97 protein-coding genes and 5 pseudogenes (2 of these 102 running past the window's edge) are annotated in these 115,343 nt (G+C 61.3%); 24 read left to right on the top strand and 78 right to left on the bottom strand.

Features of this window, described 5'->3' with window-relative positions; all coding sequences use genetic code 11:
* Together G3O01_RS16000 and G3O01_RS15995 are read left to right on the top strand one after the other, a co-directional pair.
* Positions 1–730 carry the 3' portion of an AAA family ATPase gene (locus tag G3O01_RS16000; RefSeq protein WP_205806099.1) on the top strand. Its footprint begins 914 nt before the window's first position, so the window shows 730 of its 1,644 coding nt (coding positions 915–1,644); its start codon lies off the left edge, out of view; the stop codon is at positions 728–730.
* 111 nt (positions 731–841) lie between these two features.
* Positions 842–2,221 (top strand): transposase, encoded by a 1,380-nt coding sequence (locus tag G3O01_RS15995; protein WP_205806098.1) that lies wholly within the window; start codon positions 842–844, stop codon positions 2,219–2,221.
* Positions 2,222–2,264: 43 nt separating this feature from the next.
* Here G3O01_RS15995 and G3O01_RS15990 read toward each other — a convergent pair.
* The 33 genes and pseudogenes from G3O01_RS15990 to glnT all read right to left on the bottom strand — a co-directional run.
* A pseudogene (locus G3O01_RS15990) lies at positions 2,265–2,481 on the bottom strand (transposase); the annotation flags it as partial.
* A gap of 475 nt (positions 2,482–2,956) precedes the next feature.
* Positions 2,957–4,549 carry a gamma-glutamyltransferase family protein gene (locus tag G3O01_RS15985; protein ID WP_205806097.1) on the bottom strand — a complete coding sequence of 531 codons (1,593 nt, stop codon included), beginning with the start codon at positions 4,547–4,549 and terminating at the stop codon, positions 2,957–2,959.
* 17 nt (positions 4,550–4,566) lie between these two features.
* Complete coding sequence (locus G3O01_RS15980) at positions 4,567–5,937, bottom strand: aspartate aminotransferase family protein (RefSeq protein ID WP_205806096.1); 1,371 nt, start codon at positions 5,935–5,937, stop codon at positions 4,567–4,569.
* A 58-nt stretch (positions 5,938–5,995) separates the two neighbouring features.
* Complete coding sequence (locus G3O01_RS15975) at positions 5,996–6,760, bottom strand: ATP-binding cassette domain-containing protein (protein WP_205806095.1); 765 nt, start codon at positions 6,758–6,760, stop codon at positions 5,996–5,998.
* Positions 6,761–6,770: 10 nt separating this feature from the next.
* A complete protein-coding gene (locus tag G3O01_RS15970) occupies positions 6,771–7,496 on the bottom strand; it encodes an ABC transporter permease (protein WP_205806094.1) in 726 nt (241 codons plus the stop codon).
* Entirely contained in the window at positions 7,493–8,191 is a 699-nt protein-coding gene (locus tag G3O01_RS15965) for an ABC transporter permease subunit (protein WP_205806093.1), read from the bottom strand. Before G3O01_RS15965 ends, G3O01_RS15970 begins: the two co-directional genes overlap by 4 nt.
* Before the next feature lie 66 nt (positions 8,192–8,257).
* Positions 8,258–9,052 (bottom strand): ABC transporter substrate-binding protein, encoded by a 795-nt coding sequence (locus G3O01_RS15960; RefSeq protein WP_205806092.1) that lies wholly within the window; start codon positions 9,050–9,052, stop codon positions 8,258–8,260.
* 118 nt (positions 9,053–9,170) lie between these two features.
* Positions 9,171–9,842 (bottom strand): GntR family transcriptional regulator, encoded by a 672-nt coding sequence (locus tag G3O01_RS15955; RefSeq protein ID WP_205806091.1) that lies wholly within the window; start codon positions 9,840–9,842, stop codon positions 9,171–9,173.
* Positions 9,843–10,180: 338 nt separating this feature from the next.
* Positions 10,181–10,644: pseudogene (locus tag G3O01_RS45760) on the bottom strand (hypothetical protein).
* 284 nt (positions 10,645–10,928) lie between these two features.
* Positions 10,929–11,495, bottom strand: coding sequence for a prolyl-tRNA synthetase associated domain-containing protein (locus G3O01_RS15940; protein ID WP_205806088.1), 567 nt, complete (start codon positions 11,493–11,495; stop codon positions 10,929–10,931).
* A gap of 11 nt (positions 11,496–11,506) precedes the next feature.
* Complete coding sequence (locus tag G3O01_RS15935) at positions 11,507–12,955, bottom strand: aspartate ammonia-lyase (RefSeq protein ID WP_205806087.1); 1,449 nt, start codon at positions 12,953–12,955, stop codon at positions 11,507–11,509.
* Positions 12,912–13,895, bottom strand: a complete 984-nt coding sequence (locus G3O01_RS15930; protein WP_205806086.1) for a LysR family transcriptional regulator — start codon at positions 13,893–13,895, stop codon at positions 12,912–12,914. Before G3O01_RS15930 ends, G3O01_RS15935 begins: the two co-directional genes overlap by 44 nt.
* Before the next feature lie 66 nt (positions 13,896–13,961).
* Positions 13,962–15,356: an MFS transporter gene (locus tag G3O01_RS15925; RefSeq protein WP_205806085.1), complete on the bottom strand. Its 1,395-nt coding sequence runs from the start codon at positions 15,354–15,356 to the stop codon at positions 13,962–13,964.
* A 424-nt stretch (positions 15,357–15,780) separates the two neighbouring features.
* Positions 15,781–16,143: a translation initiation factor Sui1 gene (locus tag G3O01_RS15920; protein WP_205806084.1), complete on the bottom strand. Its 363-nt coding sequence runs from the start codon at positions 16,141–16,143 to the stop codon at positions 15,781–15,783.
* A gap of 87 nt (positions 16,144–16,230) precedes the next feature.
* Positions 16,231–17,232, bottom strand: coding sequence for an FUSC family protein (locus G3O01_RS15915; RefSeq protein WP_205806083.1), 1,002 nt, complete (start codon positions 17,230–17,232; stop codon positions 16,231–16,233).
* 260 nt (positions 17,233–17,492) lie between these two features.
* The gene (locus G3O01_RS15910) at positions 17,493–18,884 is read right to left on the bottom strand and encodes an aromatic acid/H+ symport family MFS transporter (protein ID WP_205806082.1); all 1,392 of its coding nucleotides are present in this window, start codon (positions 18,882–18,884) and stop codon (positions 17,493–17,495) included.
* 54 nt (positions 18,885–18,938) lie between these two features.
* Positions 18,939–19,691: a GntR family transcriptional regulator gene (locus tag G3O01_RS15905; protein WP_205806081.1), complete on the bottom strand. Its 753-nt coding sequence runs from the start codon at positions 19,689–19,691 to the stop codon at positions 18,939–18,941.
* 8 nt (positions 19,692–19,699) lie between these two features.
* Complete coding sequence (locus tag G3O01_RS15900) at positions 19,700–20,788, bottom strand: ABC transporter ATP-binding protein (protein WP_205806080.1); 1,089 nt, start codon at positions 20,786–20,788, stop codon at positions 19,700–19,702.
* Positions 20,789–20,802: 14 nt separating this feature from the next.
* Entirely contained in the window at positions 20,803–21,597 is a 795-nt protein-coding gene (locus G3O01_RS15895) for an ABC transporter permease (protein WP_205806079.1), read from the bottom strand.
* 1 nt (position 21,598) lies between these two features.
* Positions 21,599–22,483, bottom strand: coding sequence for an ABC transporter permease (locus tag G3O01_RS15890; protein WP_205806078.1), 885 nt, complete (start codon positions 22,481–22,483; stop codon positions 21,599–21,601).
* A 51-nt stretch (positions 22,484–22,534) separates the two neighbouring features.
* Positions 22,535–23,566 carry an ABC transporter substrate-binding protein gene (locus G3O01_RS15885; RefSeq protein ID WP_205806077.1) on the bottom strand — a complete coding sequence of 344 codons (1,032 nt, stop codon included), beginning with the start codon at positions 23,564–23,566 and terminating at the stop codon, positions 22,535–22,537.
* Positions 23,567–23,637: 71 nt separating this feature from the next.
* The gene (locus tag G3O01_RS15880) at positions 23,638–23,952 is read right to left on the bottom strand and encodes an NIPSNAP family protein (protein ID WP_205806076.1); all 315 of its coding nucleotides are present in this window, start codon (positions 23,950–23,952) and stop codon (positions 23,638–23,640) included.
* Between the two features lie 23 nt (positions 23,953–23,975).
* A complete protein-coding gene (locus G3O01_RS15875; RefSeq protein WP_205806075.1) occupies positions 23,976–25,448 on the bottom strand; it encodes an aldehyde dehydrogenase in 1,473 nt (490 codons plus the stop codon).
* 42 nt (positions 25,449–25,490) lie between these two features.
* Positions 25,491–26,534, bottom strand: a complete 1,044-nt coding sequence (locus tag G3O01_RS15870) for an LLM class flavin-dependent oxidoreductase (protein ID WP_205806074.1) — start codon at positions 26,532–26,534, stop codon at positions 25,491–25,493.
* A 62-nt stretch (positions 26,535–26,596) separates the two neighbouring features.
* Positions 26,597–27,553, bottom strand: a complete 957-nt coding sequence (locus G3O01_RS15865; protein ID WP_205806073.1) for a flavin reductase family protein — start codon at positions 27,551–27,553, stop codon at positions 26,597–26,599.
* Positions 27,546–28,457 (bottom strand): alpha/beta fold hydrolase, encoded by a 912-nt coding sequence (locus G3O01_RS15860; RefSeq protein WP_205806072.1) that lies wholly within the window; start codon positions 28,455–28,457, stop codon positions 27,546–27,548. Before G3O01_RS15860 ends, G3O01_RS15865 begins: the two co-directional genes overlap by 8 nt.
* Positions 28,447–29,034: an amino acid synthesis family protein gene (locus G3O01_RS15855; RefSeq protein ID WP_205806071.1), complete on the bottom strand. Its 588-nt coding sequence runs from the start codon at positions 29,032–29,034 to the stop codon at positions 28,447–28,449. Before G3O01_RS15855 ends, G3O01_RS15860 begins: the two co-directional genes overlap by 11 nt.
* 932 nt (positions 29,035–29,966) lie before the next feature.
* Positions 29,967–30,644: a GntR family transcriptional regulator gene (locus G3O01_RS15850; RefSeq protein WP_205806070.1), complete on the bottom strand. Its 678-nt coding sequence runs from the start codon at positions 30,642–30,644 to the stop codon at positions 29,967–29,969.
* A 230-nt stretch (positions 30,645–30,874) separates the two neighbouring features.
* Positions 30,875–32,221: an ammonium transporter gene (locus G3O01_RS15845; protein ID WP_241024005.1), complete on the bottom strand. Its 1,347-nt coding sequence runs from the start codon at positions 32,219–32,221 to the stop codon at positions 30,875–30,877.
* A 214-nt stretch (positions 32,222–32,435) separates the two neighbouring features.
* Positions 32,436–33,794 carry an FMN-binding glutamate synthase family protein gene (locus G3O01_RS15840; RefSeq protein ID WP_205806069.1) on the bottom strand — a complete coding sequence of 453 codons (1,359 nt, stop codon included), beginning with the start codon at positions 33,792–33,794 and terminating at the stop codon, positions 32,436–32,438.
* Between the two features lie 23 nt (positions 33,795–33,817).
* Positions 33,818–34,507, bottom strand: a complete 690-nt coding sequence (locus G3O01_RS15835) for a protein glxC (protein ID WP_205806068.1) — start codon at positions 34,505–34,507, stop codon at positions 33,818–33,820.
* Positions 34,495–35,403, bottom strand: coding sequence for a class II glutamine amidotransferase (locus tag G3O01_RS15830; protein ID WP_205806067.1), 909 nt, complete (start codon positions 35,401–35,403; stop codon positions 34,495–34,497). The genes G3O01_RS15835 and G3O01_RS15830 overlap by 13 nt, the downstream gene beginning before the upstream one ends.
* A 22-nt stretch (positions 35,404–35,425) precedes the next feature.
* Positions 35,426–36,814, bottom strand: coding sequence for a type III glutamate--ammonia ligase (gene glnT / locus G3O01_RS15825; protein ID WP_241023981.1), 1,389 nt, complete (start codon positions 36,812–36,814; stop codon positions 35,426–35,428).
* Positions 36,815–37,061: 247 nt separating this feature from the next.
* Between glnT and G3O01_RS15820 the strand changes: the two genes are divergently transcribed.
* Positions 37,062–37,664, top strand: a complete 603-nt coding sequence (locus G3O01_RS15820) for an XRE family transcriptional regulator (RefSeq protein ID WP_054931109.1) — start codon at positions 37,062–37,064, stop codon at positions 37,662–37,664.
* A gap of 226 nt (positions 37,665–37,890) precedes the next feature.
* On the opposite strand, the gene hutG is transcribed toward G3O01_RS15820, so the two are convergent.
* Positions 37,891–38,688, bottom strand: coding sequence for an N-formylglutamate deformylase (gene hutG, locus G3O01_RS15815; protein WP_205806066.1), 798 nt, complete (start codon positions 38,686–38,688; stop codon positions 37,891–37,893).
* A gap of 20 nt (positions 38,689–38,708) precedes the next feature.
* Positions 38,709–39,674, bottom strand: coding sequence for a LysR family transcriptional regulator (locus G3O01_RS15810; protein WP_205806065.1), 966 nt, complete (start codon positions 39,672–39,674; stop codon positions 38,709–38,711).
* A gap of 182 nt (positions 39,675–39,856) precedes the next feature.
* Here G3O01_RS15810 and G3O01_RS15805 point away from each other — a divergent pair, with 182 nt between their 5' ends.
* The 5 genes from G3O01_RS15805 to G3O01_RS15785 are packed head-to-tail and all read left to right on the top strand — an operon-like array spanning position 39,857 to position 45,089.
* Positions 39,857–41,044, top strand: a complete 1,188-nt coding sequence (locus tag G3O01_RS15805) for an FAD-binding oxidoreductase (RefSeq protein ID WP_205806064.1) — start codon at positions 39,857–39,859, stop codon at positions 41,042–41,044.
* 21 nt (positions 41,045–41,065) lie between these two features.
* Entirely contained in the window at positions 41,066–41,842 is a 777-nt protein-coding gene (locus tag G3O01_RS15800; RefSeq protein WP_205806127.1) for an electron transfer flavoprotein subunit beta/FixA family protein, read from the top strand.
* Positions 41,839–42,768, top strand: coding sequence for an electron transfer flavoprotein subunit alpha/FixB family protein (locus G3O01_RS15795; protein ID WP_205806063.1), 930 nt, complete (start codon positions 41,839–41,841; stop codon positions 42,766–42,768). The genes G3O01_RS15800 and G3O01_RS15795 overlap by 4 nt, the downstream gene beginning before the upstream one ends.
* Positions 42,768–43,412: a HutD family protein gene (locus G3O01_RS15790; RefSeq protein ID WP_205806062.1), complete on the top strand. Its 645-nt coding sequence runs from the start codon at positions 42,768–42,770 to the stop codon at positions 43,410–43,412. Before G3O01_RS15795 ends, G3O01_RS15790 begins: the two co-directional genes overlap by 1 nt.
* Before the next feature lie 3 nt (positions 43,413–43,415).
* Positions 43,416–45,089, top strand: a complete 1,674-nt coding sequence (locus G3O01_RS15785) for an electron transfer flavoprotein-ubiquinone oxidoreductase (RefSeq protein ID WP_205806061.1) — start codon at positions 43,416–43,418, stop codon at positions 45,087–45,089.
* Between the two features lie 62 nt (positions 45,090–45,151).
* Here the strand turns inward: G3O01_RS15785 and G3O01_RS15780 are convergent, their stop codons facing one another.
* Positions 45,152–45,559 carry an NUDIX hydrolase gene (locus G3O01_RS15780; protein ID WP_205806060.1) on the bottom strand — a complete coding sequence of 136 codons (408 nt, stop codon included), beginning with the start codon at positions 45,557–45,559 and terminating at the stop codon, positions 45,152–45,154.
* Between the two features lie 175 nt (positions 45,560–45,734).
* On the opposite strand from G3O01_RS15780, the gene G3O01_RS15775 reads away from it, so the two are divergent.
* Positions 45,735–45,992: a hypothetical protein gene (locus G3O01_RS15775; RefSeq protein WP_205806059.1), complete on the top strand. Its 258-nt coding sequence runs from the start codon at positions 45,735–45,737 to the stop codon at positions 45,990–45,992.
* 37 nt (positions 45,993–46,029) lie between these two features.
* Here G3O01_RS15775 and G3O01_RS15770 read toward each other — a convergent pair whose 3' ends face one another.
* The 5 genes from G3O01_RS15770 to manD are packed head-to-tail and all read right to left on the bottom strand — an operon-like array spanning position 46,030 to position 51,942.
* The gene (locus G3O01_RS15770; RefSeq protein WP_277403034.1) at positions 46,030–46,875 is read right to left on the bottom strand and encodes a GntR family transcriptional regulator; all 846 of its coding nucleotides are present in this window, start codon (positions 46,873–46,875) and stop codon (positions 46,030–46,032) included.
* Between the two features lie 30 nt (positions 46,876–46,905).
* Positions 46,906–48,204 (bottom strand): MFS transporter, encoded by a 1,299-nt coding sequence (locus G3O01_RS15765; RefSeq protein WP_205806058.1) that lies wholly within the window; start codon positions 48,202–48,204, stop codon positions 46,906–46,908.
* 57 nt (positions 48,205–48,261) lie between these two features.
* Entirely contained in the window at positions 48,262–49,299 is a 1,038-nt protein-coding gene (locus G3O01_RS15760; RefSeq protein ID WP_205806057.1) for an L-idonate 5-dehydrogenase, read from the bottom strand.
* Positions 49,300–49,324: 25 nt separating this feature from the next.
* Complete coding sequence (locus G3O01_RS15755) at positions 49,325–50,695, bottom strand: MFS transporter (protein ID WP_205806056.1); 1,371 nt, start codon at positions 50,693–50,695, stop codon at positions 49,325–49,327.
* Positions 50,696–50,733: 38 nt separating this feature from the next.
* Entirely contained in the window at positions 50,734–51,942 is a 1,209-nt protein-coding gene (gene manD, locus G3O01_RS15750) for a D-mannonate dehydratase ManD (RefSeq protein WP_205806055.1), read from the bottom strand.
* A 95-nt stretch (positions 51,943–52,037) separates the two neighbouring features.
* On the opposite strand from manD, the gene G3O01_RS15745 reads away from it, so the two are divergent.
* A complete protein-coding gene (locus G3O01_RS15745) occupies positions 52,038–53,507 on the top strand; it encodes a mannitol dehydrogenase family protein (protein ID WP_205806054.1) in 1,470 nt (489 codons plus the stop codon).
* An 18-nt stretch (positions 53,508–53,525) separates the two neighbouring features.
* Here G3O01_RS15745 and G3O01_RS15740 read toward each other — a convergent pair whose 3' ends face one another.
* The gene (locus G3O01_RS15740; protein ID WP_241023979.1) at positions 53,526–54,047 is read right to left on the bottom strand and encodes a DUF1993 domain-containing protein; all 522 of its coding nucleotides are present in this window, start codon (positions 54,045–54,047) and stop codon (positions 53,526–53,528) included.
* Between the two features lie 104 nt (positions 54,048–54,151).
* Here G3O01_RS15740 and G3O01_RS15735 point away from each other — a divergent pair, with 104 nt between their 5' ends.
* Positions 54,152–55,054, top strand: a complete 903-nt coding sequence (locus tag G3O01_RS15735; RefSeq protein WP_346779193.1) for a LysR family transcriptional regulator — start codon at positions 54,152–54,154, stop codon at positions 55,052–55,054.
* A 24-nt stretch (positions 55,055–55,078) separates the two neighbouring features.
* On the opposite strand, the gene G3O01_RS15730 is transcribed toward G3O01_RS15735, so the two are convergent.
* Positions 55,079–55,597 carry a helix-turn-helix domain-containing protein gene (locus tag G3O01_RS15730; protein ID WP_205806052.1) on the bottom strand — a complete coding sequence of 173 codons (519 nt, stop codon included), beginning with the start codon at positions 55,595–55,597 and terminating at the stop codon, positions 55,079–55,081.
* Positions 55,598–55,873: 276 nt separating this feature from the next.
* Between G3O01_RS15730 and G3O01_RS15725 the strand changes: the two genes are divergently transcribed.
* The 6 genes from G3O01_RS15725 to G3O01_RS15700 all read left to right on the top strand — a co-directional run bounded on the left by G3O01_RS15725 (position 55,874) and on the right by G3O01_RS15700 (position 64,705).
* Positions 55,874–57,124 (top strand): efflux RND transporter periplasmic adaptor subunit, encoded by a 1,251-nt coding sequence (locus G3O01_RS15725; RefSeq protein WP_205806051.1) that lies wholly within the window; start codon positions 55,874–55,876, stop codon positions 57,122–57,124.
* Positions 57,121–60,309 (top strand): efflux RND transporter permease subunit, encoded by a 3,189-nt coding sequence (locus tag G3O01_RS15720; protein WP_205806050.1) that lies wholly within the window; start codon positions 57,121–57,123, stop codon positions 60,307–60,309. Before G3O01_RS15725 ends, G3O01_RS15720 begins: the two co-directional genes overlap by 4 nt.
* Positions 60,306–61,784, top strand: coding sequence for an efflux transporter outer membrane subunit (locus G3O01_RS15715; protein ID WP_205806049.1), 1,479 nt, complete (start codon positions 60,306–60,308; stop codon positions 61,782–61,784). The genes G3O01_RS15720 and G3O01_RS15715 overlap by 4 nt, the downstream gene beginning before the upstream one ends.
* A gap of 126 nt (positions 61,785–61,910) precedes the next feature.
* The gene (locus G3O01_RS15710) at positions 61,911–63,086 is read left to right on the top strand and encodes an MFS transporter (RefSeq protein ID WP_205806048.1); all 1,176 of its coding nucleotides are present in this window, start codon (positions 61,911–61,913) and stop codon (positions 63,084–63,086) included.
* Between the two features lie 28 nt (positions 63,087–63,114).
* Positions 63,115–63,927 (top strand): isocitrate lyase/phosphoenolpyruvate mutase family protein, encoded by an 813-nt coding sequence (locus G3O01_RS15705; RefSeq protein WP_205806047.1) that lies wholly within the window; start codon positions 63,115–63,117, stop codon positions 63,925–63,927.
* Positions 63,928–63,964: 37 nt separating this feature from the next.
* Positions 63,965–64,705: an SDR family oxidoreductase gene (locus G3O01_RS15700; protein WP_205806046.1), complete on the top strand. Its 741-nt coding sequence runs from the start codon at positions 63,965–63,967 to the stop codon at positions 64,703–64,705.
* Between the two features lie 109 nt (positions 64,706–64,814).
* On the opposite strand, the gene G3O01_RS15695 is transcribed toward G3O01_RS15700, so the two are convergent.
* On the bottom strand, positions 64,815–65,666 hold the full coding sequence (locus tag G3O01_RS15695; protein ID WP_277403038.1) for a DMT family transporter: 852 nt from the start codon (positions 65,664–65,666) through the stop codon (positions 64,815–64,817).
* A gap of 580 nt (positions 65,667–66,246) precedes the next feature.
* Here G3O01_RS15695 and G3O01_RS15690 point away from each other — a divergent pair.
* Positions 66,247–67,809: pseudogene (locus G3O01_RS15690) on the top strand (alkaline phosphatase family protein); the annotation flags it as partial.
* A 77-nt stretch (positions 67,810–67,886) separates the two neighbouring features.
* Here the strand turns inward: G3O01_RS15690 and G3O01_RS15685 are convergent.
* From G3O01_RS15685 to G3O01_RS45320, 15 genes and pseudogenes are all read right to left on the bottom strand, one after another.
* Entirely contained in the window at positions 67,887–69,326 is a 1,440-nt protein-coding gene (locus tag G3O01_RS15685) for an alkaline phosphatase family protein (protein WP_205806043.1), read from the bottom strand.
* 347 nt (positions 69,327–69,673) lie between these two features.
* Entirely contained in the window at positions 69,674–71,059 is a 1,386-nt protein-coding gene (locus G3O01_RS15680) for a sigma-54 dependent transcriptional regulator (RefSeq protein ID WP_205806042.1), read from the bottom strand.
* 290 nt (positions 71,060–71,349) lie between these two features.
* Positions 71,350–71,973: a type II secretion system GspH family protein gene (locus G3O01_RS15675; protein ID WP_241023976.1), complete on the bottom strand. Its 624-nt coding sequence runs from the start codon at positions 71,971–71,973 to the stop codon at positions 71,350–71,352.
* Entirely contained in the window at positions 71,970–72,362 is a 393-nt protein-coding gene (locus G3O01_RS15670) for a type II secretion system protein (protein WP_205806041.1), read from the bottom strand. The genes G3O01_RS15675 and G3O01_RS15670 overlap by 4 nt, the downstream gene beginning before the upstream one ends.
* An 8-nt stretch (positions 72,363–72,370) precedes the next feature.
* A complete protein-coding gene (locus tag G3O01_RS15665; RefSeq protein WP_205806040.1) occupies positions 72,371–72,922 on the bottom strand; it encodes a type II secretion system protein in 552 nt (183 codons plus the stop codon).
* Between the two features lie 3 nt (positions 72,923–72,925).
* A complete protein-coding gene (locus G3O01_RS15660) occupies positions 72,926–75,223 on the bottom strand; it encodes a secretin N-terminal domain-containing protein (RefSeq protein WP_205806039.1) in 2,298 nt (765 codons plus the stop codon).
* On the bottom strand, positions 75,224–75,820 hold the full coding sequence (locus tag G3O01_RS15655; protein WP_205806038.1) for a hypothetical protein: 597 nt from the start codon (positions 75,818–75,820) through the stop codon (positions 75,224–75,226). It abuts the gene before it with no gap.
* Complete coding sequence (locus G3O01_RS15650; RefSeq protein WP_205806037.1) at positions 75,817–76,383, bottom strand: hypothetical protein; 567 nt, start codon at positions 76,381–76,383, stop codon at positions 75,817–75,819. The genes G3O01_RS15655 and G3O01_RS15650 overlap by 4 nt, the downstream gene beginning before the upstream one ends.
* Positions 76,380–76,910, bottom strand: a complete 531-nt coding sequence (locus G3O01_RS15645; RefSeq protein WP_205806036.1) for a hypothetical protein — start codon at positions 76,908–76,910, stop codon at positions 76,380–76,382. The genes G3O01_RS15650 and G3O01_RS15645 overlap by 4 nt, the downstream gene beginning before the upstream one ends.
* A complete protein-coding gene (locus G3O01_RS15640; protein ID WP_205806035.1) occupies positions 76,907–77,815 on the bottom strand; it encodes a hypothetical protein in 909 nt (302 codons plus the stop codon). Before G3O01_RS15640 ends, G3O01_RS15645 begins: the two co-directional genes overlap by 4 nt.
* Positions 77,796–79,517: a GspE/PulE family protein gene (locus G3O01_RS15635; RefSeq protein ID WP_205806034.1), complete on the bottom strand. Its 1,722-nt coding sequence runs from the start codon at positions 79,515–79,517 to the stop codon at positions 77,796–77,798. The genes G3O01_RS15640 and G3O01_RS15635 overlap by 20 nt, the downstream gene beginning before the upstream one ends.
* Positions 79,518–79,539: 22 nt before the next feature.
* Complete coding sequence (locus G3O01_RS15630; protein WP_205806033.1) at positions 79,540–80,742, bottom strand: type II secretion system F family protein; 1,203 nt, start codon at positions 80,740–80,742, stop codon at positions 79,540–79,542.
* A 43-nt stretch (positions 80,743–80,785) separates the two neighbouring features.
* Positions 80,786–81,262, bottom strand: coding sequence for a type II secretion system major pseudopilin GspG (gene gspG, locus G3O01_RS15625; RefSeq protein ID WP_346779192.1), 477 nt, complete (start codon positions 81,260–81,262; stop codon positions 80,786–80,788).
* 135 nt (positions 81,263–81,397) lie between these two features.
* Positions 81,398–82,090 carry a response regulator transcription factor gene (locus G3O01_RS15620; protein ID WP_205806032.1) on the bottom strand — a complete coding sequence of 231 codons (693 nt, stop codon included), beginning with the start codon at positions 82,088–82,090 and terminating at the stop codon, positions 81,398–81,400.
* Positions 82,091–82,112: 22 nt separating this feature from the next.
* Positions 82,113–82,652 (bottom strand): annotated as a pseudogene (locus G3O01_RS45320) (SCO family protein); the annotation flags it as partial.
* 735 nt (positions 82,653–83,387) lie between these two features.
* Here G3O01_RS45320 and G3O01_RS15610 point away from each other — a divergent pair.
* A complete protein-coding gene (locus G3O01_RS15610) occupies positions 83,388–84,539 on the top strand; it encodes a histidine kinase (RefSeq protein WP_205806030.1) in 1,152 nt (383 codons plus the stop codon).
* Here the strand turns inward: G3O01_RS15610 and G3O01_RS15605 are convergent.
* A complete protein-coding gene (locus G3O01_RS15605; protein WP_205806029.1) occupies positions 84,536–85,327 on the bottom strand; it encodes a response regulator transcription factor in 792 nt (263 codons plus the stop codon). The two genes, G3O01_RS15610 and G3O01_RS15605, sit on opposite strands and share 4 nt — an antisense overlap.
* Positions 85,328–85,362: 35 nt before the next feature.
* Between G3O01_RS15605 and G3O01_RS15600 the strand changes: the two genes are divergently transcribed.
* Positions 85,363–85,533, top strand: a complete 171-nt coding sequence (locus G3O01_RS15600; protein WP_205806028.1) for a hypothetical protein — start codon at positions 85,363–85,365, stop codon at positions 85,531–85,533.
* Between the two features lie 348 nt (positions 85,534–85,881).
* A complete protein-coding gene (locus G3O01_RS15595) occupies positions 85,882–86,523 on the top strand; it encodes a lytic transglycosylase domain-containing protein (RefSeq protein WP_205806027.1) in 642 nt (213 codons plus the stop codon).
* A 31-nt stretch (positions 86,524–86,554) separates the two neighbouring features.
* On the opposite strand, the gene G3O01_RS15590 is transcribed toward G3O01_RS15595, so the two are convergent.
* From G3O01_RS15590 to G3O01_RS15550, 9 genes are all read right to left on the bottom strand, one after another.
* Positions 86,555–88,213, bottom strand: a complete 1,659-nt coding sequence (locus tag G3O01_RS15590) for a c-type cytochrome (RefSeq protein ID WP_205806122.1) — start codon at positions 88,211–88,213, stop codon at positions 86,555–86,557.
* 5 nt (positions 88,214–88,218) lie between these two features.
* A complete protein-coding gene (locus G3O01_RS15585; protein WP_205806026.1) occupies positions 88,219–89,040 on the bottom strand; it encodes a hypothetical protein in 822 nt (273 codons plus the stop codon).
* Positions 89,041–89,069: 29 nt separating this feature from the next.
* Positions 89,070–89,879 (bottom strand): outer membrane lipoprotein-sorting protein, encoded by an 810-nt coding sequence (locus G3O01_RS15580; RefSeq protein WP_205806025.1) that lies wholly within the window; start codon positions 89,877–89,879, stop codon positions 89,070–89,072.
* A gap of 37 nt (positions 89,880–89,916) precedes the next feature.
* Entirely contained in the window at positions 89,917–90,414 is a 498-nt protein-coding gene (locus G3O01_RS15575) for a hypothetical protein (RefSeq protein ID WP_205806024.1), read from the bottom strand.
* A complete protein-coding gene (locus tag G3O01_RS15570) occupies positions 90,411–98,579 on the bottom strand; it encodes a choice-of-anchor Q domain-containing protein (protein ID WP_205806023.1) in 8,169 nt (2,722 codons plus the stop codon). Before G3O01_RS15570 ends, G3O01_RS15575 begins: the two co-directional genes overlap by 4 nt.
* 19 nt (positions 98,580–98,598) lie before the next feature.
* Positions 98,599–100,191 (bottom strand): multicopper oxidase family protein, encoded by a 1,593-nt coding sequence (locus tag G3O01_RS15565; protein ID WP_241023994.1) that lies wholly within the window; start codon positions 100,189–100,191, stop codon positions 98,599–98,601.
* 64 nt (positions 100,192–100,255) lie between these two features.
* A complete protein-coding gene (locus G3O01_RS15560) occupies positions 100,256–101,815 on the bottom strand; it encodes a multicopper oxidase family protein (protein WP_205806021.1) in 1,560 nt (519 codons plus the stop codon).
* A gap of 284 nt (positions 101,816–102,099) precedes the next feature.
* On the bottom strand, positions 102,100–103,215 hold the full coding sequence (locus G3O01_RS15555; protein WP_205806020.1) for a TadG family pilus assembly protein: 1,116 nt from the start codon (positions 103,213–103,215) through the stop codon (positions 102,100–102,102).
* Positions 103,216–103,225: 10 nt separating this feature from the next.
* Complete coding sequence (locus tag G3O01_RS15550) at positions 103,226–103,768, bottom strand: TadE/TadG family type IV pilus assembly protein (protein WP_205806019.1); 543 nt, start codon at positions 103,766–103,768, stop codon at positions 103,226–103,228.
* Between the two features lie 509 nt (positions 103,769–104,277).
* Between G3O01_RS15550 and G3O01_RS15545 the strand changes: the two genes are divergently transcribed.
* Positions 104,278–104,682 (top strand): hypothetical protein, encoded by a 405-nt coding sequence (locus tag G3O01_RS15545; RefSeq protein WP_241023974.1) that lies wholly within the window; start codon positions 104,278–104,280, stop codon positions 104,680–104,682.
* Positions 104,683–104,976: 294 nt separating this feature from the next.
* Here G3O01_RS15545 and G3O01_RS15540 read toward each other — a convergent pair whose 3' ends face one another.
* Both G3O01_RS15540 and G3O01_RS15535 read right to left on the bottom strand, forming a co-directional pair.
* Complete coding sequence (locus tag G3O01_RS15540; RefSeq protein ID WP_205806018.1) at positions 104,977–106,149, bottom strand: DUF4382 domain-containing protein; 1,173 nt, start codon at positions 106,147–106,149, stop codon at positions 104,977–104,979.
* A 253-nt stretch (positions 106,150–106,402) separates the two neighbouring features.
* Entirely contained in the window at positions 106,403–108,058 is a 1,656-nt protein-coding gene (locus G3O01_RS15535) for an alkaline phosphatase family protein (protein ID WP_205806017.1), read from the bottom strand.
* A gap of 430 nt (positions 108,059–108,488) precedes the next feature.
* On the opposite strand from G3O01_RS15535, the gene G3O01_RS15530 reads away from it, so the two are divergent.
* Complete coding sequence (locus G3O01_RS15530) at positions 108,489–108,812, top strand: DUF4148 domain-containing protein (RefSeq protein WP_205806016.1); 324 nt, start codon at positions 108,489–108,491, stop codon at positions 108,810–108,812.
* Between the two features lie 248 nt (positions 108,813–109,060).
* Here G3O01_RS15530 and G3O01_RS15525 read toward each other — a convergent pair whose 3' ends face one another.
* A complete protein-coding gene (locus G3O01_RS15525; RefSeq protein ID WP_205806015.1) occupies positions 109,061–109,768 on the bottom strand; it encodes a haloacid dehalogenase type II in 708 nt (235 codons plus the stop codon).
* 656 nt (positions 109,769–110,424) lie between these two features.
* Positions 110,425–111,552, bottom strand: coding sequence for an aminotransferase class V-fold PLP-dependent enzyme (locus G3O01_RS15520; RefSeq protein ID WP_205806014.1), 1,128 nt, complete (start codon positions 111,550–111,552; stop codon positions 110,425–110,427).
* 544 nt (positions 111,553–112,096) lie between these two features.
* On the opposite strand from G3O01_RS15520, the gene G3O01_RS15515 reads away from it, so the two are divergent.
* Positions 112,097–112,792, top strand: coding sequence for a hypothetical protein (locus G3O01_RS15515; protein WP_205806013.1), 696 nt, complete (start codon positions 112,097–112,099; stop codon positions 112,790–112,792).
* Between the two features lie 61 nt (positions 112,793–112,853).
* On the opposite strand, the pseudogene G3O01_RS45755 reads toward G3O01_RS15515, so the two are convergent.
* The 5 genes and pseudogenes from G3O01_RS45755 to G3O01_RS15495 all read right to left on the bottom strand — a co-directional run.
* A pseudogene (locus G3O01_RS45755) lies at positions 112,854–112,948 on the bottom strand (GlxA family transcriptional regulator); the annotation flags it as partial.
* A gap of 115 nt (positions 112,949–113,063) precedes the next feature.
* Positions 113,064–113,828 carry a hypothetical protein gene (locus tag G3O01_RS15510; protein ID WP_205806012.1) on the bottom strand — a complete coding sequence of 255 codons (765 nt, stop codon included), beginning with the start codon at positions 113,826–113,828 and terminating at the stop codon, positions 113,064–113,066.
* Positions 113,829–113,849: 21 nt separating this feature from the next.
* A complete protein-coding gene (locus G3O01_RS15505) occupies positions 113,850–114,362 on the bottom strand; it encodes a hypothetical protein (RefSeq protein ID WP_205806011.1) in 513 nt (170 codons plus the stop codon).
* Between the two features lie 87 nt (positions 114,363–114,449).
* The gene (locus G3O01_RS15500) at positions 114,450–114,977 is read right to left on the bottom strand and encodes a hypothetical protein (RefSeq protein WP_205806010.1); all 528 of its coding nucleotides are present in this window, start codon (positions 114,975–114,977) and stop codon (positions 114,450–114,452) included.
* A gap of 9 nt (positions 114,978–114,986) precedes the next feature.
* Positions 114,987–115,343 carry the 3' end of an alkyl sulfatase dimerization domain-containing protein gene (locus G3O01_RS15495; protein ID WP_205806009.1) on the bottom strand. 1,695 nt of this gene lie beyond the right edge of the window, so 357 of the gene's 2,052 nt are visible here — the last part of the coding sequence; its start codon lies beyond the right edge, outside the window; its stop codon occupies positions 114,987–114,989.

Genomic DNA, 115,343 nt, shown 5'->3' with positions numbered 1-115,343 from the left:
GGAGACATCGCGCAATTTCGACCCAACGTCGCGGGGGGAATGGGAGCATTTCATCACGGCCATTTGGAAGTTGCAATGGCTTCGCACATTCACACCACTGACCGAAGGATTGTCAAAAACGATGTTCGCATACAGCCAGGGAATTGTGGACATCGCGTTGAAACTGTTCATGGCTGTACAGCAGGATGCTATTTTCGACGAAAGTGAGGCGATAACTGCACAGGGAATAAAGAACGCTTGGGAGCGTCATTTCGTCCTTGTGCACCCCATGATCGCGGCGCTGGAGGCTGGCGACCTTAAGGCGCTTGAAACATATGGAGATATCGCTCCTATTACGATTAGCTCACTCTCTGCAGAAGCGCGGTCTTTGTATCATGGCCCTCGGGACCCCCTTGCCTCTCTACGCCCCGGCGACGCCAGGTTCGCGCCTGCGATTGCAGCCGAACTCGTGAATCGTGGCTTTAGCGTTCAATGTGCTTTCGACCGAGCCACACAAGTTGCAGCTCAAGAGAAGACCAGGGACGTCAAAGAAGGGGTAAAAGCGGCATTCACTTGTCATTCTCGATCTGGAAAAAGAAAATACAGCGAAGACAGTATTGCTGCTAAGTCACCCTCGTCGCCTGCTGATTATCGAAATGCAATTCTAGCTGCCAAAGAGGAAGGATGTACGATTTTCTCGAAGCTCTGTGACATGGGAGCGGTCTTCGATTTCGACGCTTTACTCGAATAACCACAATTCACGTCGTCATTAACATACATGTGTTGATCGTCATCCCCTCCGACTCATGACGGATTACGCTGCATTTTTCCTTGGCCAGACAGAGTTCTTTAAGGAACAAACATGTGGTTCGATCGGATCGAGCGATCAAATGGTAAATTTATGATCGTCGATATTTCACTTAATAGTGGTGCGAAAAGCATCGACATCGAGCAAGCTTACCACCAGCGACTTTCTTACCCTGAAAGGAGATATCTCAGAGCAACGACCAATTTCTCATCATGGTCTCAATCTTCTCCAAAACGATATGCAAAAGTCATCGGGATAACTAAAGACGTAACAGAGCATCACACAATTTATTCTTTCGAATATGCGTCAAAAACAATCCTACTTCCTAGCTGGATACTCCAAATGGGTCTTTTCTCTCCTCCATATCTCATATTTCCCTATCTCTATAGTATATACGGGTTGGATTTTCTATGTTTTTTGCAAGAAAATGAGACAGGAACTTCGGTTGAGCTTGCAGACGCGCGTCATAAGCACCTTATCCTGGAAAATCCCACCCATGCGCTCGAACGCCTCATTTGGTTCCGCTCTTTCCCATCTGCAAATCGGGCGTGGAAAAGTGTATATCGTTCAGCTACAAAAGGGAATATTTCACTAGATCTTCCAAATGCGAACATAACCTGCTCAGTTAATGGAAAGCTTATCGATGATACGTTATTCGCCGATCGATTTTTGATTACGACACTCCAACCCACGGAGCCACCAATGGATTGGGCGAACGCTGCACCGAGAGAGTTTTGCTTCGACGCGAGGAATACCCGGGAAGTAGAGAGTAATCGCTCTAGGGACCTTGATTTTTTGCGTCCAGACGGAAGCTCGGCGCTGTCAGATCGGGAGTGGCAAGCCATCCAATCTGTTCTTCCGCCAATTCGTGGCTATCATTCCGTGGACGAAAACCGACTTGTACTCGATTTAATTCTTAAGAAACTAGCAGAGGGATTGCCATGGAGGACCATTTGTAAGATGGAATCGGGCGAGATAGCCTACGACAGCTACTACAAGTTAAAGTCAAAAGGTTGGTGGTCCAGATTCAAAAAAGAATTGTTAAAATGCAGAAGGAATATCAGATCGGATAGAAGATTGTCGATTGGCCGAGAGGGCGGAAATAATCCAACGCATAGGACGCGATTGAGAGACATCGGATTCCCTCCTCGTAAAGGTGCACTTTGGACTGTGTCAGATGCCGAATGGAAAAGTATCGTGCCAATACTTTTTAAATCGCAGGTTGAAGCTAGAGATTCTCATCAGCGTTATCGGTTTATGGTCGACAGCATTATCATCAAGCTTGGAACCGGGAGGACATGGGCCGAAGTTGCATCGTCTCGCGGCCTATCCCGTACAACGCTAATCCGTTTTTTTGGCGTTATAAAATGTGATGGCCGATGGGCAGAGGTCCGTTCTTTTCTCTGCAGCAATAGGTTTAAAGGACACGCGTAGCGCATACGCCGCACAGTAAGGATCGTGGTCAATAGATTACTTACATCGCCGGGTCCGAGAGACTGAACCATTGCTGCATGAAGTGAATGCGCAGCATCGTCGCGACCGGGAACGGCGGGCGGCCCGTCTTGCCTTTCGGGTAATGCGGTTCAATGAGCGCAATCAGCTTCTGCCACGGCACCACGCGTCATCTCATCAAGAAACTCGCGCTTGCGGGTGCGCTTCGTTGACAGATCCAGACCAAGACCAAGCTGTGTCATCACGCAACTCCACAGATTGTCCTGAGAATGCGACCATACCCGTTGCTTAGGCCAGCCCGTTGCCTCTCTCACAGCGGCCTGAAGCTGGATATCGGGGGTCCCAACGCGATGAGCCATGATCTGGGGACGCTCAGATCAGTTACATGAGTTCGGCAGCGCGGACCACTTGATTGAGCAGTGCCGCTGTTGCGATTTTTTCCGGTAGCCGTAGGAGGCAGGCGCGGCGACAAATCAGAACAGGTTTGTCACTGCGGATGACGGTCCACATAGGCGCGAGCCAGATCATATTGGATAGCCTCATGGACGAAATAATTACAATTTGTTATAGATCAATGGCTTAGGCGATTGCGCTGGATCAGGTCGCATTTGCACGTCACCAGCGCGTTTTTTAGTTTTGGACTTCGCTCCCCCACGGCTTGGCACTAGACGCGAACAACGGTCTTCCAGGTCTTCCCCGTCGTCACACCCGGGCACGTCATACACCCAACGCGCAGCCATCCTTGCGATGATCCGATGCACCCGCAAGCGTGCCGTTCTCCCAATCGATCCAGATCGCCTGCGCGCCGCCGATCGCCCAGTTTGGCGGCACCACCTTGAACCCACGCCGGATCAGTTCGTCGCGCGTTGCAGCCGGCAAGGTGGATTCCGCTTCGACGATACCCGTGCCGGGTTGCGGAAACACGCGCGGCAATGCAATAGCCGACTGCATATCCAGTCCGTAGTCCAGCACCTTCGACAGAAAGTGAGCGTGCCCCATCGCCTGATAGTGGCCGCCCATCACGCCGAAGGTCATCTGCACTTTGCCGTTCTTCGTGACCATGCCGGGAATGATGGTGTGCATCGGTCTCGCGCGCGGTGCGATCGCATTGGGATGCCCTGCCTCGACGGTGAAGCTCTGTCCGCGGTTATGCAGCATCACGCCGCTATGCGGCGCCATGATCCCGCTGCCAAAAGGATGAAAGAGCGAGTTGATGAAGCTCGCGCAATTGCGGTCTTTGTCGACGACGCAGATATAGACCGTGTCCTTGTGATCGGCGGGACGGTGCGTGGACACGTCGTTTATCGCGCGCTCGAGTGTGATTCTCTCGCGCAGTGCCGACACGGTTTCCTCCGATAGCAGCCGGTCGACATCCAGCGGCTGGCCGCGCGGATCGCCAAGCAGCGCATCGCGGATCGAATAGGCAAGTCGCGTCGCCTCGATTTCGCGGTGCAACCGGTCGGCGCCGAGAGGATCGTCGGTCGCATCGAATCCTTCGAGAATCTTGAGAATCAGCAGCGCGATGATGCCCTGCCCGTTCGGCGGGCACTCATGCACGTCGTAACCGCGGAAGCTCGCCTTGATCGGCTGCACGTATTCGCCACGGTACTGCGCGAAGTCGTCGAGCGTGTGCAGGCCGCCCTTGCTGTTCAGGCACTGGACCATATCCTCCGCGATGAAGCCCTCGTAGAAGGCGCGCGGACCCGCTTCGGCGATAGCCATCAGCGACTTCGCGAGCAACGGCTGCCGGTGAAGGGTTCCCGCTGCAGGTGCAGCGCCGTCGATCAGCATCTGTTCCCGGCTCGTCTTGTCCAGCGCCAGCAGTGCCGCCTGATTCGCCCAGTCGGCTGCGGCACGCGGCGCCACGGCATAGCCCTCGCTCGCGAGCTTGATCGCCTGCGCAAACAGCGACTTGAACGGCAGCGAGCCGTGATCGCGCGACAGCGTCGCCCAGGCGTCGACGGCTCCTGGCACCGTCACGGCATGAGGCGAGTGGCGCTCGATCGATGAAATGCCCATCGAATTGAGCACCTGCACGCTGGCCGCCTGCGGAGCCCATCCAGAGCCATTGAAGGCGACGATGTCATCGCTGCCACCGCGTGAATACAGCGCGAAGCAGTCGCCGCCTATCCCCGTCGAGCCCGGCTCGACCACACACTGCACTGCGCAGGCTGCAATCGCCGCATCCATCGCGTTGCCGCCCGCTTCCAGGATCTTCACGGCAGCAAGCGTCGAAGCAGGATGCGATGTTGCCGCCATGCCGTTCTTCGACATCACGAGCGATCGTCCCGGTTGCTCGAAATTTCTCATTGTGTTCGCCTGTATTGTCAGTTGCTGTGCAGCGCTTTGCGCCATGCGAGCGTATCGTCGAGTGCGCGAGTGGCGGCGTCGAATATTTCGTCGATCTGCGCATGCGTCACGATGAGCGGCGGGCAGAAATTGACGGTATCGCCTAGCGCACGCGTAATCAGCCCATGCGACAACGCGCGCGTACCGGCATACGCCGCGACGCCCTCGGAAGGCGCAAATGCTTCCTTGCTTTCCTTGTTTGCGACCAGTTCGACAGCGGCAAGCAGCCCCGCGCCGCGCGCCTCACCGACGAGCGGATGCCGGCCGAGTCCGGCCAGCCGCTCCTGAAAGTGCGGCGTCACGGCGCGCACATGTTCGAGAATGCCGTCCTGTTCGTAGATGTTCAGCGTCTCCAGCGCGACGGCAGCGCACACGGGATGGCCGCTGTACGTGAATCCGTGTCCGAACGTGCCGATCTTCTCGCTCTCGGTGACGAGGCCACGATAGATTCGCTCGTTGACCATTAACGCCGATATAGGCAGATAGCCGGCGGACAGTTGCTTGGCCATCGTGATCATGTCGGGCTGCATGCCGAAGGTCTGCGAGCCGAACATGTTCCCCGTGCGTCCGAATCCGCAGATCACTTCATCCGCGACGAGCAGGATATCGTGCCGTTTGAGTACGGCCTGGATCTTCTCCATGTACGTGGCAGGCGGCACGATCACACCGCCGGACGCCATGATCGGCTCAGCGAAAAACGCCGCGATGGTATCGGCACCCTCTTCGAGAATCAGCCTTTCCAGCGATTGCGCGCAGCGCGTAGCGAACTGCTCTTCGCTCTCGCCAGCCAAACCGTAGCGATAGAAATGCGGGCAATCGGTGTGCAGAATCCGATCGATGGGCAAGTCGAAATCGCGATGATTGTTCGGCAGGCCCGTCAGACTCGCCGACGCTACCGTCACGCCGTGATAGGCACGTGCGCGGGAGATGATTTTCTTCTTCTCCGGGCGGCCAATTGCGTTGTTGAAATACCAGATCAACTTGACGGCAGTGTCGTTGGCCTCCGACCCCGAATTCGCGAAAAACACCTTGGACATCGGCACCGGCGCCATCGAAATCAGCTTCTCTGCCAGCAGGATCGCAGGCTCCGACGACTTATGGCCGAACGCGTGATAGAACGGCAGCTTTCGCATCTGCCGGTCCGCAGCGTCCGCCAGCCGGGTCTCGCTAAATCCTAGCGATGCGCAGAAAAGACCACCGAGTCCTTCGATATACCGTTTGCCCTCGTTATCGTAGACATATACGCCTTCGCCACGCTCGATCACCATCGGTCCCACTTCGCGATGCAGACTGAGATTGGTATAAGGATGAAGGTAATGATCGATGTCGTTCTGTTTCAGGTTTTGCATGGGTTCGTTCCTTGATTCGTCTCATCCACGTTGGTGTTCTCGTCGTTCGGTGTTGGGACTATTTCATCGCGCCAGACAGGAATCGCTGGAGGCGCTCGCTTTTTGGCGTTTTCAGCACGTCGCGGGGATGGCCTTCTTCTTCGACCACACCCTGATGTAGAAAGACCACATGATTCGAAACCTCGCGTGCAAAACCCATTTCGTGCGTCACCACGATCATCGTGCGGCCTTCGTCCGCGAGATCGCGCATCACCTTGAGCACATCGCCGACGAGTTCCGGGTCAAGCGCCGACGTGGGCTCGTCAAAGAGCAATGCTTCGGGCTCCATGGCGAGCGCGCGTGCAATCGCAACGCGCTGCTGCTGGCCACCCGAAAGATGCGACGGATACGCGTGCGCGAAACGCGTCATGCCGACCTGTTCCAGATAGCGCCCCGCGCGTTCCGTGGCTTCTGCTTTGGTCAGCTTCAGCACATGTCTGGGCGCTTCCATCACGTTCTCGAGTACCGTCATGTGTGCCCAGAGGTTGAAATGCTGGAAGACCATTGAGAGCCGAGTGCGCATTTGCCTCAGCTGTGCGGGATCGCTGATACGGATCTCTCCGCTTCCGTTGGTCGAGGTGCGGACTTCATTGCCGTTGAGGCTCACGCGCCCCGACGATGGCGATTCAAGAAAGTTGATGCAGCGCAGGAACGTACTCTTTCCTGATCCTGAAGAACCGATCATGCTGATCACGTCCCCTCGTTTCGCCGATAGCGAAACGCCTTTGAGCACTTCGTTCTCGCCGTACCGCTTGTGCAGATTTTCGACAGTCAATGCGTTCATATGACGGGTTCTAGCCTTTAGCGAGAGTGGCAAAGTTCTGGGGACGCAGATAAACCAGATATCGGCGCTCGGTGAATCTCACCAGAAGCGTGATGATGGTGGTCAACCCGAAATACACGGATCCGACCGAGATAAAGGCCTCGAAGGGCGCGTAGTAGTTCGCGTAGAAATCACGCGCAACACCCGTCAGGTCGACGATCGTGATCGCGCTTACCAGCGACGTGCCGTGCAACATCAGGATCACCTCGTTGCTGTACGCAGGAATAAAACGGCGTAGCGCGGACGGCAGAAGAATTCTTCTCCACGCCATGAACCGGCTCATGCCGTATGCCTGTGCGGCTTCTATCTCGCCGTAGGGCGTTGCACGCAATGCGCCCGCGAGAATCTCCGTCGTATAGGCGCATGTGTTCGCGGTGAGTGCAATCAGTGCGCAATAGTAGGGATCGCGTAGCAAGGAAAGCACGGGATTGCCGCGCTGCCACCCGTCCTGCAACCACTGGAATTGACCGAAACCGTAGTAGACGATCATCAGTTGAGCGAGCAAAGGCGTGCCGCGCATGAACCAGGTATAGAGGGCAACCGGGCCACTCGCGATACGGTTAGGCGACACACGCAGTACCGCTAGCGGAATGGAAATCAGCAAACCCATCGCGAGTGAGAACACGGTGAGCTGGACCGTGACCCACAAGCCGCTCGCGTAGGAGGCAAACAGTTGTCCGAGCTGTTCGTATGTCATCGATGCAGGCTCCCTTCCCGAACGCCTCTCTGAAGATACGTGCGTGCTCGCGCGAGACATGCCGTCGATCCCGACGTGACCACGAGATACATCGCACAGGCTGCAAGATAGAAGGTCATTGGCGCCTGCGTTGTGCGGCCCGCCTGATCGGCAATGAACATCACGTCGTGCAGACCGATCAGCGACGCAATTGCCGTTGCCTTCAGCAACACCAGCCAGTTGTTGACCGCTGCGGGAAGCGCGAGACGCATCATCTGCGGAAACAGGATGCGGCGAAATGCCAGCCAGCCCGAAAAGCCATAAGCGCGTGCTGCTTCCATCTGACCGCGCGGCACGCTCAGGATCGCGCCGCGAAACGTCTCCGTGTAATACGCGCCGAAAATGAAGCCAATGGTAAGCACGGCTGCCACGAAGGCATCTACATCCGGCGCATGAAAGCCCATCAACGATGCCAGCTGATTGAGGGCCAGTTGCCCGCCGTAAAAGACGAGCAGCATCATTACGAACTCGGGGACGCCGCGAATCAGCGTCGTGTAGGCCGAAGCCATCGAAACAATCGTGCGCGAGCCGTATAGCTTGGCGACGGCACCGATCATCCCCACGCACACTGCGAGAACCACTGACAGAACCGCGAGGATGAGCGTGATCCCGGCGCCCCGTAATAGCGCGGGGAAGTACTCCTGGAGTTCGAGCATGCTTCCACCTGTGATGACGAATTGGAGACCACGCGAATAATCGATCGCGGCGCTTTACCCGCGAGATCAGTAGATATCGAAGTTGAAGTACTTCTTCTCGATCGACTGATAGACGCCATTTGCACGAATCGCCTCGATAGCGTGATTGAACTGCTGCTTCAGATCGTCATCACCTTTACGCACAGGGATTCCGTAACCCTCTCCGAGCAGTGTCTTCTGTTCAGGCGTCGAGCCGAGAATCGGCTGTCCGACGAACTTGAAGTTCGCGCCTTCAGGTTTGGACAGAAAGGCGCTATAGGCGGCGGTCGCATCCTGCAATCCGGCATCGAGCCGGCCTGAGCGAAGATCCATATAGGCCTCGTCTTGCGTCGCGTAGCGTACGATCTGGACGCCGCTTTGCGCCCAGTACGCGCTCGCGTACTTGTCCGCCAGCGTGCCTCGCTGCACGCCGACGCGTTTGCCCTTCAGTTCGGCAGGCGTCGAGTCCTTGATCGGACTCGACTTCGATGCGATCAGGCGGCGCGGCGAGTTGTAGTACTTCTCGGTGAAATCGACCTTCTGTTTGCGTTCGGCCGTAATCGCAACGGACGCGACGATTGCGTCGATCTTCTCGGCCTGCAATGCGGGAATCAGCCCATCCCAGTTGATCTGTACGAGCGTGCAGTTGGCGTGCATCTGTTCACACAGTGCGTGAATCATGTCGATATCGAAGCCAACCGGCTTGCCGTCCGGTTGAATTGACGAGAACGGAGGGTACGCGCCTTCATAACCAATGCGGATGTCTTTCCATTCTTTCGCATGCGCGTTCAAGGCAAGCACGCATACGGCTAGTCCGAGCAGAGTCTTTGCGAGTCGTTTCATGTCGATGCTCAACAGGTTAGGTGTAGGTCATGTACGACAATATCTTCACGTCGCACTCGATATATATGTATTACTAAATGTTTAGAAAGATTTCTAGCTGTGAACAATGCGGTTCTGATTAGTGGCTCGACGTCATCCATTGACGAAGCGCCGGAATCGTCGCTTCGATGTGCTCACGCACGGATGCCTCGACAACCACGGGATCGCCGCTTTTGATGGCGTCGATGATCGTCGTGTGATCGTCGCGCGACGTCATCTGCTTGTCGGCAAGTTGCAGCCAAAGCCGCATGTGTGGCTCAACGACAGTGTGCAGGCCGGCAATCTGCGCGATAAGGCGTTTGCGCCCGCTCAACTGGCACAGATATTCGTGAAAGTTCCGATGTGCACTGACCCACTGATGCGCATCCTGCTCGTGGCTTTCCATCACTTCGAGAAGCCGGGTAAGTTCGGATATATGTGCCGGTGTGATGTCCGGCAGGGCCATCTTCGCCGCCAGTCCCTCAAGCGCGCCGCGCATGCAGAACACTTCTTCCATCTCGTCGGCGTCCAGGCCGCGGACAATCGCGCCGCGATTCGGCCGGATCACCACGAGTCCCTCGCTCGCGAGCCTTCGGAACGCTTCTCGCACCGGCATACGGCTCGTGTCGATCTCTGCCGCGATGTCCTCGGGGATCAGGCGATCCCCAGCGCGATAAACACCCATGCGGATGCGATACAGCACGTGCGCATAGGCCTCTTCTTCTGCCGTGACTGCGAACCCCGCGCGAAAAGAATGAACGCTTTCTTCCATGGTCGTCCCGATGTGTTCAGCAGAGATAAAGCTTTATGTAAGACTGGATATTTGTATCCGTGCATTCAATATATCAATCCAATAAAACGACCAAATAAGGGAAAACCCTCATCTCAGCGATGTGAAACCTACTCGAAAAAAAGTGATCACCGGTCGCTCGGTCGGCAGTACCAACGCGTGGCTGGCAATACCAGAAACAGACACAACGCTCAAACGCTCACATTGCGCGTCGCCGACTCACTGGTCGGCGCGGTGCGACTCGGGCTCAATCGTCGACTGCAGGATTGACCAGATATTCGGCGAGTCGCTGCTCGCGTAGCAGCCCAGCGCAAGGGTAATCAGCGCGAGCTTCGCACCGCGAGCGGGATCCACAGCGTCACGCCCCAGAACAACATGCCCTGCATCACATAGCTGAAAAGCAGCAGCAGAAACGGATACCCGCGAAGCGACGCGAACGTGAGCGGTTTTGCGTGACGCGGCCCACTCGTAGCAGCAGGCGCATACGGCGCCTCGCTTTCGGGACGCAGCGCCGCGATGAACAGTGGCGCGATGCCAACGAGGCCGATCGCACCCATCACGATGAACATGACCCGCCATCCGGCCATGTTATAGAGCGGAGTCAGCAGAATAAAACCAAGCGCCATTGTTGCGGCCAGTAGACACCCTCAGCGAGACCCAGAATCAGCCTGCAAGCGAGCAACACCGTAAGCGAATGGGTAAAGCCAACATACACCGTTGCCGCCGACCAGATAGCGAAAGTCCAGATCACCACCTTCTTCGCGTCGATCTTGCGGGTAAGCATGCCGCCGAAGAAATTCGCCACCCGATATCGCTTCCGCTTCACAAGGCCATTCTCGATGCGATCCTTGTCGGCGACGCGGCTGGCGCCAGCGCAGCGATGCTGACACACCTCATGGATACCGAAGCTCGCCGCCAGCGTTCGGCCGATCAGCAGCAAGATCGCGCGTCCGATACGACAAACCCTGCAAAGCGGCGCCGATGATCAGCACATCTAGAGCGGCGAGACGTTAACGATGCTGACCTGTCCGCCATGCAACTGGAAGCGCATATCGAACATTCGCATCCTCAATCCGAGGCTCTTGCAGCGAGAGGCAGCCAGTCTGCCGGATGTTCAATGCTGCGAAGAAATGCATCCAGAGCGCTTCTGGAAAGCGACACGCTCGCATTGTTCTCGAGCGGATGAAACAGAAAGATCGCTTCTCCGGTCAATTCGGTATCGATGACAAGTCGTACGCGTTTGGTTTCATCATTGACCAGCGCAAGTGGACTCAACGAGCCCGCACGAATACCCAGCAACTCGAAGAGCGTGTCCGCCGACGCAAACGACAGGCGTTTGCTGCCGACTATTTCAGCGATACGAGCCAGATCCAGCGACTTGGCGGCAGTCGTCACGATAAGGAAGTAGTGCCCCTTCTTGTCCTGCAGGAGCAGGTTCTTGCAGCGAGCCCCTACGACAGAAAGTGTCAACATTCCGGACTCAGCCATGTTGAGTACCGGATCGTGTTCCTCGAAAGAAAACGGAATGTCCCGATCTTCAAGAAGCTTCAATACGTCGTCTTTACCTAGCATGCTGTCGTTCGCGCTGTTCAGAAACAGGCCGGACCCAGAGCCATTCCCGAGCCGGTTTTCCATACATCCTCAAATCAGGCATCAAACACAGGATACGATGCCTTGCGAATCGCCGCGATCGTGTCGTCCGGCGAAAGCAATCCGGACTCGTCCAGAATAGCGACCATGGAGCGCCCTTCGGCCACCGATTGCCGCGCCAACTTGCTCACCCGTGCATAACCAATCTTGGGGACGAGCGCGGTCGCGACGGCCATCGATTCCATCAGATGCTTCTCGTTGCGAGCCACGTCAGCCTCGATGCCCTTCACACACTTTTCGCCGAAGCGCCGAATGCCATTGGTCAGCAACGCGATACTGTCGAAAACGCGAGAAGCGACAACGGGCTCGAAATGGTTGATTTCCAGCTCGCCGTACTGAACCGCCTGAGCAACGGCGACATCATTTCCAACGACCGCAAAACTCAGCTGGATCATCGCCATTGGCAGCACCGGATTGACCTTGCCCGGCATGATCGAAGAACCCGCCTGTGCCTCGGGCAGTTTCAGTTCTCCAAGACCTCCGACAGGCCCCGACGACAACACGGTCAAGTCGGAAGCTATCTTTGCGAGCGACACAGCGCAAGTGCGAAGTTCTGCGGAGACGCGCGAAAACACGTCCATGTTCTGCATGGCGTCGAATGGATTTGCCGGCGCGCGATAGTCGACGCCAGTCACGCGCTGGAGATGCGCGTACACCGCTGCGCGGTAGCCCGCCGGAGCGCCGAAGCCCGTTCCGATAGCCGTTCCGCCAAGCGGAAGCGTACGAAGCTTGTCACGCACCGCGACAAGCTCCTCTGCCAGACGTTCGGTCAAAGCCGCGTAACCGCCAAAGAGCTGGCCGAGACGCATCGGCTGCGCATCCTGCAGGCAGGTCCGGCCCAGATGCAAAACGTCGGCGAACTGCGTCGCTTTGCCGTGGAAAAGCGCCGCGAGTTGCGTGACTTCCTTGATCAGCGATCCAAGCATCGCGTGCGTTGCAATCTTCAGGGCGGCGGGATACGCATCGTTTGTAGATTGCGAGCGATTGACATGGTCATTCGGATGAACAACCTCGTATGTTCCGGCAGCGTGCCCGAGTATCTGCTGCGCACGATTCGCGATGACCTCATTGAAGTTCATATTGGTCGACGTGCCACCCGAACCTTCCATCAGATCGACCACGAACGAAGCGTCGAACCGCCCTTCGATAACCTCTTTGCAGGCTGCGACAATCGCATCGCACTGCTCGCCGCTGATGACCTCATTGTCGCGATTGGCCAGAGCCGCGGCCCATTTGACCTGCGCAAAAGCATCGCGAAACTCGGAATAGTGGGCAATGGTCAACGGTGAAACCGTGAGGTTGTCGACACCGCGAACCGCGTTCACGCCATACAGTTTGTCGCCGGGAATGGTGACTTCACCCACGTAATCACGTTCAATACGCGCTTCGTCCGGAGCAAGCTTATTCATAGAGATTCCTTCCACCCACGGTAATAAGTTTTTCAATCCCCCCGCCGAGCGCTGTCAGCCTCGGCAGGAATGATGTCTCGATTACTTCGCGCGCCGTTTCGCAAGCGTCGTCGAAGAAAACGTTGTATTCGTCCCGTCGCGCGACGAGGTACAGCGAGCGCTCCAGGCCCAGATTCTCGACCACATGTGTAGCAACGTTGCCCGCATGCGTCACACCCTGAAGATGGCACATCGGTGATGTAATGGCCCAACCGATTCCTTCTGCCACCATCGAAGTCAAAGCGTCCGCGTTATCCAGTTCCAGCCTGTTCGGCGCACGTATTTCGATGCGCCGGAGGTATCGTTCGATCTGCATGCCTACCTGAGATGTCCGGTTGAACCGGACGATAGGCAAGCTGTTAATCAGTGTCCTCAAGTCGTCAATGGTCTTCACCGGCATCCTGAGGTTCTTCGGCGTTATGACGAAATACCGCTCGGAGAACAGTCGATAACGAACGACGTCGTTAGCGTCCATCAACGGGTCGCTGGTAACGATCAGGTCCAGATCCCGGCGCAAAAGCGCTTCTCCCTGCTGAGGGCTCAGACCCGTACGAATCGACAGCTGAGATACCTTTCCCAGCAGCTTCTTCGTGAACACCGAGCCACACGTGGAAGCAAACGAATCGACCAGTCCGATGCGCAAGTCGGGTTTGATGCCACGCCCTGCTTCGACGACTTGCGCCTTGAGATTGGCGATTTCTTCGCTTAACACCGCGCCTCGATTTCTCAGCGCAATGCCAAACGGTGTGAGCGCCATTGGTCGCGTTGTCCGGTTCACCAGCACGACACCCAGTTCTTCCTCGAGCTGACGGATGATCTGCGATACGCCCGATTGCGAGATGCCCATCCTCGTTGCGGCCGCAGACATACTCCCCTCTTCCGCGACAGCGACGAAAACCTGTACTGCATGCATATCAATGGGTTTGTTCGACGGCATGTCGTGTCCTGATGTGAGAGGCCTTGCCTGTATTCCGCGACCCGATGCGCCGTCGATTCCCAGTCATCAGAGGCGCGTCTTGCTGCCGCCTGGCGCGGAGGTGGCGAAGCTTGCTTCATGATGTCCGGCAGCGTTTATCTGACCGTCGTCGACAGTATCGGATTGCACGTCGGAGAGATTCTCGCTGCCCGTTTCGGGTGCCATGAAGTGGCAGAAGACGCCACCGAAGAGCAGTACCGCAACGCAGACACCCAGCGCAACATGAATGCCCACCTGCGCGACGGCGATCGGCAGCAGGAACGTGCTGATAGCCGACCCAAAGCGGCTCGATGCGACCGCAAGACCGACACCTGAAGCGCGCAGGTGCGTCGGGAAGAGTTCGGGCGGATAGACGAACTCCAGATTCGCTGCCGCCGAGAGAACGCATGCGAAAAGGCCAAAGACGAGCATCGTACCGATGGGACCGAAGCTGGCGTATGTCAGCACCGCCAGACCGAGCGCCGCAAGATAGAAGGTTCCAAGCAGAAACGTACGGCGGGATATCCTGTCGATCAGCAGCAGGCCGATCAGCGCGCCTGCGAGAAGCAGGACGTTATAGACGAGTCCGCCCACGAACTTGTCTTTGACATGCAGCGCTTCGAGGACTTTAGGCGCGAAGGTGCCCAACGCAAAGTACGGAATAACCTGGCAGGTATAGAACACACAGCCGACCAGTGTGTTTTTTCGCCACCTCGGCGAGAACAGTTGTGACCATGCGCCCCCATGTTGCTGCGTTGCCACTGTCGTCGAGAGCGTAACCTCAGGGCCGAATCTGCGACGAACAATGGCGAGCGCTTCGTCGCCGCGGCCTCGCTTCATCAGCCACATCGGCGATTCGGGAACGATCAGACGGAACGGAAGAATCAGCAGTGCCGGCACGCCGCTCGCAGCGAGCATGATCCGCCAGGCGTCGGGCCCAATATCGCGCATGGTAAAACCAGCAAGGTACGCGCCGACATAGCCCGCTGCCCACGCCGCTGCGAGCACGCTCAGCAGACGGCCACGATAACGGCGCGGCGAGTACTCGGTCACGAGGGACTTACTCACCACGTAATCGGCACCGAGAATGAGCCCTAGCACCAGTCGCAAAACGAGCAACTGCGAAGGCGTGGTCACAAAATACTGCGCAGCGGAGACGACCGCGAAGAGCAGCATGTCGTACGCGAAAATCGTCCGGCGACCGTACTTGTCCGCAATGGGACCGGCCAGCATGCTGCCGAAGAACAGACCTGCAAGTGACGCCGCGCCAAGCAGTCCCATCCATAGCGCGTCGAGATGCAGCGGCCCGGCCGCCATGCTGACTGCAATGCCGATAATGCCAAGCACGAAGCCGTCGCTGAATTGCCCGCCTGTCCCACTGAACGCAACCCCGACGTGGAATGGGCGGAGCGGCAAGTCTTCGAGTAATACCTGTTTGCTCACAATCGTCTCCTGTCTCTGGTGTGGTGCTCATGTCGATGCACCTTGGAGAACAGTCTAGAGCGGCAATTTCAGGAAAACAGCAGGTGACGGGACAGTATCAATGATTCTAATACTATGCGTCAGCGGGGCTGCAGGGAGGTGGGATAGTCCGCTCGACGAGCAAAGGCACTGACGGGAAATGGCTGGACGTGAGGCGGGTAAGCCAAACAACTGGAATGCGGATCCGCCCCGGGAACATAGAAGCAGGGGCGGCGATGCAATTAGCGGGCTACTCGGCGGAATGAGGTTATAGCCGAGCAGGCCAACATAGGCGCGGGCATCGCGAATACAACCACTTTCCCTTCTCGATGAACGGACAACAACGACACCCTTGTTGATGGGGTTTTTTGATCGACAGAAATCGCGTCGCCGCTCACAAGCGCAATTAGCCCCCGGCCCGCTTTGCAGCGTGCCCGTCCTTTCTGAGCGCTTCGATGATCCGCTCGCAATGGTCGCCCTGTACTTCAATCACGCCATCCTTGACCGTTCCACCAGAACCGCAGGCCGTGCGCAACTGCTTGCCTAGCGACGCCAGGGCCAGAGGATCGAGCGCCAGCCCTTTGACGATCGTCACGCTTTTCCCGCCCCGGCCCTTGGTCACGAGGGTCACCCGTACCACACCATCGCCTACCGGTCGTGCCTTGGCAACCGCCTTGCAGACACATTCCGCAAGTACCTGCCTGCATTCAGGACACATCCGCCCACCATCGGTGGAATAGACGAGGCCACCTTTTGAACTACTCTTCATGATCGGCTTACTCAAAGACTAATCGCGACGAGTTTAGCAGGGGCGCATTCCGCTGCGCGGGCCAAACAAAGCCAGTGAACGGAAAGATCACCGCAAAAAACGGCGCGCCGCGATATGCACGCCAACCACGCAAGCCAATCCGATGAGACCGCCCGCGAGTACATGCGTGAGCCGCTCGAACGCATCGACGACAGACTGATTCGCCAGCACGATCGCAAGCGAGACGAACACACAGCGAAAGAAATATCCTACTACGTAGCGTTGAAAAGCGACGAGCGTGAGAAACGCGGCCAGCGTCGCAAGCGTTACGGCCATGCTCGAATGCGGCACCACGTATTGCCCGAGCAGAACGCCGACCGGCACCCCGACAATGACGCCGAACGCGCGGTTCTGCAGTTTCGTTCGCGCCGTATCCACCGCGCCCGTGACGATGCTTGCGGCGCCCCATATCACCCACTGCGCGTGATCCATGTGCCGGTATTCGACCATCAACGCCGTGATGCCGACGCCAGCGACCATCGCGATCAGGTCTTCCACATAGGGTGCGCGCGTGCCGAAATCGTCGAGACGCGACCAGCGGGCGTCCGTCTTGCCGCGCGAGCGGATATACGCCGACACCAGCGCCGGCACGAGCGCGACGAGCAGATACGGCAGCGAAGCGGGCGCGGCGTGCAGCAAGGCATCGATGCTGCGCCCTCCGTGCAGATCGTTGGCGAGAATCAGGACGGGCACGAAGGTCCAGTTGCCGAGCGTGCGCAGCTTCTTGCCGCGCGAGGCGAGCAGGATCACACTCGCCGCGAGCAGCATGCAGGCAACGACGAACAATGCCGGCACCCGTTCAGCAAGCAGCAGAAGATACGTTCCGCCGATAACCACGAGTCCGTGCGCCAGCACACCTTCGGGACGCAGCGCGAGCCTGTCTTCGGCGATCATCGTCGCGACCGTGAGGAGCGACGCCTTGATCCACAGCGCGTTACCCGTCGCCAGCGCGAGGACGACAAACGGTAGCAGGCCAATGGCCGCGTGCAACAGCGGCCAGCCTTTGATTTCGGTGGCGAGGCGAAGATGCAGGGGTGCGTCGGCAGGCATGCGTGAAGTCCCCTTCCGATGTCCTCAGAGGACTATCGCGCTGTGAACCGGCAGCCACTCAGTCGGCGCACCGGATGTCCCAATGAACTTACAACACGATATTACGCGCCTGCCAGAATCGATTTGCGTGCATGGCCGCTCGCCGATGCGACGGCCGACCATCACAGTCGTATCGTAGAGTCGCAGAATTCGTGAAGAATGATTGGAGATTCAGTGGTGCCGCCGAGTGGATCGGCAGTCAATTTCTCCGCCCGCTGCGCTCAATTGGCGGATTTACGATCCGGCGTGCTCGCAGGCACGAACATCAGCACGATCCCTGCCGCGACGCCCACCGCCGCAAAGGTATAGAAGTTCCAGGGCAGCGGCGCACCCGCTTGCGCCAGCACGCCACCAATCAACGGCCCCACGATCGCGCCAAACCGCCCGATGCCCAGCGCCCAGCCGATACCCGTCGCCCGGCTGGACGACGGATAGTGGCGCGTGATGTACGCGCCGAGCAGCATCGTATTGCCGATCGTTCCCACGCCAGCGATGCCGACCAGCACATACGTTTCGATGGTGCCATGCGCGAACGGCAGCATGCAGAGACTCACCGCGGCCAGAAAATACAACGCGCTGACGACGGGCTTCGACCCGAGCCGGTCGGCAACCGCACCGCCCGCGAGCGAACCAAACGCGGCTGTCAGGTTGAGCATGACGAGCAGCCCGAGGCTCGAACCGAGCGGGAAGCCAGACTTGCGCATCAGTTGTGGAAGCCACGTGCTGAGTCCATAAAGCAGCAGCAGGCCCATGAACATCGCGACCCAAAAGGCGAGCGTTGCACGCAGGAATGAAGGCGCGAAGAGCGCGCGAACCGAAGCGATGCCCGACACGCCACCACCGGCAGAACGCGCTGCCGATCCACGGCTATACGCAGGAGCATCGATTGCTGAGCCGCGAATGCCCAGCGCTCGGGCAAGCGAACGTGCGTCACCGCTTCTGCCTTTCGCGATCAGAAACTCCAGCGACTCAGGCAAATGGCGCGCAACGAAAGGCAGCACGACAAGAGGAGCGGCACCGAGCCAGAAGAGTCCCCGCCACCCGTGCGACGGCAGCCACACAATCGCCAGCAGCGCGACGACGATGCCGCCCAGCGAATAGCCCGTGTAGATCAGCGCATAGTTGAACGAGCGACGCCGCGGCGGCGAATATTCGACGGTCAGCGCCGCTGCCGTCGGCACCACGCCGCCCAGCCCCAGTCCGCCGAGCACGCGCGCCACCACGAACCATCCTGGCGTCGGCGCGAGCGCAGCGGCCGCCATCATCGCGGAGAAGAGCGCGACGCTGCCGAGCAGCATCCTCCTGCGGCCCACGATATCGCTCAGCGTGCCCGCGCCCATCGCGCCGATCATCATGCCCGCGAGCGAGCAACTCGCGATTGCACCCAGCTGCAGTTGCGTCAGCGACCAGTCCGTCCCATGCGTGAGCATCGGCAGCACGGCGCCATAGATCGCGACGTCGTACCCTTCCGCCAGAATCATCAGCAGGCAGATGGTGACGACCCGGATCGTCACGCGTAACGGAATGTCCGTTGCAGAATCCCGCTGCCCATCGAATACGTTCGACGCCACGTCGACGCCGACTTCACCCGTGCCGGATGATCCTGTATTCATGCCCACGCTCTCCCCGATGCGTTGATGAAAAGCCCTGCTCCAGGCCGCCAGCGCTCAGCGCTCCCGTTCGACTTCAGCCGGACCGCGCTGGCTTGCCAGCCCTGATGTGCCTCGCGTCTCCGCGCTCTCCTGCCCCTCGCGCAGCACCTGACGCGCAATCTCGGCCACGCGCTCGACGTGCGCGGTCGCGGCATCGCGTGCTTCGTTCGGCGCATGCGCGCGGATGGCAGCCAGGATCCGCCGCATTTCCTGAACGGCCTGGCGGCCGCGATCATCGGATGCGATCGTCAATGCACGCAGCCGGTTGATACGTGCCGTCAAAGACTGCACGATGTCCCACGCCACGCTCTTCTTGCCGCCCGTGAACATGCATTCGTAGAACGCCGACGTGAAGGCGCGCACGGCCTGATGATCCTGCGCATCGAACGCGGCCTGGATCTTTTCGATGCAGCCGGCCAGTTCCGCATGCGTGCTTTCGTCGGCATGCTGCGCGCAGGCCATAGCAGCCTCGCCCTCCAGCAACGCGCGTATTTCATAGATTTCCGCGGCTGTATCGAGATCGAGTATCGCGACGATCGGCCCCTGGTTCGGAATCGAATCGACCAGCCCTTCCGTCTCCAGATGCCGCAAGACTTCGCGCACGACCGTCCGGCTCACGCCCAGTTCTTCACACAGCGAACGCTCGACGAGCCGCTCGCCCGGACGAAAATGCGCGTCGACGATCGCCGTACGCATTTTCTCCAGCGCGAGTTCGCGCAGCGTCGTGGTGCGGCGTTCGACCTTCAGCGATGGCAGTGCATCACTCATGGCAATCGTCACGCTTGAGCGAAGAGCCGCACATCGCGCGTATCCCAGTCGACGAGCGCGTTCGTACCGATCGACAGCCCGCTGTCATGGCGCTGTCCCGCGGGCATGCGAATCGAGATTTCCTGTTGCCACGGCGTTGCCACCGCGTAATGCATCGCGTCACCGAGATACGTGATGTCGCGCACCGTGACCGGCAAGCCTGCTGTGCCGTTCGCATCGCGCATCGCGTGGATGCGCATCTGCTCGGGGCGAATCATCAGCGTGCCGTCGTCGCCTGCCGTGAGCGCCGGGTTGAAACTGCCGGACGTAACCTGATGACCATTCGGGAACACGCCGTTCATGCGGCCGTCAGTGTGCGAGGTCACGCGCACGGGCAGGAAATTCGAATTGCCGATGAAGCTCGCGACAAAGCGCGATGCAGGGTTCGCATACAGTTCCTCGCCCGTCCCGACCTGTTCGATGCGCCCTTTGTTGAACACAGCAATACGGTCCGACAGACGCAGCGCTTCTTCCTGATCATGCGTCACATAGAGAATCGTGACGCCCGTTTCCTGATGGATCCGGCGCAGTTCAAGCTGGATTTCCTCGCGCAGCTTCTTGTCGAGTGCGGACAGCGGCTCGTCCATCAGCAGCACGGGCGGATCGTAGGCGAGCGCACGCGCAATCGCGACACGCTGCTGCTGTCCGCCCGACAGTTGCGCGGGCATGCGGTCGCGGCATTCGGAGAGATGCACGAGCTTGAGCATCTGCTCCACTTTCGCTTTCACTTCCGCTTCGGGACGACGGCGCACGCGCAACGGAAACGCGACGTTCTCACCCACTGTCAGATGCGGAAACAGCGTATAGCGCTGAAACACCATGCCGATGTTCCGCTTGTTAGGCGCAACGGAAAGCAGCGGCTTGCCGTCGACCAGCACGCGTCCTTCGCTCGGCTCCTGAAAGCCCGCGACGATATACAGCGTCGTGCTCTTGCCCGAGCCCGACGGCCCGAGAAACGTCATGAATTCGCCCTTGCGCACATCGAGCGAAACCTGATCGATGGCGACGACGTCGTCGTATGTTTTGCGCAGGCGCTGGATTTGCAGGAATGCAGTCATGTCGTTCACCTTGGTTATCGCGCGCGGCGCAGCACGGCGCCCGCCAGCATCAACACAGCCGTCAGGCCGACCAGTAACGAAGACGCCGCCGCGACGACGGGCGTCAGGTCTTGCCGCAGCGTCGCCCAGATGCGCACGGGCAGCGTTTGCAGCGTGGGGCTCGCCATGAAGATCGACACCACCACTTCGTCCCACGATGCAAGGAACGAGAAGATCGCAGCCGCGAAGATGCCGAGCCGGATCGCGGGCAACGTGACGCGCAGCTTCACTTCGAGCGGTGACGCACCACAGATCAGCGCGGCATCTTCGAGCGCTGTGTCGAAACTCGCGAGCGAGTTGCTGATCGAGATGATCGAGAAAGGCAACGCAATGATCAGATGGCCGATCACGAAGCCCGTCATCGTGCCGTTCAGGCCGATGCGCAGGAAGAACGCATACAGCGCGACGGCGAGCACGACGACGGGCAGCACCATCGGCGTCAGGAAGAAAGCCTGCACGGCATTGCGCCCGCGAAACTTGCCGCGCACCAGTGCCAGCGACGCGAGAAAGCCGATCAGCACGGACAAGACGGTTACGATCACCGCGAGCTTCGCGCTGGTGAGCAGCGAGTCGATCCAGCCGGCGTCGGTGAATAACTGGCGATACCACTCCAGCGTCCAGCCCGGCGGCGGAAAGATCAGCCACTGCGAATCGCCGAATGAAAGCGCGACGATGAAGACGATCGGCAGCAGAAGGAACAGTGCGACGGCAGCGCCAACAGAGAGCAAGGCCCAGCGCAGCGCGCCCAGACGGTCGAAATCGAGCAGCATGTTATCGGCCTCCCACACTTGCACGTGCACTGCCCGTGAAGCGCAGTTGCAACGCATACAGCGAAAGGGTGACAGCCAGCAGCACGAACGCAGCCGCACCGGCAAGGCCCCAGTTCAGAAGTTGCTGCACGAGCTGCGCGATGAGTTCGGCGAGCATCATGTACGACGCGCCGCCAAGCAATGCAGGCGTCACGAAGTAACCGAGCGCCATCACGAACACCATCAGCGCGCCCGATGCGACACCCGGCATCGCCAGCGGCACCAGCACGCGCCAGAAAGCCTGCCAGCGGCTCGCCCCACAGATCGCCGCGGCTCGCAGCGTCGACGGATCGATGCTGCGCAAGGTCGCATGCAACGGCATCACGAGAAACGGCAGCATGATGTACGTCATGCCGATCGTCACGCCGATCAGGTTGTTCACCAGCGTGAGCGGCTCGCTGATGATGCCGAGCGCCATCAGCATGCGGTTGATCGGACCTGTCTGTTGCAGCAGCACCATCCAGGCGAAGGTGCGTGCCAGCAGATTCGTCCACATCGACAGCAGCATCACCGCGAATAGCAGCGAACTCAGCTTGCGCGGCGCGATGGCGAGCAGCCATGCAGTCGGAAAGCCGATCGCGAGCGTCGCCAGCGTCACCACGCCCGCCACCAGAAACGTGTTGCCGAACACGCGCAGATACGTCGTCGAGCCGACCAGCTGCGCATAGTTCTGCAACCCCAGCGACGGTTCGAGCACGCTGCGCAACAGCAGCGACAGCACGGGCAAAAGAAAGAAGATCACCAGCAGCAGCAGCGCGGGCATCAGCAGGCGCACGCTGCGCCAGTCGCGCCGCCGGCGCGTGGCCGTCGCGGGCGGATGCGCGACGGTACTCAGAACATTAGGCATGGTGTCTCCCATCCACTTCGATCACTGTGCAATGCTTCGCGCGCCGTGCGCTCACTTCGACTGCCACGCGTACCAGCGCTTGGCGATGGCATCGCGGTTTTCGGCCCAGTACTTCATGTCGAGATTGATCTGCGAAGTCTTGTACTGATCGGGCAGCGTCTTCGCGGCGGCGGGCGACATCAGCGAGGCCGATTTCACGTTGATGGGCGCGTAGCCTGTTTCCGTAGCAAACTTCGCCTGGGCTTGCGGGCTGGTTGCGGCGGCCAGGTACTTCATCGCTTCCGCCTTGTGCTTCGCACCCTTCGGAATCACCAGCATGTCGGCGGCCGTCAGGTTCTGGTTCCACGAAATGCCGACGGGCACGCCCGTCTGTTCCAGCGCATGCAGACGTCCGTTCCAGAACATGCCGATCGGCGCTTCACCCGATGCCAGCAGTTGCTGTGATTGCGCGCCGCCGCTCCACCAGACGATGTCGCCCTTGATCGTGTCGAGCTTCTTGAACGCGCGATCGAGATCGAGCGGATAGAGCTTGCCGGGCGGCACGCCATCTGCGAGCAGCGCGATTTCGAGCACGCCGGGCGCCGACCACTTGTAGAACGTGCGCTTGCCGGGGAATTTCTTCGTGTCGAACAGATCAGCCCAGGTAGACGGCTGCGCGCTCGCGAACTTCGCCTTGTTGTAGCCCAGCACGAACGAGTAATAGAAGCTGCCGACCGCATCCGGCGTCGAGAAGCGCGGATCGAGTTCGTCTTTCTTCACGACGGAGTAATCGATCGGTTCGATCAGTCCGGCCTTTTGCGCCGCATACGCAAAATCGCCTTCGACGTCGACGACATCCCAGTTCACATTACCGCTGTCGACCATTGCCTTGAGCTTGCCGTAGTCGGTCGGACCATCCATCAGCACGTTGATGCCCGTTTCCTGCGTGAACGGTTGCGCCCAGTTCTTCTGTTGCGACGATTGCGTGGTGCCGCCCCAGCTCGTGAAGACAATGGGATCTGCGGCAAGAACGGGCGCCGCCGCGAGCGTTGCCGCGCAGAAGGCGATCAGCGGCGCGATAAACGAAGTGCTTCTGCTGCTCATGTCAATCTCCAGGAAACGGTGGGGTATCGAGGCAATGTGTATGGCGGCCAGTCGAACGTTCTCTCTCAGACTCAGGCAAGCGGCGAAAAACGCGCTGGCTTCATGATCTTGTTTTCCATCTCTTCCATCAGCGCCTGAATCTTTGGCGCAAAGGCCTGCCACGTCGCGTCTTGAGCAAGCGCCGCACGGCGGCGTTCGCGTTCGTCGAGACTCGGGTAGGCCCAGATATGCACGATCTGGTTCTGCGGGCCGATCTCCGAAACGAAGTAGCCGATCAACTGACCCAGATACCGCTTCTGCAACTCGATGCCCTCTTCCTCGACGAGCTTCAGATAAGCCGGCACCGCGCCCGTCTTGATGCGATACGTGCGGATTTCGTAGTACATGTGGCTTCCTCGAGAGTTGGGCTTTAGCGCATCACGAACGGGTCGGCGATCGGTTCATCCGATGTACGAATCCAGACCGACTTGGTGCGCGTGTACTCGAGCACAGCTTCGAGTCCGCCTTCGCGTCCGAGACCACTCAATCCGTAGCCGCCGAACGGCACGATGGGCGAAACCGCGCGATACGTATTCACCCACACGATGCCCGCGCGCAACGCACGCGTCAGTCGATGTGCGCGCGTGAGATCGCGCGTGAAGACGCCGGAAGCGAGGCCGTAGCGCGTGTCGTTGGCAAGCGCGATCGCATCGGCTTCCGTATCGAACGTGACGACGCTCAACACCGGTCCGAACAGTTCTTCCATCACGCTCGGCACTTTCGCGTGCGGACAATCGACGACGGTCGGCAGGAAGTAGTTGCCCTTGCCCACACCGTCCGGCTGTTTGCCGCCCGTCACCAAGCGACCGCCCGCTTCAATGCTCGCGCGCAGTACGTGTTCGATATGTTCGAGTTGACGGCGCGTCGCGAGCGGGCCCATTTCGGTTTCCATGTCCTGCGGATTGCCGATGCGGATCGCCTGCGCCTTCGCGATCAGACGTTCGATCAGCGCATCGTGAATGCCACGCTGCACGACGAGGCGCGAGCCCGCGACACAGCTTTGGCCCGTCGCCGCAAAAATACCCGCGACGACGGCATTGCATGCGCTGTCGAGATCGGCATCGTCGAATACCAGCACGGGCGATTTGCCGCCCAGTTCCAGCGACATCGACGCAAGGTTTTCCGCCGAATTGCGCACCACATGTCGCGCGGTTTCCGGACCGCCTGTGAACGCGATACGCGATACGAGCGGATGACTCGTCAGCGTGCGGCCGCAATCGTTGCCAAAGCCCGTCACAATGTTGACGACGCCTTTCGGAAAGCCGGCCTCATGCACGAGCCGCGCAAATTCGAGCAAAGGCGCGGGGCCTTCTTCGGACGCCTTGAGGACGATCGTGCAACCCGCCGCAAGCGCCGGGCCGATCTTGACGGCCGACAGAAACAGCTGCGAATTCCACGGCACGATGCCCGCCACCACGCCGACAGGTTCGCGTCGCAGCGTCACTTCCATGTCGGGCTTATCGACGGGCAGCCACGCGCCCTGGATCTTGTCGGCGACGCCTGCGTAATAGCGGTAGTACTCGGCCACGTAACCGATCTGGCTACGCGTCTCGCGAATGATCTTGCCCGTGTCCTGCGTTTCGAGTTCGGCAAGACGCGGCGCATGTTGCGCGACGAGATCGGCGAGCTTGTACAGCAGCTTGCCGCGCGCGCTCGCCGTCAGGTTTGCCCACGCCGGATCGGTCAATGCGCGATGTGCCGCACGCACTGCGCGATCGACATCGTCGGCACTGGCAGCGGGCATTTGGGCCCACACGTCGCCCGTCGATGGATCGATGCTGTCGAACTGCTCGCGCGCATCTTCGAACGCTCCATCGATGTATTGCTGGAACCGCTGGACCATGTCAGCTACTCCAAGTTCGGTTACTGCGTTGCGTCGGTTGGATCAGCGCGATGCGAAGGCAGGCATCACGTCGGAGATGAACAGCTCCAGCGACTTGCGCTTGCGCTCGAAACTCATATGACTGTCGAGCCAGAAGCTGTACTGGTCGTAGCCGAGTTCTTCGTAGCCCTTCAATCGCGCGATCACCTGTTTAGGCTCGCCGATCACGAGGTTCTTGCGGATCGCTTCGGACGAATACTGCGGGAACATCGCGACGTCCGCGTCCGTCAGCGGCTCGATGAAACCCTGCTCGACGGGACGTTCGTTCTTGAACCACTTGCTGAAATAGCGATAGAACGTTGCAAGGTCTTCGACAGCGGCATCCACTTCAGCCGCATCGGCACCGACGAACGTATGCATCAGCATCATCACTTGCGGGCGCGGCACGTCGGGATGCGCTGCACACGCAGCATTGAAACGTTCCATCAGGCTCACGACTTCGGCATCGCCTGCAGCCAGCGATGTCACCTGCACGTTGCATCCGTTCGCAATTGCAAATGCGTGCGAATTCGGATCGCGTGCGGCGAGCCACATCGGCGGATGCGGTTGTTGTATCGGACGCGGCACGGGCGTCGATGAAGGCCACGACCAGAATTCGCCCTGATGCGCGTAATCGCCCTTGAAAAGCTTGCGCAGCGCGGGGACCAGTTCACGCATGCGAGCGCCCGCGCCCATCGCGTCGAGGCCCGGCAGCAGACGCTCGTATTCGAACGAGTAAGCGCCGCGTGCGATGCCGAGATCGAGACGTCCATTGCTCGCAACATCGACCATGCCCGCTTCGCCAGCGAGCGCAATCGGATGCCAGAACGGCGCGATCACCGTGCCCGTGCCGAGACGGATGCGCTCCGTCTTCGCCGCGAGATACGCGAGGTTGACGAAGGGATTCGGCGCGATCGTGAATTCCATTGCGTGATGCTCGCCGATCCACGCGGTTTCGAATCCGCCGCGCTCGGCCAGTTGCACCAGCTCGGTCATCTGGTCGAACAGTTCGCGATGCGACGTCGTGTTGTCGTACCGCTCCATGTGCAGGAACAACGAAAACTTCATGATGTGTCTTCTCCGATGGCAACTGCGAGTTTGCTTTGCGCGCAGCGGGGCGAACAGAAAGATCAGTGCGCGAGTGCGAGTGTCTGCACGGTGCCCGCTTCCGTATCGCCGACATAGATGCCAAATGCGTCTTCACTGCGTTCGCGCACGTAGCGTTCCAGCATCGAACGTACGGCGTCGTCGCGCAGTTCGTTCCATGGAATCGACCCGAGCGGCACGATGCGGATCGCGCTGTCCATCCATGCCGCGCCGCTTTCGATCACGCGGCCGCGGTAGTAGATCTGCACGCTCGACGAAGACCCGCTGCCCGATTCGAACACGGCAAAAATAAAGTCGAGATGGACTTTGAGACCGAGTTTCGCGAGCACGCCGTTCAGGCTCGTTGCGTCGCTTGCGGTTTCGAGCTTCTGTCCCGTTGGCAGTTGCAGACCCTTTGGTGTATCCAGCAGTACGAGACCGTCGCGATGTTCGAGAATCGCACCGACCTGCGCGCGTGCACCCGCTGCCGCAAGCGCTTCCTGCGACAGACTGAAGTTCACATACGCGCCCCGGCAATAGCCGAGCGGCGATGAACTGGTATGAACAAAATCGACTACGCGTCCGATCAGGATGATGTGATCGCCGGCATCGACCACGTCATGTGTCGTGCAATCGAAACTCGCGGCGGCGTCATCCATCACAGGCGCACCCGTTGTCCGCGCGCACCAGGCGACTTGCGCGAACTTGTCGGCGGCTTTCGATGCGAACACGCCCGACACGTTCTTCTGGTCTTCAGCGAGCACGCTGATCGCGAAGTGTTTCGTCTGCGAAAACACCTCGTAGCTGGAGGCAGTTTTCGCGATGCATACCAGCACGAGCGGCGGATCGAGCGATACCGATGTGAACGAGTTCGCCGTGAAGCCGCGCGGCGAGCCGTCGGGCTGGATCGTCGTGACGACCGTCACGCCCGTCACGAACGCACCGAGTGCGCGGCGGAATTCCGCGATATCGAAGGGCTGCGGATTGGGAGTCTCAGCCATGATGTTCTCCAGAGATCGATCCATTGACGGCTTGCGTCAGACTCGCGGCCGACGCTTCGGCGAGGAACGCGAGCAGGCTTGCGTTGACGCGCGCGGGGTCGGTGACGTTCATCATGTGACGCTCGCTCGCGATGATTTCCGCGCGGCCATGCGGCGTGGCGGCTGCCATCGCGCGCGACATCGCCGGGCTCGAATTCGGATCGCATTCGCCCGTGAGGAACAGCGCGGGCACGGACAGACTCGCGAGCCGGCCGACATGGGCATCGTCCGAAGAAGCGAACAGCCGGTACGTGCGCGCATAGCCGACGGGATCGACCGACAGCAGCAGCCCGCGCACGGCTTGCGCCGCTTGCGTCAGGTGCACGGGAATCGGATCGCCGAACCAGCGCGACAGTGTGGCGTCGATGCCGGCTTCGGTGCTCGCATCGGCGGGCTTTTCCGCTGACGTATCGCCGAGCGTCGCGGCGCGGTTCATCACCGCCGCGCGCTGCGCGGGCGTGCGGTCGTAGACCGCGTTGAGCGCTGCCACGCTCAGTGTGCGCTCGGGATGCGCCAGTGCGAATTCGAGTGCGACCAGTGCGCCCATCGAATGCCCGACCACATGAGCGCGCTCGATGTACAGCGTATCGAGCAGTGCATCGAGTTGCGACGCGTACTCGTCGAGCGTCGGCATGGCGGTCGGCAGTCCGCTGTCGCCGTGGCCGAGCATGTCGTACACGACGACCTGAAAAGCGGACGTCAGCGCGTCGATCTGCGGCGCCCACACGCTCTGGTTCATGCCTACGCCGTGAATCAGCACTACCGTTTCGCGCGCATCGGCGGACTGCGACGCGTGCACGCTGTAGCTCGTGCCGCTCGCTTCGCCACGCGACACAGCGAGCACGGGAGCAAGTTCAGGCTTCATTGGACTCGAGCTCCTTCAGGTCCTGATAGCGGTCGCCGATGCGGTGATGCGGACGTCCGCCAATCGACGCGCCGAGCGCGATCACAAGTTCATCGGGCGCGGGCGCATCGACGATCGAGAACTGCACGGTCAGATAGTGCGAGCGCATGCCTTCGTCGTGCTTGTGCATCAGCGGAATCGAGATCGGGCAGTTCGGGCCGCCGCGCAGGTTGGTGAAGCTCAAATAGCTCTTCGCGCCGACGGCCTTGCGGTAGTGATTGCCGAAACGCAGCGTGTGGATCAGCGCCGACGCGTGTTCGATTTCGCCCGATGTGCCGACGATGGCGGCCTTGCCGTAGCCTTCGATTGCATCGCCTGAGCCCGCTACGCGCAGCATTTCCGCCGTCAGCATTTCGCCGAGTTGCGGTGCGAGACCGTGGATTTCGGGCCTCAGGTCTTCGACGAAACCGCGTCCCGCCCATGGGTTGCGTAGCACGGCTGCTGCGCCGAACAGCTTCAGCGGACGTGGTGCTTCCTTGCCGCCCTCGATAAAGGTCTCTTCGACGTAGGTGACCAGCTTGCGCACTTCCAGCTTCATATCGCTCTCCTTGCGGCGGCTTTTTGCCGTGAATGTCGTTCGTTGAGATTATGGTATGCCATCTTATGGTCCGCACCAAGTGCGTCAATATTATGGAATACCATGATATGGGTTATGCCAATGCTGGCATGTTTTTGGCGTTGCTCGATGTGGGGCGGTTTTAGGGTTGTCTTGTGACGCCAGGTTGGTTTTTATGGCTCTGCGCTGGCATCCGCGTTAGCGCCTACGCGGCGCAGGCGTTGCCCCTGTGCGGGGCGGCACTTACTTTCTTTGCCGCCGCAAAGAAAGTAAGCAAAGAAAGCGGGCTAACACCGCCCGTTCTTGACCTCCGCCTGAGGGCCCCCAACGGGTCCTCCACTTCACACGGCGTTCTGCCATTCAATGCCCGTTGCCAACGCTTCGGCTAAGCGCCTCACCCACTTCAATCACCCGTAGCGCAGCTGGCAGCAGCGAATGGTTGATGCCGCCCAGGTGGCAAACTGTGTGTAGGTCGTAGTGCTCCACGCGTCAGCGCTCTTACGACACCGATCGTGCTTTCGAGCCATGACCTGGGTTTTCAGTCCGAAGTGAAACGCATGAGCCGCGAAAGCCGACACACAGTTTGCCGCTATAGAACGTGGGAGATGGGATCGCGCCGGCGGCGACGCAGGAGCATGAAGCGGGTGATGAGCCAATTCGAAGCGTTGGCAGCGGGCGTCGAGAAGAGCGATGCCGCATGAAGGAGAGGAACCCTTGGGGGCCCTCAGGCGGTGGTCAAGAACTGGCGGTGTTCAGCGGCTTTCTTTTGCCTACTTTTCTTTGCCGCGGCAAAGAAAAGTAGGTGCCGCCCCGCACAGGGGCAACGCATGAAGCACGAAGGCATAGCGCGGATGCCAGCGAAAGACCAGGCAAACCAAACCACCCCAGCGTCGCAGACAAAAGCCAAACCCACTTCACTCCACGCCTTCCTGCTCCGCCAGCACCTTCAACGCCAGTTCCGCCGTCCTCCGGATATGCGCAAACGACGCCGCCGACGCCTTCTCCCCATCCCGCCGCTCAATCGCATCGAGCAACGTATTCATCTCGCGATTCGACTCATCACCCCGACCAGGGGTAGCAATCGTCAGCGCGCGCAGCCGGTTGATCCGCGCATTCAGCGTCTTCACGACGGTCAGCGACACATGCTTCTGCGCACCTTCGAACATCGCGTCATAAAACCGTTCGGTGAACTCGAGCACACGCGGCAGATCCTGCTGCACGAAAGCATCTTCGATGTGCTTGCGAATACCGCGCAACTGCTGCACCAGTTCGGGCGTCGACTGCTCGGCACAAGCACGCGCCGCATTGGCTTCCAACAAACCACGCAGCTCGTAAATCTCCCCAACCTGCTCCGGGTCGAGCCGCGCGACGATCGGCCCTTGCCGCGCGACGATTTCGACGAGCCCTTCCGTCTCCAGATGCCGAAGGACTTCGCGCACTACCGTGCGGCTCACGCCCAGCTCGTCGCACAACGTACGTTCAACGAGCCGCGCGCCCGGCCGGAAATAACCCTGCACGATCGCACCACGCAGCTTGTCCAGCGTGAGTTCGCGCAGGGTCTTGGCGTTGCGGTCGATTCTGAGGTCTGACATAGGCGGCAATAAGGAAAATGGACGAAGGCCCTGCCGCACGCCGCACAAACGAAAGCGCGTCGGCTGGAATGCCATATTATCGTCCATCTTGCCGTGATGCCGGCCCGCGATGCGAACCGCCGCCGGTTCGCTCATCACGCCACGCCGCGCCCGTGCACGCACGGCGCGCTGCGCAGGCCGCGCAACGCGCGCTCGCAGCCGCCGCCGCATGCCGGTGTATGGCCTCGCGCTCACGAGTGGTACGCGTTCTCGCCGTGCGAGCTGAGATCCAGCCCTTCGCGCTCGCCATCCTGTTCGACGCGCAGGCCAATCGTCATATCGACCAGCTTGAACGCGATCACCGACACGACGCCCGACCACACCAGCGAGGTCCCCACACCCCAGCATTGCGAGATCAACTGATCGGCGATGCTGTAATCACCAACCTTGTTCGCAACGTAATCGTAGACGCCCGTGCCACCCAGCCGCGGCGACGCAAACACGCCCGTCAGCAGCGCGCCGACGATGCCGCCCAGGCAGTGCACGCCGAACACATCGAGCGAATCGTCGACGCCGAGCAGGCGCTTGAGCCCATTCACGCCCCAGTAGCACACGATGCCCGCTGCAAAGCCCATCACGATCGAGCCCATCGGTCCGACGAAACCGCAAGCAGGCGTAATCACTACGAGCCCCGCAATCGCGCCCGACACGGCGCCGAGCATCGACGGCTTGCCCTTGAGCGTCCATTCGACGAAAGTCCACGCCACCGTCGCCGCGCACGTCGCAAGCAAGGTCGTGACGAACGCGAGTGCTGCCGCGCCGTTCGCTTCCAGATTGGATCCGACGTTGAAGCCGAACCAGCCGACCCACAGCAGCGATCCGCCGACCATCGTCAGCGTGAGGTTGTGCGGCGCCATCGTTTCGCGCCCATAGCCTGTCCGCTTGCCGATCATGATCGCGCCGACCAGCGCCGCGATCCCCGCATTGATGTGCACCACCGTGCCGCCCGCGAAGTCGATAGCGCCCTTCTGGAACAGGAAGCCCGCCGTGGCCGTCGCCTTTTCACCCGCTGCGGCGCTGGTGTACACATCGGGGCCCGGCCAGTACCAGACCATGTGCGCGATGGGCAGATACGAGAACGTGAACCACAGCACCATGAACAGCAGCACAGCCGAAAATTTCGCACGCTCCGCAATGCCGCCGACGATCAGCGCAGGCGTGATCGCCGCGAACGTCAATTGAAACGCGACATAGATGTACTCGGGAATCACCACGCCCTTGCTGAAGGTCGCGGCTGTCGTGTCCGGCGTGACGCCTGCAAGAAACGCCTTGCTCAAGCCGCCGAAGAACGCATTGCCTTCGGTGAACGCGACGCTGTAGCCGTACAGCGCCCACAACACGCCAAGCAGACAGAACACGACGAGCGTCTGCATCAGCACCGACAGCATGTTCTTCGCGCGCACCATGCCGCCGTAGAACAGCCCGAGCCCCGGTGCGGCCATCATCACGACGAGCAGCGTCGCGACGATCATCCATGCAGTGTCGCCCTTGTTCGGCACAGGGTCGGCGGCGAAAGCCGGCATCGCGAGCGCCAGCATCGTGAGTAACGCAACACATCTGACCAGACTTTTCATTGCGCGATCCTTTGGAAAACGTCGCGGCATGCCGCGTGCGATACGCGGGAAGCGTTGACGGTAATGTGTGGACTTAACTGAACTGCGGGAACTGCAGAAACTGCGGGGATTGCGGAAAAGCTTGAAGCGTTATCACGGCTACTTGCGGCGGGCGCGCGCCCGCCGCATCACTTCGATATCAATACTGCTGCCCAGGAATCCACGACGTGCCCGCGAGCGGAATGCGCGCCATCGCTGCCGCTTCTACCGTCAGCGCGACGAGGTCTTCCGGCTCCAGGTGATGCACGTTCTGCTTGCCGCAGGCGCGTGCGATCGTCGTCAGTTCCATGTTCAGTGTCTTCAGATAGTTGCGCACGCGGCGCGAACCTTCTTCCGGTTGCAGACGCTGTTCGAGCACGGCATCCTGCGTCGTCACGCCGACGGGGCACCTGCCCGTATGACAGTGATGGCAGAATCCCGGCGACGTGTTGAGCGCCGCGTAATCGGCCGTGGCGGAATGCAGCGCGCCGTCCTTGAAGTACGTGTCGCTGTTGCAGCCGAGCGCCATCAGCACGCCCTGGCCGATCGCCACGGCATCGGCACCAAGCGCAAGCGCTTTGGCCACATCAGCGCCCGTGCGAATGCCGCCCGATACGATCAGCTGCACCGTGCCTTTCATGTTCAGGTCTTCGAGCGCATCGACGGCCTGACGCACGGCGGCCAGCGTCGGAATGCCGACGTTCTCGATGAAGCACGTTTGCGTCGCCGCCGTGCCGCCCTGCATCCCGTCGATCACGACCACATCCGCGCCCGCATGCACGGCGAGCTTCACATCGTTGAACGTGCGCGTCGCGCCGACCTTCACGTAGATCGGCTTTTCCCAATCGGTGATTTCGCGCAGTTCCTGAATCTTGATCGCGAGATCATCGGGGCCTGTCCAGTCAGGGTGGCGGCTGGCTGAACGTTGATCGACACCAGCAGGCAACGTACGCATCGACGCCACGCGCGGATTGACCTTCTGTCCGAGCAGCATGCCGCCGCCGCCCGGCTTCGCGCCCTGGCCAATCACGACTTCGATCGCATCGGCGCGACGCACGTCGTCGGGATTGAAGCCGTAGCGCGACGGCAGGCACTGATACACCAGCGTCTTCGACGACTGACGCTCTTCCTGTGTCATGCCGCCATCGCCGGTCGTCGTCGAGGTGCCGGCTGCCGTGGCCGCGCGGCCCAATGCTTCCTTCACGTTCGCCGACAATGCGCCGAAGCTCATGCCTGCAATCGTGATGGGAATGTCGAGCACGACAGGCTTCTTCGCGAAGCGCGTGCCGAGCAGCGTTTGCGTCGCGCACTTCTCGCGATAGCCTTCCAGCGGATAGCGCGACAGCGACGCGCCGAGAAACAGCAGATCGTCGAAGTGCGGCACGCGGCGCTTTGCGCCGAGGCCACGGATTTCATAGAGTCCGCGCTGTGCGGCGGTGTGGATGTAATCGATCGTCTTGCGGTCGTAGCCTTGCGACTCTTCCTGCTGCAAGCGGGCGAAATGGATGGGCTTTTCCATGGGGACGTTCTCGTATTCGGTGGTCAATATTCCTGGTCCGCGTCGGCGTTCCAGTGATAGAGCGTGCGCGCCGAAGCGATGCGCTTGAACGCGCGCGGATCGTGTTTCAGGCCTGCTGCGTCGAGCAGCGAGGCAACCGCCGTAACGTCCGCATCCGTCATCGCTTCGAACTGCGCATCCGCGCCAAGCGATTTCACATCGCCCTTCACGTACAGCACCGCTTCATAGAGCGAGTCGCCGAGCGCATCGCCTGCATCGCCGCAGATCACCATGCGGCCCGCCTGCGCCATGAACGCCGAAAAACTGCCCACCGATCCACCGACGACAATATCGCCGCCCTTCAGCGAAATGCCACAACGCAAACCCGCATCGCCATCGATCACGAGCAGTCCGCCATGCGCGGACGCACCCGCACCATTCGATGCGAAGCCCTTCACATGAACCTTGCCGCTCATCATGTTTTCGGCCACGCCCGTACCCGCGCTGCCTTCGATCACAATGTTCGCGTGCTTGTTCATGCCGCCCGCGTAGTAGCCCGCGTGGCCGTCGATTGTGATGTTCACGTCGGCATCGACGCCGACCGCAATGTTGTGCGCGCCGTTCGGCGAGGTCACGGTGATCTGCTGGCCTTTGAGCGCAGTGGCATCGCCGTGCAGATACTGGTTCACTTCCCTGACCGATCCGCGCTCAAGGTCGAATGTCACGCTTTCCATACATACATCTCCTCGGGTGCCGGTTCGAATACCTTCGCGTTCCTGATGTCGGGCAGATGCGCGAGCGAGCGGAACTCGGACGCGATCGCCACGTAGTCGTCGTTCTCGGCAACGACAGCGGGCTTGCACGCGAACGGATCGCGGATCAACGCGAGTTCCGTCGTCGTGCCCATCAGGAACGTGTAGAAGCCGTCGAGTTCTTCGAAGCCTTTCTGCAACGCTTCCGGCAACGCATCGCCTTCACGCAGACGCCATTCGAGAAAGCGGCAGGCGGCTTCCGTGTCGTTGTCGGTGTCGAAGTGAATGCCTTGCGGCTCCAGCTTGCGGCGCACGCCATACGGGTTCGACAGCGAGCCGTTGTGCACGAGACAGAAGTCTTCGCCTGCCGTGAACGGGTGCGCGCGATCCGGTGTCACAGCCGATTCCGTCGCCATGCGCGTATGGCCGACCAGATGCGATCCTTTGAGGTTCGCGAAGCCATAACGGTCCGCGACCTGCGCGGGCGTGCCGATGTCCTTGTAGAGATCGATCGAACGGCCCGTCGACAGCAGATACAGCTTCGGATAATGCTCGCGCAGCCAGCTCTTTACGCTTTCCGCATTGCCTTGCAGCGTCAGCACGGCATGATTGCCTTTCGCTTCGATACGCGCCGTCACGTCCATCGCCGCGTTCAACGCGTCGAGCAGCGGCGTCCATGCAAAACGATCGCCTTCTTCGGTGAAGCCCGCATACAGGCTCAGCTTGCGCTGGCTCGCATCGACTGCCTTGCCAAATACGGCCAGACCCGCCGAATCCGGACCGCGCTCCGTCATGCCGATCAGCATCGGCACCATCAGTTCGCCGAGCCGTTCGCGTAGTGCCGGTGTCTTCACCAGCAGACCTACGATTCCACACATAATTTCTTCCTCCTGGTGATGCTTAGAAAAATTCGAGGTAGCTTTTCAGCTCCCAGTCCGACACGTGACGCATGTATTCGAGCCATTCCATGCGCTTCAATTTGAGGAACTCATCGGCAACGGGACCGAGCGCGTCGCAGATCAACCGATCTGACTCAAGCGCGTCGAGTGCCTGTTCGAGGTTCTGAGGCAGCACGCCGATCTGGCGCTCCTGCAACTGCTGCGGCGTCCACGTGTAGAGGTTGTCGTTAGCAGGCTGACCGGGCGACAGTTCGCGCTCGACGCCATCCAGCCCCGCCGCGATCACGGCCGCCGTCGCGAGATACGGATTGCATGCGCCATCGGGCAGACGCAGTTCGATACGCTCGCCGGGCATGCGCACCATCGTCGAGCGGTTGTTGTCGCCATAGCTGATATACGCGGGCGCCCACGTTGCGCCCGTCAGCGAGCGGCCCACCACGAGGCGCTTGTATGAATTGACGGTCGGATTGCACAGCGCGGCCAGTGCAGGCGCGTGCGCGAGCAGGCCCGCCGTGAACTGATAGCCGAGCTTCGACAGTCCCATGCCGAGCGGATCGTTCTTGTCCGCGAACAGATTGCGCTCGCCGTCGCCGATCGACATGTGCATGTGCATGCCATTACCCGGACGATTCGCGAACGGCTTCGGCATGAACGAGCAGATCATGCCGAGTTCGTTAGCGATCTCGGATGCGGCCATCTTGAAGAACACATAGTGATCGCACGAGGTCAGGCAGTCGGTGTACGTGTAGTTGATTTCGAACTGGCCGTTCGCATCCTCGTGATCGATCTGATACACGTCGATGCCGACGTCGCGCATCGATTCGGTGAGCTTTTCCAGGAAGACGCGCGTACGCGACAAACCCTTGTAGTCGTAGCACGGCTTGGCAAGCGTATCGCTCGGGTCGCACGGTTCGAGCACGCCCGACGCCGAGCGGCGCAGCAGCGAGAACTCGGGTTCGAGGCCTGTAAAAAGCGTCCAGTTACGCTCCGTCATGCGCGCGACCTGCTTCTTCAGCGTCACGCGCGAATCGTAGGTCCACGGTTTGCCATCCACATGCCCGTCGCACACGATGCGCGCCAGGCCCGTTTGCCACGGCATCGGCGTGAGCGTCGACAGATCGCCGACGGCCATGAAGTCGGGACCGTTCGGCTCGATGCCGACGCCCCAGATCGCGAAACCGGCGAAGCCCGCGCCCGCCTTCAGCACGCCCTTCAGATGCGCAACGGGCACCGACTTCGCTTTCGCCACGCCGTGAATATCGACGAATTGCGCCAGCACGTATTTCACGCCCTGCTGTGAGAGCCAGGCTTGCGCGTCTTCCGCCGTCTCGAAGCGCGGCACGCTTCCTAGCTCGTTGACGGGCAGCTTGCTCGCGTCGTTCAGGTTCATCGCCACTCCTTGCAACAACATCCTTCGCTGGTTTGAAAAAGCCACGCGACCTGCGCATGACCCGGCTGCACGAGCATGCCGCGACGCCATCGGCGCACTGCAGGCATGTCCGCATGTTCGCGGCGGAATTTATTGTTATGCAACAATGATTCCCCACATGAAACCCATCGGGCGCGACTGAGCCTTCCCTTACATACATGGCGCAACGTCGCGATCTGCTAACCTTGCCTTTTCATCGAGGCCAACCATGCAAAACGGGGACGACAGCAAATCACCGCTCGAACGCTATCTCGGCTCGACGATCCGCGAGTTGCGTCAGTCACATGGACTGACCATCGCGCAGGTCGCCGAACAGGCCGGTATCAGCCGCGGGATGCTTTCGAAAATCGAAAACGCGCAGACTTCTACCGGACTCGACGTACTCAACCGCATTGCGCAGGCCCTGGGCGTGTCGATGTCGACGCTGTTCCGCAACTTCGACGTACCGCAGGGCGGCGCCCAGCTCGTCAAGAAAGGCGGCGGCATGGAGGTCGTCCGCAAGGGCACGAAACGCGGCCACACCTACCATCTGCTCGCCTACGACCAGGGACCGCGCAAACTCTTCGAGCCGTTCCTGATCACGATGGAAGACGAGGCAGAACGCTTCCCCGTCTTCGAACACCCCGGCACCGAATTCATCCATATGCTCAAGGGCGTGATCGAGTACCGCCACGGCCAGCAAACCTACATCCTGCATCCCGGCGACACACTCACCTTCCGGGGCGACGTACCGCATGGTCCCGAACGGCTGATCAAGACGCCGATCCAGTTCCTGTCGATCTTCGTCTACTCCCAGCCTGCCGCCGAGTGAACCGCGCCTGCTTCGTCCTTCTTTATGCAACGTCCATGCCATGTTTATCAAAGGGAATCATAAGTTCCTGCGAATAAACACTGGCGGCGCATTGCGGCATTCGGCTTCGTTCGACATCGTTTGCACTGTCACTGCGCCTGCCTGACTGCGGTGCGGCCGAATCGTGAATCTGGTGCGCATCTGCACTGACACGGTAAGGCCAGTTACGACGCTGTATCAGCGTTGCTTATAAAGTCTGCAACGCTCCCAGCGCGCCTTCGATCATCGCGCGCACCACCGGCTGCACACGTTCGGCGCGCTGCAGTTCGTACGCGAAGGGCGCTTCTTCATTCATGTACGTGGACTGGCACATCTCCAGTTGGATTGCATGAATGCCTTCGCGCGGCGCGCCGAAATGACGCGTGATATAGCCGCCTTTGAAGCGGCCATTCGCGATCCACGTAAAGTCGCTCTGTGCCGCAGCCGATTCGGCGGCTGCCTGCAACGCGGGCGCAGCCGTGCGGCCGTCCTGCGTGCCGAGGTTCAGATCGGGCAGCTTCCCGTCGAACAGACGCGGCAACACGCTCGCAATCGAATGCGCTTCCCATAGCAGCACATTCGCGTGCCGTTCGCGCAAACGCGCGAGTTCGGCCCGCAGCGTGTCGTGATACGGCGTCCAGTATTGCGCGACACGCCGCTGCTTTTCATCCGGGTCCGGCTCGCAGCCCGCGCGATAAACAGGCTCACCGCGAAACGTCTCGGTCGGGCAAAGGCCTGTCGTGGTTTGCCCCGGATACAGGCTCTCGTCGTTCGACGGGCGGTTCAGGTCGATCACATAACGCGACACGTTCGCGCCGAGCAACGTCGCTCCTAGCTCCTTCGACACGAAATCGTAAAGACGGTCGAGATGCCAGTCTGTGTCCACGAAGGTCAGTGCTTCGTCGGTATAGAGATGCCGCATCGCAGGCGGGATGCTGTGCCCCAAATGCGGAATCGAAACCAGCAGCGGCGCATCGCCACGTTGCAACGTGTACAGCTCATTCATTGGCATCACTCCATGAAGAATCAGCGCAGCGCGTCGTCGGGCAGTTGCGGCAACGCGCGCGCGAGCGCCGGTTGAATCGAACGGTCGATCACGGCGCGCGTCAGCGTGACGATTTCACTAGCGAAGTCATCCCACTCGCCCTGCCGGTGCAACACAAAAAAGTCGCGTCGACCGAGACGCCCCGACGGCAGCGGCAGCACAGCAATCTCGTCGAGATAATGACGGGCCTGCCACAGACATAGCGGCGTCGAAATCGCGAAGCCGAGACGCGCGGCCACGAGGCTGAGCAAAGGATCGGTGGCATCGAATTCATAACGGCGCGGGCTGTCGATACCCAGATGCCGCGCAAAGCGCTCAACCTGCTGGCCGATCACCGAGCGCGCCGTGTAACGGATCAACGGCAGTTCGGCGGCCAGCGTGCGCCAGTCGATCTGCGCGCGGCCCGCGATATGACTGCGCGCCACCACCGCGACGAACGCCTCGGAAAACAGCGGAACTTCGACGATGCGCGCATCGTTGAGCGTCGTCTGCGTGCACACGGCGATATCGAGTTCGCGGTCGTGCAACTGCTTCGACAAGCCCGGCGTGAGTCCCGACCACAACGAAATCTGCCGCGTCGAATTAGACACCGCGCGAATCAGTTCAGGACCGACCGTCGCCGCAAACGAATCGACGCAGCCCAGCCGCACGGGCAGCTTCCCCGCATTGGACGCATCGCCGATACGCGTGGTCACCATCTGCGCATGCTCGAGCAGCGGCCCCGCCAGTTCCAGCAACGCGCGGCCCGCGATATTCGGGCGCGGCGGACGGCTGTCGCGGTCGAACAACGTCATGCCCTGCTCGCGTTCCAGCGCCGACACGGCCTGGCTGATCGCGCTCTGGCTCACGCCCAACTGCTTCGCTGCGGCCGTCATCGAGCCCGTCTCGCACACGGCGACGAAAGCCTGCAGCGCGCGCAGATCGATTGGCGTTTGGGTTCGTCTCATCCTGACTCCAGTGTCGTCGGCGGCCCGCACGCGCCGCCCGGCGACGACGCATGGTGCCCCTTCAAAAACGTCCCGCGCTCACGATGAGCGTTTTCGGGCACGCAGCATAAGTTTGCCTAATACAAAATTCGCGTGCGCTTTGGCTTTCTAGAATCGGCTCCATTGCCCTTCCAGAGGTCTCCATGAGCCACTATGACTTTGTCGTGATCGGCGCCGGCGTGATCGGCGCGTCGGTTGCCCACCATCTCGCCGCCCTTGGCGCGAAAAGCGTGCTCGTTCTCGAGCGCGGCACGATCGGCGCGGGCACGACGTCGCAATCGTCGGGCTTGCTGCGCACGCACTATTCCGTGCGCCAGAACGTCGAGCTGGCGCGTTCGTCGTGGTGGGCGTTCAACAATTTCGCCGAATACGTCGGCGACGACGAAGCGTCGTGCGGGCTTGTCAAATGCGGCTATATGATCTGCGCGCCCGAAGGCGACAAGCTCGAACCGCTGCGCGCATCGCTCGATGCACAGCGCGACATGGGTATCGAAGTGCAGTTGCTCGGCCGCGATGAAGCGCGCGAGCGGCTGCCCATTGCCAGCTTCGACGACGCCGCCCTGATCGGCTACGAGCCCGAAGCCGGTTTCGCCGATGCGTATCTGGTCGCGACCAGCTTCGCCAGATCGGCGCGCCGCCGCGGCGTGAAGATCATCGAAGGCGCGACGGTGACGGGCGTGATCCGCGAAGGACGCCGCGTGGTCGGCGTCGAAACCAGCGCGGGAAACTTCAGTTGCGGCACGCTGATCAGCACGCAGAACATCTGGACGCCCGAACTGGCCGGCTGGATCGGCGTGCCGCTGCCCGTCAAGCCGGAGCGCCACACCGTCCTCGCGCTCGAATGCGACGAAGGTGCGTACACGTTCAAGATGCCCGCGTTCAAGGATCTCGGCTCGCCGGGCATGCTGTATTTCCGCAGCTATGGCGGCAGTCAGATGCTGGTGTCCGAAGGCGTGGTCGGCGAGACGCTGAATGCGCCGGAGACAGAACAGGGCGACATCTCGCTCGATTACGTCGCGGAAGTCGGCGCGCAGGTTGCCGAGCGCTTTCCTGCTTATGAAACGGCGGGACTCGCGTCGTCGTGGACGGGCGTGTACGACGTTACGCCGGACTGGAATCCCGTGCTCGGGAACGTCGGCGATGTCGAAGGGCTGGTAGTTGGCTTTGGCTTCTCGGGCCACGGCTTCAAGCTGTCGCCCGGCATCGGCAAGCTGCTTGCCCAACATGCGCTCGGCCAGCCGACCGATGTATCGCTCGCGCCCTACGCGCTCGACCGCTTCTCGACGGGCGCGTTGCTCGTCGGCAAGTATGGTTCGGGCGCCGTGTCCTGATTCGTGGAGTCTGCTATGTCCATCAAGATTCTGGTTCCCGTCAAACGCGTGGTCGATCCGAATGTGCGTGTACGCGTCAGCGCAACCGGTTCGATCGATACCAACGGCTTGAAGATGTCGCTCAATCCGTTCGACGAATGCGCCGTTGAAAAGGCGCTGCAACTCAAGGAAGCGGGACACGCGACGCACGTGACCGTCCTCACCTGCGGACAGTCGAACTGTCAGGACGTGCTGCGCACCGCGCTCGCAATGGGCGCCGATGACGCCGTGCTGATCGATACGGGCGAAGCCACCGCGACACTCGATTCGCTGGCGGTCGCGCGTCTGCTGCACGCGTATCTGTCGGCGCACGAAGGATACGGCCTCGTGCTATGCGGCAAACAGGCCATTGACGACGACACGGGCGGCGTCGCCGCGATGCTCGCGGGCCTGCTCGACTGGCCTCAGGCGCTCGACGTGAGCGCGGTCGACGCGGATTCAAATGGCTGGCGCGTGACCTGCGGCGACGATGCGGGCACGGCGACGTGGCGTCTCGAAGGCGCGGCCGTCGTCAGCGCGGACCTGCGGCTTGCCGAGCCGCGGCGTGTGACCCTGCCGAGCATCGTCAAGGCAAAACAGAAGCCGCTCAAGACGATCGATGCGGGCGTCTTCAACGTGGACCTCGCGCCGCGAACACGCGTTCTCGGCTTGAGCGATCCGCCCGCGCGGCAGGCGGGCATCAAGGTCGCGGATACAGCCGCGTTGATCGAGGCGATCGCCGCGCAGCGTGTGTTCGAACAAACAGGAGTGGCAGCATGAGATCGCTCGTTCTGGTGGATATCGACAACGGCGTCATCAGCGACGCGAGCCTGCGCGTGATCGGCGCGGCGTTGCGGATCGGCAAGCCTGTCGATCTGCTCGTCTTCGATGCCGACGCTGCACAGGCAGCCGCGCAGATTGCGGGCATCGAACAGGTGCTGCTGGCGGCGTTCGATACCGCGCCGACGGCCGAGTCACTCGCTGCCGTGCTACAAGGCCTTTCGGCAAACTATGCGTTGATCGCCGCCGCGCATCGCGCGCTGGCTCGTGGCGCGTTTCCGCGCGCAGCGGCGCGTGCGGGTAGCGCGTTTCTCGCGGATGTCACGGGTGTCGCCAGCGATGGCCGCTTCGTGCGCAGCCTGTATGCAGGCAGCGTCGTGGCGAACGTCGCAAGCGAAGGAGCGCTGACGTTCGCGACGTTTCGCGCGTCGTCGTTTGCGCCGGTTGCGCGTGACGGCGGACAGGCCACCATCGTGACGCTCGAAGCACCGCGAGTCTTCGGCAACACGACGCTGATCGAACGTCATGCGACGCAGCAGACGGGACAGGATCTGTCGAGCGCACGTATCGTCGTGGCGGGCGGTCGCGGCCTCGCATCGAAAGAGAACATGCAGCGGCTCGGCGAACTGGCGGACAACATGGGCGCCGCGCTCGGCGCGTCGCGCGCCGCCGTCGACGCCGGCTACGCGCCCAACGCCGTGCAGGTCGGACAGACGGGCAACACGGTCGCGCCCGATGTCTATCTGGCCTTCGGCATCTCCGGCGCGATCCAGCATCTGGCCGGCATGAAGGACTCGAAGCTGATCGTCGCCGTCAACAAGGACCCGGATGCGCCGATCTTTTCGATCGCGGATGTCGGTCTCGTCGGCGATCTGTTCGAGACGGTCGGCGGACTCGAAGCGCGCGTCGCAGCGAGGAGCGCGTGATGATCGACGCACTGTCGCCTGAACGCGTGTCTGTGCAGCGTCATGGAACCACCGCGCTGAATTCCCATCAGTCGATTCACTTCTTCGATTGCTCGAAGCTCGCGCCCGAGCCATGGGCGAACGGCGGCGGCACGACCCGCACCGTCGCACTGCAATCCGCCGACGATCACGCGGTGGACTGGCGCGTCAGTATCGCAACGCTCAATGGACCGTCGAAGTTTTCGCGGTTTCCCGGGCTCGATCGCACGCTCGTGTTGCTCGATGAAGGCGCTGTGGACCTGCATTCACAAGATGGCGCGTCGGTCGCGCGGCCTGGTCAGCCGGTGCAGTTTTCCGGCGATCTGCTGATGTGGGCCAGCATGTCCGTGCAGCCCGTGAACGTGCTCAACGTGATGACACGTCGTGGCGCGTATCAGGCTGCGGTGAGCGTCGCGACACACTCGTTGCGTGTCACGCCGGCGTCGACTCATCTCGTGCTTTGTGTTGCGGGCGAATGGCGCATCGGTAGCTCGCTGCTCAACAGCGTGTCGCTGCAGCCGATGACGGGCATCTGGTTCGAAGGCCGGCGTGAAGAGATCGACCTGCACGCGGTCGGGCTGGGCGCCCGGCTGGTTTCGATCGCGATTGCGGGCGTGGAGCGTTGATCGATGACGGATGCGAAGTGGGTCGATCAATATGGGCCGCGTGAGTCGATGGAGTATGACGTGGTGATCGTCGGCGGCGGGCCGGCTGGACTGGCTGCGGCGATCAGACTTAAGCAGCGTGCTGCGGACAGTGGTGCCGAGATCGGCGTTTGTGTCCTTGAAAAGGGTTCTGAAATAGGCGCGCATATTCTGTCGGGCGCGGTGATGGACCCGCGTGCGCTTAACGAGCTGATTCCTGACTGGAAGTCGAAGGCGGCGCCGTTAAACGTCGAAGTGACCGAGGATCGCTTTTTGTTCCTGTCGCAAACAGGCGCGAAGACCGTGCCGAACTGGGCGCTGCCGGATAACTTCAAGAATCACGGCAACTATGTGATCTCGCTGGCGAATGTGACGCGGTGGCTGGGTCAGCAGGCCGAAGCGCTGGGCGTCGAGATTTTTCCGGGTTTTGCGGCGGCTGAAGTGCTCTACAACGACGACGGCTCGGTCAAGGGCGTCGCGACGGGCAATCTTGGCATCGGCAAGGACGGCGAGCCGACCGAAAACTTCCAGCTCGGCATGGAACTGCATGCCAAGTACACGCTGTTCTGCGAAGGCGCGCGCGGTCACCTGGGCCGCCAGCTGTCGGACACGTTCAAGCTGCGCGACGGCGCCGATCCGCAGGTCTACGGCATCGGCATCAAGGAACTGTGGGAAATCGATCCGTCGAAGCACAAGCCCGGTCTCGTGATCCACACGGCTGGCTGGCCGCTCGATTCGCAAACGTACGGCGGCTCGTTTCTGTATCACATCGACAACAATCAGGTGATGGTCGGTTTTGTGGTCGGTCTGGGCTACTCGAATCCGTATCTGTCGCCGTTCGAAGAGTTCCAGCGCTACAAGACGCATCCGGAAATCCGCAAGTTCCTCGAAGGCGGCAAGCGCGTGTCGTACGGCGCGCGCGCGATCACGGCAGGTGGCCTGATGTCGCTGCCGAAGCTCGTTTTCCCGGGCGGCGCACTGGTCGGCGACGATGCGGGCTTCCTGAACGCCTCGCGGATCAAGGGTTCGCACGCCGCGATCAAGACGGGCATGCTCGCCGCCGATGCCGCATTCGACGCCGTGCAGGCTGGTCGTAACAGCGATGAACTGACCGCGTACCCCGAGTCGTTCAAGACTTCGTGGCTGCACACCGAGCTTTACCGCGCGCGCAATTTCAAACAGTGGATGAGCAAGGGCCTCTATCTCGGCACGCTGATGGTCGGCATCGAACAGAAGCTGATGGGCGGCAATGTGCCGTGGACGCTGCATCACCAGCACTGGGATCACCAGATGCTGAAGCCCGCGTCGCAGTGCAAGCCGATCGAGTATCCGAAGCCCGATGGCAAGCTGACGTTTGACCGCCTCTCATCGGTGTTCATCTCGAACACGAATCACGAAGACAACCAACCGGCACACCTCACACTGAAAGATCCGACTGTGCCCGTGAAGGTGAACCTGCAAACGTACGCCGGTCCTGAAGCGCGTTTTTGCCCGGCAGGCGTCTACGAGTTCATCAAGACCGACGCAGACGAAGACCGCTTGCAGATCAACGCGCAAAACTGCGTCCACTGCAAGACCTGCGACATCAAGGATCCGACGCAGAACATCGTGTGGGTGACGCCCGAGGGCGGTGGCGGTCCGAACTATCCGAACATGTAGCGGATTCCATCAGGCCGGTTTCTATGCAGCGGGCCGTGGCTCGATTGGGCATGCAATAGCCGTCAGCCCGAAACCCGCTCGCTGAGTTGCAGCACACCGTCTGGCATCGTCGCCGCCCGCGTGAACAGTTCGACGATGCCACGTGTCGGGACACTGGCAGAGAGCGTCGCAATCTTGGTCGGCGCAAACCAGCGGCAACGTGCAATCTCATTGCGCGGCTCGGGTGTCACATCGGCCGGTATCCCGGCGACGAACACGTGATGCAGCGTGCTGAACCCCTGGAAGTGGAAGCAGTAATCGATCTGCAAGGCGATGACGCCCGTTTCCTCTACCAGTTCGCGCCGTGCCGCGTCGATGGACGACTCTGTGCGCTTGATCCTGCCGCCCGGCAACGCCCATCGCGAGCGCGCTCTGGCGACGAGCAGAATCCTGTCATCCCTGATGCACAATACGGTCGCCCTGTCTTTCATACGCTCCCAGCCCGGTCGAACGGGCTCAAATAACAAGTGGTCAACGGTGCCCGTTCGCCTGAGTCGCCGGACGTCTGAGCATCCTATTGAACCACATGTCATAAAAGTGTCACAATTACGCTTTCGCCGGACGCTTGCATTCCGCCGCCTTTCGGCCCGGTCAGAGAGATTTGCGATGACACATACGTATGAATACAACGGCTTCACGCTGCAGGTAGCGATCGAGTCCGCTTTTCGCCCGCGCCCTCGCGCGTCCGCGAGCGCCCGAGGCTATGTCGCCGTGGTCCGGATTTGCGACGCGCAGACGTCGTTGCCCCGCTTCTCGCCACTCAGGCTGGACGAGTTCAGCGGGCGGCCGTTTGCCAGCGAGAAGGATGCGCTGACAGGCGGTTACAGCGCCGCGCGCACGATCGTCGACGATCTGTTTGGCTAATAGCGACGAGGAAAGTCAGGCGCCTGCTTTTGACCCGCTAAAGCATCAGCTTCACGGCTTCAGGCTCATCCGGTTCGAACCAGTCGGGATTGAGCTGCGCCACAGGCCCAAGCGACACCAGAATCTCCCGCAAATGCGCACGCATCGCGTTTTCCGCGGCGTCAGGGTCGTGTGCCTTCAGCCCGCTCACGATCAGCGCGTGCTGCTTGATCAGCAAGTCGAGCGGCGACACTTCATGCAGGCTCAGATAGCGCACGCGATCCATCTGCGCCTTGATGTCCTGAATCGTCTCCCAGGCCGCCACGCAATCGATGGATTGCGCGATCAGGAAGTGAAACTGCTCGTCGCAGGCGAGGAACGCGGCGGTGTCGTTCAGCTTCGCCGCCGCCTTCTGTTCGCGCAGATTCGCGGCAAGGTCGGCAAGCTGTGCATCGGTGATGGCGTCAGCCGCCTTGCGCACGACAGCGGCCTCGATTGCCTCGCGAATGAAGCGCCCTTCGCGCACCTTGCGCGGGGAAATCCGCTTCACGAATGTCCCACGCTGCGGCAACACCTGAAGCACGCCGGCTTCGACGAGCTTGATGAACGCTTCGCGCACGGGCTGCCGCGACACCTGAAACATCTCCGACACCTCTTTCTCCGAAAGCGGTGTGCCGGGTGCAAGCAGACCGGTAAAGATCGCCTCGCGCAGCGAGCGAAAAATCTGCTTGCCAATCGGCTCGTGCGATTCGACCGACAAACCCTTTAGCGCGCCGCGCAGCGGTGTCTTCGACTCGCCGTCGGAAACCACGCGTGCCTCGCTCGCGACGGGCGCAACCGTCAGCGCAGCGGTTTTCTTTCCACGCCGCGATGCGGCATTCGGGCTTGCAATTTTCGTATCCATACCGGGTAATCGAAGACTAATGTGGCGAAACTACCATACTAGTTTACGCTCTGCCGGCTCATTTTGCGATCTGGGTTCGCGGATGAAAACAAGCGCACACAGCGCGCCGATCACGGCAATCGCCCCTGCCAGCACAAACGCACTGCCGTACGCACCGTGCGTCGCCTGCACGATGAAGCCGGTGACGGCCGGTCCGATCACGCCTGCGAGATTGGCCAGCAGATGCACGAAGCCGCCGACACCGCCGACGTTCTCGCGGCGCACCGTGTCCTGAATCACGGCCCAGTAGACGGAGCCCGTGACATACAGGAAGAAGATCGACACCGACATCAGCGCCACCGCGCCCTGCATGCTCTGCACGCGTCCGGCAAAACCGACGCACACAGCCGCCGCGCCGAGACACACCGACAGCACGATCCGGCGCGACAACAACGGTTTGCCGGTCAGGCGCAGGATGAAGTCGGTGATGAAGCCGCCCGCCGCCAGCCCGATACTGCCGAGCACCCACGGAATCACCGTCGCGATGCTCATGTCGTGCAACGACATGTGATGAGCTTCCGTCAGGTAAGTCGGGAACCACGACAGGAAAAAGAACAGCACGTAGTTGTACGAGAAGAACGCGAGTGCGGTGGCCAGAATGATCGGTTGCTTCAGGTAGAAACCGAGTCCTGTTTTCTTGCCGTCAGGCGCATGTTCCATCGACGAAGCCTGCTGCTGGCCCGCGACGATCAGATCGAGTTCGGCCGGCGTCACGCGCCGGTTCTGCTGCGGATGCTCGGTCGTCGTCATCGACCAGAGCACGAGCCACGCGAGGCCGAACACCATGATCGCGACGAAGGCCCAGCGCCAGCCGAACTGGATCGCCATGTAGCCGACCACAGGCCCCGCAAGCGCGCCGCCCAGCGGCGTACCCGAACTGATGACACCGATCGCGCTCGCCACTTCGCGGCGCGGAAACCAGTTGTTCACCATCTTGCTGTTCGACGAACTGAACGGGCCCTCGCCCATGCCGAACAGCACGCGCAGCACGATCAGCGAAACGATTCCGCTCGCAAGCGCCGTAGCGCCGCAGAAGATCGACCAGATGCCCATCGCGCCGCCGAACACTTTCTTCGCGCCGAATTTGTCGGAGGCCACGCCGCCGATGAAATTGAACAGCGCATAGCCGATGAAGAAACTGCTGAACACGATGCCCATCTCGGCATGCGAGAAGTTCAGGTCTTTCTGGATCAGCGGCGCGGCAATCGAAAGCGCCGCTCGGTCGAGGTAATTGATGACGCCCGCGAGAAACAGCAGGCCGACGACGAACCATCGCTGGCTCTTGATCATGGTGTGTGTCTCCAGTGTTCCGCCTCTTTGTCTGCCCGGGCGGTTCATGTGGAAAAGTCAGTCGAAGTGCAGATGAACCTTCATCGATTGCGCGCGGTCATGCGCGACTTCGAAAGCATGGTTGGCTTCTTCGAGCGGGAACGCGTGCGTCATCAGCGGACGCAGATCGATCTTGTGCGCGCCGAGTTCTTCGGCGGCCACGGCGTATTCGTCGGTGAAGCGAAACGAACCCTGATAGCGAAGCTCTTTCGACATCACGAGATTCGCTGCCACAGGCGACTGGCCCGCCGGCAGATTGCCGACCTGGATGACCGTGCCGCCCGCGCGCGCGGCGCGCAGTGCAGTGTCGAGGCCCGCTGTACTGCCCGATGCTTCCAGCACTACGTCGAAGGTGCCGCGCTGCTGCGCCCATTGATCGATGCGTGCGGTATCAGTGGCGAGTACGGTTTCGTCGGCGCCGAGTGCCGTCGCCATCTGCAAGGCTTTCTCTGCGAGATCGAGTGCAACGATTCGATGCGCACCCGCGCGCTTCGCCACCGCGAGCAGAATGCAACCGATCGGTCCACAACCCACCAGCAACACCTTCGCGCCGACGAGCGGACCGGCGAGACGCAGTGCATGCAGCGCGACCGCGAGCGGCTCGGCCATCGATGCCTGCGCGAAGTCGAGTGCATCGGGCACAGGCACGCACTGATGCGCGCTCACCGCGATGAACTGGCGGAACATGCCCTGCATGTGCGGAAACGTCGACGCGCTGCCCATGAAGCGCATGTTCAGGCAGTGATTCGGCATGCCTTTGATGCAGTATCTGCAGGTGCCGCAGTTGAGGCCGGGGTTCACCGCGACACGCTGTCCAACGCGGAGACCGCTCACGCCTTCGCCGAGCGCCGCGACTTCGCCCGCCACTTCGTGACCCAGTACGAACGGCTCGCGCACCGCGAAGTCGCCGCTCTTGCCCTTGAAGTAGTACGAGAGATCCGACCCGCAGATACCACCCGCGCGCACGCGAATCTGCACCTGACCGGCTTGCGGTTGAGGCGCATCGAGTTCGTCGATGAGGAGCTTCTTTGGTTCGTGGAGAACGGCTGCAAACATGGTGGTGGTCCTGTATCAAGCGTACTCAGTGGCGCGCAGCAAAGGCGGCTGAAGCGTGTGTTTCGTGCACGGCCGGTTCGCGTTGCGGCGCGCCCCAATCGTGCAGGTCCGCGCCGCGTCGCGCGGGAGCGGTTTCGGGCAGAAGGAAAATGCAGATAGCGGAGATAACGCCGAGCAACGCCACGTAAATAACGAGGCCGATCGAATCGCCGTGCGTCGCCTGAATCAGTTTCACCGCGACGAGTCCCAGTACGCCGCTGCCGATCAGCGATCCAATCTGCCAGATCAATGCAATGCCGCTGCATCGAACGCGTGCGGGGAACAGTTCGGGGAACAGCGACGCCTGAGGCGCGTAACACAGGCTGTGACCGACCGAGATCGCGAGAATCATCGCCGCCTGGATTGCCAGGCGGTTGCCGCTATCGACTGCATGAAACAGCGGCACGACGAGCAATACCTGCAGCACCGCACCCGCGATGAAAGTCGTGCGACGTCCAATGCGATCGGACAATGCACCTGCCAGCGGAATCGCGATCAATTCGAGCACGACGGCAACGATGATCGTTTGCAGCAGCAGGCTTTCGCTGATTCCGTGCGCACGTCCGTAGGCGAGCACGATCATCGTGTACATCGCGAAGGTGCATGCCTCGATCAGTTTTGCACCGACGCCTTTCACGATGGTCGATCCAAACTGCCTGACCACCTCGACAACAGGCCGCGATTCGACTGCCTTGGTCTCGCGGATGCTGGCGAAAATCGGCGACTCTTCCGTGCGCAGCCGGATATACAGGCCGACCACAACCAGCACGATGCTGCCCAGAAACGGCAGACGCCAGCCCCAGTCCATCAGTTGTTCATGCGTGAGCGTTGCGCTCAGCAACGCGAAGAGACCCGACGGAATCAGAAAGCCCGCCGGCGCGCCGAGTTGCACGAGACTCGCAAAGAAGCCGCGTTCGCGAGGCGGTGCATATTCCGCCGTCAGCAATACTGCGCCCGCCTGTTCGCCGCCAACGCCAAAACCTTGCAGCACGCGAATCAGGATCAGCGAAGCAGGCGCCCAGATGCCGATCTGCGAATAATCGGGCAGCAGGCCGATCGCAAACGTCCCAAGGCCAACTATCAGGATCGTGACGATCAGCGCCTTCTTGCGCCCAATACGATCGCCGAAATGCCCGAACACAATGCCGCCGAGTGGCCTTGCGACGAAGCCCACCGCGTACGTTGCGAATGCCGCGAGCGTGCCGATCAGCGGATCGCTCGACGGAAAGAATTTCGCGCCGAACACGAGCACGGCGGCTGTGCCGTACACGAAGAAATCGTAGTATTCGGCGGCGGTGCCGATCGTCGATGCAGCGGCTACGCGCCGCAACATCGCACTGGTTTGTCTGTCTGCCATGCCTGTCTCCTGGCTATCGTTCTATCTGTCGCTCGGGCTTACCAGTTCCACAACGTGCCGTCTTCGAGCCGCGCGACAGGCAAATACGCCGGATCGTACGGATAGCGCGCGGCCGCTTCTTCATCGATATCGACGCCATGTCCGGGCGCCTCGCCCGGATGCATCATGCCGCGATCGAACGTCCACGCGTGCGGGAACACGTCGAGTGCTTCCTTCGGGAAACCCATGTATTCCTGCACGCCGAAGTTGGGCACCCACAGGTCGAAATGCAGCGCCGCGCCCATGCAGACGGGCGACAGATCCGACGGCCCGTGACAGCCCGTGCGCACCTGATATAGCGAAGCGAAATCGGCGATGCGCTTCAGATGCGTAATGCCGCCCGCGTGCGTCAACGTCGCGCGGATGTAGTCGATCAACTGCTCTTCGATCAGCTGCTTGCAGTCCCAGATGCTGTTGAACACTTCGCCGACCGCAATCGGCGTAACCGTGTGCTCGCGGATCAGGCGGAAGCCCGCCTGGTTTTCGGCGGGCGTCGGGTCTTCCATCCAGAAGAGCCGATACGGTTCGATGGATTTGCCCAGGCGTGCGGCTTCGATCGGCGTCAGACGGTGATGCACGTCGTGCAGCAGGTGAGTATCGAAACCGAACTTGTCGCGCACGGCTTCGAAAAGCTTCGGCACGAAGTCGAGATACTTCTCCGACGACCAGCTTTGTTCCTCGATCGCACCTTTGGTGGCCGGCTCATACATACCGGAGCCTTTCGATACACCATAGACGGAGCGCATGTTCGGCACGCCGCACTGGATTCGAATAGCCTTGTAGCCGGCTTCGATATGTTCTTCGTAGCGGTCAAGCGCTTCGGAAATATCGCGCCCTGTCGCGTGACCGTAGACCATCACGCCCTCACGCGATGCGCCGCCCAGCAGGCGGTACAGCGGCAGGTTCGCCACTTTGCCGAGAATGTCCCACAGCGCCATGTCGACGGCGGCGATGGCGGTCATCGTGACCGGCCCACGCCGCCAGTACGCGCCTTTGTAGAGAAATTGCCAGATATCCTCGATGCGCCCCGGATCGCGCCCGATCAGCAACGGACACACATGGTCCTTCAGATACGACGCGACCGCGAGTTCGCGGCCATTCAGTGTGGCATCGCCAATGCCATGGACGCCCTCGTCCGTCACCACTTTCAACGTGACGAAGTTGCGGCCGGGACAGGTGACGATCACATCGGCGCGGACGATTTTCATGGGGATTTCCTTGAGTCACATTCGATTGAACGGATGCTACCATACAAGTATATTCAATCGTCAACAACGGGTTTTCCCGCGCTTCGGACCTGAACATGACCGCCAACGCCCCGCTTTGCCGCACTGCACTCGACTCATTGAACGACCACTTACTCAGCCCCACATGGCGTGAACCACGTATTGGCATCGTTCATCTGGGGATCGGAAACTTTCATCGTGCGCACGAGGCTGTCTATACAGAAGAAGCGATGCTCGCGGCGGGTGGCGACTGGGGCATCTGCGGCGTGACGTTGCAGGGCGACGTCAGCAAGCGAGATGCACTAATGGCGCAGGATGGCTTGTATAGCGTGGTCGAACGTGGGCCGGATGGCGTGCGCGTCACGGTGATTCGCGCCCTAAAGGAAGTGCTCGCGATGCCGCACGACCGTGCGCGTCTGTTCGAACTGCTAGCCGATGAAAACGTGCGGATCGTCTCGTTGACGGTCACGGAGAAAGGCTACTGCCGCGATACGCGAACGGGCGACGTAGACCTGAACCATTCGGGAATCGCGCATGATCTGGCGCATCAGGACAATCCGTCGACTGTGCCAGGCATCCTTTGCGCCGCGCTCCGTCAAAGACGCGACGCCGGCACGCCACCTTTCACCGTGCTGTCGTGCGACAACCTCTCGCACAATGGCGCGGCCTTGAAGCAGGCAGTCGTGTCGTTCGCACGCGTGATCGAGCCTGAACTGGCGGACTGGATCGACGCTCAGGTCGCGTTCCCCTCGACGATGGTGGACCGCATCGTGCCCTCGACGACCGACGCCGAGCGCGACGCGGCGCTGGGCGCGTTGCATGTCCACGATGCCGCACCGGTGCCGTGCGAGCCATTCCGCCAATGGGTGATCGAGGATCGTTTTCCGACGGGACGTCCCGCGTGGGAGCGAGTCGGCGCGCAACTCGTCGATGATGTGATGCCGTTCGAACTCGCCAAGCTTCGCATGCTCAACGGCACGCATTCGACGCTCGCGTATCTGTCGATGCTCGCGGGCTTCAGAACGATCGACGAAGCGATCGCGCACCCACCGCTCAGAGCGCTGATCCACGCGATGATGACGCACGAAATCGCGCCGACGCTCGATGTGCCGTCCTCGTTCGACGTGCTCGCCTACCGCGACGCACTACTCGCGCGTTACGCGAACGCTGCGCTCAAGCATCGCACGGCGCAGATTGCGATGGACGGCAGCCAGAAAATTCCGCCGCGGCTGCTCGCAACGATCGAGGCGCGCCTGAACGCAGGTCAATCGATCGATCGCCTGACGCTGGCTGTTGCAGCATGGCTCGTATTTCTGCGCGGCCACGCCGACGACGGCACGCGTTATGACATCAGCGATCCGATGGCTGCGCGCCTGACTGCAAATGTACCTGCCGATCCGGAACAACTGGTCGCAACGATGCTGGCAATCAAGGAGATATTCCCGCCCGAACTGGCGAACCGGGACGCTTTCCGGCGTCAATTGGTGGACACTGTAGCGCTCATTCAAAAAGGAGCGCTACGAGCCATTGCGATCGGGCGCAACTAGCCGATGCCACAACACCGCTCACGCATCGAACGCATTGACCGGACCAATGAAGTCCAGCTTCTTGAGGTCGACGCCATTGGTGCGCAAAATCGCGTAAGCCATGGAGACGTGGAAGTAGATGTTCGGAATCACGATCTGCAGCAGATAGTTTTCGCCAGTCAGCTTGCCCGGCACCCAGGATACTTTCACGATCTGGCTGGCTGCATCGGCGTACTGGTCTGCCGTCACGCTTTCAGCAAAGTCGACGGTCTTGCGGATGCGCGCACGCGCGTCATCGAGCGTTTGCTCATTGTCTTCATGGCGCGGCGGCTGCTGACCTGAAAGCCAGGCGGCGCCGCCCTTCAGATAGTCGCAGGCGCTTTGTATCTGATAGAGCAAGCCGCCCATGTCAGGCGCAAGCCGCGTCGACAACAGAATGCCAACATCGAATTTCTTCGCATCCGCAAGGCGCTCCGCCTTGTCGAGATAAGTCTCCATGGTTTTGACTGCTTGCACGCATTGCGCGATAGCCTGTGCATACATCGGAATCTCCAGGAACATGTGTTTTCGTCAAGTCATGCTTTGATACGACACCGCGAAGAACTTCTCATACAATACTGCGACCTAATCCCACGTGAGCGAACGCGTTGGACCGACTAGAAGCCATGGAAATGCTGCTGACCGCCGTGGACAGGGGAAGCCTGTCGGCGGCAGCGCGCGAACTGAAGATTCCCGCCAGCACGCTCACCCGCAAGGTAGCCGATCTCGAGGAGTTGCTGGGAACCCGGCTGCTGATACGAACCACCCGGAAACTGACATTGACCGACGCGGGCATGTCATACGTCGCGGCAGCCCGGCGCATTCTCGATCTCGTGCGTGAGCAGGAGCACGAAGCCACGGGCGAGTTCGCGACAGCGAAAGGCGAGCTGGTCGTGACTGCGCCCGTGCAGCTTGGCCGCCTGCATATCTTGCCCGTCATCAACCAGTTTCTCGCGCAGTATCCGGACATCACCGTTCGGCTCCTTCTCTCCGATCACAACCTCGACCTCATTGACTCGCACGCGGATCTCGCCATGCGGATCGGAGAACTCGCCGATAGCAGCATGATCGCCACGCGCATCGGTTCTTTGCGGCCTATCGTCTGCGCAAGCCCGGCCTTCCTTGCCGACCATCCGGCGCCGCGCGAACCCGACGATCTCGTGAAATATTCGTGTGTCGTCTTCAATAGCCCGTATTTGTCGCCGTGGCGCTTCCGTCTCCCCACGACCCAGAAGACTTATGTGCTCGGCGTGAAACCGCGGCTCGAAGTCACTACACCCGACGCTGCCGTCAGCGCCGCCGTGGACGGCGCAGGCATCACCTACGTATTCGAGCACGATGCCGATGAAGCGATCCGCAACGGCCAACTCGAGATACTCCTGCCGCAGTTCGAAATGGAGCCCGTGCCCGTCCATCTGGTTCATGTGTCCAGAAATCTCATGGCCATCAAACTGCGGCATTTCATCGACTTTGCGGCGCCCAAACTTCGGCAATCGCTTTCCAGATTCGGCAAGCAGAAGCGGCATTAGCGCCGTACCGGCAGCCGGCAAAGCTCACGAATCCCCGCTCTCGTCACCTAGAACCCTGTCATTCCGGTTCTCGATGACGTCGCGCGTCGTCTCCGTTGCACCCGGCCCGGCCGCGAACCGAACATCCCGATACGTCAGCGCCTGGCCGCCTGTCGCGCGAACCTTCACGGCCTCCAGCGGACTCCCGCTCGCATGCTCCACCAGGGTGATCGGCGGCTTGCCATCCGGCCTTAGCCACTTGTCGCCCCATTGCATGAGCGCGACCAGCACCGGGTACAAGTCCGCCCCCTTCGAGGTCAACCGGTAACCGAACGTATTGGCGCGTTCTGCGATCGGGAAGCGTTCGAGAATCTCCAGCTCGGTCAACCGTTCCAGCCGTGCCGCGAGGACATTGCGGGCGATACCCAGCCCGCTCTGAAATTCGTCGAAGCGCCTGCTGCCTTGCGTGCACTCACGAACGATCAGTAGCGTCCACCACTCGCCCACCTCATCGAGGGCGCGAGCGATCGAACAGTCCATTCCATCGAAGCGTTTTCTATACATGATGGGACGTATCGTATCCCAGGTTTCGTCACGCAACTTAACCAGATTGCGGGGAACAGCTTCCCGGTTTCGGCCAGTAGTGTGACGCAACGGTGTTGCCTATAGTTGCGTCACGAAACTTAGCCGGCAGTTGTTCCTGGGGAAGTCTCCCGCGATCGCTGCCAGATTCTGGAATCCGCGGCTTTCTTCATACGAGAAAGCAAAGATTGATCATCCGACGGGCGAGCTGGGCCACAACCCTCTGTTGTAAAGCCTGTTTCCATACTTAGGAATGCCATGAATACTGAAGTTGATCAGGCCGAGGTGGGAGTGACCACTCCAGCAAATCCGGTGACGTCCAGCGCCGTCCGATGGGTCGGCAAAGGTGTTGCAGCCGCTGTGATCGTCGCTGTGGCAGCGACCGCAGTTCATCTGCACTGGTCCAGTGCCGCCCCCGTTGTCGCGCCGCCGCCTCCGTCGGTGGCTATCAGCGCACCGTTGCAGCGCGATATCGAGGGACGGCTCGGGTTTCTCGGCCAGTTCTCGGCGGTGAATCGTGTCGAATTGCGCGCTCAGGTTGGCGGCACGCTCATGCAGATCAATTTCAAGGATGGCGACATCGTGCATAAAGGCGATGTGCTCTTCGAGATCGATCCGGAACCCTACCAGATCAAGCTGAGCCAGGCGACGGCGGGGCTCGAATCCGCGAATGCCCGGCTGGCTCTCGCCACACGGGAGCTTGCCCGCGCACAGGAATTACAGCGCTCGGAGGCGGGCACGGTCGAGAACGTCGACCAGAAAGTGGCTGAACAACGCGCGGCACAAGCGGCTGTCGACAACGCCAATGCGCTCGTTCGCGACGCCAGGTTCGACCTGGACCGCTGCAAGATCGCAGCACCGTTCACCGGGCGCATTGGCACACACCTCGTGTCGACAGGCAATCTGGTATCTGGCAGCCGCGCCGGCAGCGGCCCGACCACGCTGCTCGCGACCATCGTTTCGCTGGACCCGATCTATCTGGATTTCGACATCAGCGAAAACGACTACGCCGCTTTCCAGCACTCTCGCGAAAACCAGAAAGGCCCGCTGGCAGACGCAGTGAACATTTCGCCGACAGGCGACAGCGGATATGCACGCACAGGCACGCTCAACTTTATCGACAACACGCTCGACCGATCGAGCGGCACCATCCATGCGCGCGCAACGATTCCCAATAGCGACCTGTCGCTGACGCCCGGCGGCTTCGCACGTCTGCGGCTGGCAACGACTGCACCGCAACCGGCATTGCTCGTCCCCGATGCAGCCGTGCTTCAGGATCAAACCGACCACATGGTGTACGTCGTCGGCGAAGACAACGTCGCCTCACCCAGAAAGGTCGAGATTGGCGACCTTCGAGGCGGCCTGCGAGTCATTCGATCCGGACTCGCCCCCACCGACCGGATCGTGATCGACGGCATTCCGTCAGTTCGTCCCGGTTCGAAGATTTCTCCGCACACCGGATCGATCCAGTTCTCGGCGGAACATGGCGACGAAGGAGCGAAATCATGAAACTGACCCACTTCTTTATCGAGCATCCGCGCTTTGCGGCGGTGCTGAACATATTCGCGTTGCTCATCGGCCTGGCGACCATGCTGAAGCTGCCGGTCGCTCAATATCCGAACATCGTTCCTACGACCATTCAGATCACGACCTCGTATCCAGGTGCGTCGGCCGATACGATTGCGCGCACGGTCGCAACGCCGCTCGAGCAGTCCGTCAATGGCGTCGAAAACATGGATTACATTTCGAGCCAGTCGACCAGCAACGGCCAGTTGACGATCACGGTGATCTTCAAGGTCGGAACAGATCCGAACACGGCGCTCTTGCTGACACGCAGCCGCGTGGAAGACACGCTGTCGCGCCTGCCTGCCGAAGTGCAATTGCAGGGCGTCCAGGTGAAAAAGACTATCCAGGCGCTGCTGCTCGGCGTGCATGTCTATTCGCCCGACGGTTCGCGCAGCCCTGAATACCTGTCGAACTACATGCTCAAGGTTCGCGACCAGATCGCGCGATTGCCGGGCGTGTCGGACTTTCAGCTGTTCGGCGAGCGGCAGTACGCGATGCGCATCTGGATCGATCCGGACAAGGCGGCTTCGTACAACATCAGCGCCAGCGAAATACTGGCCGCGCTTCGCGCGCAGAACGCCGCGGTGTCGGCAGGCGTGCTCAATCAGCCGCCTGTGTCGAACAGTGGTACGGGTGCCTATCAGATCAATATCGACGCGCTGGGCCGCCTGACGACGCCTGAACAGTTTGGCGACGTCGTGGTCAAGTCCGATACGCAAGGACGCGTGACACGCATTCGCGATATCGGCCGTGTCGAACTCGGCTCGGTGGACTACGGCTCCAAGGCTTACGCTGACCGGTATGCGGCCACGCCGTGGTTCGTCATTGCCACGCCCGATGCAAACGTGGTGCAGGTCGAGCATGACGTGTGGGCCAAAATGGCCGAGCTGAAAAAGAGCTTCCCGCCCGGCGTCGACTACATCAAGATCTACGACCCGACTACCTTCGTTTCCCAGTCGATCGAGGAAGTCGCGAAAACCATCGGCATCGCCATTCTGCTGGTCGTTGGCGTGGTGTATCTGTTCCTGCAGAACTGGCGCGCCACGATCATTCCGGTTGTTGCGATACCGGTGTCGCTGGTTGGCACGTTTGCCGTCCTTTCGCTGTTCGGCGCGTCCATCAATAACCTTTCGCTGTTCGGACTGGTGCTGGCCGTCGGGATTGTCGTGGACGATGCCATCGTCGTGGTCGAGAACGTCGAGCGGAACATGGCGCTCGGCATGTCGCCGAAAGAAGCCGCGCATCGAACGATGAACGAGGTTTCGACGGCCATTATCGCCATCGCGCTCACGTTGTGTGCGGTGTTCGGGCCCACTGCGTTGATGTCCGGCATCTCGGGTCTGTTCTTCAAGCAGTTCGCGATCACGATCGCCGCGTCCACCGTCATCTCGTGCTTCGTCTCGCTTACGCTGAGCCCGGCTCTGTGTGCAGTGCTTCTCAAGCCGCACGAGATGGAAAAGTCTCACGGCGGATCGACCGCGCTGGGTCGCCTCCATCACGCGATTTTCGGCCGGTTCAACGCGTCGTTCGAATGGCTGTCGTCCCGCTACGGAAAACTGACGGGCCGCGCCGTACGTGCGACTACCGTGATGCTGATCGTCTACGCGGGTCTGATTGGCGCGACTGCCTTGCAGATGTCGAAAATGCCCACCGGCTTTATTCCGGAGCAGGACATCGGCTATCAGGCTGTGATCGCGTTCCTTCCTCCCGGCGCCAGCCTCGAACGCACGGACAAGGTGATCCGCGAGATCAACGACATCGTGCTCGATACGCCCGGACTCAAAGGCGTGACGCATACGTCGCCCGTGTCGGGCCTCGATGTCACGACAGGCACGATTGCGCCCAACGTGGGAACCCTTTTCTACGGGCTGCCTTCGCTGTACGGCAAGCACGTCCCCGGCGTCAATGCAGCGTCGATGCTGGTCGAACTTCGAAAGCGGGTTGCGGGTGTCAAAGATGCGGTAGTCGTCGTGGTCAACCCGCCGCCGGTGCAGGGGCTGGGCGCGGCGGGCGGCTTCAAGCTGATGCTGGAAGACCGTGGCGGACTCGGGCCGCAGGCGCTCGCCGATGCCTCGCGCGCACTCGTGGCTGCAGCCAACAAGGACAAGGTGTTCGGCGGCGTATTCACGCTCTACAACGCGGGCGCGCCATCTGTCTATGCGGACATCGACCGCCTCAAGGCACAAAAGATCGGCCTCACGCCAACGGATGTGTTTTCGACGATGGACCTCTACCTTGGCTCGCAATACGTAAATGACTTCAACTTCATGGGCCGTACGTATCAGGTACGCGTTCAGGGCGATGAAGCATTCCGCCGGACACCCGAGGACATCGGCCGGCTCAAGGTGCGCAATTCGACGGGCGACATGGTGCCGATCAGCAGTGTAGCGACGTTCAAAAACACGACGCAGCCGTATCGCGTGCCGCGCTACAACATGTATCCCGCAGCGGAAATCATGGGCGCGGCCGGCCCCGGATACTCGTCAGGCGACGCCATCCAGCACATGGAACAGCTCGCAGCGCAGGTTCTTCCGAACGGCATCACGTACGAATGGACCGACCTCGCGCATCAGCAAAAAGAGCAGACCATGTCGCCGCTCGTGATCTTTGCTGCATCGGCGCTGTTCGTGTTCCTCGTGCTCGCTGCGCAGTATGAAAGCTGGAAGACGCCCCTCGCGATCGTGCTGATCGTACCGATGTGTCTGCTCGCAGCGGCGATCGGACTGAACATGCGCGGCATGCCGATCGACATTCTTGCGCAGATCGGCTTTGTGGTGCTCGTCGGGCTGGCCGCCAAGAACGCCATTCTCATCGTCGAGTTCGCCAGACAGCGTCAGGACGAAGACGGCGTCAATGCGGAAGACGCTGCCACCCATGCGGCACATGTGCGACTGCGCCCGATCCTGATGACGTCGTTCGCCTTTATCGCGGGCGTGGCGCCGCTCGCCATTGCCAGCGGCGCCGGCTCGGAAATGCGGCAATCGCTCGGCACGACGGTGTTCTTCGGCATGCTCGGCGTGACGCTCTTCGGGCTCGCATTCACCCCGGCGTTTTACGCCTTCGTTCGCAAGCTCGGCATCAAGAGCGCGCCCGCCTTGCGCAAACTCGGTAGTGGAGAAGTGAAATGAACGGCTTCGTATCCAGAACTTCGAAAGCGATCATCGGCAGTCTGATTGTCAGCGCCATGCTTGCAGGCTGTGCCGTCGGGCCCGACTACGTTGCGCCTCACACCGAAATGGCACCGTTTCACAACGCGAAGGTCGTTGCCGACCGGCAGACGACGTTGCCGGCCCCGAACCTCGATAGCTGGTGGACGGGGTTCAATGATCCCGAGCTGGTCAAGGTGGTGCAACGGGCGCTGGATCAAAACCTTAGCCTCCAGGCTGCGATCGCACGCGTCGCGCAATCGCGCGCCGCGGCCCAGGCGGCGGGCGCCCGCCTGCTTCCGACCGTCGATGCCAATGCGTCGTACACGGCATTACACCAGAGCACGCAGAGTCCTCTTGGCACGATTGCGAGCGCATTTCCCAACTACAGCCGCGACCAGAAGGAGTATGTCGCCGGTGCGACGGCAAGCTGGGAAATCGATCTCGCGGGCGGCCTGCGGCGCGCACACGCGGCGGCCACCGATGAAGAGCAGGCCGCCGAGGCCGCTCAACTCGGCACACGCGTGACGGTTGCCGCCGACGCCGCCGACGCCTACCTGCAAATCAGAGGGCTGCAGGCGGAGCTGGCGGTCACCCAGGATCAGGTGGACACCGATGCGCGTCTGCTGGAACTCGTGAAAGCGCGCAAACAGGCCGGTGCATCCGACGAACGCGAGGTCGCGCAGGCTGAAGCCCTGTTGCGTCAGGCACGCGCCACGGTTCCGAGCTTGCGTGTGTCGCTCGAAGCGCAACTGAACCGGCTCGATGTGCTGATGGGCGCCCAGCCGGGCACCTATGCGGCAGAACTCGGCACGAACGCAGGTGCGATTCCGGATGTGCCTGCCATCGGCAGCACGGATCAGCCCGTCGACGTGTTGCGGCGGCGCCCCGACATCATCGCTGCCGAACGCCATCTGGCTGCTTCCAACGAAGCGATCGGCGTGGCAATTGCCGATTACTACCCGAAGATTTCGCTCTCCGGCGCACTGGGATTCGACAGCATCTCGGCCAGTCACTTCCTGAGCGCGAAGTCGTTCCAGCCAATCGGAACAGGTGCGTTGCAGTGGCGTCTGTTCGATTTCGGCAAGGTGGACGCCGAGGTCAAGAATGCGCGCGGTGCTTACGCGGAGGCCCTGGCACAGTATCGGGAAGCAGCCCTCAAAGCGACCGAAGACGTCGAAGACGCGTTGATGACGCTGTCGCAAACGGAGATCCGCGCGCAGGAAATTCAACAGGAAGTCAACGCATTGACGAAGGCGCGAGACCTTTCCGAGAAAGCGTATCGCGCGGGCTCGATCACGCTCACTGACGTGCTCGACGCCGACCGGCAACTTCTCGATGCGCGTGACGGTCTCGATGCAACCAGGGCAGACGCTGCCCGCGCCGCAGTGAGAACGTTCCGTTCCCTCGGCGGCGGCTGGGATGCCCCGCATCCGCAGCTCGCGCAAACGAAGTGACTCCGTCGCATGACTTAACCGGTTTATGGGGAACAGCTTCCTGCTTTCGGCCCGTAGTGCGACGCAGCCGGCTTCCCTATAGTTTCGTCACGATACTTAATTCGCCATCTTTCTGGAGAAGCCGACATGGATCGCCGCCTTCTGACACTCTCACTCGGTATGTTCGCGCTAGGCACGGACAGCTTTGTTTTCGCGGGCATCCTGCCTGAAATCGCACACTCGTTTGGCGTGAGCATCGGCGCGGCCGGTCAGTTGATCAGCGTGTACGCATTGAGCTATGCGCTGCTGGGGCCGACCATCGCAGCGCTTGCTGCAAACGTTCCGCGCAAGCGTCTGCTGCTCAGCGGCATCGGCCTGTTTGTGATCGCCAATCTCGGCACCATCGTGGCGCCGAACCTCGGCATCGCGTTGGCCACGCGAGCTTTCGCGGGTCTTGGCGCAGCCATGTTCTCGCCGACTGCCAGCGGAACGGGCGCGTCACTGGTGCCGCCGGAGCGCCGCGGATACGCGTTGTCCATCATCGTGGCGGGATTGACGACAGCAACCGCGCTGGGTTCGCCCATCGGTGCCGTGATCGGCGGCCTCGCAAGCTGGCACTGGACGCTGGTTCTGGTTGCCGCACTCGGTGCCGCCGCGTTCGCCGGCATTCTTGCGTTCATGCCTGACGTAGCGTTGCCGCCCGCCATCTCGCTGCGCGAACGGCTGTCGCCCCTCACCGATTCCCGCGTCGGACTCACGCTGACGACGACCGTGCTTGCGCAGATCGGCACCTTCATCATCTTCAGTTACTTCTCCGTAGTGTTCGACCGTGCGATCGGCCACAGCGCCCTGGTGATGGGCGGATTGCTTGTCCTGTGGGGACTGGCAGGCACCTTTTCGAACCTGCTGACAGGCCGGATTCTCGACAGGATCGGTTCACACAAGGTCGTTGTGATCAAGCTCACCATCGTCGCGATCGTCATCCTCACGATGCCGATCACCGGCGCACACCTGTGGAGCGCAGCCATTGCCGTGACGATCTGGGGAGCGTGTGCGTGGGGCGTGCTGGTGCCGCAACAGTTCCGTCTCGCGAGCCTGAATCCGCCGATGACGGCTGTGCTGGTCGGTCTCAACACGTCGGCGACTTATGTGGGTGTATCGATTGCCGGGGCGCTCGGCGCCGCGGTGATTCCTGTCATCGGCAGCCATAACCTGGGCTACCTCTCCAGCATTCCCGTGATCATCGCGATCCTTGTCTCCGGGCTCGCGACGCGCCGCATCGCATCGTTTGCAAAAACCGCAAAAGGCGCCGTGGCGGCCTGAGTTTCCATCCCTATACGAGGAAAACGCAATGTCTATTGCAAACACATTCCGTCAGTTGCACACCCATTCGATCCCGCTCCGCTTGCCGAATGTCTGGGATGCCGGTAGCGCACGTCTGGTTGAGGCGCAGGGTGCATCCGCAATCGCCACGACGAGCGCAGGCTTTGCGTGGGCACTGGGCTATCCGGACGGCCGCATCCTTCCGTTCGTTGAAGTCGTCGCTGCTGTTCGGCGTATCGTCCGCGTGCTGAACGTGCCGTTGTCGGTCGATATCGAGCATGGCTATTCCGACGACCCGAAGGCCGTTGCGGACCACGTGATGCGACTGATGGATCTCGGCATCGCGGGCATCAATATCGAAGACGGCCCGGACCCGGCATCGCTGCTCGCGTCGAAGATCGAGGCGATCAAGAATGCGCTGGCGAACTCGGGTTCGGATCTCTTCGTCAATGCGCGCTCCGACGTCTTTCTTGCGGGCCTCGCTGAAAAATCGAAGCAACCGGAAGAGTCGATTGTTCGCGGCAATCTGTATGCATCGGCCGGTGCGGATGGTCTTTTCCTTCCGGCTCTGATGCAGGCGTCGGATATCGAGAAGATTGCCAGCGCAACCCGATTGCCTCTTAACGTCATGGCAGTACCTGGCCTCGCCGATGCAGCGACGCTCGGAAAGCTGGGCGTGCGGCGCTTAAGCGCGGGTAGCGGCATCTCGCAAGTCGTGCTCGGAAAGGCGAAGGCCATGGCACAAGACTTTCTGCAGGACGGCCGTTCGGAAACGCTCGATAGCCATCCCTTGCCGTATTCCGAGATCCAGAACCTTTTCGCCGGACTGACGAACCGGTGAACGTCCGTTGTTCACTACTCAACACACCATGGAGTTTTTGATGACACTTACAGGCAAACGTGCGCTCGTCACCGGAGCGAGTCGGGGTATCGGCGCTGCAATCGCGAAGGCTTTGGCGGCTGCAGGCGCAGACGTCGCGATCACCTATGAAAAGTCAGCAGAGCAGGCTGGCAGCGTTGTGAAGGCAATCGAAGCGGAAGGCCGGCGCAGTATCGCTATCCAGGCCGATAGCGCGAATGCGTCGGCCGTGCAGGCATCCGTACAGAAGACGGTCGATGCATTGGGTGGACTCGATATCCTGGTGAACAACGCCGGCATCCTGCGGATGGGCGATGTAAAGGACATTTCCATCGAAGACATCGACGCGACGCTCAACGTCAATGTGCGCGCACCGATCGTGGCCGCAAAAGCCGCAATTCCGCATCTGGGGAAAGGTGGGCGGATTATTTCGATCGGCAGTTACTTTGCCGACCGCGTCCCGGCGTCGATGCTCGGCGTCTACGCCGGCTCCAAGTCCGCGCTCGTTGGGTTCACGCAGGGCCTCGCGCGCGAACTCGGCCCACAAGGCATTACGGCGAATCTCGTCCAGCCTGGCTCGATCAACACGGATATGAATCCGGTCGAGGGTCCGTTCGGGCCGACGTTGAAATCGCTGACGGCCACCGGCGACTACGGCAGAGGCGAAGACATTGCGCAAGCAGTGGTCTTCCTCGCGAGCGCCGACGCCAGTTACATCACGGGCGCCACGCTCACCGTCGACGGTGGCGCTAACGCTTGACGTCTACACAAGCTCGGGCGGCATGCGCAAATAGAGCTTCGTGCTCGAAAGCGCTTGCCGGACAGGCGCATCACTCGTGAGACTTGCAAGCTCACGAACTTCGCCTTGATCAGGCAATGCGAGCACGCGCATGAAGCAGCACCGTCCCGATCCCGCTACATGCGATTACCAGCATGCCAAGCGTCATCCATAGATCCGGTACCTGACCGAAGAAGAGCCAGCTAAAGAGTGTGGCGAATGCCAGTTGCGCGTAGCCGAAAGGCGTCAGCACGGCAAGGGGCGCGCGTCGAAGCGCCTGCAGCATCAGCGAGTGCCCCGTCGTTGCCAGCGACGCCATCACAAGAACAAGCACCCAACTGCCGAAGTGCACGCTCTTTATCTCCGGAAGCAGTGTCGCCTGAGCAGTCCACAAGAGTGCGGACAGCATGAGCGTCGCGACCAATGCAGTCAGAAAATTGGTAACCATTGGGTCGCCGGTCTTCGACAACTTGCTGGACACGACCTGAAAGCACGCGAAGGTGGTTGCGGCGGCAATCGGAAAACACACCGCCCACGAAAACTCGCCGCCGCCGGGCCTCACCACCATCAGCATGCCGATGAAGCCGAGAATGACCATCGCCCATTTGCTTCTCGCCACTTCCTCGCCGAGGAGCGTTGCGGCCAGCACCGTGGTGATCAGCGGAGCCATCATCGCCAGCGACGTGGTGACGGGAAGCGGCAGATAACGCAGCCCCGCAAAGGTCGAGGCGGAGTTCAGAAGCAGCAGAATGGCACGCAGCAATTGCAAGCGGAATGGCCGCGCGCCGTGAAGACCAATGGCGCCGCGCCGCATCAGCCAGACCGCGAGCACGATCGTCTGGAACACGTAGCGGACCCAGAGCAGCGCGAGCAGCGGCACGGCAGAGCCGATGACCTTGACCATGGAGTCACTTCCCGCGAACGTTGCCGTTGTGAGGACCATGATGAAGATCCCCGCTTCTACGCTCGAGCCGGCAAAAAAACGGTTGAAAAGTCGCGGGTACTGCACGCCTCTCCCTTATGCGTGGTTGGCCAGAATCACGGATATCGATTTGACAGGAGGCGCTGCTCGCTCCTGAGTCGACGACAATGCCAGACTTCAAACCAAATTGAAAGCTTTTGTCATGCAGCGCCGGACCGCTTCGTCTGACGTATCGCATCACGGGAAAATGCTATTCCTCGCCATCCTCCGCCAAAACTCCCGCCAGATACCGCAATAGAAAATATCTCGTAAGGACTCTGACGTTGAGCATTCATACGTCGATGCTCTAATGACTTCGCTTTCGCGGAGCCACTGCCGCAAGGCCTCCCGCTCTGAACGGCGCGTCCGATGAGACGGATACCCGACGTACCTGCTCTCGCGCGCCGCGATCATCCCCGCAAGATGAACTCCAAAAAAGGAGCCAGATATGCAATGGCGTCAGGTAGCACTTGGTACGCTTACGGTTGCAGCATTTGCATCGACAGTCGCATGGAGTGCCGGCAACGACGAGCACGGCAGAGACCGGCGAGGCGAAACCCATACGGCAACACCCATCAAACACCTGGTTGTGATCTATGGCGAAAACATATCGTTCGACCACTACTTTGCAACCTATCCCCATGCCACCAATCCATCAGGCGAACCGGCATTCCGCGCACAGCCCGGCACGCCGGAGGTGAACGGCCTTTCGGGCAAGCTTCTCGACGACAACCCGAACGCCACGAATGCGGCCAACGGAACCAGCGCGGCCAATCCGTTCCGTCTCGACCGCACGCAGGCCGCTACCGCGGACCAGAACCACGCCTACACGGCCGAGCAGCAGGCGTATGACAACGGCGCGGCCGATCTCTTCCCCAAATACACGGGCAAGGGCTCGACGGGCGGCGCAGGCGCATTCGGCACGGCCGGTCAGGTGATGGGCTATTACGACGGCAATACGGTCACGGCGTTGTGGAACTATGCGCAACGGTTCGCAATGAGCGACAACGCCTACACGTCGACCTACGGACCGTCGACGCCGGGTGCGCTCGAAGTGGTCTCCGGCCAGACCAACGGCATGAAGGTCGTACTGACCACGAAGCAGCCTTCTGTCGCGGGCTCGTATTACGTGAACGACGGGCAAGGCGGGTACACGATGATCAACGACGTCGACCCGGCTAACGACACCTGCTCGAGCACAACCGATACAGCGCTGATGACCGGCAAGAATATCGGCGACCTGCTGAACGCACGCGACATTTCGTGGGGCGGCTTCATGGGCGGGTTCAACCTGGGCACGACGAACGCCAACGGCACTACGGGTTGCAAGCGCAGCACGCTGTCCAATGTGGTCGGTTCCGCGACGGCCGACTATATCCCGCACCACAACTGGTTCCAGTACTACGCATCGACGGCGAATCCGAATCATCTGCGCCCGAGTTCCATTCGCGCGATCGGACACAGCACGGGCAAAGACGGCAGAACGCCGGACCCTGCCAATCATCAATACGATACGGATGACTTCTTCGATACGGTGAAGGCCGGCAACTTCCCGGCAGTGAGTTTCCTGAAGGCACCGGCTTACGAGGACGGCCATGCCGGATACTCGGATCCACTCGACGAGCAGGCTTTCGTCACGAAGGTCATCAACTTCCTTCAGCAGCAGAAGGAATGGGACGAAACCGCCGTCATCGTTGCATGGGACGACTCCGATGGCTGGTACGACCATGCGTATGCCATGCCGACGAGCGCCTCCTATGATTCAGTTGCCGATCAGTTGAACGCGCCGGGCATTTGCGGCACGGGCTCGGCACACAATGGCGTCATGGGCAAACCCGTGAACGGCCGCTGCGGTCCCGGCACGCGGATTCCGTTCGTCGTGATCTCGCCGTGGGCCAAGGAAAATCACGTCGACCACACGTTGATCGATCAGTCGTCGGTGGTGCGGTTTATCGAAGACAACTGGCTCGATGGCGAGCGTATCGGCGGCGGATCGTTCGATGTGCATGCCGGCAGCATCATGGGCATGTTCGACTTCAACCGCCGCGGTGATGGCCACAATCAGCGCAAGCTCTTCCTCGACCCCGAAACGGGTCTCGCCGTCGACTCGCCGCCGAAGATCTGACGCGGTCGTGACCCGGTGCACCCCTATCCGTTGACATGACGGCCAGGGGCGCACTTCTCACACCGTGTGGCGAGGCTTCACTCCTCCTGACGCTGACGCTGGCGGCGCAAATGTTCCTTCCACGCTGCCGTGCGATCGCGGATGAAATCGCTCACTTCCGCTGCCGAAGTCAGTGAGGGCGTCGCCTGTTCGTAGTGCCCCTTCTCGCTTCTGAGCGGAAGCGCGGCGACACGGGCAGCGTGAATCTTGTCGAGCTTCGAAGGTGTCGACGAATTCGGATGGTGAACCGACGGCACCGGCACCATGACGGCCTCCAGCGGATCGTCGGTGCGTGGCGTCGCGAGCGTGAGTACGCCGGCGAGCGATGCCGCAGCCTTGTCGCGGTCCGTGAGCGGCGCGGTACCCCAAAGCTCGTGGACAGTCTTCAGGATCGACGTGTGGTCGATCCGCCCCGCACTCGCGCGAAAGACCGTGTTCTTCCTGATCAATGGCGAGACGAGCACGGCGGGCACGCGCACGCCGAAGCGCGTGAAATCGAATCCCTGTTCGCCGACGGTGCCGTCGTTGGGCGGGGTGGCGTCCGTCGGTGGCGGCACGTGGTCATAGTTCCCGCCGTGCTCGTCGTAGGTGATGATGAGCAGCGTCGACGCCCAGTTTTTGCCGTTACGCACGGCGTAATAGACGTCATGAATCAGCTGCTCGCCCGCTGCGACGTCGTAGTTGGGATGCTGGCTGTTGCCGGTCGCGTCCCAGCTCGGCTCGAGGAACGTGAACTGCGGAAGCTTGCCTGCCGAGGCGCGCTCCTTGAAGTCACGAAAGTGCCCGAAATGCGACTCGTCGGCGTGCTGCGTATCGGGGAAGTCGTGGCGCGTGAGCGGGTCGCGGTTGTATCCGTAGATCGCCCAGTCTTTTTTCGCGTCAGTCAGCCGGCCGAAGATGCTCGGGCAGGTGAAGATCTTGACGTGATCGTCGAGATGGCCTTGCGACGTGGCGGCAAGCGCGAAAGCGCGATTGGGCATGGTCATCGTGGGAACGGATGCGAACCAGGCGTCGCACACCGCGTAGCCACGGGCTAGCCCTGAAAGAACGGGCAGCGTCTCGGGTGTGTACATGCCCATGATCTGCGACGCCAGCGTACCGGGAATGGTGTCCTTGTAGTGCTTCGCGAGATCCGATGCGATTGCCGATTTGAAATTGAGCACGAAGCCCTTGTTCGTTGGAACCTCACCAGGGCTGGGCTCATCGGTCGAATAAAGCTGATACGTTGTGTTCAGAAACCCCTCGCCCGGATCGGCGCCCGGCATAAGGTACGTATGAGTATCGCCTGCCTTGATCTTGTAGACGGCAATCTCGCGTCCGTGATCGTCGGGATTCGACTCGTTACCTGTCAGTCCGTCGAAATGCTCGACGGCAGCGGGCCGATCGGCGCTATACAGGAAACCCAGCATCTGATCGAACGACCGGTTTTCCAGCATGAGCACGACGATATGCTCGATCTTCTTGAGTTGGTTGGTCACCGTTTGTCTCCTGAAAGAACGTCACCCTTCGGGCTACGCGCGGATTGCGGTGCAGCGATGAAGTAGCGGCGAACAGGCGACGACGAAGCAGGGAAAGAGGAATGACTGGCAAGATAGAAACCGCTTGCCGTCCGGGGCAGCATGTCATCCGGATCGACGCGCTAGCGCCGCGGACATGTGCAAGGGTCCTCGGATTGCGTGATGTTTGTGTGAAGGCAGAAGACTGCGCGGGGTTTGTGATTGACCACCGACCTTGTGGACGTTTTGAGGACCAGCCCGGCCAGTGTGTGAAGTGGGATCCTGACTATGCACTCGTATTTATACGGGTAACCGTGCAACTCCTGTCATCATCGCACCATCGCAAGCGGCGCCCCGGCACGCATGCCCCGCAGAAACGCATCGATGTCGAGCCTGTGCGACTCGAGCAGCCTGTACAGCGTAACGCGCGAGATTTCCAGCTCTCGCGCCGTATCGGCGACATTTCCGCGATGGCGCAGTAACGCCATTTCGATTGCCTGCTGCTCGGCCCGCCGCCGCGCCTGATCGAGCGACGAAACGCGTTCATCGACGCGATGCGCGAGCCCCAGGTCGCTCGCGGTAATCGTGGGACTGTCGGACAGAACGACAGCACGCCATACGCGGTTACGCAACTCGCGGACATTGCCTGGCCAGTCGTGCGCGCGCAGCGCACATGCGGCATCGTCGGAGAAACCCCGGATACGCCGGCATGAATCGACACGCAACTGGGCCAGCAGATGACGCGCCAGCAGTTCGACATCGGCGCCGCGCGCGCGCAGCGGCGGTTCGTCGATTTGCAACACACTCAACCGGTGATACAGATCCTCTCTGAACCGCCCCTGCTCCGTGGCCTGCTTCAGGTCCACATGTGTTGCGCAAACGATTCTGACATCGACGGAAATCGAGTGCGTACAACCCAGCGGCTCGATGCTTCGCTCCTGCAGGAAGCGCAGCAGACCCGCCTGGCTTTTCATCGGCAGATCGGCGATTTCATCGAGAAACACCGTACCGCCGTCGGCAGCCGCAATGCGCCCTGCCTTACGCTCGCTGGCGCCCGTGAATGCGCCGCGCTCGTAGCCGAACAGTTCCGACATGACCAGATGTTCGGGCATCGCGCCGCAATTGATTGCGACAAACGGCGCCTGCCTTCGCGCCGAATGGCGATGAATCGATAGCGCAGTCAGTTCCTTGCCGGTTCCCGATTCGCCTTGAATAAGCACGGGTGCGTTGCAGATGGCAACCTTGCGAATCGTGCGGAAGAGATGGAGCATCGCGCTGCAGGAGCCGATCATTTCGCCATCGACAACTGTCCACGGGTCGTGGATCACGGGATCGGCCAGTGAAGCCATGCCGCATGCGTGGCCAACCGCGTGTCCGAGTTCGCCGGCCGTAGTCGGCAGCATGATGTAGCTCATACAGCGGCCCCGGACGAACGACCGGATCGCGTGATCTTGAAGCTGCTCGGGCCGTAAGGCGGCAACCCAACCCATGTCGCGTGTGTCGAGGATGTCAATGAGCGCGTCCATGTCGCGCCCGAACTTCATCGACGCGATATCGATTAGCCCGCCCGCGTCGGCCGCGAGCCGCCCACGATGCCGGGTCCGCGCACTGAGGTCGATCCGCTCGACCTTCCAGCCTTTTTGCGGCAGCATGGTATCCGGCAGCGCGCGATTGCCACGGCAAACGTGGTAGAGCTTCCTTGTCACCGAGTCCATGCGATGCCTCTCGGGGAGATTCTAATTAGAAAGGAAAACTCATCGTTTTTATGCGACACAGAAAATTTCCTGTAAAGGAAGTGTCGGCGATTAAAGCTGAAGAGAACCTTAAGATTTGCCTTGTATTCCGTGGACAAGGGTGACTTCATTCGCAAATCGATAGCGACATGTGCGGTTTACCGCATATCTATTTGCGAATGCGTGCGTAATGAGAATCAAAGCAGGAATTAAAATTTTAATTGCGCGATCATTAAATTTTTATTGACGCATTTAAATGAACTTCAAGAAGCTTACCAATGCGACGAGCCAGGGCTTCGGGGAGCGTAACGTGTGAGGCCGTCGTTCATCGGATCGAAAGGTGCATCGATCGAGCCGGGTCTCGTTTTCTTTGGCGGGGTGTCGGGGCTGGAGCTGGAGCGTTGAATCGGCGGCAGATAAAAGAACTGCCAGCCTGCGTAAGTCTGTTGCCCTTCGAAGTCTTCAAACTGACGGGGAAAGTGCGAACGCTTGATGGGTGCGTCCATCGAGCTGCTATGCAGGCCCGCAATCCGGCCGGCCTGGTACAGGTACACCCAATCGTTCTGTCCGGTTTCGGGGTCGGCGTACGCGCGCCGCAAATGATGCATCGGCTCGGGAAAGCGTGAGTCGTTGAGCAGTTCGTCGATCGATGCGGGTAGCACGCGCCCTGCGCGGTAGTAGCGCAGTATCGCAAGACGGTACTGGTTTCCCACAAACAGCAGTTGTTGTTCCGTTTCCCGTTTGCGTTGCAGCGACCAGACGTCGAGCGCGCCCATCAGCGCAACGGAAAGCAGCATCAACGCGATCAGCAGCGTCAGCATGACAAGACCCCGCTCGCGCTGCATGCTTCTGCCAGATCCCCGCGTGCGCCGGCCACGCGCTGCAACAACGCTCATTGCCCCGCTCCCGCAGCATCGGAAGCCGTGCCTTGCGGGCTGCTCGCCGGCAGGATGTCGTAGACACCCGGCTTCGTGTCGTCCGGCGATGCAACGACCGCCCACTTGTCGTCGCCGTTCACGGGATCGACGGGAATTGCGCGCAGATAGTGACGCGTGACGAGTTCGTCGAGCGTGTCGGGGTACGCGCCATTGTCCCCATAGAATTTATCGACCGCATCACGCATCACGGCGAGATTCTGCGCGCGCACCTGCTCCTTGCCGCGATCGATGCTGTGCATGTATCGCGGCAGCGCAATCGTCAGCAACAGCCCGATGATCGCCATCACGACGACCAGTTCGATCAGTGTGAAGCCACGGCTGCGACGACTCGAATCGGTTCGTTTCATGATCGCGTCTACCACTGTCGATAGGGAATGCCATTGATGCCGACGCGATCCGATTTCGAAGAGATATCGAAGACGTCCTTGCCCGCCGTGCCGTCTGTCCCATCGGCGGGCGCTGAACCATCCGCGTGTGCCGGCGGCTCGCCGAACGCGCGCAAGGCCCAGGTATCTTCCGGCGGCGTCTGTGCATCGCCATTAAAAAAAGGATCGCGCGGGACGCGGCGCAGGAACATCAGCAGCCCACCTTTCGGATCCTTCACGTTCTTCACGCCATCCACCAGAGCGGCAAGCTTCGGCGGATACCCGGAAGCGTCCGCTTCCCGCTCGATCAAGCCGCTGTCGCTCGCTTCCTTGTAGGCGTCGAGCGCAGTACGGATTTCGCGCAGTGCCGCGCTCAACTGCTGCTCCTTCTCGCGCTGCACGATCAGCTGCGAAAAAGGCATGATCGCCAGCGCCAGAATGCCGACCAGCGCAAGCGTGATGACCAGTTCGATCAGCGTAAAACCGCGCACTCGCGCGCGACGCGCGATGCGAACACGGCCGCGACGTCCTGGGCAGAACATCGTCTAGTACCCACCGTTCTGGACCGGCCGCAACGGATTGTCGCTGGGCATGTCGCCTGGCGGCATCACGAGCATCGGCGGCGGCCCGGGAGGTGCCGCCTGCGCGGGCGCAGCGGTTGGCCCGGGCACTGCGGCAGGCGCGGCATAACCGGCCTGCGGCGCGCCGCCGTTCGTATTGCCGTTATCGCTGTTCGAGCGCGGCGTCTCGGGTGCGCCCTGTTCGGCAGGCTGCGCAGCGCCGTTGGCGGGCGCAGCAGCCGGCGGCGGCAGCGCAGGCAGGGTCGAATACCGCCCGCCGTAGGGCTGAGGCGGTGGTGTCGTACGCGGCTGCACTGGCAACTGGCCAAACGCACTCGAAGGCGGCGAGGCGGCCGGCCGGTTTTGCGTGCTGCTGTGCTGCCCGCCTCCCGTCGTACCGCCGCCGACGCTGCCGGGCGTGCGGACGACGGGACGCGGCACGGCAGGCTCGAGTTCCGCGACGACAGGATCGAGCCGCAACTGGTCCGCGTGCACGTTGACGTCGGTGCCCGACCAGACCTCCTGCGTGTCGGCATCGGCGGCAAACTGGGGACGCACGATATGCGGCGTGATCTGCAGCACGATCTCCGTCTTCACGTGATCGCCGTTGTGGTTCGAGAACAGGCGCCCGAGCAAGGGCAACTGGCCGAGGCCGGGCACCTTGTCGGCCGTCGTCCTGTCTTCGTCGGAAATCAGCCCGCCGAGAATCTGTGTCTCACCGTCGCGAAGACGCAGGCTCGTCGATGCATTGCGCGTGCCGATCTGGTACGCGAGCGTAGTCAACCCGGCCTGCGAGCTATCGCTTTGAATCACCTTGGTGATGTTGCTGACCTCGAGATTCAGCTTCATGCCAACATCGCCGTCCCGATAGACCTGCGGTTCGACTTCCAGCTTGATGCCCACATCGAGGTACTGGACCATCTGCGTATAAGACGGGCCGCTCGTGCTCGGCGTGCTCGAACTCGAAATCACGGGCACCTTGTCGCCAATCAGGATGCGCGCCTTCTCCTTGTTGCGCGCGCGGATACGCGGACTCGCGAGCAGGTTGGCGTCGGTATCGCTCAACTTGAAGTTCGCCGTGGCGGACAGGCCGCTCACGTTGAGCGCATTGATGGGCAGATGATGCAGATCGCCCCAGGTGGTCGCCGTCGACGGTGTGGACATCGTGAACGAATTCGGCCATTCGATACCGAGGTCGGTCATGCGGTCGTGCGAGACTTCGAGCACCTGCACTTCCATCATCACTTCGGGCTCGGGAATATCCTGCGCGGCGATCATCTCTTCGGCCACGCGGATTGTGTCGGGCGTGCCGCGTATCGTGACGGAATTCGCGCGTTCGTCGACCACCACTTCCTTGAGTTTGAGCAGGCTCTTCAGCAAACCCTGAATCTGCTTCGCGTCGACGTTCGACAACTGGAACGTGCGCACCTTCAGTTCCTGATACTCCAGTTGCTTCGCGGGCGTAGCCGGATAGATGAAGAGCGTGTTCGCATTCAACTGCTTCTTGTCGAGCTGGCTCTGCATCAGGATCATATCGACGGTGTCCTGAAGCGTCGCGTTCGTCACGAAGATCGTCGTCTTCAGGTCGGCCCGCACGTCGCGATCGAAAATCACGTTGAGTCCCGTCGTTTTCGACAGCGCTTCGAACACCATCCGCACGTTGGCGTCGCGGAACTGCAAGGTGACGGGCGTGCGCATGATCGACGACGACGAAATCTTTTCCTCTTTCAGCGCCCGCTGCGCGTTACGCTTGTCCTGAATCTCCTTGAGCATCTGCTGCGCCATCGGGTTGGTCGGGTTCTGCACCAGCACGCGATGCACGCGCTCCTCAGCGAGCGCGTACGAACCGCGCTGCATCATGCGGTCGGCCTCCTGCAGCGTCGACAGATCGCGCCGGTCGCGGTCGACGGCCGCGCCGATCTTGCGCCCCCGTTCGCTCGTCCTGTCGATCAGATACGCCTCGCCGAGCTTCTGGGCGGCAAGGTCGTACTGATAGCTCGCGCGATACGCTTCCGCTTCGTCGAGCAGCGTATTCATGCGTGCGTCGCGGTCGTGCAGATAGTCGAGTTGCAGTTGCGCGTTTGTGGGATCGTCCTGGCGCGTCGTTGGCGGCACCACACAGCCTCCCAGCACCAGCACGACGAGCGCGATGCACGCGGCCTGCCGCGTCATCGGCGGCAGACACGGCGAGCAGCGCGTGCGGGAACCCGGACGAGGCGGATAGCGCGTGGATGAGCCGCTGTCCCCGTTGCGGCTCCGATCGCGGCTGCATGCGGCTGTCATTTATTTTCCTTCGCTTTGCATGGAGATGACCTGCCTCTGGTTCAGCGGCAGATAGATCAGCACGACATCGCCGTCGGAAATCGACTCGACACGATACTGACCTTCGACAACGTCGCCCTGCGAGACGATCAGCAACTGGTCGCCGCGGCTCAGGAAGATGCGCGGCTTGAGCGTGGAATCGTCCAGCTTGCCGAGGTACAGATAGGGCATGGGCGGCGCGGTCGGCGGCGGCGCGGGTTCAGGCGCGGCCTGGACCACGGGAGGCGGAGGCGGCAGCCACGACGACGCGACGAACGGGTTGTTACGCGATTCGAGCGACATGGGCTTGCGCAATGCCGCGAGCTTTTTCTCCGGTGTATCGGCGGAGTGCTGGGCAGGCGAATCCGGCGCGCCGGCAAGCGGCTTTGCATTGCCCTTCGATGCGAGCGCCGCACGTCGCGTGGACGAAGCGGGCGTCGATTCGCTCCGGTGCGCGACCTGCACCGCCGCCATCGCCGCCGACACGCCGCGCGGCATGCGCCACTCGCGCACCGAAAGCGCGACGGTCGCCACGAGACACAGACCGAGCACGCAGCGGCGAATGGCATGAGCATTCATGGCCGCCCCGTCGTGTAGACGAGTTCGAAGCGAACCCGCGCGTCGAGCACGCTGCCATCGACAGCCGGCCGTTCGACGTGAATCTCGCGCAACGCTGCATTGGGCAAGTTGTTCAACACCGACGCAAGAAATCGACGGATCGCGCCGTATTGATCCTTGACGGGCAGCAGCATCTGATAGCGTACATAACGCCCGCCCGATTCAGCGACAACCAGATACTCCGCCGAGCCGACCGTGAGATTGTTGTCGCTGGCATGCGCGAGTATCGCGGCGATATCGTCCGCGCTGTGCGCGAAGCGCGGAAACAGATCGGGCAAGGATGCGAGCATCGCTGAATCCGCATCGGAGCGTGCTTCGCCTCCGGCTTGCGGTTGTTTCCTGGCTTGCGTGGGCCGAACATCATTCGCGAGGGCGAGCGTGCTTGCCTGCATGCGCATCGCGCTGTTCGCCATGACGACGGCAGAGCACAGCACAGCGACGCCCACGAGCCCGTTAATGCCGAAGCGCCGCGCGAGTTCGAAGCGTAGCGTCAGCAGGCGTTCGCGCAGCGCTTCCGCGTTCATGACCGGCTCCACACTGCGGTGATCTGAAACCGTACGGGCGTACCCGGCACGTTGTTCTCGATCTCGTGATCGTTGAGAATGGCCTCGCGCAGCAGCTTGCTCGATTGCAGGTACCTCAGATAGGCAATCATCGCATCGAAATTTTTCGCTTCCGCCGTGATGCGGATCTGACTTTGCACAGGGTTGTGATCGATACCGATCAGCGCGACGTCGTGCGCGGGATAGTCTTCCAGAATCGACAGCAGATCCTGCCAGGGCACCGTCAGCTCGCGCAGTACCGCGAGGCTCTGCTTCTCCGCATGCATCGCGGCGGGCGTCGCGGGCTTGACGGCGCGATGCGACTTCGCGAACAACCGGTGCCGCACCTGCTCCATCTGCTCCTGTGCGCGATCGTTGTCGTCGTACGCTTGCCACAGGCGCACCGCGCTCGCGAGCAACAACACGATCGCGATGCCGAGCACGACCAGGCCCGCCGGTGCAATGCGCCGCCCGCTGCGCGCGAAGTCGATGTCGAGCGGCGCGTTCATTGCGCGTACTCCAGCAGGCGGTGTGCAAAGCTGTTGCGCGTTTCGCTGCCCGACGCGACATCGCGTGACGCGGCTACAGCCACACTCGCAAAGCGCGCCTCAAACGCTTCAGGATCGATATCGAAGCCTTGCAGGATTAATGCGCATTCCTGGCGCGTCGCGTCGCTGCGCTCGGCACAGCGCTCGAACGCCTGCTCCACTAGCGCCGCGATGCGCGTGGGATCGGTTGCATCACCTGCGAAGAGGCGTTGCGCGTCGTACCCGACCCATCCGTTTGCTTCGACAAGGACGGCTTGCAGCAGGGCATCCGTGACGAAGGCGAGCATGGTGGTCGACCTGGGTCTGACGCCGAGTGCGCGATTGACCATCTCCGGCAAACACAGTTTCAGCGCGCGTACAGTGACGCCCGCCGAAGCACCCGCATCGCGAACGCCTTCAACGAGCGTGCGCGGCAACGCACACGCGAACGCCGCCAGTCCGCCCCGTTGCACGCATATCCGCACGACAATCGCTTCGGCTTCGGCGTCATACGTGTCGACGAAATGCGCGCGGGCCAGCTCGTCGATTTCGCGTGCACGCAGCGTCCGAAAATCGCCGCGCAGAATCGCGTGATTCGCCCAGAAGTCGTCGAGCACGATGTGTGCGCTGCGGTTTCGCGAGGACGCGTTCTTACGCGGTGCTGGATCTTCGTCGGGCTCGCGTTCAAACGCAGCACGCAATGCATCGAATACGCCGCTTTCCGTGTAGCACTGCTCCGGCGGCATCGCTACAGTGCGCGTGTCCATGAGGGGCGCGGCCTTGCGCAAACGTACCCACCGCGACGCACGCGGACCGACGGCAATCTCGCGCGTGCCAACGCCGATGCCGATGCCCTCGCCGAGCCAGTCATTCGACCATAGTGACACGGTTGATCTCCTCGAGGGTCGTCTCGCCCTGGCGCACGAGACGGATCGCCGCGCGGCGCAATGTCTGCATGCCCTGACGGAAAGCGGCGGCCTTGATCTGCGTGAGCGGTGCGCGCTCGGACAGCAACTGACGCAACTCATCGTCCATGCGCAGCGCCTCCGCTATTGCGCGACGCCCGCGATATCCGCTGCCACGGCATGCCGCGCATCCCCTGCCGCGTCTGAACAGATAGTCGCCCGCCGTGTCGGGATCGATGCCCGAACGGGCAAGCGTGTCGGCGTCCACGCTGTCTTGCGCGACACAATCGGCGCAGCACTGGCGCAGCAGCCGCTGTGCGATCACACCGTTCAGCGCGGAGACGAAGCTGTACGGATCGACATCCATGTTCGTGAAGCGCCCGATCACATCGAACACGTTGTTCGCGTGTACGGTGGTGAAGACCTGATGGCCCGTCAACGCCGCCTGCACCGCGATCTGCGCCGTCTCGGGGTCGCGGATTTCACCGACCATGATCTTGTCCGGGTCGTGGCGCAGTATCGAACGAAGCCCGCGCGCAAAAGTCAGCCCTTTTGCTTCGTTGACGGGAATCTGCAGAATGTCGCCCAGCTGATACTCGACAGGATCTTCGATCGTGACCGTCTTTTCGAGGCCGTCGTTGATCTCGGTGAGAATCGCGTAGAGCGTCGTGGTCTTGCCGCTGCCCGTCGGACCGGTGACGAGCAGCATGCCGTACGGCATCGCGGCGATCGTGCGCATGAAGCGTGTGTCTTCCTGTTGAAATCCCAGCGCTTCCAGCGTAAGCCCGCCCGAGGCCTGCGAAAGCTGATAGCGGTCGAGAATGCGCAGCACGGCATCTTCGCCGAACTGGTTCGGCATGATCGAGACGCGAAAATCGATTTCGCGTCCCGCGTAGACCGCCTTGAAACGCCCGTCCTGCGGCACGCGCCGCTCGGCGATATCCAGCTCGGAGATGACCTTCACCCGCGACAGCACCTGATCGGCCACATCGCGCCCTTCGACGCGGCCGACCACCGTCAGCACGCCGTCGACGCGGCATTTGATCATCAGCCCGTTCGCGCGGCATTCGAGGTGAATGTCGCTCGCCATCATCTTCAGCGCGTCGTAGATGGTCGAATTGAGCAGGCGCACGACGGCGCTGTCGTCGTTGCTGATGCCCTGCAACGTCAGCGCGAGCGAAGCAGGGTCGGCGGCATGCTGACCCGTTTCGTCGAACGCGAGCGAGTCCATCGCCCGCACGTCCTTCTCGCGCACAGCGAGCCATGCCGTGATGTCGCCGACGCTCGCAAGCGCCCATCGATACGGCATCATCGGCCGCGCCCGCATGCGCTGCTCGACGCTGCCGCGCGTGCGCCGGTCGAGCGGATCGGCGATGACGAACAACAGGCCGCGCGCATCGGCGGGATCTGCGAAGCAGATGCACAAACGCGTCGCTGCCTCGACGAACGGCACCACGTCGAAGTCAGGCTGCAGCGCGTTCAAGGTCTGCATCGTGATGGGCTGCATATGGCACTGCGTGGCGAGCCGCGCGAGCAGTTCGTCGGCGCGCACGTTCGGCTGCGCGAACAGATCTTCCAGCGCGCGCACACCGGAGCCATGGCGCTCCGTCAGCGTGCGCAATGCGTCGCGCAGATCGACGCTGTCCTTGCCGTCGATGCCGTTCGCGATGCTCACCGTGTCCATGACGTTCTCGCCTGTCGTTGCGCTACTGGATGCTCGACGCGATTTCGAAGATCGGCATATACATCAGCACGACGATGCCGCCGATCACGACGCCGATGAAAATCATCATCGCGGGTTCGATCAGCCGCGAAATCAGATCGATGGCCCGCGCAACCTGTGCTTCCTGAAATGCCGCGATCCGGTCGAGCACCGGGCCGAGTCCGCCCGTTTTCTCCGCTACCGTCAGCAGCCGGTAGGTGATCGCATCGGCGAGCGAGGCCTGCTGGAACGCGTCTGAAATCTTCGCGCCGTTGCGCACCTGTTCGAGCGCGCGGGCAAGCGACGCCTGATCGGAGCGGCTGACGAGGCCCTTCGCAAGATCGAATGCACGCACAGCGGGAATGCCGCCGTCGACCAGCATCGCGGTGGTGCGAAAGAACTGCGACTGACGGAACACGCGAAAGTACTGGCCGATGCCGGGCAATGCGAGCATGCGGTCGGCGATCCAGTCGCGCGCGGCCGGACGGCGCAACATCACGGCAGCGGCAATCGCGAGCGTCCCGGCTCCGATCGACAGCTCCTCGCCATGCGCGTGAACCATGCTGCCCCACGCGATCAGCAGTTGAGAAAGAAGCGGTAGTTCGCGCCCGCTATGTTCGAGCAGCGTCGCGAAGCGCGGGACGACGAAGCCCAACAGAAAGAGCACGACTACCGCGCCAACCACCAGCAGGACCGTCGGATAGATCGCTGCCGACACCACACGGCCGCGCAGCTCATGCAGCATCGCGCTGTTGCGCGAATACCGCGTGAGGCTGTCCGCGAGACCGCCCGTCTGTTCGCTCGCTTTCACGCAGGCAACCAGCACGGCGGGAAATACGCTATTCGCCTGTTCGAGCGCGGCAGACAACGACTGGCCTTCTTCGAGTCGCCGCAACAGTTCGCGATAGACAGCAGCCGATGCGTCGCGACGCTCGTTGCTCGCCAGCGTGCGCAATGCATCGACGACACCGACGCCTGCCGCAAGGAGCGCCGCGAGTTCGCGCGCAAAGAGTTCGACATTCAGCTTGCCGCGCGCAGGCGCCGCTGCCCGCAGCCGCCATTGCACGCTGACGCGTTCGCCGCGCACCGACACGACGCGCAGCCCTCGCGCGCGAGCGATCGCGGCTGCCGCGGTGGTCGAATCGCTCTCGACGCGCACCGTCTGTACCGCACCGTTCATGTCGAAGACCCGCAGCACGTACTTCACGTCGCCTCTCCTCACATCTCCCATCCCGCGTCCCGCCCGGCGCTCACCAGGAATTCACGTCCGAGTTCTCGCCCGCGCCGCCCGGCTGACCGTCCTTGCCGTACGAATACAGGTCGTAGTCGCCATGCTCGCCAGGCGCACGGTATTGATACGGACGGTCCCAAGGGTCGGGCGGCACGGCTTTCTGCAGATAGGGACCGCTCCAGTGCGGCGCGTCTTGCGGCTTCGACATCAGCGCCTGCAAGCCTTCTTCCGTCGACGGATAAGCGCCCACATCGAGCCGGTACTGGTCGAGCGCCTTGCCGAGCGATTCGATCTGCGCGCGCGCAATCTTCGTGTTCGACTTGCCGATCTGCTCGAAATAACGTGGTGCAACGAGACCCGCCAGCAATCCGATAATGACCATCACGACCAACAGTTCGAGCAGCGTAAAGCCACTTTCGCGCGCGACCCGCGGTCCACGCGCGTCGACCGGTTCGACGGATGCGGGCTTGCACCCGCTTTCGCTCACGTCGCTCACGTTGCTGTCCTCCCTGTGGCTTCGCGCTGCATTGACGCCTCTGCGCCTGAGTGCATTCTTGTTCAGGTCCGCAGGGACGCTAAGTAGGGAGACCCGTGCAAACGGATGGGTAAAGCCCCTCCAGTTTTCGACGGTCTAAACGAAGTAGTTCAACCCATTGGACGCGTCGTCGGGCAGCGCGAGCACGCCAAGATCGAGCGCGATGCGCACGAGCCCCGTGGCGTTCGACACACCGAGCTTGCGCATCAGGCTGGCGCGATGCTTTTCGATGGTTTTCGGACTCAGGCGCAGCTGCTCGCCGACTTCGCGATTGGTGCAGCCCTCCGCGACGAGCCGCAGAACCGAGCGTTCGCGGCCCGTGAGCGCGCTCCATGTCTGCGCATGCTGCGTGTTCGATGCAAGGCCGCGCGGCTCGCCGTGCCGCGCGCCGTATTCATCGAGCGTCGCGTTGCGGCGGCCCAGCATGACGAGGCGCATCGCCTCGACGAGTTCGTCGAAAGATGCGTCCTTCAGCACGTAACCGTCGACACCCGCCGCCAGCGCCTCGCGCATATGCATGTCGCTCGCGTGAATGGTCAACGCGATGATGCGTATGTGCGGCGTTTGCCGCTTGATCTGCGCGATCGCTTCGACGCCGCTCTTGCCGGGCATCGACAGATCCATGAGGATCAGATCGGGCAGCAGCGCCGCGGCGAGATTGCACGCCTCGACGCCGTCGCTCGCCTCGCCCGCTACGCTGTATTGCTGCAACCGGCGGACCATCGAACACAGGCCGCCGCGCAGCAGCGGCTGGTCCTCGGCGATCAATACCCGGTGGATCTTCTCCACTTTGCCACCTCCGCGCGGCGCGTCACGATCCGTTGCTGTCGACGATCTCGTGATAGGCGCTCAACAGTTCGTCGGGTGTCGCAAGTCCGTCCAGGCGCAGCCATGGCTTGCCGGGTGCAGCCCGCAAAAACGCGACGGCCGTGTGGTTCATCTTGTCGCCGCGATAGACGTTGAACGCGCGCTGGGCCGCCACGCTCGCGTCCACGGTGCCCGTGTAGTACTGCCATTCGGGGCCGGCGTCGAAGCGCGCCGCATACGATTTGAGGCGTGCAGGCGTGTCTTCTTCAGGGTCGATCGAGATCGACACCAGATGCACCTTGTCGCGCTCGCTGCCCAGTTGCTCCTGCAACTGCTCGAAAGTCTCGCTGACCATCGGGCAGATCGTCGTGCAGGACGTGTAGATGAACGTCAGCACGACGGGGCGGCCATCGTTCAGTTCATCGGTCAGCGACACGGACTTGCCGTCGTCGCGCACGAGCGTGACGGGCGGCAGCGCGTAGTCGGCTGTGGTGCGCGTCGTGCCCATCGCCATATCGTGATGATGCGCGTGCATGTCGGTCTCGCCGGACATCGAGTGCTGCTCGTCTTTCGACTCGTCCTGTGTCGGCGTGGCGGTTGCGGGCGCTTTCGCATGGTTTGCGTCGTCGGCGTCATTGGACTCGTGCGCAGCGGGCATCGGCATGCCGGCGGGCATTGCATGCGCTTCGTCCGTCGCGGCCGCCTGGGTTGCCTTCTCTTTCGACGCCGCGCTGGCCGCTGCCTGCTTCATGACGCGCTGTTTGGCGGACATGCCAGCCAGCGCGGGATCGTTCGCCGGGTTGTCGTTTTCGTTTGCAACGGCATTCGCGATGGCATCGTCGCCGCTGGCTTCGTCCATCTTCATCGACGCATCCTGATGATGCGCCGCCATCTCCGCATCGGCTGCGGGCGGCTGTTGCGCATCGGCGCAGAACGCGGCTTGCGCCGCGAGTCCCGCGCCCGTCAGAATGAGCGCACTGAGTACGCGCTTGTGGGTGTCCATCGCAACCTCCTCTCCATGACGCAACGGGCTGCGAACCAGGGGCCGGCACGCAATTCCCCCTTGCTCGTCCCAGTCTCGTCAATCGGGTCGAGAGCGTCATTGGATGAAGCTCCCCAAAGCAAGGTAGGGAACGTCCACCTGAGGGTTGCTCCGCTGCGCACGGCCTGATATTCCCCGTGCCGATCGCAGTACGTGCCCCGTTGCGGCGCGTGCAACTCACGGCCTACAATCGTCCAGCGGCTTGAGAGTTTTTCGGGTCTACCAGCAGGAGCACCGATGCATGCCATGACGCCGCCAGAACCGCCCGTTAGGCTGCGCGATCTGATCGACGCGATGCGCAAGCTGGGCAACGCCGTGCGTCGCGCGCAGCCTCATGCCACACATGCCGCGCATGTCAGCGACGCACGCGGCGCCGCTCTGGCCGTGACAACGCATACGGGCACGATCATCAGCGTGAACCGCAGCGCGGCCGTGCTGTTCGGCTACGCGAGCAGTGAGCTTGCGGGCAAGCCGCTCGCCGACTTCGCGCATGACGACGATCGCGCGGAGGTTGAGAAGCAGTTGCAGCGCGATGCCGCTGAAGCGTTCCGTTCATTCGACGTGACACTCGTCAGCAGGACGGGACACCGGATGCCGCTGAATCTGTATCGGCAGAACATTGCATCCGGCACCGCAGATGCACCGCTGCATCTGATGATGTTCGTCGAGCCGCTGCCTTCGTCGCATACGGCCAGTCCACGCGGCGACGACACCCACACTTTCACGAACTGGCTGAACATGGGCCAGCAGCGCGAACGACAGCGCCTCGCCGCAGAACTGCACGACGGCATGGGCCAGGCACTGACGCTGATCAAGCTGATGGTGGAAGACGCGCGCATGCGCTTGCGCTCAGGACAAACAGACGATGCGACGCAACTGCTCGACGCGACTGTCCTGCAGATCCGCGACACCATCGGCGAAATGCGGCAGATATGCGGCGAGCTACGCCCGCTCGCACTGGAGCGCCTCGGATTGCCCGCCGCATTGAGCACGCTGTGCCGGCGTGTCGAGCAAAGCGTCGAGACCTTGCGTGTCGCCTTTGCATGCGGCGTGGAAGACGGCGAGATTCCCGATCATCTGAAAGCCGATATCTTTCGCGTCGTCCAGGAAGCGCTCAACAACATCGTCAAGCATGCGGACGCGTCGGAAGTGCACGTCGAATTGCAGCGCGACGTCTCACATCTGCTGCTGTCGATCCGCGACAACGGCAGTGGCTTCGACAATCACCCGCTTCGTTCAAACGATGCCCGCTCGAACGGGTTGGGATTGATCGGCATGCAGCATCGCGTCGAGGCGCAAGGCGGCGCGTTCGCGGTACACGCAGGCAATGACGGCGGCACGGAGATCACCGCGCGCTGGCGTCTGTGGCACTCACGCTCGTGCGGCTAGCCCGCCTCGGTGCCGCTCAGGCGCGATTGCGCGCCGCTCTGTGCAGCATCGGAATCGTGCATGGCTTGTGTGTTATCGAGGCCGACGCACAATTTGTCATCGTCCGATTCCTGTTCTGCGCACTTCGACGCGAGCGACGTCAGCAAGCCCATGCTGATCGCCGCGAGCACCAGGCCCGTGACGTTTTCGATCTCGAGTTTGTGCATCACGCTCGCGCGATACTTCTCGATCGTCTTCGGGCTGAGATTCAGATACTGACCCACCTGCCTGTTCGTGCGCCCTTCCGCAATCAGCTTCAACACACTGCGCTCGCGGGCAGTCAACAGATCCCATGCTTTCTTCGGCGCAGCGATCTCGCGGCCCGTTACGAACGAATCGACCATGAACCCGTACACGTCGGCGCTCAAGTGCTTCTTGCCTTGCATGACTGTGCGCATCGCGAATAGCAGTTCATCGAACGACACGTCCTTTAGCACGTAGCCGTCCACGCCCGCGCGCAATGCCTCGCGTACGTACTCTTCGCTCTGATGCACGGTCAATGCAATGATGCGCACGTTCGGCGAACGCCGCTTGATGGCAGCCGTCGCGTCGATGCCGTTCATGCCGCGCATCGACAGGTCCATCAGGATCAGATCCGGCGCGACGGACATGGCGACCTGACACGCCTCCTTTCCGTCGCGCGCTTCGCCCACCACTTCATACTCGCTCTGCGCCGACAGCATCGATCGCAACCCGCTGCGCAGCAGGTCATGATCTTCAGCGATGATGACTCGATGTTTGATATTCACGGTCGGCTCCTCGGTTCCGAAAGACAGCGTGGCCCATGTCGAGCACAAAATTCTTCTTCTTTCGATTGTTACTTTCTGGAACATTACGTTATTATTTCGTCATGCTAACGTTGAACGGCGATACCGTTGCTGAGCATGCTTTGGCGCAAGAAGTAGCAAGGATCCTGCCATCCTCGGGCAGCCAGATCGGACGTCAGGCCAGTTGAAAACAGTCAGATATCGGTAAAATTTGCCCGCAAAAACGTTTCATTTCTGATCGATTTCTTTCTGTGACACGCGTTGGTAATAATTGGTGCAAAGTGACTTTTCACCCGGAATCGCCAGTAACCGGGATAGTTTTACTCGCTTGCAACAAGACACTTTCTACTTCTACCTTCAGCCAGGCCACCCGCCCGCTACTGCGCGCACAACGCGATTTCCCGTAACGCACGCACCTGTAACGTTTCTGTACATTGGGTGAAAGCCCTCTGCTCGCGTGTCCGAAAAAGGGGAACTCGCCCCATTGCCCCGCTCCATACTGCGCACCACAATCAGAGCACCAGCGGAGATCCATCATGCGCGGGCACGCAACGATACGAACGGTTCAATCGGCGACCGTGCCATCCGTCGTAATCGGGGCTGTGCTTTTTGCGTGCATGCAGTCAGCGCACGCGGATATCTTCGGCAAGGTCGACAAGTCGGGCGCAGTCGTACTGACCGATTCCCCGGGCAAGGCAGGCATGTCGTTGATCGTCGCAGCGCCCGCGGCTGCGCCCCGAACAAAGCAAGCCGGCAGCACGCGTTCCGTGCCCGGCGACACAGCACAGTTCGACGGCGTGATCACCGAAGCCAGCACGACTTTCCATCTTCAACCCGAACTCCTGCGCGCGGTGATCGAAGTCGAATCGCGCTACAACCCGTTCGCGGTGTCCGACAAGGGCGCGCTCGGCCTCATGCAGTTGATGCCAGACACTGCGCGCAGATTCTCAGACGGCGACATGTTCAATCCGCGCGACAACGTGCTGGCCGGTGCGCACTATCTGCGCTTTCTGCTCGATCTGTTCAAGGACGATATGGAACTCGCGCTGGCCGCCTATAACGCGGGAGAGAATGCCGTCATACGGGCGGGTTATCGCATTCCGTCTTTTCCCGAAACGCGCTCGTATGTGCCGCGGGTGCTGGAGAAATATCGGCTGCTGCTGCCTGCGAGCAGTTAGGCCCAACAGCGGCTGCGACGACTGCGTGCGTCTACGGCACGATCCAGTCGCTGTCCGCGACGACGCGCATGCGGTCTGGTTCCGCGAATCGCACGATATACCCGCCCTTCGATGCAAAGCGCTGACCGGGCGCGAGCGTCAGGCGCGGATAGTAGCCGGTGAGAATGCGATGCTCGAGCATGTCGTCGATGCGTTCGACGAGATAGTCGCGCACAAATGCATCGACCATATGGCTCAACGTTTCGGCCAGCAGTCCGCACGCTAGGTAGGTGTCGGCCTGCACGCGTTCATCGACGACGGGGATATGGCGTATCGCGAACCAGCCGAACGCATAGTCGACCCGCACGCGGCGTCCTTGCGGCAGATCGACGGGATACGCCACGCGGGCGCTGTCGCGCCAGCGTGACGGCAGCGGCACGCGATCCAGGCCGCCCATCAGGCCCGACACGTAGACAGGAACCGATGCGGGCGGCGCATCGCCGAGTGCGGCGATGTCGGGCGGCCTGAGCCACAAGACCAGTGCGCCCGCGTGCGATGCATTGTGAAGCGCCATCGCGACGCGCGCGTCCGGCGGCATCGCGCGGTTTTCGACAGCGATACCCTGCTTGCGCAGATCCGCCGCAAGCGCTTGCGCGGCCGCTTCGCCACTGTCGCCGGCACGGTAGAGTTGCAGCACGGTCCTGATAGAGCGCCCCGACGCAGCGCTTGCGGGTTCACGTATCCGCTTTGCGATCAGCTCTGCTTCGAGCAATACGCCGCGCGAAAAATACATCGAATAGAAATCGTGTTCGCTTTCGACGGGCACTTCGACATTCGGAAACAGACACGGCACCTGCTCGTGCTCGCAGAAGTCGTGAACGGGCGCCCAGTTCCGGCCACCCAGTCCCGACACGACCGCGAACACCGGCTGCTGCGCGAGATGCTGACGCAACTGCGCCTGCCACGTGCCGGGCGCGCCGTGCAACTCCCACACGTGCAACTCCCATCGGCGGTTGACCATGAACATCATCTTGCGCGACGAGCGCAGTGCCGGCGTCGCACCGAGCGGCGCCGCATTCTTGTCGGCAAAATAATGTTCGAGCACATCGAGCATGCCGCGCCGTTTCACCGGGTCTGCGTCCGGCGTGATGATAGTCGCGAAGTGCAGTACGGTGTCCGTCACGCCCGGTGCCCTGCGCCTGTCGAGCGTATTCAGATATTCGATCAACGCCCGCATGTCCGTGTCACTGAGCGCGAATTGCGGCATCAGAAAACCCAGCGGCTTGCCTTCGGAATCGATACCTTCGCGAATTGCGCGCGCAAGTGTGGCTTCTGTATAAGGCTGCCGGCTGGTGCGCATGCCGTCGATGAACGGCACCGTGAGTTCATCCGCACTCTGCGTGGCCGGACGAAACAGATATTGCGCGGCGATGGGCGGAATCGTCGTGTTGCCTTCCTTCGAGCCGAGACCGCTGCGGCGGTGGCAATTCACACACGCCGCGGCCGGCCCTTGCATGGCCAACTGGCCGTGATGCGTCGCTTCGACAGGACGGCCATCGCCTGCCATGCCGTCGCGATAGATCGCCTCGCCGGCATCGGTGGGCGGTGCAGCGTGCGCGCCAAACGGTGGCATCGGCACGCTCGCTGCCAACGCGAACGCCAGCAGCGTGCGCCGCTGCCATTCACGTGCTTTCGCGACGAGGCCGCGCATCATGGCTATGGCGCAGGGCGAAGCGCGGGCATGCCGCTCACGCCGACGGCCACCGTCGCGCGCCGTCCCGGCATGGCGGGTTTGACGAACATGCCGTCGTCGAGCGGTGGATTGATCGAGACACGTTCGAGCACCAGCCGATCCTTCTTCGCCGCACCCACTACGCCGCTCTCGATCACGAACGGCACCTGCACGCCATTGACTTCGCGGTAGTCGCGATAGGCCACTTCGACAGTCACAGGCGTGCGCGACAGGCTCGGTGCTTCACGGTCGTATTTGATGTCGAGAAACGATGCGGCGTCGATCCACACATGCCGATGCGCGCCCGATGGCAAGGTCACGATCAGCCGGTACGCCGGCTTCCCTTCGACGGAGTCCGTTGCGTCGAGTGCGACCGCGATGCCCTTTGCCGCATGATCGAGCAACGGACCATCGATCACCTGTTCATCGCGCGCGTAACGGATTTCCTGCGGCGTATAGGGCTGCACATCGGGCGCGCCACCCGACGACGGCCTGATCTTCCAGCCCTCCTTGCCGTTGAAGACACGCACGATCCGCTGGTTCATCGCCGTGATCTCGAAGCGCGTGCTGTCGGGCCGCCGCAGCGCCAGCACGAACGGTGCGTTCGGCGTGGGCGCGTTGGCGCTCTCGACATGCCCGGTCCACAGCATCGTGCGGATCTGCCGCCAGGCTTCTTCGCCGCCGCGCGCGGACGCATTCTTCGCGATGATCTCGTCGACCGTGAGCGGGTGTTCGGCAGCGGGCATCTGTGCCCAGGCGAACGCGGAGACGCAGCCCGCCAGCAACCATGAGGTGAGGCGTTTCATGATCGTGACTCCCATCCGGATGCGCGACGTCATCTGGCCGCCACCCTGGCGGGCGCGGTTTGCGGCTGCGCGGGCAACTGTGGCTTCGCGAAGAGCGCATCGTCGGCGGGCTGGTTCACGCTCACGCGCTGTATCGTCATCTGATGCTTCTGCTTCACGCCCGTCACCTGCGTTTCGAGCAGATGCGGCATCATCAGCGCGCCTTCACGGCGGTAGTCGCGGTAGTACACGGCCACCGTATGCATACGGCCATCCATCCTGCGCGGGTCGCCTTCGACTTTCAGTTCCAGAAAGCTCGATGCATCGATCCACACGTGCCGTTGCCCCTGATCCCTGGTCGTGAGCAGCAGTTTGTACGCACGGTGGCCTTCGATCGTCTCCATGCCCTGCAACGCAACCTGGCTGCCCTTGGCCGCATAGTCGACCAGCGGTCCGTCGAGATCGGCTGTTTCCGCCGCGGATTTTGCTTCGGCGGGGGTATACGGTTCGGCGACGTTGCGCCCGAGGAACGGCCGCACCTTCCAGCCCTGACTGCCGTCGTAGACCTGGAAGGCGATCTGGTTATCGAAGTTCAGTTCGAAACGGCTCTTGTGCGGCCGCTTCATCGTCATCACGAACGGCAGCTTGACGGGCTTCGTGCCGCCAACATCGATCTGTCCGCTCATCGTCATGGTGTTGACTGCTCGCCATGCCTGCAATCCGCCGCGCGCAGCGACGTTGCGCTCCACGACCTGCGCCGCGCTCATGCCGCCGCCTGCCGCCGCCATCGCGACCTGCGAAACGGCGATCGCGGCCGCTGCGCCCGTGAAGCAAACCGTGTTCAGAATGCCCCGTGTCATGTCGATCTCCTCGATGTGATGCCGCGCACGCGCTGCGCTATTGAACAACCAGTCCGTCGATATGGAACGAACCGATCAGCACGTTGACGCGGTCCCCCGCCTTCACCAGATTGCCCTTGTTCGAAAACACCATCCAGTATTCCTGGCCGACTTCGAGCGTGCCCGTCTGACGCAACTGGCCGATGTTGTCCATCACGGGCACTTCGAGCAGCACGTGTTTCGCTTCGCCGTACAGATAGGGCGTCGTGCTCTTGTCGCCGAGCAGCTTCGCGAGCGCCGGATCTGTCACGCGATAGCTGAAGCGCAGCAGGTTGCCCGATGCCGTGCGTCGCACGCTCATGTTGTCGATGCCGCGTACCGACTGGTAGAACGCGCGTGCGTGCTGCGGCAATTTCATCGGCTCATAGTGCGACGCGTGTGATGCGTGCGCGTCCCCACCCTGCGCCGGAATCTGCCGGGTTTGCTGCGCCGAGGCTGGCATTGCCAGCCATGCGGCACAGCAGACCCACACCACCGTTGTCGCCGCGCGCCTCATTGCACGGCTCCCGTTGCAGGGGCATTCGCCTGCGGACTCGTCGTAGCGGCCGCTCCACCACCCAGCAGCTGATTCACGAGATCGAGCAGCGCACCCGGTGCAAACGGCAGGTTGCCGCCAGCGAACAGTCCCGTGCGCGGCAGCTCCACTGCGCCGATGTCGTAGGCACCGCTCTGCGGACGCTGCGTGCCGAAGAAGTCATGTCCCGGCGCGCCCGCATTCGTGCCCGCGTTGACGGCAGGCGACCCCGTCCTGATCGAGTAGTTGCCGAGCGGCTGGCCATAATTCGGGCTGCTGGAACTCAACGTCATGTTGAACAGCGACAGCGGTCCGTACGACATGTTGATCCACTGGTTGCCTTCATCCGGCGTTGCCGACGGCAGCAGTCCGAACAGCGGGTTGGGCAGCACGGTATCGGCGATGCCAGGCGGCACTGCGAAGCCGTTGCCGCCGCCTTCAGGCGGCACGCGCGCGCCATTGCAGTACTGGCTTACCACGTTCGGATTCGCTCCGCTGTTGTGCGCGTTCGGATAGTCGGTTGCGTCCGTGATGATCGAATACTGCGGCGCGAGCCGCACACCCGACGAGTGATCCGCCGCCTTGGTATCGCCGTACACGCCGATATCCCAGTACACGGCATTCGGATCGCAGAAGCCGGTCTGATGCCCCGCCTGATTCAACGTCGGGTTCAGCGTGACGATGTTCTGCAGGCCCGGAATGTTCGGGTTCAGCCCGCCCACCGTGATGTAGAACGTGCGGTTTTGCCAGAACACGTCGTTCGTGAGCACGGGCAGCGAGAAGTGGCTGCAGTCCTGTCCCGCCGGACATCCCGCGCCGCCCGCCGTGAATGCCGTCAGGAAGTTCTGCGTGTGCTTCGCCGATTCGAGTCCGGAAGGCTGCATCGTCGACGTCGTGATCGGGCTGCACGTCGTTTCCGAGCCGACGGTCGTGCAGTTCGGCGGACCGACGTTGGCCTGCGCAGCGAGCGCCGTGTTGAACAGCACGCCTGCCGACGCCGTCGAATCGTTCGAGATCACGGTGTTGTTGATGAAGTTCACCCGCACCGCATCCTGCAGCGACACGCCACCGCCCGACCAGCCCGCCACGTTGTTCGCGATGATGTTGTTGATCACGCTCACTTCGTACCAGCGGTTGCGATTGCGCGGGCTGCGCTGCACATCCGTGCCGTTGATGTTCTGCAGACGCAGGCCGCCGCCCTTGCCGCTTTCCGCCGTATTGCCGACGATCAGATTGCCGTCAATCACGAGCCCCGGCCCGACGCCATCCGAGAGCTGCGGCGCGCAGTCGATATCCACCGCCGAGTTCTCGCAGAACGTGCCGTCGGGCGGCACGCCCTGGGCGATCAGTCCACCGCCGTAAGTCGGCAGCGTCGGGTTGTTGCTCTGGTTGAACAGGATCCAGTTGTGCGACAGGTCGCCGTTGTAGCTGAAGCCGAAGTGCGCGACACCGCCGCCATCGCCGCTGCTCATGTTGCCGCAGACCCAGTTGTAGTTGAAGTGATAGTTGTCCGCGCCCGAGCAGAACGTCACGCCGGCTGCCGACGAAGGCGTCGTCGAGTTGATCTCGTCGCCGTACGACGCATTCGACGTGACCGAGTTGTGGTGCACGTTGACATGCGTGTTGTACGCAAACGGCTCTTCCGTGAAGCCATCGGCGGCAATCGTGCCGTCGGGCACCTCGACCTGGCCGATCGTGATCCCGCCCGTCAGCGTGCCTGCATTGCTGAACACGCGGTTATTCGACACCTCCGTATAGTGATTCCAGCCGTGCAGGAAGATGCCGCCGCCGCCCTGCGAGCTGTTCGTGAACGTGATGCCGTCCACGCGCGACGGGTTGCACAGGAAGTTGCTCGAGTACGTGTTGCAGTCGGCATTGCTGGCCGTGAGCGGCACGCAGATGCCGTTGGCCGTGCAGTTCGGATCGGGCTGCAGCCTGCCGCCCACGCGCACGTCGCGCACGCCCTTCGCGAGCACCGTGATGGCCGCGCCTTCGTATGCGCCCATCAGCGTCGGTTCCATCAGCAGTTCGCCGAGATTGCCGTTGAGCGTGTTGTCCCAGCCGACGGTCGGTTCGAGCGGAATCGCATCCACCTGGCGCTGCATCGCCGCCGAGCACGCATACGAACCCGACGGATCGTACGGATTGCCCGTCGAGATCAGGCCGCCGTTGAGCGCCACGCCGAACAGGCAGTCCACCTGTCTGCGCCACGGGTCGAGCTTGCCCGACGGATGCGTGTTCGCATTCACCACGACGGCGGGCGCACCCACGCCTTGCAGACGCACCGGCTTCCACATCAGCAGCATCTCGTTGTAGTTGCCCGGACCGACGATGATGAGATCGCCCGGCGCGGCCTTGTCGATAGCCGTCTGGATCGCGTTGCTGGTGCCGTTCTCGCCGCCCACATAGGCGGGCGCCTTGCCGCCGATGGTCACCGTCACCGCATCGATCGACTTCTTGCCGTTGCCCGACGTGATGATCAGCTCGCCGCAGCGCGTCTGCGTAGTGACGCCGCGCTGCTGGATCGTACAGCTCGACTGGCTCGCGGAAAGCGTCGGCACGTTGACGCTGATCTGCGTGTCCGACCACGAATTCACGTGGGCGCTCACGCCGCCGATCGTCACCGTCCCGGTGCCTTGCGATGCGCCGAAGCCATAGTGCCGCGTGACGAACTTCTGGTTATACGGCGACGTGGTCGAAGCGGGGCCGCCGTATGCGTGGTTCGGCACCTGCTGGTCGCCGAGCGCCTTGATCGTCAGCGTATGGCCGGCCTGGCTCACCCACGGACCCGCACCGCCGTTGCTCGTGTCGCCCGTCACCGACGAGATCGCCGGCGTCGCATCCGGATACGCGCAATCGGGCGGGTTGTAGCCGTCGGCGAAGGCGGACACGGGCACGACAGGCGTATCCATGTATTGCGTCTGTCCTGGCATGAACGGAATCTCGTAGCAGAACTGGCTGTACGCGGGGTTGAAGAGCGGGTCGCGGATCGTCTGCCCCGGATGCGCCGGGTCGGGCATGTCGGGATCGTTCATACAGGCGACCATCATGGTCGGCGCATAGCCTGTCGGATTCGGCGGGTTCACTTCCCATGTCGAGTAGTTCAACCCGTTGAAGATGCCCCACTGATCCGAATAGATACGGCTCACTTCGTTGCCCGCGAAATCCTTCATGGAGACAGGCACGTTCGGCACCGCGAATTTCTCGCCGAACTGCGGCGAATACGGATCGAACTCCGACGAGAAGTCGTCGAGCATGAAGCCGGTGAAATGCGCGGCCACGTGCGTCGAACTGAAGACCCAGAACTTCGCGAGCACCGACATCTGGTCGGTCAGCACGACTTCCTTGCGGTCGCACAGATGCCGCGAAGCACCCGCGAACGGCGCGACTTCCTGCGAGCCCGGGAACAGGCTGATGTAGTCCGGCACTACGCGCAGCGCGCCGACGCACGGCCAGAACGTCTCGACGCTGCCCGTGTCGCCTTCGTGGCGCGGCTGGGAGCCGAGGTCCGTGGTGGAGTTCTGCGCGTTGTTGCGGTTGTACGTCGCATTCACGGCCGCCTGGTCGGGCAGGATGAAGATGTTGCCCAGCCCGCCGAACTGCTGCGTGACAGGCGCGATGTAGTTGTCGCCGATCAGGATGTTCTTGTCTTCCTCCTTCACGAGTTCATAGCCGGGCGGAACGATGATCTCCACCACGTATTTGCCCGCCGGCAGCATGTACGAGCCGTCGGCCTGCTTGCTGCAGATGTTGCAGTTCGAGCCTGTCGGCGTACCCTTCTGCGGGTCGCGGCCCGTCACGCTCGGGAACTGATACATGCCGTCGTACGGCGCTGGCTGCAGCTGGTTGAACGCGTGCATGCCGTCGTAGCACTTGAACTGCGAGTGCGAAGGCAATGCGCGTCGTTGCGGATCGAGCCATTGCGCGCTGTCTTTCAGTGTGAAGAAGAACGGATCGGTGGTTTCCTGGCCCGGGCAATTCATGTTCGGCACGCCGTCCGAACGGAAGCCCTGGGCCCAGTCGTCCCAGCTGCTGGTCTTCGTCGTATCGACGAGCTTGAGGCTTTGCGTGCCGTCGCCAGCCGTGCCTTCCGCGTACAGGTTGACGGTTACGTTCGGCACGTCCGGCGTCCAGCTCGTGTGGATCAGCAAGGCAGGATCGTCGAACGGACGGGTCGAGGCGTAGATCACTTCGCCGTGAATGCCGCCGTTCTCGTTCGCACCATACGGCGCCTTGCCGAACTCGATGAACGAGTTCTGCCCGGAGAAGCCTTGCCAGCCCATCGTCGTGACCCACGGCGGGTCGACGCGGCCCGTCGACGGGTTGGTGCCCGTGCGGTCGTTGCAGTCCGCGTCGTTGCAGTAGGTCGCGCCCGGCACACGCAGTGCCGAGGGCAGATGCGCAGTCGACGACTCCTTCGTGTTCGCGTAGTTCGCCGCAATCGACGAGCCGCCGCCACCCGGCGTGCCGTCCGGCGGACCGCCCGCGTCGTAGACGACATGCACGCCCGTCTGCTTGTAGCGCGTCGTGTCGGCTTCCGCGATGTACCAGTTGAAGAGCGGGAACACTTCATTGAACGACGCATAGCCGTTCAGATCCGTGTTGTTGAAATTCGAATAACTGCCGTCGCGGAAACGGATATTGGTCGGCACGAGCGACAGACCCGGCTCGCTGTCCTGCGACACGCCGTCGCCGTTCGTATCGATGAAGGTGCGCGTGTAGAGGTTCGTGTGCCATTGCAGCACGGGCAGATCGCCGATGTTCTGCACCTGGCCGCCCTTGAGCTGCACCGCCGTCGCAAGACCGTCGACGATCTGGTCGTTCCACTGGTCGAACACGGTGATACGGAACAGACCATCCGGCAGACCGTTGATGCTGAATGTGCCGTCGGCATTGCATTTCGTGAACGCGATATCTTCCAGATCAGGATCGCCGACGCTCACATAGCATTGCGTGAAGCTCAGCGAATCGCGCGAGCCGCTGCTATAGAGGTTTTCGTTAGGCGGACGGCTGTAGTGCAGGTTCGTGATCCTGCCCGTGACGCCGTTGTTGCACGCTACGCCCTTGCATACGCCCGGCAGCCGCGCGTTGATGATCTTCGGGTTCGCAAAACCGATCGTCACGTGGAAGCCCGCCGGCCCGAACTCCTGGAAGTAGGCAGGGCCGCCCACCTTGATGAACGCGTCGTGCGCTTTCTGTCCGTCGAGCGTATTGGTTTGCAGCCACTCCTCGCCTTTCGCGATGCGATCGGCGGCGGGCGTCGCCACCACGCCATAGCGTCCCGGCATCAGGTTCGCGATGATCGCCTGGCCCACCAGCGGCGACATGGTCTTGCCGTCCGATTCGAACTTCGGGCAGGTCGGGATCATGCCGACCAGGCCGTCGTTTGCCGCCTTCGTGATCGGGCACGCGTCGAGGCCGGTGTTCGGATCGATCGTGCCTTGCAGCGAATTCGACAGCGGCATGTTGAACATGTCGTACGTCATCTGGCCAGTGGCATCGCCCGTACCGCCTGCGTCGTCGAACAGCTTGATTTCGAAGCCGCCGAGACCCGGCTCGCGCGCCGTGCCGAATGCATCGGTGCCGCCGCTCACATCGACTTCGCCGTTCACGGGTGCATCGTCTTCGAACACGAACACGGAGATCTTCGCCGTCTGCAACGGCGTCTGCTGCAACAGCACGTTGACGGTGTGCTGCGCGGGCGCGATCGGCGCGCCGCCCATCGCGTGGCCGCAGCTGCCCGTGCCGGGTGCGAAGTCCGCGCCGCCCGGACCCGACGGACAATCCTTCGCGATATCGAACTGCCGTTGCGGACCGTCCGGGTTGTTCGGATTGACGGGCTGGGGCGCGCCTGCGCCAGCCGTGAAGGTATTGCCCGCGTCGCCGGGCAGGATCGACAGGTAATAGTGTTTCGTCGGATCGAGCGCGACCTGCGATGGATCGACAGGCGTCTGCTGAGCCGCCCCCGGACGGCACACGCCGTTTCCGACATCGCACACGGCAGGCACGTGCGTATTCGAGGTGGGATCGAACACCGTCTGTCCCGACTCGCACGACACCGTGCCCACGCAGCCTGCCGCGACGACGGGCATATAGCTCGTGTGGAAGCTCGTGCCCAGGCTCGGCACGGGCAGCGGCGGACAGGTGGAAGGCCGCGTCGTCGAATTGACCTGGCAGGCGGGATCGATCTGGAACGTGCGGTCTTCTTCGATGATCCAGCGGTAGTCGCCGATCGCCGTGCCCGTCTTCGCGTCCTTGACGGCGACGACGATGCCGCTGCCGCCCTTGAACGTCACGGTGACATTCGCCGGAGCGCTCGCCGTGTTCTGCGAGTTGACGGCCTTGTACTGGAACGTAACCGTCGATGTCCCATTGCCGACGGGCGGTGTGTTCGGCGCAACGTTGAACGAGCCGTCCGTATTGAGCGAGACCGTACCGCCCGTCGCATTGCCGACGATGGCCGCCGTCATCGGCAGGCCTGCGGGGTCGTGGTCGTTGCCGAGCACGCCGGGTGCGCCGATGTGCAATTGCGAGGCGACATTGCTGCTGAACGCATCATCCGATGCCGTGGGCGCGCCCGACTGGCAGCTCTGGCTGCCCGAGCATGCGTTGAGCGTCACCGTCGCCGTCAGCGCCGCGTTGCCATTGGCCTGATAGACGAAGCTGTCCGATGTCGTGCCCGAGTTCGGCACATAGGTGAAGGTGCCGTTGGGGTTCAGCGTCAGTGTGCCGCCTGTGGGCTGCGTCTTGATCTGCACGCCATAGACGCCCACGTCGTTGGCAATCAGGCCTTTGCCGGGGTCCGACACGGTCAGCGTATTGCCTGCCACCAGATAGTACGAATCCGGGTTGGCCTTCGCGTTGGCATTGCCCGCCGCCGAAGTCGGCAACGCGCCGCCATTCACGCTGATATAGCCCTGCATGCCGCCATCGCGCTGGTTATTGGTCGACAGGCTCAACTGCCGGTCGTACACCGGCAAGGCCAGCGCGCCCGCTGCGGGCGAGTTCATCATCACGTCGTAGGTCTTGCCCGCCGCGAGAAACACGGCGCTCTGCACGCGCAGACTGCCAGGCAGCAGGTTACCGTCTTCGGCGATCAGCGAGAAACCCGACACCGGCGGCAAACCCGTTTGCGCGCCGACCACCGACGGCACGTGCATCCGCAAACCGGCGTTCACGAAGCGCAGCAGGACCTGGCCCGTCGTCGTCGTGGTCGAGGCGGGCGCGGTAATGGGGAACGCCGAACCATTCGCGTTGGATCTGTCGAAGGCGACGCCGTTGATCAGGTAATAGCGCGGATCGTAGTTCACCGCGGGCGGATAGCAGGTGTTGTAGGTCGCGGACGCAGGATCGCCGCAGCCACCCGACAGGCCGGACCACACACGCGTTTCGCTAAAACCCGCTGTGGCGACGGCGGTCGCGACGGCCTGGTTCTGCACCGGGTCGATTTCGCTCAGCACGAGCGGGAGGTCCGCGTCATATTTGACGTTCAGATACGCTGTCCCCTGCGTGGAGCCCGGCGTGGGCGGCGTCGTGACGACGAGCACGCCATACAGGCCCATCGGCCCCTGGATCGACGGATGCGTGCCCGATTCGATCAGATACGTGCCGGGCCGCAAGTTGTTCCATGTCAGCGCGGTCGTATTGCCCGTCGTCACTTCCGTCGAGAACGACTGCACGCGCGGACCTTGCGCGGGCGGCGTGAAGCTCGCGCCGCTGCCCGTTCCCGCAATCGGCCAGGTGGTGGCCGTTTGCGTGGGATGCGCGGGACTCGGCGTCGTCGTCGCGGTATTGCCGAGACCGCCGCCCAGTTGCCCGACTATCACCAGCGACGTCGGCACCTGCGCGGGCAGGTTGTTCGTGAGATTGATCGTCAGAGAGCCTGGCGGCGTCGTGATCACCACAGGCGACCAGTTCGCGCCCGCACCGGAGTTCGCTGCCCTGCAGGTGGCAGGCGCGCCGACCGTCGTCGAGCAGGTGTAGCCCCACATCGGCACGACCTGGCCGTCGGGAAGCGCAATCGTCTGTGACTTCGCAGTCAGCGTCACGCTTTGCGCGCAGACCATCGCGCTTGCCGTCATCAGCGCCGCGGCCGCGACACCCTTCACGAGGCCGGCAAACGTTCTGTTGAAATCGCTGGATCTCATCGCGATTCTCCCCGTCTCTCTAATTGCCTTCGTTGATCGTGAACGCCTGCGGATCGACGAGCATCATCATCATCATTCCGCCTGGGAAGATGTTGTTCGTGGTGATCTCGCGTTCATTGTGCGAATGCCACATGTAGGCGAAGCCCGCTTCCGATGTCGGCGAATTCGCGATCGTGCCGCTCGGTGGCGTGGTGCCCGTGAACGATGTCGCGCGAACCGTTGCGTCGGGACCGAGATACGGGCTGCCGCCATACCATGGACCGTTGGTCAGCACGCGCGCATCGGGCAAGGTCACGGGCCCGCCGCTGCCGACGTTGCCGAACGGATGCGCTTCGAGTGCCTTGTTGTGATCGGCGCACCACTCGTAGTAGTTCGGCGCGTTCGGCGGCGCGGGCGGATTGCTGTTGACGGTGTAGTAGCCGTTCGCATCGGGCACGCAGACACTGCCGTCGCCCGCTACGTGTCCATAGACGTCCCAGTTCAGCCCCTTGCCCGTCCAGTAGAAGATGCCGTCCATCGCGAGGCCCGGCGTGGTGGTCGTCGTGAACAGCAGCGGCCCGGCGAGCTTCGTTGCGTCGGTCTTGCTCAGCAGCAGGTTGCCGTCGCGCGCCAGCACGCGCACGTGATTGCCGTGCTCGTGGAACGGATGCTGCCAGCGCCCCGAACCGATCACGCGCAACAGCACCAGTTCGCCCGGATGCATGTGCGGATTGCCGTTGTACGGCTGATGCGGATACTGCTGCGCATAGTTCGGGTCCATGTCGTCGGGCATCGAGCGGCCGTTGATCATGAAGTACGCGGGGTGATACGGCTCGGTTTCGACCGACATGCAACCCGTCGGTTGCGAGCACGACTTGCTCGCTTCCTGCTCGGCCTGCGTGTGGATGCGCAGGTCCATCTCGGAGAACTGGAACAGATACTCGCGGTCGTAGCAGGCCGCGGGAAGGTTGTACGCAGCAGCGGCATTGCGGAAGTCGGGCTGGCCGTCCGGCAGCGCGGACTGCACGGCGCGGCAGCCGGTGGGCACCGCGAGCGCGCCGGGCGCCGATGTCGGCAGCACGATGATCGCGCCAGACAGTCCCATCTCGACCTGCAGATCGCCTTGCGTGCCGCTGTAGTAGGCGTGCGTGCCCGGCGTCGATGCCACGAAGCTGTACGTCACGCTGTTGCCGTGCGTGGCCTCGCGCGTGAGCAGGCCGGGCACGCCGGTGAGCGTCACCGGACAGTTGCCGCTCGAATCGAGTACGGCTGCGCAGACCTGGAAGCCGGGGAACAGGATCGACGTGTTGCCCGCCGCTTCGGGCAGGTTGTTCGTCAGCGTGATGGTGACCGTGTCGCCCTGCTTCACGATCAGGGTCGGTCCCGGCACCTGCATGCTGGGACAGCTCGCGCCCGGTATGTTCGCGGGCGAAAAACCCGAAGGCGCCGTGCGGCAGCCGTAGCCCCACGCATAGACGCTCGTGCCGTCAGGCTGGCTGATGCGATTGGCTTCCGCCGTCAGATCGAAGCTCGTCCCCGTGATACCTGGCGCGGCCGCATGCGCGTGCTGGCAGACCAGCAAGGCAACGAGTAGCGCGTAGCCCAGCGCAGGGAACAGCGCGCGGAGTGGCATTGAGCCGCAGCGCGTGTGGCGCGCGCGCAGGAATGTGTCGATGATGTTGCCCACGGCTCATCTCCTAGGTGCAGGACTTCGTGGTCGGGTCCACCGAATGGCAGATGTGGACCTCGGTCATCAATCCGCCGAAGTTCTCGGCATCGTTCGACAGGTGATCGAGGTTCGGCGTGTACAGATAGAAAACCGAGCCCGGCGTGTAGCGGGTCGTGTCGCTTGCATCGAGAATCACGTCGATCGATTCACCGCCGCCGAGCGTGATCGAGTTCGTCAGGTAGGTCATGTCGTTGCCCGCGAGGTCGCGCAGCAACCGCGCATTGACGCCGATCACATGCATCGGGATGCCCAGCGACGCGAGCGTCTGGAATTCGCTGACGTCGAGGTCCGAGATGCGCAGCAGCGCCTTGCCGCCCGCCGGAATGTTGATCAACGCAGGCAGCGGTTGCGAGAAGTGCTGCGAACCGTCAGCGACGGGCGTCTGCATCGGACCTTGCGTGACCGTGTCCGGATAGCTGCGTCCGTTGAGCAGGAAGTACTTGTCCTTCATGTCGGTGAAGGGCTCCGGATTGAACGTCATCCCCACGAAGTGGAAGTTCGGATCGAAGCCGTGAATCTGCACGGGATACTCGACGTCATAGGCCGTCGAGCCGTCACCGTCGTTGTACGCGTAGAGCGTCGGCGTGCCGCTCCTGTTCTTCGCGTGCAGCACGCTGTTCGACGGCGGCACGGGTGTCGAGCAGAGAATGTCGTTACCGCATGCGGTGCGCAGATCGGTTTGCTGCTTGATCAACGCGCTGTACAGAGAGCCCGTCGCGACGCGGTTCTGGCGCGGCCTCACGAAGATCTGGCCGACCATGCCCATCTGCAGGTGCTCGGGCGGCGTGATGTGGCAGTGCCAGAAGTAGGTGCCCGCATCGGGCGCGAGATAGTAGTACGTGAAGCTCGCGCCGATGTTGATCGCCACCGATGCATCGGGCACGCCATCGTAGAACGCCGACGCATTCGGATAGCCGTGGAAGTGCACCGTGTGCTGCTCGAACAGATCGGGGCGCATGATCATCCCGACGTTGGTCAACGTCAGGAAGAACTCGTCGTCTTCGTCGATGGCCATCGTCGGCGCGGGCATGTTGCCGTTCATCACGCCCACGTCCATGATCTGGCGCGGGTCGACGTGGCCTGTCGTTTGTCCTGGCGGCGTCGATTCGGGATCGGGTACGAGGCCGATCGCGCCGTTGTAGTTGGGATCGGCGGCGGTGCCGATCACGTTGAACACCGACGCGAACTGCGTGCCGGGCAAGCCTTTCTTGATATCGGCGAGGCCGGACAACGGGCCGAATGAGAACAGATAGGTTTGCGTGCCGTCGGCCATCGTCGCGTAGCCGTCGCCGCCGGAAATCTGCTGGCATTTGATCGCGCCGTTGACGACACCCGTTGCCTGCGAGTTCTGCCCGGTGACGGATGGACCCGTGTAGGCAGGCTCACCCGCGCCTGCCGGCAGGGCTTTCGGATGCAGCGTCGTAATGGGTGGGCATTGCACCCGGAACGATTGTGCGAAGGACGGCAACGCGAACAGCAGCAGCAACAGCGCCGCCACGCCATTGCGGTATGCGAGGGTGCTGAACATAGGACCTCCGCTGCGGAGTCAGTCAGCGCGGAGAGCGCTGCCGTTGAGCCCGGCGATGCGGGAACGGCATACGTCGTTACACCGCCCCGTATCTGGATTGTGCAGATGGGCAACCGTCGAGGGGATGGGGCACCTCCCTACACTTGCTGTAGGGATCACCCAGCGGAAACGGAGGGACGGGGGGAAATCACGGCATCGCGTGAAGGCATCGATGCCCGCGAAGCGATGCGGCTCGCGTTCGCGTGTGAGCGCCAGAGATGTTGCGGCGAAGATATCGCAGCGTGCTACTGAACGAGGCGCGGCGGCGTGACGGAACCGTAATTCGGCCCCACACCGCCGGAGTTCACCGCCTGGCACTTATCCGGCTGATTGCTCATCTGCACGAGTATGTACGGCTTCGATCCATTGTCCGCCTTGAGGACGCGCACACAGGCAAACGCGACCACGGGCTGATAGCCCGTCCCGACACTGTTGACGACCGGCACCGTTTCGTACTCGCACGAATGGTCTCCGTTGGCGCTGCAGTTGTCGACCGATGTGAAGAGCGTGTTCTTCTCACCAGGCTGGATGTACGTGCCTGGTTGTGAGCCTATGCCGAGCGAATCGGTATTCTGACCCGCGATCAGTCCTCTCACGAACGGCACATCGTTTTGCTGACTGGTCAGTGTCGTCCACTGCCCCGCTTCGCAGCCGTTCGCCTGATACGACGACGAAACCTGGAAGACATACGGCGTATTGGGCGTCTGATTCACCGTCTGTCCGCTGATGGGTGCAGCGCTCGTTGCCAGCTTCGGTGAATTCGTCGACGCGTTCCAGTAGTTGTCGTAGAGGCATTTCGAAATCGCGACGGGAAAGAGACCGCCGGGTCCGACGTACCCTGGTCTCGACACGGCCGCTGTCGCGGTGGCGGCGGCCGACAGCGACGACACGCCAAGAACACTTGCCAGATAGACGGGTATGCTGCCGTTCGCGTTCGCCGTGCTCTTTGTCATCGTCACACGGATGGCGGGGAGATCGTTCGCCCCAGGCGTAAAAGGCACCGCCTGCAGCGTGCCCGGCGTCCCCGTCACGTTCCAGTAACCCGAGGCGACCTGCGCGACCTTGATCGCGGCGCCCTGGACCTTGTTCGAAATCGTGGCCGTCGCGAAGCTCGACGCCTTCTGTGTCGCCGTGGTCCAGTCCGGCGCAGTCGCCGTGGTGTTGCTGCATTGCGTACGCTGGAACAGACACGGCGCGCCCGCAAGCGCTGCAGCGTCGGCGGCATTCTGCAATTCGTTTCGCGCGACCAGCAGGTTGCCGATATCGATTGCCAGCGCCGCAAACCCCAACAGCGCAGCCAGACTCACTGCCGTGATCACGGCAACGGAGCCTCGCTGCCTTGCCTTGTATTTCCCGTGCATGATGGCCGCCTCACTCGTTGTTCATGATCGTCGTGGCCGTCATGACGATCGGCCCCGTGAACGCGGACAGCATGGCACCCAGGCCTAACCCTGCGTACTGGTACGAAACAGTGACTGTGAGCGGTGTACCGAACGTGCCGCCTATGCCGGAAGGAACACTGACCGTCGGTGTGTTGCTCGAGCCAAAGGTAATCAGATAGTTTCGGCTATAGGCGAGCACCACGTTAGTGATGTCCTGTGCGTTCGGTTTCGGAGTGCGCAGCACGACTCCAGCACGCGCGCCTTCGCGACTGGCGTTTGTGATCATCGCCTTGTCGTACAGCGCTACACCGAACTCGACGATGCCGAATAAGACCAGAAGCAGAAGCGGCAGCACGATAGCGAATTCCACTGCCGCTACGCCGCGTTGCGCTCTGCTAATCCTCCGGCGACGTCGGCTCGCTGCGGGCACTTCTTCACACAGGCCATCGCGTCGAATCGCGTCGATCAGGCTGGCTCGCGAGCTCGAATGTTCGATGTCGACAGACGCCCGGCTGTCAGAGACTCGCTTCATGATTTCTCCCCCGTAGTCGCTTCATGTGTTGCCGGACAAAACCAGCTTCCGTCATGCGCGCCGTATCTGTTCGAAGTTAGTCGACGCGAAGCGCCCGCAATTTCGCAAATGACATGCCAATGTCGTGCACACCGTACAGGCTGTGAGGAAATGGGGCAGTCGGAACCAATTGGAGACGCAGGTGTACCGCGGATGTTTCAACTCAGACACGCATGATCGAAGCGTGGGGTACACGGTGAGTCTTTTCTATCTTTGGGGGCGCTCAATCCGCTAGGGGAACGGTGCACGCCCAAACCGTATCAGGCTTGAGACAGCGCGGAGAATCGTTGTGAATCGCGCAGACGCGTTCGCTTAAGCAAGCCTTAAGGAATCCCGGCTATAACCACTTCGAGATCAGCCTTGCCGTGCACAATCATCCTTCAGAACAGTGAGTTTCGGCGAAGGCTCGTTCTACTGCGTCGCATTCTCAGAGACGACGTCAATGTCGCTATGGGTAACGGACACGAAACATGTCCATGTTCCTCGTGCAGCGCAAGGAGCCGGGAATGCAAGTCATTCGCAGCGGTTTCAGTCATCAAAGACCAGTCAGCGTGGTTTTCGTTTTGTTGTTGTCTTCGGTGGATGTGTGCGCTGAATCGGTTTGTCCCGCCTATGTGGAACTGCCGACTGGAAGCGCTTTCAATCTTGCACGCCTGATTGCGGACACGGGTTCACCCGAACTTGCACTGAGGAAGATCCGGGCCGCACTTGCACAAGTGACAGCAGCAGGCGGATGTCCCAAGGCTGAAGAGCCGAATGCGTGCGAGGAAACGCTGGCCGTCGCACGAAAAGCGATGGCCGCGCTTCAGGCATGTACATCGCATGCGCCACCCGAAGAAACCGCTGAACAGAACCGCCAGGCGCCGTCGAAATAGCATGATGCATTTCGCGCGGCAAACGCGTGTGAGGCGGATCTACTTCACACGCGCGACGTAGTTCATTGAGGCGCCCGCTTACTAGCAGTTTCCCTTTTTGGCCTGGCCTGGCGGGCAATATCCATTTCCCGGCCCGCCTTGAGGCTTGCCTTGCGGTACGACGACTGCGTGAGGTTCATCGGGCAAATACACTGCACAGCCAGATAGTCCGGCTGCTGCTGTTGTCAGCAGAATCATGAATATTTTCATGGCATGAATTGGGACAGACGTTGCGGTCTCTCCCACGCTCCCTGTTTAAAAGTTGAAATTGATTCCCGACTGGCTGCCGCTCGATACATTGGCGCCCGCCGATTGCGTGGCGCCGCTCGCACTATCGGCTTCGACGGTATAGTTTCCAGCCGCGGCAGCCTGCGACAGCGTGACCGGCACGGCCCCCTTGTATGTGCCCGTCAACGTTGCAGCGGCCGGCACGGCGAGCGTGTATGTGCCTGTGTCGAGATTGGCGTTCGTCGATGTCACCTCATACGATCCCGCGCCGTCGTTTTGCAGCGCGCGCATCGTGGCCTGTGCAGATGCCGTTACCGTGCCCGCAATCGTATTGACGGCGGACGAAGGCAACGTGATCGGTGCCGCCGATGTCGCGATCGTCGTCGTGGCGCTTGCCGTGACGGGCACTGCGTGAATGACGCCGTTCGCGTGTCCGTTGGGTTGCCGGTTATCCACGATCACGACATCGTAATTGCCGTTCGATGAACTCTGAACCAGCGGGCTCAGAATGAACTGGCCATTACTGTCAGCGACCGTGCCACGGATTACCTGGCCATTCTGTTCTGCGTAGACGGTCGCCCCGGCTTCGGCCGTCGCGACATATCCCGCGATGCTGCCGCTTACCACGGTTGGTGTGGCCGTTACGACCGGTTTCAGGCTGTAGGCGCCGTTACCGCGCTGTACAACCGACTTGCATGCATTGAAGTCGAGTACGAGATCCACAAGCGTATTGGCCTGAACCGTGAACGGCTGAATGATCTTGTATCCGCTCTGTGTCGCACTCGGCGTTGCAAGCGGCTGCTCAGCTGTCGTACCACTCACGACAACCGAATTGGCAACCGTGTTTCCCTGATTCTGCGCGAGTACGAGTCTGATCTGCTGGTATTGGCCCGCAGCAAGCGGTGCCCGACCGAGATCGCTCAGAACGCCATTCGTCAGTGAAAGAAGATCGATCTTCTGAGGTGAAGGCAGTGCGATATCGGTCCATCCACCATCTGTATCGCTTGCAGAAGAACTTGCGTTGACCCGTACCTTGTTGACGGTCACGTAGACATGATCGAAACCGCAAGACGGCGCGTCCGTCATTGCCACGTGCAGTGTGCCAGTTGCACCGCTGCTATTGCCGCCACCGCCTCCTCCGCATGCAGCCAGCGCAAATGGAATTGCCGCTACGCAAAGCAGCGTTATTCTCGTTCTCATAACTCGTCCCTGATGATCGTTTTTGTGTGGACAGAAGCTTACGAAAACAGGCAGTAACTTTGCGCGGCAAATTGAAATTTTATGTAACAGATGCTCTTGGCAGTGTCGGCTCTGAATTTAGGAGAATAAAAATCACTTTCAATCTTATGAGTGAATTCTCTGCACGGCATTCAATCAACAACGCGAGATAAGTCAATTGACGTGCGGCCACATCAAACGAAGCAGCACGCCAACCAGATTGCGTTATCAGCGATCAATCGCCGTGAATTCCAGGCAACGCTCGCGTGCCTTCAACTTTCACGGAGTGCAACTCGTCAGGGTTCACGCCCAGCGAACGCAGTATCGTCGGCGCGACCTGGGTCGTCGTCACGCGACGGTCGATTGTCTTGCCGTGATAGTGACCATCGGGAAACGACACGACGAGGCCGAGGTGGCTGTCATCGGGTGCATTGCCGCCGTGTTCTTCGTCCTTCTTCGTGCTCGTTGTATAGATCACGCCCGGATTCGGTTGCACGATGATGTCGGGCGTACGGCCAAGCGCAGGATCGCCGAACATGGCTGCAAGTCGCGGCCCCGACAGGATGTACGCCTGCGGACCGTCCGCGCAGATACCAGGCGCATTGCATCCCAGGTTCGCCTGCAGTGTCGCCACGGCCGCATTCACCTGCTTCTGATCGCGCAGCCAGATCAGACCGACATCATCCGTCTGGACAAGCCCTGTTCCGACCAGACCCGTTCCATCGTTCAGTGCATGGGCGTTGTTGTTCTGACCGAAATTGCCGTTCGGATCGAGATAGTTGTTCGCCTCGAGCAGCGCTGTCAACGTATCGCCGTTCTTGACGAGCTTCGTATGATCGGTCGGCGACTGGCCGTGCTTCGCGGTCACGATCATCATCGTCGAACTGGCGAGGTTTCTAGCCTTCAGTTCCGCGACCATCTTGCCGATCGCATCGTCGACATACGCAATCGCCGCCGTCACTTGAGGACCCGGCGTAAAGCTCGCATCGAGATAGCCGCCGCCCTTTGCAACCGTCGCCTTTTGCGCGACGCTCAGCGTCTGGAAGTTCGTGCCGAACAATGTCGGAACAGGCGCGTTGCGTTTGCCCGTCGAATCTTTTCCGTCGATCTCATTGATGATCGAATTGACGTGGAGGTTATCGAAGATCTCCGTATTCTGATAAACGTCCGTGTAGTCATTGCCCGTTGCCGGGTTGATCGAATTGATCTCGGTACGGGAAAGATCATCGACACCGCGACCCGAAGGACCATTCAGCCAGTCGTAGCCCCACGCATGCTTGTCGGCCCAGGCAGTGCGCGAGTCGTGTATCTGCTGCTTGACGACCTCGAATATCGTATTCGTCTTGATGTAATCATGCGGAAAAACAGGAACGCACTTGTTGCCAACCTTTGCGCGCGGGATCGCATCCGGGTTGAACGCGCCGCCGCCGTCGAGGTGAATCAGTGCGCCGCCACCTTGGGCATCGATACCTGTCGTTTCGTCGAACACGACGTTCCAGCCTTGTTTGCCCGTGCAACCTGTATCGGCGGGAGCGTACAGGGTACGGTCGTAAGAAACGTCATAGAAGAGTCCGGCTGACTTCGGCGATCCGCCCGTTACCAATGCGGCGAGCCCGGGGAACGAATCCGAGAGGCCGGGTGTGTACGCATTCGTATAGGTCACGCCCGACTTCGCGAGAAGCGAAATGTTCGGACAGGTATTTGCGCCGATGCATCGCGCCATATCCTGCTCGTGCAAACCGTCGATACTGATCAGCAGCACATGCTTTACTGCATTGCTCCGCTCGCCCTCATTCTGCGGGTTGTGATCTTCAGCCTGCGCAGAAGTCATGGGGGAAATCAGGGAACCCATCAGCGCACCGGCGCCAAACCATCTCAACAGACGACTCATTGTTCACCTCGTTCGATGTCCAGTTCACGTTACCAGGTCTTACGAATGCGGTAATGTGCGCGTCCAATGCGACCTTACGATGAAGCGCGGCTTTCGTTTCGCCCAAAGATTGAGAATGGGAATCAGCGTTACTTTCACGAAATAGCGTTGAAGATTTCAGATCGCCACATTTCATATCAGACAAAATCACTTTCTCTGGTATTAGCGAATGGGCCGTGACGCACACATAAATCCAATTTTTAAATAAGGAATATTGCTTCCGAGGTCGTTTCAATCGTCTTCTTTGTGTCGATGTGTTCATCGGCGGTTTGCACGGCGCATCGCGACATTCGTATGCGCATGCATAGTTCGGACTGTTGCTAGTTGGGCTTCGATGTCCGCATGGGACCACCTTCCCCTGAGGGATATCGACGACCAGAAGGAGCTGATCATGAAGTCGTTCATCGTCACAATCGCGGCCGCCTCGGCGTTGGCATTACCCGTCGCATCTTTCTCGCAGACCACCGACACGGGCACGACGCGAGCGCAGGTGCGTGCGGAACTACAGCAACTGGAACAGGCTGGCTATGATCCGGGAAAAGGCGAGAACCCAACTTACCCGGCAGACGTGCAAGCCGCTGAAGCGCGTGCGTCGGCAACTAGCGCTACGGGATACGGAGGAACAGCTTCCGGCTCAACCTCCTTTGGCTCTCGTGCAACGACTCATCCGGCGTCCGCAGAGGAAATGCACCAGATCTACTTTGGTGGACAGTAAGTCAGTTGATGGCGCCCGATTGCCGCGAGTTTCCTTGCTCTGATATGTGAGCGGATCGCTCGCGGCGCGACGGTGCTGTTTTTATTTGTTTCTTTTAGTCTCCTCCCGACAATCGGATTTAATTGAGCCGACCTGATCACGCATGAGAACGATCATGCGAAGTATCATGATTATCGGAGGCGTTCCTGTCGGTGCCCGCAGATGTTCCAGTCTCTCTCGCGCTCCAATGAGTTTTTCGCTGCCCGTTGTCAGCAATCCAACTGCGCCGCGAGATCGATAAAATCCCGCGCGTTAATGTCAAAGCTGTCTTCAAACGTCGTATCGACTTCGCCATCAGGTCCGAATTCGAGCGGTCGCGTAACGAATGCAGTTTTCAATCCCAGATCGCGTGCCGCGTACAGATCATATTTGTGACATGCGACCATCATGGCTTCGCCAGCAGATACGCCGAGATAGCGCAGCGCCATTTTATAGGTACGCGGGTCTGGCTTGAACGTTCCGACCATTTCTGCAGCGAAAATAGCGTCCCACGGTAATGACCCGTGCTTTGAGATATTAATAACCGCGCTGACGTCTGCATTCGATAACGTCACCAGTTTGAATCGGCGCTTCAACCGTAGCAGCCCGTCAACCGAATCGGGCCACGGCGCAATTCTCTGCCATGCAGTGTTGATTCGTTCACGCTCATCGAACGTCAGAAATCCGACGCCGTATTTCTCGATCACTTCATCAAGTGCGATGCGATAGACCCGATCGACTGGCTTCCACGTTTCAGATCCGGCAAGCACTGCATCGAGCGTCACTCGATACTTCCGCCGCCAATCATCGACGAAGCATCCCCAATCAACAGTCTGCGCGCGAGCGGCCGCAATCGCGCGAGCCGCTTCAGCTACCGTCGAGCGAAAGTCTGTCGTGCTGCCTTGCACGTCAAAAATCAATGCCTTAAGAGAATCCATTTCAGCTTTCCATAAAGATCCAGAGGCCTTCGATCACGCCTCAGGTGTTTCATCTCACAGCGTCTTTATCCCGAAGTAGTGTTTTACGGTTCTCGCGTTTGGCTAAGCAATCCGCGACAGGCAGGCGCGCGAGACCGATCGGCACGCCGACGAGTGTGCCAATGAACCTTCGCTTCATACGCGCGACGGTACCCGTCGACGTGACAGTCGTGCCGCACACACCGGCCGTGATCGCCCACACGGGCTCGACCAGCCCGAACACGCTGTTCAACACATTCGAGCCATGTCACAACCCGTCCGATAGCCTCACGCACGCCACGCTCTCCTCTTGCGATCCAAAGCCAACCACGCATGCCAAAATCCATTTGTGGCAGGTGGCTCTTTCGACCGAAAAGCTCTTACGAAAGCGTTCGATCGTCTTGATCGTAAGGAGCGCGACTTAGACGGAAATTACTGTCGGGTACGACTGCATCGGCATGACAGCGAGGGCCGACGCGCCGCTATTTCTCTGGATTGCGTGAAGTTGACTGTGCAGACGCGTGCGAACGCACGGGCAGCACGGACGGGTGCAGTCGGAAACTGACCGTCTGAGAATGATCGAACTGAGCCTCATAGGCCCATGCGGCTCAGTTCGAAGCAGCGAGTCAAAGAGGATCCTAACGGATACTATCTAGCGCCTTGGCGAACCGCGCGACCGCGCCCTCGATGTCATGCAGTTTGTCCAATCCGAACAACCCAATGCGGAAGGTCTTGAAATCCGCAGGCTCATCGCATTCAAGTGGAACGCCGGGCGCAATCTGCAAACCAGCGTCGGCGAATTTCTTGCCGGACCGGATGCCGTCGTCGTCCGTGTAACTGACCACGACGCCGGGGGCCTGAAAGCCTTCGGCCGCTACGCTTCTGAAACCCGCGCGAGTCAAGAGCGAGCGGATACGTGTGCCGAGTTCAAGCTGCTCCGCTCGCACTTTATCGAAGCCGTATGACTCGGTTTCCTTCATGACGTCACGCAGCGTCGCGAGGCCGTCCGTTGGCATCGTGGCGTGGTACGCGAAGCCGCCGTTCTCGTAGGCTTCCATGATCTGCAGCCATTTGCGAAGATCGCACGAAAAACTGGTGCTGGTCGTGGAGTCGATTCGTTCGCGGGCGAGGGGGCTGAGCATGACCAGTCCGCAGCAGGGTGACGCGCTCCATCCCTTTTGCGGTGCGCTGATGAGGACATCGACGCCACTGGCCTGCATGTCCACCCAGACGGTACCGGAGGCGATGCAATCCAGTACGAACATACCGCCTACAGCATGAACGGCGTCGGCCACCGCGCGCAAATATGCATCGGGCAGCATCATTCCGGACGCCGTTTCGACATGCGGCGCAAACACCAGATCCGGCCTGTTTTCCTTGATCGCGGCGACCACTTCTTCGATCGGCGCTGGCGCATACGCGGCCTGCCTGCCCTCTTCGACTGGACGCGCCTTCAGCACGATCGATTCAGACGGAATGCTGCCCATGTCGAAAATCTGCGACCAGCGGAAACTGAACCAGCCATTGCGGATGACCAGACACTTTCTGTTGGTTGCAAACTGCCGGGCAACGGCCTCCATGCCGAACGTCCCACTGCCCGGGACAACAATGGCCGCCTTCGCGTTGTAGACTTTTTTCAGCGAAGCGGAGATGTCGCGCATGACTCCCTGAAAGAGCTGCGACATGTGATTGATCGATCGGTCGGTGTAAACGACTGAATATTCGAGAAGTCCCTTGGGGTCGACATTCGGGAGTAAACCTGGCACGTTCGCCTCCGGTATTGAACGAATAAACGAATCGGAAAACAGATTCTAACGAAAGCCACCTGCAACGACAGCGGCCGATGCGCCCCTGTTAATTGTGCAGCGCGATCTGCGGATACGAAATCGCTAACGGAATCTTCACTCGCGCGACCTCGAATAACTAAATTATGACCGATGCATGCTGATGGAAGGCGGCATAGCGGGTTGACGCTGATCCCCGGCTGACCGATATTGGCCAGACTACCAGGTTTCGTGTCGATTCGTCGTACTTTAACTGGCATGCCTTAGCTGTCGATATCGGCATGTACAGCATGTGTGCATGTCACGACGATCGCTCCATGCAAGACTGACGCAGTGTCTGTGTTCATTTTCCCGGGGGGGACATTCAATGATGGGCGCTCAAACCGCTCGGGCCGCGCTTTTTCCGACCACCTGCGCACAATGTGGCAGCAGGTTGTCTGAGCCTGTGAACTTCTGTCCGCGATGCGGAGCGCAGGCGCGGCCCACAGTCGGCGAACGCGCACCTACGAAGAAACCCGATGTCGCATTGGGCAACGGGCTGTGGGCGTCACGGCCGAAACCGCCATCCGGAACAACCGGTCCCGCCCCTGACGCGCGCTTACCTTCGCCTTCTTCACTTTCCCTGCGCATTGCCGGCCCGCGCGGCTGGAAAGCCGTCATCGCACTGACGCTCGTGGCCATAGTCGCGCTTGCCGTCATAGTGATGTTCTTGCATCTGCGTGACGACTCCGCCGACGTCGAACAGCAGCGGGCATCAAACATGGTGCAAGGCAGCGTCACGACCGACGGCGCAGGCCAGTCGACTCAAAGCCCGGCATCGACAAGCAACGATCGCACTGCAACAACGCAGAACAATGCAGTCGCATCGATGGCCGCACCGGAATCAGTACCCTCGCCCGAAACAACGGAGCAGAGTGCTCAATCGGCCTCTTCGCCTTCTGTGCGTGGCACCGACTCGTCGGCGGAGCCTGCAGGAAGCACCAAAAGTGGCACTACCAAGAATCAAAGGCTGATAGCGCTCGCCCTTGCGCGCGCCCGCGCCGGGCTCGAAAAAAACGACCTGCGCATGGCCCGCTCGGGAGTGTTTTGGGCACTTTCGTTGCAGCGCGACAATAGCGAGGCACTCATGCTGAAACAGGAGTTGCTGGCGCGTGAAAGGGGGCGCAATTCGCCATCGGACGCGCGCTCTGGTTCCGGCAAGGGCGCGGACTCCGACTACTGAAAAGATCATCCGCGTCGTCTGCGCAAAGGATCTGGAGTGTCCATTCACACACTCCCAACCGGCCCGTGCGGCGATGGTAGACAACCAGCCGCGAGCCACGGCGCGCGATACGTCCTGTCCATGATCCTTCCCGATCATCGCAAGCGCCATGTCGATGGCCGTGCCGATTGCGATTGCGGTCCTGTTCGCCGAAGGCGCGCATCACCGTATGCATGCAGCCCAGACGCGAAATCGCGCAACTGAGCGTGTGTGACTGCTGACGTACCACGGTTCAGTGCTGCAACGACTGAAGCAACCTCAAGAGGTTCTGAGGCTCGATATGAATGATGCCGCCTCGCGGACTATCGATGTCCGCGATGAACGCCAGCGACAACGCGACCGTTACGGGCAACACGGCAATCAGCATGCCCTTTTTCAAGGTCCCCTTCGTGCCATAACCCTGCACGATGCAACCGAACATCGCGATCAGGATCATGAGAATCCACGCGCCGAGCGGAATGTGATTGATCCGCGCGGCTTCCGAGTAATCCTGTGAGTTGAGTACATCGTTCATGCCCGCGACAACGAGCGCGCCAATCGGCGTCGGTTTGTCCTGCGCGACCTGAGTGGCAAGCTTCCAGAGTTCCGCCTGAACGTTGGCGGTGTCGCGCCCGATGTGCTCAAGTTGCTGCGGATCGCGCGTCAGATAGTCGTCGACTCGCAGTTGAGCGTATCGTGCCAATGCGTCCTTCATTTTGAGGGTGACAGCGCTCTCCGCGAGCTCTGCGCGCACGTATTCGGTGCCTATCGCATTGGCCTCGGCTTCCTCCAGATTCTTGCGTTGATCATAGCGGCCGACTGCCATCGAAAGGCTGAAGCCGACGAGTAGCGCAAGCAGCGTGAGCGTGGCCTGCTGCACGATGTTGAAGTCTTCGCGGCCGTCTTCGGGCAGACTGACGATGCGCCGCAAGCCGGTTGCTCCAAATGCTACGGCTCCGACGAAGCATACAAGAAGCACCAGAAACAGCCCTTCCGGGTGATCGACGAAAAATGCCATACCGTGCTCCGCAAACGGTGACTATTTCGACCGCACAGGAAGCGGACCAAAGAACATTGCCTTGAGCCTGTCCCGCCCGATGACGCGCGCCAGTTCCGCAATGACGCAATACATGGCGATAAGCGTAATGAGCAGAATCTGAACCGCCCAGAAACGCGCCCAGTTGATATCGGCTACGAGGTTGGCATTGGCTGCCGCAATGCCCGGCGCATCCTTCCAGTATTCGTAAAGACGCTCGAGATAATGAACGATCAGCGCGACCACCGCGTACATCAACGTCTTCCATCCGACATTCCAGATCAGCGGTTTGTCGGGGAAACGGTTGATAAAGGGCAGCATGTCAGCGATCAGCACCGACTTGCCCAGTATCAGAGATGCAATCAGCACGGAAGCGGACACAGGCAGCGGCACACCGGAGCCTTTCGTCATGAGCGCCCGGATAAGCGCAACGATATGCAGAATGACGAAAAAGAATATCGTAGGCGGAAGCGCCTTCATGAACTCGTGTTTGACTTTCGTTAGCAGCGTGCTCATGGTGCAATCCTGTCGAAGCGGTTCTGCGCTACACGCGGGTTGCCACACTTCCTCGCCTGGCTAGCGACCGTCCCGCAGTCGCGTCACTCAACCCGCTTCCGCGACGATGCATTCGGCTCTGGCGAGCATCTGCGTGAGCGCCTCTTTCGACGCGTCCGGGGCGTCGACATGGACAAGCGTGTCGCGCAACGCAGTCCCGGTGCTCAATGTTCCTTTGAGCCACGCGCGCAGCCCCGCCTCGGACATCACGACGATATTGCTGCGTCGCGCGGGGTCATCTGTTGTCACGTCGGGCATTTCGGGGACGATGTCGGGATCGAAGCCTTCTGTGGTCGCGTGAAAGAAACCCCACGTGTCGTTCTCGATGAGAAACACGTAGAAGTCGGGCAGCGCGAGCAGGTCCGCTTCGCCATGCGCGCTTTCGATACGCGCCTGCAGCAGGTTCAACGCGTCGACGGAAGACATCCGCTGACGCGCCGCCGATAGCGCACCCTGTTCGACATCGATCGGCTCTACAATGCCCGCCTCGATCGCCTTGCGGGTCGCGACGGCGACCGTGAGCGCAAGCGGATGAGCGACGCCAAACTCAATCTTGAAGTTGCAGATCGCGCACATGGCTGTCCCTCAAGGCGTGACGATGTTGAACCAGAAATCGAAGTTGTCGAGCCACGTCAGAAACTCGCCGAGCTTCTGACTGTTGCCGTCCACCTTCGCAGTGCCCGACATGATCAGCTTCTGCATGTTGGTCGTGCCGAGCATGATGTTGTTCAGATCTTCGCGCGTCATCGTCACCGACGCATCGGCGGAATTCGAGCTTCGGCCTTTTGAGTAATGGAGCGCACTGTTCTCCACACCGAGAATGTAGTTCTCTTTCGTGTCCGTCAGCGAGAGATTGAAGGTGGCTGTTTTTCCGGCAGCACGCTCTCCGTTCAGGCGAATGCCGAGAAAGTCGAGAAACATATCGAGTGGCATCGCACGGAT

Source organism: Burkholderia sp. Ac-20365, from assembly GCF_017104715.1.
In the GTDB taxonomy this organism is placed as follows: domain Bacteria; phylum Pseudomonadota; class Gammaproteobacteria; order Burkholderiales; family Burkholderiaceae; genus Paraburkholderia.
The sequence above is the reverse complement of the archived record's forward strand: the minus strand, read 5'-3'. Positions and strand labels throughout refer to the sequence as shown.

Bases quoted from the DNA above. Each gene is read 5' to 3' on its own strand.
- G3O01_RS15995 (WP_205806098.1), top strand. From the start codon at position 842: ATGTGGTTCGATCGGATCGAGCGATCAAATGGTAAATTTATGATCGTC.
- G3O01_RS15985 (WP_205806097.1), bottom strand. From the start codon at position 4,549: ATGAGAAATTTCGAGCAACCGGGACGATCGCTCGTGATGTCGAAGAAC.
- G3O01_RS15980 (WP_205806096.1), bottom strand. From the start codon at position 5,937: ATGCAAAACCTGAAACAGAACGACATCGATCATTACCTTCATCCTTAT.
- G3O01_RS15975 (WP_205806095.1), bottom strand. From the start codon at position 6,760: ATGAACGCATTGACTGTCGAAAATCTGCACAAGCGGTACGGCGAGAAC.
- G3O01_RS15970 (WP_205806094.1), bottom strand. From the start codon at position 7,496: ATGACATACGAACAGCTCGGACAACTGTTTGCCTCCTACGCGAGCGGC.
- G3O01_RS15965 (WP_205806093.1), bottom strand. From the start codon at position 8,191: ATGCTCGAACTCCAGGAGTACTTCCCCGCGCTATTACGGGGCGCCGGG.
- G3O01_RS15960 (WP_205806092.1), bottom strand. From the start codon at position 9,052: ATGAAACGACTCGCAAAGACTCTGCTCGGACTAGCCGTATGCGTGCTT.
- G3O01_RS15955 (WP_205806091.1), bottom strand. From the start codon at position 9,842: ATGGAAGAAAGCGTTCATTCTTTTCGCGCGGGGTTCGCAGTCACGGCA.
- G3O01_RS15940 (WP_205806088.1), bottom strand. From the start codon at position 11,495: ATGGAAAACCGGCTCGGGAATGGCTCTGGGTCCGGCCTGTTTCTGAAC.
- G3O01_RS15930 (WP_205806086.1), bottom strand. From the start codon at position 13,895: ATGCCGTCGAACAAACCCATTGATATGCATGCAGTACAGGTTTTCGTC.
- G3O01_RS15920 (WP_205806084.1), bottom strand. From the start codon at position 16,143: ATGAAGAGTAGTTCAAAAGGTGGCCTCGTCTATTCCACCGATGGTGGG.
- G3O01_RS15915 (WP_205806083.1), bottom strand. From the start codon at position 17,232: ATGCCTGCCGACGCACCCCTGCATCTTCGCCTCGCCACCGAAATCAAA.
- G3O01_RS15910 (WP_205806082.1), bottom strand. From the start codon at position 18,884: ATGAATACAGGATCATCCGGCACGGGTGAAGTCGGCGTCGACGTGGCG.
- G3O01_RS15905 (WP_205806081.1), bottom strand. From the start codon at position 19,691: ATGAGTGATGCACTGCCATCGCTGAAGGTCGAACGCCGCACCACGACG.
- G3O01_RS15900 (WP_205806080.1), bottom strand. From the start codon at position 20,788: ATGACTGCATTCCTGCAAATCCAGCGCCTGCGCAAAACATACGACGAC.
- G3O01_RS15895 (WP_205806079.1), bottom strand. From the start codon at position 21,597: ATGCTGCTCGATTTCGACCGTCTGGGCGCGCTGCGCTGGGCCTTGCTC.
- G3O01_RS15890 (WP_205806078.1), bottom strand. From the start codon at position 22,483: ATGCCTAATGTTCTGAGTACCGTCGCGCATCCGCCCGCGACGGCCACG.
- G3O01_RS15885 (WP_205806077.1), bottom strand. From the start codon at position 23,566: ATGAGCAGCAGAAGCACTTCGTTTATCGCGCCGCTGATCGCCTTCTGC.
- G3O01_RS15880 (WP_205806076.1), bottom strand. From the start codon at position 23,952: ATGTACTACGAAATCCGCACGTATCGCATCAAGACGGGCGCGGTGCCG.
- G3O01_RS15875 (WP_205806075.1), bottom strand. From the start codon at position 25,448: ATGGTCCAGCGGTTCCAGCAATACATCGATGGAGCGTTCGAAGATGCG.
- G3O01_RS15870 (WP_205806074.1), bottom strand. From the start codon at position 26,534: ATGAAGTTTTCGTTGTTCCTGCACATGGAGCGGTACGACAACACGACG.
- G3O01_RS15865 (WP_205806073.1), bottom strand. From the start codon at position 27,553: ATGGCTGAGACTCCCAATCCGCAGCCCTTCGATATCGCGGAATTCCGC.
- G3O01_RS15860 (WP_205806072.1), bottom strand. From the start codon at position 28,457: ATGAAGCCTGAACTTGCTCCCGTGCTCGCTGTGTCGCGTGGCGAAGCG.
- G3O01_RS15855 (WP_205806071.1), bottom strand. From the start codon at position 29,034: ATGAAGCTGGAAGTGCGCAAGCTGGTCACCTACGTCGAAGAGACCTTT.
- G3O01_RS15850 (WP_205806070.1), bottom strand. From the start codon at position 30,644: ATGTCAGACCTCAGAATCGACCGCAACGCCAAGACCCTGCGCGAACTC.
- G3O01_RS15845 (WP_241024005.1), bottom strand. From the start codon at position 32,221: ATGCTGGCGCTCGCGATGCCGGCTTTCGCCGCCGACCCTGTGCCGAAC.
- G3O01_RS15840 (WP_205806069.1), bottom strand. From the start codon at position 33,794: ATGGAAAAGCCCATCCATTTCGCCCGCTTGCAGCAGGAAGAGTCGCAA.
- G3O01_RS15835 (WP_205806068.1), bottom strand. From the start codon at position 34,507: ATGGAAAGCGTGACATTCGACCTTGAGCGCGGATCGGTCAGGGAAGTG.
- G3O01_RS15830 (WP_205806067.1), bottom strand. From the start codon at position 35,403: ATGTGTGGAATCGTAGGTCTGCTGGTGAAGACACCGGCACTACGCGAA.
- glnT (WP_241023981.1), bottom strand. From the start codon at position 36,814: ATGAACCTGAACGACGCGAGCAAGCTGCCCGTCAACGAGCTAGGAAGC.
- G3O01_RS15820 (WP_054931109.1), top strand. From the start codon at position 37,062: ATGCAAAACGGGGACGACAGCAAATCACCGCTCGAACGCTATCTCGGC.
- hutG (WP_205806066.1), bottom strand. From the start codon at position 38,688: ATGAATGAGCTGTACACGTTGCAACGTGGCGATGCGCCGCTGCTGGTT.
- G3O01_RS15810 (WP_205806065.1), bottom strand. From the start codon at position 39,674: ATGAGACGAACCCAAACGCCAATCGATCTGCGCGCGCTGCAGGCTTTC.
- G3O01_RS15805 (WP_205806064.1), top strand. From the start codon at position 39,857: ATGAGCCACTATGACTTTGTCGTGATCGGCGCCGGCGTGATCGGCGCG.
- G3O01_RS15795 (WP_205806063.1), top strand. From the start codon at position 41,839: ATGAGATCGCTCGTTCTGGTGGATATCGACAACGGCGTCATCAGCGAC.
- G3O01_RS15790 (WP_205806062.1), top strand. From the start codon at position 42,768: ATGATCGACGCACTGTCGCCTGAACGCGTGTCTGTGCAGCGTCATGGA.
- G3O01_RS15785 (WP_205806061.1), top strand. From the start codon at position 43,416: ATGACGGATGCGAAGTGGGTCGATCAATATGGGCCGCGTGAGTCGATG.
- G3O01_RS15780 (WP_205806060.1), bottom strand. From the start codon at position 45,559: ATGAAAGACAGGGCGACCGTATTGTGCATCAGGGATGACAGGATTCTG.
- G3O01_RS15775 (WP_205806059.1), top strand. From the start codon at position 45,735: ATGACACATACGTATGAATACAACGGCTTCACGCTGCAGGTAGCGATC.
- G3O01_RS15770 (WP_277403034.1), bottom strand. From the start codon at position 46,875: ATGGATACGAAAATTGCAAGCCCGAATGCCGCATCGCGGCGTGGAAAG.
- G3O01_RS15765 (WP_205806058.1), bottom strand. From the start codon at position 48,204: ATGATCAAGAGCCAGCGATGGTTCGTCGTCGGCCTGCTGTTTCTCGCG.
- G3O01_RS15760 (WP_205806057.1), bottom strand. From the start codon at position 49,299: ATGTTTGCAGCCGTTCTCCACGAACCAAAGAAGCTCCTCATCGACGAA.
- G3O01_RS15755 (WP_205806056.1), bottom strand. From the start codon at position 50,695: ATGGCAGACAGACAAACCAGTGCGATGTTGCGGCGCGTAGCCGCTGCA.
- manD (WP_205806055.1), bottom strand. From the start codon at position 51,942: ATGAAAATCGTCCGCGCCGATGTGATCGTCACCTGTCCCGGCCGCAAC.
- G3O01_RS15745 (WP_205806054.1), top strand. From the start codon at position 52,038: ATGACCGCCAACGCCCCGCTTTGCCGCACTGCACTCGACTCATTGAAC.
- G3O01_RS15740 (WP_241023979.1), bottom strand. From the start codon at position 54,047: ATGTTCCTGGAGATTCCGATGTATGCACAGGCTATCGCGCAATGCGTG.
- G3O01_RS15735 (WP_346779193.1), top strand. From the start codon at position 54,152: ATGGAAATGCTGCTGACCGCCGTGGACAGGGGAAGCCTGTCGGCGGCA.
- G3O01_RS15730 (WP_205806052.1), bottom strand. From the start codon at position 55,597: ATGTATAGAAAACGCTTCGATGGAATGGACTGTTCGATCGCTCGCGCC.
- G3O01_RS15725 (WP_205806051.1), top strand. From the start codon at position 55,874: ATGAATACTGAAGTTGATCAGGCCGAGGTGGGAGTGACCACTCCAGCA.
- G3O01_RS15720 (WP_205806050.1), top strand. From the start codon at position 57,121: ATGAAACTGACCCACTTCTTTATCGAGCATCCGCGCTTTGCGGCGGTG.
- G3O01_RS15715 (WP_205806049.1), top strand. From the start codon at position 60,306: ATGAACGGCTTCGTATCCAGAACTTCGAAAGCGATCATCGGCAGTCTG.
- G3O01_RS15710 (WP_205806048.1), top strand. From the start codon at position 61,911: ATGGATCGCCGCCTTCTGACACTCTCACTCGGTATGTTCGCGCTAGGC.
- G3O01_RS15705 (WP_205806047.1), top strand. From the start codon at position 63,115: ATGTCTATTGCAAACACATTCCGTCAGTTGCACACCCATTCGATCCCG.
- G3O01_RS15695 (WP_277403038.1), bottom strand. From the start codon at position 65,666: ATGGTCCTCACAACGGCAACGTTCGCGGGAAGTGACTCCATGGTCAAG.
- G3O01_RS15680 (WP_205806042.1), bottom strand. From the start codon at position 71,059: ATGGACTCGGTGACAAGGAAGCTCTACCACGTTTGCCGTGGCAATCGC.
- G3O01_RS15675 (WP_241023976.1), bottom strand. From the start codon at position 71,973: ATGAGCGTTGTTGCAGCGCGTGGCCGGCGCACGCGGGGATCTGGCAGA.
- G3O01_RS15670 (WP_205806041.1), bottom strand. From the start codon at position 72,362: ATGAAACGAACCGATTCGAGTCGTCGCAGCCGTGGCTTCACACTGATC.
- G3O01_RS15665 (WP_205806040.1), bottom strand. From the start codon at position 72,922: ATGTTCTGCCCAGGACGTCGCGGCCGTGTTCGCATCGCGCGTCGCGCG.
- G3O01_RS15660 (WP_205806039.1), bottom strand. From the start codon at position 75,223: ATGACAGCCGCATGCAGCCGCGATCGGAGCCGCAACGGGGACAGCGGC.
- G3O01_RS15655 (WP_205806038.1), bottom strand. From the start codon at position 75,820: ATGAATGCTCATGCCATTCGCCGCTGCGTGCTCGGTCTGTGTCTCGTG.
- G3O01_RS15650 (WP_205806037.1), bottom strand. From the start codon at position 76,383: ATGAACGCGGAAGCGCTGCGCGAACGCCTGCTGACGCTACGCTTCGAA.
- G3O01_RS15645 (WP_205806036.1), bottom strand. From the start codon at position 76,910: ATGAACGCGCCGCTCGACATCGACTTCGCGCGCAGCGGGCGGCGCATT.
- G3O01_RS15635 (WP_205806034.1), bottom strand. From the start codon at position 79,517: ATGGACACGGTGAGCATCGCGAACGGCATCGACGGCAAGGACAGCGTC.
- G3O01_RS15610 (WP_205806030.1), top strand. From the start codon at position 83,388: ATGCATGCCATGACGCCGCCAGAACCGCCCGTTAGGCTGCGCGATCTG.
- G3O01_RS15600 (WP_205806028.1), top strand. From the start codon at position 85,363: ATGTCGAGCACAAAATTCTTCTTCTTTCGATTGTTACTTTCTGGAACA.
- G3O01_RS15595 (WP_205806027.1), top strand. From the start codon at position 85,882: ATGCGCGGGCACGCAACGATACGAACGGTTCAATCGGCGACCGTGCCA.
- G3O01_RS15590 (WP_205806122.1), bottom strand. From the start codon at position 88,213: ATGCGCGGCCTCGTCGCGAAAGCACGTGAATGGCAGCGGCGCACGCTG.
- G3O01_RS15585 (WP_205806026.1), bottom strand. From the start codon at position 89,040: ATGAAACGCCTCACCTCATGGTTGCTGGCGGGCTGCGTCTCCGCGTTC.
- G3O01_RS15580 (WP_205806025.1), bottom strand. From the start codon at position 89,879: ATGACACGGGGCATTCTGAACACGGTTTGCTTCACGGGCGCAGCGGCC.
- G3O01_RS15575 (WP_205806024.1), bottom strand. From the start codon at position 90,414: ATGAGGCGCGCGGCGACAACGGTGGTGTGGGTCTGCTGTGCCGCATGG.
- G3O01_RS15570 (WP_205806023.1), bottom strand. From the start codon at position 98,579: ATGAGATCCAGCGATTTCAACAGAACGTTTGCCGGCCTCGTGAAGGGT.
- G3O01_RS15565 (WP_241023994.1), bottom strand. From the start codon at position 100,191: ATGCCACTCCGCGCGCTGTTCCCTGCGCTGGGCTACGCGCTACTCGTT.
- G3O01_RS15560 (WP_205806021.1), bottom strand. From the start codon at position 101,815: ATGTTCAGCACCCTCGCATACCGCAATGGCGTGGCGGCGCTGTTGCTG.
- G3O01_RS15555 (WP_205806020.1), bottom strand. From the start codon at position 103,215: ATGCACGGGAAATACAAGGCAAGGCAGCGAGGCTCCGTTGCCGTGATC.
- G3O01_RS15550 (WP_205806019.1), bottom strand. From the start codon at position 103,768: ATGAAGCGAGTCTCTGACAGCCGGGCGTCTGTCGACATCGAACATTCG.
- G3O01_RS15545 (WP_241023974.1), top strand. From the start codon at position 104,278: ATGTCCATGTTCCTCGTGCAGCGCAAGGAGCCGGGAATGCAAGTCATT.
- G3O01_RS15540 (WP_205806018.1), bottom strand. From the start codon at position 106,149: ATGAGAACGAGAATAACGCTGCTTTGCGTAGCGGCAATTCCATTTGCG.
- G3O01_RS15535 (WP_205806017.1), bottom strand. From the start codon at position 108,058: ATGAGTCGTCTGTTGAGATGGTTTGGCGCCGGTGCGCTGATGGGTTCC.
- G3O01_RS15530 (WP_205806016.1), top strand. From the start codon at position 108,489: ATGAAGTCGTTCATCGTCACAATCGCGGCCGCCTCGGCGTTGGCATTA.
- G3O01_RS15525 (WP_205806015.1), bottom strand. From the start codon at position 109,768: ATGGATTCTCTTAAGGCATTGATTTTTGACGTGCAAGGCAGCACGACA.
- G3O01_RS15510 (WP_205806012.1), bottom strand. From the start codon at position 113,828: ATGGCATTTTTCGTCGATCACCCGGAAGGGCTGTTTCTGGTGCTTCTT.
- G3O01_RS15505 (WP_205806011.1), bottom strand. From the start codon at position 114,362: ATGAGCACGCTGCTAACGAAAGTCAAACACGAGTTCATGAAGGCGCTT.
- G3O01_RS15500 (WP_205806010.1), bottom strand. From the start codon at position 114,977: ATGTGCGCGATCTGCAACTTCAAGATTGAGTTTGGCGTCGCTCATCCG.